At 68.2% G+C, this 111,328-nt stretch carries 105 protein-coding genes and 1 tRNA gene (2 of these 106 only partly in view); 48 read left to right on the top strand and 58 right to left on the bottom strand.

What is annotated here, in order from left to right; translation table 11 throughout:
- The 10 genes from argS to tatC form a co-directional block, all read left to right on the top strand.
- Positions 1-326 carry the 3' portion of an arginine--tRNA ligase gene (gene argS, locus TSH58p_RS22645; protein ID WP_109469427.1) on the top strand. Its footprint begins 1,435 nt before the window's first position, so only the last 326 of its 1,761 coding nucleotides appear in the window; its start codon lies beyond the left edge, outside the window; it ends in the stop codon at positions 324-326.
- Positions 323-1,276: an SPOR domain-containing protein gene (locus TSH58p_RS22640; protein ID WP_109469426.1), complete on the top strand. Its 954-nt coding sequence runs from the start codon at positions 323-325 to the stop codon at positions 1,274-1,276. The genes argS and TSH58p_RS22640 overlap by 4 nt, the downstream gene beginning before the upstream one ends.
- Positions 1,263-2,342: a beta-N-acetylhexosaminidase gene (gene nagZ, locus TSH58p_RS22635; RefSeq protein ID WP_247895557.1), complete on the top strand. Its 1,080-nt coding sequence runs from the start codon at positions 1,263-1,265 to the stop codon at positions 2,340-2,342. The genes TSH58p_RS22640 and nagZ overlap by 14 nt, the downstream gene beginning before the upstream one ends.
- Positions 2,343-2,412: 70 nt before the next feature.
- Positions 2,413-3,099: a site-2 protease family protein gene (locus tag TSH58p_RS22630; protein WP_109072618.1), complete on the top strand. Its 687-nt coding sequence runs from the start codon at positions 2,413-2,415 to the stop codon at positions 3,097-3,099.
- A 4-nt stretch (positions 3,100-3,103) separates the two neighbouring features.
- On the top strand, positions 3,104-3,919 hold the full coding sequence (locus TSH58p_RS22625; protein ID WP_109072619.1) for a ScpA family protein: 816 nt from the start codon (positions 3,104-3,106) through the stop codon (positions 3,917-3,919).
- Positions 3,916-4,569, top strand: a complete 654-nt coding sequence (gene scpB / locus TSH58p_RS22620; protein ID WP_109072620.1) for an SMC-Scp complex subunit ScpB — start codon at positions 3,916-3,918, stop codon at positions 4,567-4,569. The genes TSH58p_RS22625 and scpB overlap by 4 nt, the downstream gene beginning before the upstream one ends.
- A gap of 108 nt (positions 4,570-4,677) precedes the next feature.
- Positions 4,678-5,988 (top strand): ABC transporter ATP-binding protein, encoded by a 1,311-nt coding sequence (locus TSH58p_RS22615; RefSeq protein WP_109072621.1) that lies wholly within the window; start codon positions 4,678-4,680, stop codon positions 5,986-5,988.
- Between the two features lie 99 nt (positions 5,989-6,087).
- The gene (locus TSH58p_RS22610; RefSeq protein ID WP_109072622.1) at positions 6,088-6,366 is read left to right on the top strand and encodes a twin-arginine translocase TatA/TatE family subunit; all 279 of its coding nucleotides are present in this window, start codon (positions 6,088-6,090) and stop codon (positions 6,364-6,366) included.
- A 48-nt stretch (positions 6,367-6,414) separates the two neighbouring features.
- Positions 6,415-6,996 carry a Sec-independent protein translocase protein TatB gene (tatB, locus tag TSH58p_RS22605; protein WP_109072623.1) on the top strand — a complete coding sequence of 194 codons (582 nt, stop codon included), beginning with the start codon at positions 6,415-6,417 and terminating at the stop codon, positions 6,994-6,996.
- A 22-nt stretch (positions 6,997-7,018) separates the two neighbouring features.
- Positions 7,019-7,822 (top strand): twin-arginine translocase subunit TatC, encoded by an 804-nt coding sequence (tatC, locus tag TSH58p_RS22600; RefSeq protein ID WP_109072624.1) that lies wholly within the window; start codon positions 7,019-7,021, stop codon positions 7,820-7,822.
- 25 nt (positions 7,823-7,847) lie between these two features.
- On the opposite strand, the gene TSH58p_RS22595 is transcribed toward tatC, so the two are convergent.
- On the bottom strand, positions 7,848-9,011 hold the full coding sequence (locus tag TSH58p_RS22595) for a GGDEF domain-containing protein (RefSeq protein ID WP_109072625.1): 1,164 nt from the start codon (positions 9,009-9,011) through the stop codon (positions 7,848-7,850).
- Between the two features lie 185 nt (positions 9,012-9,196).
- Here TSH58p_RS22595 and serS point away from each other — a divergent pair, with 185 nt between their 5' ends.
- Genes serS through TSH58p_RS22575 form a run of 4 tightly spaced genes read left to right on the top strand, consistent with a single transcriptional unit; the run spans position 9,197 to position 13,242 of the window.
- The gene (serS, locus tag TSH58p_RS22590; RefSeq protein ID WP_109072626.1) at positions 9,197-10,462 is read left to right on the top strand and encodes a serine--tRNA ligase; all 1,266 of its coding nucleotides are present in this window, start codon (positions 9,197-9,199) and stop codon (positions 10,460-10,462) included.
- Positions 10,462-11,244, top strand: a complete 783-nt coding sequence (gene surE / locus TSH58p_RS22585) for a 5'/3'-nucleotidase SurE (protein WP_109072627.1) — start codon at positions 10,462-10,464, stop codon at positions 11,242-11,244. The genes serS and surE overlap by 1 nt, the downstream gene beginning before the upstream one ends.
- Before the next feature lie 28 nt (positions 11,245-11,272).
- Complete coding sequence (locus TSH58p_RS22580) at positions 11,273-11,926, top strand: protein-L-isoaspartate(D-aspartate) O-methyltransferase (RefSeq protein WP_109072628.1); 654 nt, start codon at positions 11,273-11,275, stop codon at positions 11,924-11,926.
- Positions 11,927-11,940: 14 nt separating this feature from the next.
- Entirely contained in the window at positions 11,941-13,242 is a 1,302-nt protein-coding gene (locus tag TSH58p_RS22575) for a LysM peptidoglycan-binding domain-containing M23 family metallopeptidase (protein WP_247874296.1), read from the top strand.
- Here the strand turns inward: TSH58p_RS22575 and TSH58p_RS22570 are convergent.
- Positions 13,199-14,056, bottom strand: a complete 858-nt coding sequence (locus TSH58p_RS22570; protein WP_109072629.1) for an ATP-binding protein — start codon at positions 14,054-14,056, stop codon at positions 13,199-13,201. The genes TSH58p_RS22575 and TSH58p_RS22570 overlap by 44 nt on opposite strands.
- Positions 14,057-14,194: 138 nt before the next feature.
- On the opposite strand from TSH58p_RS22570, the gene TSH58p_RS22565 reads away from it, so the two are divergent.
- From TSH58p_RS22565 to TSH58p_RS22550, 5 genes are all read left to right on the top strand, one after another.
- Positions 14,195-14,935 carry a hypothetical protein gene (locus tag TSH58p_RS22565; RefSeq protein ID WP_109072630.1) on the top strand — a complete coding sequence of 247 codons (741 nt, stop codon included), beginning with the start codon at positions 14,195-14,197 and terminating at the stop codon, positions 14,933-14,935.
- A gap of 111 nt (positions 14,936-15,046) precedes the next feature.
- Positions 15,047-15,418, top strand: coding sequence for a preprotein translocase subunit YajC (gene yajC / locus TSH58p_RS22560; RefSeq protein ID WP_094302412.1), 372 nt, complete (start codon positions 15,047-15,049; stop codon positions 15,416-15,418).
- 36 nt (positions 15,419-15,454) lie between these two features.
- On the top strand, positions 15,455-17,053 hold the full coding sequence (gene secD / locus TSH58p_RS34225; protein WP_109072631.1) for a protein translocase subunit SecD: 1,599 nt from the start codon (positions 15,455-15,457) through the stop codon (positions 17,051-17,053).
- Positions 17,054-17,065: 12 nt separating this feature from the next.
- Positions 17,066-18,019 (top strand): protein translocase subunit SecF, encoded by a 954-nt coding sequence (gene secF / locus TSH58p_RS34220; protein WP_109072632.1) that lies wholly within the window; start codon positions 17,066-17,068, stop codon positions 18,017-18,019.
- Between the two features lie 27 nt (positions 18,020-18,046).
- The gene (locus TSH58p_RS22550) at positions 18,047-18,424 is read left to right on the top strand and encodes an Mth938-like domain-containing protein (protein WP_109072633.1); all 378 of its coding nucleotides are present in this window, start codon (positions 18,047-18,049) and stop codon (positions 18,422-18,424) included.
- 98 nt (positions 18,425-18,522) lie between these two features.
- Here the strand turns inward: TSH58p_RS22550 and TSH58p_RS22545 are convergent, their stop codons facing one another.
- The 4 genes from TSH58p_RS22545 to TSH58p_RS22530 all read right to left on the bottom strand — a co-directional run bounded on the left by TSH58p_RS22545 (position 18,523) and on the right by TSH58p_RS22530 (position 22,376).
- Entirely contained in the window at positions 18,523-19,128 is a 606-nt protein-coding gene (locus tag TSH58p_RS22545) for a superoxide dismutase (RefSeq protein WP_014197280.1), read from the bottom strand.
- A gap of 68 nt (positions 19,129-19,196) precedes the next feature.
- A complete protein-coding gene (hpnE, locus tag TSH58p_RS22540; protein ID WP_109072634.1) occupies positions 19,197-20,519 on the bottom strand; it encodes a hydroxysqualene dehydroxylase HpnE in 1,323 nt (440 codons plus the stop codon).
- A gap of 9 nt (positions 20,520-20,528) precedes the next feature.
- Positions 20,529-21,464 carry a squalene/phytoene synthase family protein gene (locus TSH58p_RS22535; protein ID WP_109072635.1) on the bottom strand — a complete coding sequence of 312 codons (936 nt, stop codon included), beginning with the start codon at positions 21,462-21,464 and terminating at the stop codon, positions 20,529-20,531.
- A gap of 39 nt (positions 21,465-21,503) precedes the next feature.
- Entirely contained in the window at positions 21,504-22,376 is an 873-nt protein-coding gene (locus TSH58p_RS22530; protein ID WP_109072636.1) for a squalene/phytoene synthase family protein, read from the bottom strand.
- A gap of 120 nt (positions 22,377-22,496) precedes the next feature.
- On the opposite strand from TSH58p_RS22530, the gene TSH58p_RS22525 reads away from it, so the two are divergent.
- Positions 22,497-23,351, top strand: a complete 855-nt coding sequence (locus tag TSH58p_RS22525) for a phytoene/squalene synthase family protein (protein ID WP_109072637.1) — start codon at positions 22,497-22,499, stop codon at positions 23,349-23,351.
- 40 nt (positions 23,352-23,391) lie between these two features.
- Here TSH58p_RS22525 and TSH58p_RS22520 read toward each other — a convergent pair whose 3' ends face one another.
- From TSH58p_RS22520 to uvrA, 5 genes are all read right to left on the bottom strand, one after another.
- Positions 23,392-25,452, bottom strand: a complete 2,061-nt coding sequence (locus tag TSH58p_RS22520) for a methyl-accepting chemotaxis protein (protein ID WP_247874297.1) — start codon at positions 25,450-25,452, stop codon at positions 23,392-23,394.
- A 137-nt stretch (positions 25,453-25,589) separates the two neighbouring features.
- Positions 25,590-26,954: a methylenetetrahydrofolate--tRNA-(uracil(54)-C(5))-methyltransferase (FADH(2)-oxidizing) TrmFO gene (gene trmFO / locus TSH58p_RS22515; RefSeq protein WP_109072638.1), complete on the bottom strand. Its 1,365-nt coding sequence runs from the start codon at positions 26,952-26,954 to the stop codon at positions 25,590-25,592.
- Positions 26,955-27,095: 141 nt separating this feature from the next.
- On the bottom strand, positions 27,096-27,572 hold the full coding sequence (locus tag TSH58p_RS22510; protein ID WP_109072639.1) for an SRPBCC family protein: 477 nt from the start codon (positions 27,570-27,572) through the stop codon (positions 27,096-27,098).
- A gap of 188 nt (positions 27,573-27,760) precedes the next feature.
- A complete protein-coding gene (locus tag TSH58p_RS22505; protein ID WP_109072640.1) occupies positions 27,761-27,961 on the bottom strand; it encodes a hypothetical protein in 201 nt (66 codons plus the stop codon).
- 115 nt (positions 27,962-28,076) lie between these two features.
- Positions 28,077-30,929, bottom strand: a complete 2,853-nt coding sequence (gene uvrA, locus TSH58p_RS22500; protein ID WP_109072641.1) for an excinuclease ABC subunit UvrA — start codon at positions 30,927-30,929, stop codon at positions 28,077-28,079.
- A 569-nt stretch (positions 30,930-31,498) separates the two neighbouring features.
- On the opposite strand from uvrA, the gene TSH58p_RS22495 reads away from it, so the two are divergent.
- The 5 genes from TSH58p_RS22495 (at position 31,499) to TSH58p_RS22475 (ending at position 37,409) form a co-directional block, all read left to right on the top strand.
- Positions 31,499-31,993, top strand: a complete 495-nt coding sequence (locus TSH58p_RS22495; RefSeq protein ID WP_109072642.1) for a single-stranded DNA-binding protein — start codon at positions 31,499-31,501, stop codon at positions 31,991-31,993.
- A 131-nt stretch (positions 31,994-32,124) separates the two neighbouring features.
- Positions 32,125-33,393: a site-specific integrase gene (locus TSH58p_RS22490; RefSeq protein WP_109070272.1), complete on the top strand. Its 1,269-nt coding sequence runs from the start codon at positions 32,125-32,127 to the stop codon at positions 33,391-33,393.
- Entirely contained in the window at positions 33,386-34,918 is a 1,533-nt protein-coding gene (locus TSH58p_RS22485; protein ID WP_199230134.1) for a site-specific integrase, read from the top strand. Before TSH58p_RS22490 ends, TSH58p_RS22485 begins: the two co-directional genes overlap by 8 nt.
- Positions 34,915-36,957, top strand: coding sequence for an integrase (locus TSH58p_RS22480; protein ID WP_109070270.1), 2,043 nt, complete (start codon positions 34,915-34,917; stop codon positions 36,955-36,957). The genes TSH58p_RS22485 and TSH58p_RS22480 overlap by 4 nt, the downstream gene beginning before the upstream one ends.
- Positions 36,957-37,409 carry a hypothetical protein gene (locus TSH58p_RS22475; protein ID WP_109070269.1) on the top strand — a complete coding sequence of 151 codons (453 nt, stop codon included), beginning with the start codon at positions 36,957-36,959 and terminating at the stop codon, positions 37,407-37,409. Before TSH58p_RS22480 ends, TSH58p_RS22475 begins: the two co-directional genes overlap by 1 nt.
- Positions 37,410-37,873: 464 nt before the next feature.
- Here the strand turns inward: TSH58p_RS22475 and TSH58p_RS22470 are convergent, their stop codons facing one another.
- The 3 genes from TSH58p_RS22470 to TSH58p_RS22460 form a co-directional block, all read right to left on the bottom strand.
- On the bottom strand, positions 37,874-38,137 hold the full coding sequence (locus TSH58p_RS22470; RefSeq protein ID WP_109070268.1) for a hypothetical protein: 264 nt from the start codon (positions 38,135-38,137) through the stop codon (positions 37,874-37,876).
- Between the two features lie 33 nt (positions 38,138-38,170).
- On the bottom strand, positions 38,171-39,883 hold the full coding sequence (locus TSH58p_RS22465; protein ID WP_109070267.1) for a DUF4236 domain-containing protein: 1,713 nt from the start codon (positions 39,881-39,883) through the stop codon (positions 38,171-38,173).
- Positions 39,884-40,318: 435 nt separating this feature from the next.
- Positions 40,319-40,990 (bottom strand): hypothetical protein, encoded by a 672-nt coding sequence (locus TSH58p_RS22460; protein ID WP_109070266.1) that lies wholly within the window; start codon positions 40,988-40,990, stop codon positions 40,319-40,321.
- Positions 40,991-41,023: 33 nt separating this feature from the next.
- Between TSH58p_RS22460 and TSH58p_RS34490 the strand changes: the two genes are divergently transcribed.
- Positions 41,024-41,158 (top strand): hypothetical protein, encoded by a 135-nt coding sequence (locus TSH58p_RS34490; protein ID WP_256380083.1) that lies wholly within the window; start codon positions 41,024-41,026, stop codon positions 41,156-41,158.
- Positions 41,159-41,508: 350 nt separating this feature from the next.
- Here TSH58p_RS34490 and TSH58p_RS22455 read toward each other — a convergent pair whose 3' ends face one another.
- The 14 genes from TSH58p_RS22455 to TSH58p_RS22390 all read right to left on the bottom strand — a co-directional run bounded on the left by TSH58p_RS22455 (position 41,509) and on the right by TSH58p_RS22390 (position 58,274).
- Positions 41,509-43,440: a DUF3732 domain-containing protein gene (locus TSH58p_RS22455; protein WP_146205879.1), complete on the bottom strand. Its 1,932-nt coding sequence runs from the start codon at positions 43,438-43,440 to the stop codon at positions 41,509-41,511.
- Positions 43,437-43,940 carry a three component ABC system middle component gene (locus TSH58p_RS22450; RefSeq protein WP_109070264.1) on the bottom strand — a complete coding sequence of 168 codons (504 nt, stop codon included), beginning with the start codon at positions 43,938-43,940 and terminating at the stop codon, positions 43,437-43,439. The genes TSH58p_RS22455 and TSH58p_RS22450 overlap by 4 nt, the downstream gene beginning before the upstream one ends.
- The gene (locus TSH58p_RS22445) at positions 43,918-45,126 is read right to left on the bottom strand and encodes an ABC-three component system protein (protein WP_162600080.1); all 1,209 of its coding nucleotides are present in this window, start codon (positions 45,124-45,126) and stop codon (positions 43,918-43,920) included. Before TSH58p_RS22445 ends, TSH58p_RS22450 begins: the two co-directional genes overlap by 23 nt.
- Before the next feature lie 431 nt (positions 45,127-45,557).
- Positions 45,558-47,960, bottom strand: a complete 2,403-nt coding sequence (locus TSH58p_RS22440) for a heavy metal translocating P-type ATPase (protein ID WP_109070262.1) — start codon at positions 47,958-47,960, stop codon at positions 45,558-45,560.
- Positions 47,961-48,111: 151 nt separating this feature from the next.
- Positions 48,112-48,570: a cytochrome c gene (locus TSH58p_RS22435; protein WP_109070261.1), complete on the bottom strand. Its 459-nt coding sequence runs from the start codon at positions 48,568-48,570 to the stop codon at positions 48,112-48,114.
- Positions 48,571-48,589: 19 nt separating this feature from the next.
- The gene (locus TSH58p_RS22430; protein WP_109070260.1) at positions 48,590-49,456 is read right to left on the bottom strand and encodes a hypothetical protein; all 867 of its coding nucleotides are present in this window, start codon (positions 49,454-49,456) and stop codon (positions 48,590-48,592) included.
- A gap of 62 nt (positions 49,457-49,518) precedes the next feature.
- Positions 49,519-49,911 (bottom strand): hypothetical protein, encoded by a 393-nt coding sequence (locus TSH58p_RS22425; RefSeq protein WP_109070259.1) that lies wholly within the window; start codon positions 49,909-49,911, stop codon positions 49,519-49,521.
- 37 nt (positions 49,912-49,948) lie between these two features.
- Positions 49,949-53,065 (bottom strand): efflux RND transporter permease subunit, encoded by a 3,117-nt coding sequence (locus tag TSH58p_RS22420; protein ID WP_109070258.1) that lies wholly within the window; start codon positions 53,063-53,065, stop codon positions 49,949-49,951.
- Between the two features lie 13 nt (positions 53,066-53,078).
- Complete coding sequence (locus TSH58p_RS22415; protein WP_109070257.1) at positions 53,079-54,803, bottom strand: efflux RND transporter periplasmic adaptor subunit; 1,725 nt, start codon at positions 54,801-54,803, stop codon at positions 53,079-53,081.
- Positions 54,800-55,990: a TolC family protein gene (locus tag TSH58p_RS22410; RefSeq protein ID WP_109070256.1), complete on the bottom strand. Its 1,191-nt coding sequence runs from the start codon at positions 55,988-55,990 to the stop codon at positions 54,800-54,802. The genes TSH58p_RS22415 and TSH58p_RS22410 overlap by 4 nt, the downstream gene beginning before the upstream one ends.
- Positions 55,991-56,006: 16 nt before the next feature.
- Positions 56,007-56,684, bottom strand: a complete 678-nt coding sequence (locus tag TSH58p_RS22405; RefSeq protein WP_109070255.1) for an isoprenylcysteine carboxylmethyltransferase family protein — start codon at positions 56,682-56,684, stop codon at positions 56,007-56,009.
- Positions 56,681-56,953: a DUF2933 domain-containing protein gene (locus tag TSH58p_RS22400; RefSeq protein WP_109070254.1), complete on the bottom strand. Its 273-nt coding sequence runs from the start codon at positions 56,951-56,953 to the stop codon at positions 56,681-56,683. Before TSH58p_RS22400 ends, TSH58p_RS22405 begins: the two co-directional genes overlap by 4 nt.
- Positions 56,954-56,963: 10 nt before the next feature.
- A complete protein-coding gene (locus TSH58p_RS22395) occupies positions 56,964-57,728 on the bottom strand; it encodes a Spy/CpxP family protein refolding chaperone (protein WP_158282610.1) in 765 nt (254 codons plus the stop codon).
- A gap of 156 nt (positions 57,729-57,884) precedes the next feature.
- Complete coding sequence (locus tag TSH58p_RS22390; RefSeq protein WP_146205877.1) at positions 57,885-58,274, bottom strand: hypothetical protein; 390 nt, start codon at positions 58,272-58,274, stop codon at positions 57,885-57,887.
- Positions 58,275-58,691: 417 nt separating this feature from the next.
- Here TSH58p_RS22390 and TSH58p_RS22385 point away from each other — a divergent pair, with 417 nt between their 5' ends.
- The 4 genes from TSH58p_RS22385 (at position 58,692) to TSH58p_RS22370 (ending at position 61,709) form a co-directional block, all read left to right on the top strand.
- Positions 58,692-59,030: a hypothetical protein gene (locus TSH58p_RS22385; protein WP_109070252.1), complete on the top strand. Its 339-nt coding sequence runs from the start codon at positions 58,692-58,694 to the stop codon at positions 59,028-59,030.
- Positions 59,031-59,135: 105 nt separating this feature from the next.
- On the top strand, positions 59,136-59,795 hold the full coding sequence (locus tag TSH58p_RS22380; RefSeq protein WP_109070251.1) for a hypothetical protein: 660 nt from the start codon (positions 59,136-59,138) through the stop codon (positions 59,793-59,795).
- A 17-nt stretch (positions 59,796-59,812) separates the two neighbouring features.
- On the top strand, positions 59,813-61,504 hold the full coding sequence (locus tag TSH58p_RS22375; RefSeq protein ID WP_109070250.1) for a cbb3-type cytochrome c oxidase subunit I: 1,692 nt from the start codon (positions 59,813-59,815) through the stop codon (positions 61,502-61,504).
- 16 nt (positions 61,505-61,520) lie between these two features.
- A complete protein-coding gene (locus TSH58p_RS22370; RefSeq protein ID WP_109070249.1) occupies positions 61,521-61,709 on the top strand; it encodes a hypothetical protein in 189 nt (62 codons plus the stop codon).
- Between the two features lie 59 nt (positions 61,710-61,768).
- On the opposite strand, the gene TSH58p_RS22365 is transcribed toward TSH58p_RS22370, so the two are convergent.
- The 4 genes from TSH58p_RS22365 to TSH58p_RS22355 all read right to left on the bottom strand — a co-directional run bounded on the left by TSH58p_RS22365 (position 61,769) and on the right by TSH58p_RS22355 (position 64,500).
- Positions 61,769-62,020, bottom strand: a complete 252-nt coding sequence (locus TSH58p_RS22365; RefSeq protein ID WP_109070248.1) for a hypothetical protein — start codon at positions 62,018-62,020, stop codon at positions 61,769-61,771.
- 207 nt (positions 62,021-62,227) lie between these two features.
- A complete protein-coding gene (locus tag TSH58p_RS33325) occupies positions 62,228-62,602 on the bottom strand; it encodes a hypothetical protein (protein ID WP_146205876.1) in 375 nt (124 codons plus the stop codon).
- A gap of 18 nt (positions 62,603-62,620) precedes the next feature.
- Entirely contained in the window at positions 62,621-63,127 is a 507-nt protein-coding gene (locus TSH58p_RS22360) for an SRPBCC family protein (protein ID WP_109070247.1), read from the bottom strand.
- Between the two features lie 113 nt (positions 63,128-63,240).
- A complete protein-coding gene (locus TSH58p_RS22355) occupies positions 63,241-64,500 on the bottom strand; it encodes a type II restriction endonuclease (RefSeq protein WP_371732459.1) in 1,260 nt (419 codons plus the stop codon).
- A gap of 322 nt (positions 64,501-64,822) precedes the next feature.
- Between TSH58p_RS22355 and TSH58p_RS33320 the strand changes: the two genes are divergently transcribed.
- The 3 genes from TSH58p_RS33320 (at position 64,823) to TSH58p_RS22340 (ending at position 66,193) form a co-directional block, all read left to right on the top strand.
- Positions 64,823-65,023 (top strand): heavy-metal-associated domain-containing protein, encoded by a 201-nt coding sequence (locus tag TSH58p_RS33320; RefSeq protein ID WP_145623648.1) that lies wholly within the window; start codon positions 64,823-64,825, stop codon positions 65,021-65,023.
- Positions 65,024-65,034: 11 nt separating this feature from the next.
- Positions 65,035-65,853 carry a DUF305 domain-containing protein gene (locus tag TSH58p_RS22345; protein ID WP_109070245.1) on the top strand — a complete coding sequence of 273 codons (819 nt, stop codon included), beginning with the start codon at positions 65,035-65,037 and terminating at the stop codon, positions 65,851-65,853.
- Positions 65,854-65,989: 136 nt separating this feature from the next.
- Positions 65,990-66,193, top strand: a complete 204-nt coding sequence (locus TSH58p_RS22340; RefSeq protein WP_109070273.1) for a type II toxin-antitoxin system VapB family antitoxin — start codon at positions 65,990-65,992, stop codon at positions 66,191-66,193.
- A gap of 44 nt (positions 66,194-66,237) precedes the next feature.
- Here TSH58p_RS22340 and TSH58p_RS22335 read toward each other — a convergent pair whose 3' ends face one another.
- From TSH58p_RS22335 to TSH58p_RS22330, 3 genes are all read right to left on the bottom strand, one after another.
- Entirely contained in the window at positions 66,238-67,263 is a 1,026-nt protein-coding gene (locus tag TSH58p_RS22335) for an AAA family ATPase (RefSeq protein WP_158282609.1), read from the bottom strand.
- Between the two features lie 588 nt (positions 67,264-67,851).
- Positions 67,852-68,130: a hypothetical protein gene (locus TSH58p_RS33315; protein ID WP_146205874.1), complete on the bottom strand. Its 279-nt coding sequence runs from the start codon at positions 68,128-68,130 to the stop codon at positions 67,852-67,854.
- 101 nt (positions 68,131-68,231) lie between these two features.
- The gene (locus tag TSH58p_RS22330; RefSeq protein WP_109070243.1) at positions 68,232-68,816 is read right to left on the bottom strand and encodes a hypothetical protein; all 585 of its coding nucleotides are present in this window, start codon (positions 68,814-68,816) and stop codon (positions 68,232-68,234) included.
- 505 nt (positions 68,817-69,321) lie between these two features.
- On the opposite strand from TSH58p_RS22330, the gene TSH58p_RS22325 reads away from it, so the two are divergent.
- Positions 69,322-69,750 (top strand): helix-turn-helix domain-containing protein, encoded by a 429-nt coding sequence (locus TSH58p_RS22325; protein WP_109070242.1) that lies wholly within the window; start codon positions 69,322-69,324, stop codon positions 69,748-69,750.
- 467 nt (positions 69,751-70,217) lie between these two features.
- The gene (locus TSH58p_RS33310; RefSeq protein WP_158282584.1) at positions 70,218-70,832 is read left to right on the top strand and encodes a hypothetical protein; all 615 of its coding nucleotides are present in this window, start codon (positions 70,218-70,220) and stop codon (positions 70,830-70,832) included.
- On the opposite strand, the gene TSH58p_RS22315 is transcribed toward TSH58p_RS33310, so the two are convergent.
- The 5 genes from TSH58p_RS22315 to TSH58p_RS22295 all read right to left on the bottom strand — a co-directional run bounded on the left by TSH58p_RS22315 (position 70,826) and on the right by TSH58p_RS22295 (position 73,110).
- The gene (locus TSH58p_RS22315) at positions 70,826-71,077 is read right to left on the bottom strand and encodes a hypothetical protein (protein ID WP_109069554.1); all 252 of its coding nucleotides are present in this window, start codon (positions 71,075-71,077) and stop codon (positions 70,826-70,828) included. The two genes, TSH58p_RS33310 and TSH58p_RS22315, sit on opposite strands and share 7 nt — an antisense overlap.
- A 146-nt stretch (positions 71,078-71,223) precedes the next feature.
- Complete coding sequence (locus TSH58p_RS22310; protein ID WP_109069553.1) at positions 71,224-71,676, bottom strand: hypothetical protein; 453 nt, start codon at positions 71,674-71,676, stop codon at positions 71,224-71,226.
- 171 nt (positions 71,677-71,847) lie between these two features.
- Positions 71,848-72,474: a calcium-binding protein gene (locus tag TSH58p_RS34595; protein WP_109069552.1), complete on the bottom strand. Its 627-nt coding sequence runs from the start codon at positions 72,472-72,474 to the stop codon at positions 71,848-71,850.
- Between the two features lie 257 nt (positions 72,475-72,731).
- Positions 72,732-72,920 (bottom strand): hypothetical protein, encoded by a 189-nt coding sequence (locus tag TSH58p_RS22300; protein WP_109069551.1) that lies wholly within the window; start codon positions 72,918-72,920, stop codon positions 72,732-72,734.
- A 37-nt stretch (positions 72,921-72,957) separates the two neighbouring features.
- Positions 72,958-73,110 (bottom strand): entericidin A/B family lipoprotein, encoded by a 153-nt coding sequence (locus TSH58p_RS22295; RefSeq protein ID WP_109069550.1) that lies wholly within the window; start codon positions 73,108-73,110, stop codon positions 72,958-72,960.
- A 137-nt stretch (positions 73,111-73,247) separates the two neighbouring features.
- Here TSH58p_RS22295 and TSH58p_RS22290 point away from each other — a divergent pair, with 137 nt between their 5' ends.
- From TSH58p_RS22290 to TSH58p_RS22265, 6 genes are all read left to right on the top strand, one after another.
- Complete coding sequence (locus TSH58p_RS22290; RefSeq protein WP_109069581.1) at positions 73,248-74,684, top strand: MATE family efflux transporter; 1,437 nt, start codon at positions 73,248-73,250, stop codon at positions 74,682-74,684.
- Between the two features lie 199 nt (positions 74,685-74,883).
- A complete protein-coding gene (gyrA, locus tag TSH58p_RS22285; RefSeq protein WP_109069549.1) occupies positions 74,884-77,694 on the top strand; it encodes a DNA gyrase subunit A in 2,811 nt (936 codons plus the stop codon).
- A gap of 22 nt (positions 77,695-77,716) precedes the next feature.
- Positions 77,717-78,265, top strand: coding sequence for a pantetheine-phosphate adenylyltransferase (coaD, locus tag TSH58p_RS22280; protein WP_109069548.1), 549 nt, complete (start codon positions 77,717-77,719; stop codon positions 78,263-78,265).
- 134 nt (positions 78,266-78,399) lie between these two features.
- Positions 78,400-78,475: transfer RNA gene (locus TSH58p_RS22275), tRNA-Lys, on the top strand.
- Positions 78,476-78,693: 218 nt separating this feature from the next.
- Complete coding sequence (locus tag TSH58p_RS22270; RefSeq protein WP_109069547.1) at positions 78,694-79,542, top strand: hypothetical protein; 849 nt, start codon at positions 78,694-78,696, stop codon at positions 79,540-79,542.
- A gap of 10 nt (positions 79,543-79,552) precedes the next feature.
- Positions 79,553-80,560 (top strand): YihY/virulence factor BrkB family protein, encoded by a 1,008-nt coding sequence (locus TSH58p_RS22265; protein WP_109069546.1) that lies wholly within the window; start codon positions 79,553-79,555, stop codon positions 80,558-80,560.
- 21 nt (positions 80,561-80,581) lie between these two features.
- On the opposite strand, the gene TSH58p_RS22260 is transcribed toward TSH58p_RS22265, so the two are convergent.
- From TSH58p_RS22260 to hflX, 7 genes are all read right to left on the bottom strand, one after another.
- On the bottom strand, positions 80,582-81,550 hold the full coding sequence (locus TSH58p_RS22260) for a DUF1624 domain-containing protein (protein ID WP_109069545.1): 969 nt from the start codon (positions 81,548-81,550) through the stop codon (positions 80,582-80,584).
- A 73-nt stretch (positions 81,551-81,623) separates the two neighbouring features.
- The gene (locus tag TSH58p_RS22255; protein ID WP_109469425.1) at positions 81,624-82,322 is read right to left on the bottom strand and encodes a sensor histidine kinase; all 699 of its coding nucleotides are present in this window, start codon (positions 82,320-82,322) and stop codon (positions 81,624-81,626) included.
- Positions 82,301-82,573 carry a DUF4118 domain-containing protein gene (locus TSH58p_RS22250; protein ID WP_162600079.1) on the bottom strand — a complete coding sequence of 91 codons (273 nt, stop codon included), beginning with the start codon at positions 82,571-82,573 and terminating at the stop codon, positions 82,301-82,303. Before TSH58p_RS22250 ends, TSH58p_RS22255 begins: the two co-directional genes overlap by 22 nt.
- Before the next feature lie 169 nt (positions 82,574-82,742).
- Positions 82,743-84,770 carry an ATP-binding protein gene (locus TSH58p_RS22245; RefSeq protein WP_109069543.1) on the bottom strand — a complete coding sequence of 676 codons (2,028 nt, stop codon included), beginning with the start codon at positions 84,768-84,770 and terminating at the stop codon, positions 82,743-82,745.
- A 293-nt stretch (positions 84,771-85,063) separates the two neighbouring features.
- Positions 85,064-86,929, bottom strand: a complete 1,866-nt coding sequence (gene ilvD / locus TSH58p_RS22240) for a dihydroxy-acid dehydratase (RefSeq protein ID WP_109069542.1) — start codon at positions 86,927-86,929, stop codon at positions 85,064-85,066.
- Between the two features lie 196 nt (positions 86,930-87,125).
- Positions 87,126-87,560: a DUF2934 domain-containing protein gene (locus TSH58p_RS22235; protein ID WP_109069541.1), complete on the bottom strand. Its 435-nt coding sequence runs from the start codon at positions 87,558-87,560 to the stop codon at positions 87,126-87,128.
- Positions 87,561-87,694: 134 nt separating this feature from the next.
- Positions 87,695-89,101, bottom strand: a complete 1,407-nt coding sequence (gene hflX, locus TSH58p_RS22230; RefSeq protein ID WP_247873979.1) for a GTPase HflX — start codon at positions 89,099-89,101, stop codon at positions 87,695-87,697.
- Positions 89,102-89,247: 146 nt separating this feature from the next.
- Here hflX and TSH58p_RS22225 point away from each other — a divergent pair, with 146 nt between their 5' ends.
- From TSH58p_RS22225 to TSH58p_RS22210, 4 genes are all read left to right on the top strand, one after another.
- Positions 89,248-90,894: a phospholipid carrier-dependent glycosyltransferase gene (locus tag TSH58p_RS22225; RefSeq protein WP_247873978.1), complete on the top strand. Its 1,647-nt coding sequence runs from the start codon at positions 89,248-89,250 to the stop codon at positions 90,892-90,894.
- Positions 90,895-90,950: 56 nt separating this feature from the next.
- Positions 90,951-91,721, top strand: coding sequence for a TetR family transcriptional regulator (locus TSH58p_RS22220; protein WP_247873977.1), 771 nt, complete (start codon positions 90,951-90,953; stop codon positions 91,719-91,721).
- Positions 91,722-91,857: 136 nt separating this feature from the next.
- Positions 91,858-92,289, top strand: coding sequence for a phasin family protein (locus TSH58p_RS22215; protein ID WP_040134043.1), 432 nt, complete (start codon positions 91,858-91,860; stop codon positions 92,287-92,289).
- 139 nt (positions 92,290-92,428) lie between these two features.
- Positions 92,429-92,764: a tRNA-binding protein gene (locus tag TSH58p_RS22210; RefSeq protein WP_109069539.1), complete on the top strand. Its 336-nt coding sequence runs from the start codon at positions 92,429-92,431 to the stop codon at positions 92,762-92,764.
- 84 nt (positions 92,765-92,848) lie between these two features.
- On the opposite strand, the gene rimO is transcribed toward TSH58p_RS22210, so the two are convergent.
- Positions 92,849-94,213, bottom strand: a complete 1,365-nt coding sequence (gene rimO / locus TSH58p_RS22205) for a 30S ribosomal protein S12 methylthiotransferase RimO (protein WP_109069579.1) — start codon at positions 94,211-94,213, stop codon at positions 92,849-92,851.
- A gap of 347 nt (positions 94,214-94,560) precedes the next feature.
- On the opposite strand from rimO, the gene TSH58p_RS22200 reads away from it, so the two are divergent.
- The gene (locus TSH58p_RS22200) at positions 94,561-94,998 is read left to right on the top strand and encodes a MarR family winged helix-turn-helix transcriptional regulator (RefSeq protein ID WP_109069538.1); all 438 of its coding nucleotides are present in this window, start codon (positions 94,561-94,563) and stop codon (positions 94,996-94,998) included.
- A gap of 111 nt (positions 94,999-95,109) precedes the next feature.
- Here the strand turns inward: TSH58p_RS22200 and TSH58p_RS22195 are convergent, their stop codons facing one another.
- The 7 genes from TSH58p_RS22195 to TSH58p_RS22165 form a co-directional block, all read right to left on the bottom strand.
- On the bottom strand, positions 95,110-95,340 hold the full coding sequence (locus tag TSH58p_RS22195) for a formate dehydrogenase subunit delta (RefSeq protein ID WP_109069537.1): 231 nt from the start codon (positions 95,338-95,340) through the stop codon (positions 95,110-95,112).
- A gap of 23 nt (positions 95,341-95,363) precedes the next feature.
- Positions 95,364-96,161, bottom strand: coding sequence for a formate dehydrogenase accessory sulfurtransferase FdhD (fdhD, locus tag TSH58p_RS22190; protein ID WP_109069536.1), 798 nt, complete (start codon positions 96,159-96,161; stop codon positions 95,364-95,366).
- Between the two features lie 28 nt (positions 96,162-96,189).
- A complete protein-coding gene (fdhF, locus tag TSH58p_RS22185; protein ID WP_109069535.1) occupies positions 96,190-99,018 on the bottom strand; it encodes a formate dehydrogenase subunit alpha in 2,829 nt (942 codons plus the stop codon).
- A gap of 20 nt (positions 99,019-99,038) precedes the next feature.
- Positions 99,039-100,619, bottom strand: coding sequence for an NADH-quinone oxidoreductase subunit NuoF (locus tag TSH58p_RS22180; protein ID WP_109069534.1), 1,581 nt, complete (start codon positions 100,617-100,619; stop codon positions 99,039-99,041).
- Positions 100,616-101,104 carry a formate dehydrogenase subunit gamma gene (locus TSH58p_RS22175; protein ID WP_109069533.1) on the bottom strand — a complete coding sequence of 163 codons (489 nt, stop codon included), beginning with the start codon at positions 101,102-101,104 and terminating at the stop codon, positions 100,616-100,618. Before TSH58p_RS22175 ends, TSH58p_RS22180 begins: the two co-directional genes overlap by 4 nt.
- 168 nt (positions 101,105-101,272) lie before the next feature.
- Positions 101,273-102,205: a LysR family transcriptional regulator gene (locus TSH58p_RS22170; protein WP_109069532.1), complete on the bottom strand. Its 933-nt coding sequence runs from the start codon at positions 102,203-102,205 to the stop codon at positions 101,273-101,275.
- A gap of 131 nt (positions 102,206-102,336) precedes the next feature.
- Positions 102,337-103,590, bottom strand: coding sequence for a multidrug effflux MFS transporter (locus TSH58p_RS22165; RefSeq protein ID WP_109069531.1), 1,254 nt, complete (start codon positions 103,588-103,590; stop codon positions 102,337-102,339).
- Positions 103,591-103,874: 284 nt separating this feature from the next.
- Here TSH58p_RS22165 and TSH58p_RS22160 point away from each other — a divergent pair, with 284 nt between their 5' ends.
- Positions 103,875-107,459 (top strand): PAS domain-containing protein, encoded by a 3,585-nt coding sequence (locus tag TSH58p_RS22160; protein WP_109069530.1) that lies wholly within the window; start codon positions 103,875-103,877, stop codon positions 107,457-107,459.
- A gap of 19 nt (positions 107,460-107,478) precedes the next feature.
- Here TSH58p_RS22160 and TSH58p_RS22155 read toward each other — a convergent pair whose 3' ends face one another.
- The 3 genes from TSH58p_RS22155 to TSH58p_RS22145 all read right to left on the bottom strand — a co-directional run bounded on the left by TSH58p_RS22155 (position 107,479) and on the right by TSH58p_RS22145 (position 109,798).
- A complete protein-coding gene (locus tag TSH58p_RS22155) occupies positions 107,479-108,441 on the bottom strand; it encodes a DMT family transporter (RefSeq protein ID WP_109069529.1) in 963 nt (320 codons plus the stop codon).
- Positions 108,442-108,568: 127 nt separating this feature from the next.
- A complete protein-coding gene (locus TSH58p_RS22150) occupies positions 108,569-109,111 on the bottom strand; it encodes a DUF2934 domain-containing protein (protein ID WP_109069578.1) in 543 nt (180 codons plus the stop codon).
- 162 nt (positions 109,112-109,273) lie between these two features.
- Positions 109,274-109,798, bottom strand: a complete 525-nt coding sequence (locus tag TSH58p_RS22145) for an acyloxyacyl hydrolase (RefSeq protein WP_247873976.1) — start codon at positions 109,796-109,798, stop codon at positions 109,274-109,276.
- 297 nt (positions 109,799-110,095) lie between these two features.
- Here TSH58p_RS22145 and TSH58p_RS22140 point away from each other — a divergent pair, with 297 nt between their 5' ends.
- Positions 110,096-111,328: the 5' portion of a bifunctional aminoglycoside phosphotransferase/ATP-binding protein gene (locus tag TSH58p_RS22140; protein ID WP_109069528.1), read on the top strand. The gene runs 327 nt beyond the window's last position; only the first 1,233 of its 1,560 coding nucleotides appear in the window; its start codon is at positions 110,096-110,098; its stop codon lies off the right edge, out of view.

Genomic DNA, 111,328 nt, shown 5'->3' with positions numbered 1-111,328 from the left:
CGCTGGCCGCCCGGGCCAACCTCGCCCGCCTCGACAGCGAGGAGGAGATGGCGCTCGCCAAGCGCATGGCGACCTGGCCGCGTCTGGTCGAGTCCGCCGCCGAGGCGCATGAGCCGCACCGCGTGGCCTTCTACCTCTACGACCTCGCCAGCGACTTCCACGCCCTGTGGAACAAGGGGCGCGACGACACCAGCCTGCGCTTCCTGATCGACGGCGACGAGGAGGTGACGGTGGCCCGTCTGGCGCTGATCAGCGCGGTCGCCACGGTGATCGCCTCCGGCCTCGCCGTGATGGGCGTGGAGCCGGTGGAGGAATTGCGGTCATGAGGTATGAGGGCGATGTCAACCACGCCAGCGATCCCTACGGCACGCCGCCGCAGCGGGGAGGTCGGCGCGGTCTGCTCGGCCTCGGTCTGGCGGTGGTCGGCATCGTGGCCTTCGCCGGCGCGATCGTCGTGGTCTATGGCGGCGGCAGCCGCGGCACGCCGGACGGCGCTCCGCCGCTGCTGATGGCCGACAGCGCGCCGACCAAGGCCCGCCCGGAGCAGCCGGGCGGCATGGAAGTGCCGCACCAGGACAAGCTGGTCTACGAGCGGCTGAACGACCGCGGGTCGAAGTCGCAGATCGAGCGTCTGCTGCCGCCGCCGGAGGAGCCTCTGCCGCGCCCGGTCGTGGCGCCCCAGGTCCCGCCGTCGCCGACCCTGCCGGAGGCGCCGGCGGTGGCCCAGCTTCCGCCGCCCCCGCCGGGCTCCACCACCACGGTGCCGCGCCAGGACGGGGAGGGGGCACCGCCGCCCGCCGCCGCTCCGGCCCCGCCGCCCGCCGTCGCCGCCCTTCCGGCCCCGGTGCCGGCGACTCCGGCCCCCAAGGCGGCCCCTCCGCCCGCTGCCAAGCCGGCTCCGGCGCCGCCCGCCGCGGCGCCCAAGCCGCCGCCCGCGCCGCCGGTGGCCGCCGCCCCGGCCCCGCAGCCGGCGCCCGCCCCGGCGCCCGCTCTGGCCCCGGCCCCGGCCCCGGCCAAGGCGTCGAACGGTGGGAACTGGCGCGTCCAGCTCGCTGCGGTGCGCAGTGAGGCCGAGGCCTCGACGGAATGGAAGCGTCTGACCAGCCGCTACGGCGCGGCGCTCGGCGGGCTGTCGATGCAGGTCGCCAAGGCCGATCTGGGTGAGAAGGGCATCTTCTACCGCATCCAGGGCGTCGGCCTCGACGAGGAGCGCGCCAAGTCGGTCTGCGCCCAGCTCAAATCCCAGAATGTGGGGTGTGTGGTTGTCCGTCCCTGATCCGGCCCTGCCGAACCCCCACGCCGCGCCAGCCTCCCACCGCGCGGCCCATCGCGCCGTGGTGTTCGGCGCCGCCGGCACCGCCCTGACCGCGGACGAGCGCGCCTTCTTCCGTGACGCCGATCCGCTGGGATTCATTCTGTTCCGGCGCAACTGCGACACGCCGGAGCAGGTCCGCGCTCTGGTGGCGGAGATGCGCGCGGCGGTCGGCCGCGCCGACGCGCCGGTGCTGATCGACCAGGAGGGCGGGCGGGTGGCCCGCATGCGCCCGCCGCACTGGCCGGCCTTTCCGCCGATGCGCGCCTTCGGCGACCTTGCGGCCCGCGACGCCGCCGCCGGGCGGGAGGCCGCCCGGATCAACGCCCGGCTGCTGGCGCTGATGCTGGCGGATTGCGGCGTGACGGTGGATTGCGCCCCGGTCTGCGACGTGCCGGTGGAGGGCGCCCACGACATCATCGGTGACCGCGCCTTCTGCGGCGACCCGGCCCGCGTGGCCGATCTGGCTCGGGCGACCTGCGAGGGGCTGATGGCCGGCGGCGTGCTTCCGGTCGTCAAGCATCTGCCCGGCCATGGCCGGGCCTTCACCGACAGCCACGCCGAACTGCCGGTGGTGGACGCCCCGCGCGAGGCGCTGGAGGCCACCGACTTCGCACCCTTCCGCGCCCTGGCCGACATGCCGCTGGGCATGGTCGCCCATGTGGTGATGAAAGCCATCGACCCGGACCAGCCCGCCAGCACCTCGGCCATCGTGGTGCGCGACGTGGTGCGCGGCGCCCCCATCGGCTTCGGCGGACTGCTGTTCAGCGACGACCTGTCGATGGGCGCTCTGGCCGGCGGCATGCGCGGCCGGGCGGAGGCGGTTCTGGCGGCGGGGCTGGACATCGTGCTCCATTGCAACGGCGTGATGGAGGAGATGGCGGCGGTGGCCGAGGGCGTTCCGGCGATGAGCGGGGAGGCCGTCCGCCGCTGGGCGCGGGCCGAGGCGCTGCGCGGCCCGGCGCAGCCGGTGGACGCCGACGGCCTGCGGGCGCGTCTGGCGGAACTGCTGGGAACTCCCCAAGTTTAAGGCCGGCCGGGTTCAAGGCCATGCTCAGGCTTCCCGGACGGGTCCGGGGGGCATAACGGGAGAAACGGGCGTGCTGGAAGGTCTGATCGACCGCATACCGATGATCTTCGCGGTCGCCATCCCCGCGATCCTCGCCATCACGATGCACGAGGCGGCGCACGGATTCGTGGCGATGTGGCGCGGCGACGACACGGCGTGGCGGCTGGGCCGGGTGACGCTCAACCCGCTCCGCCACATCGACCCGTTGGGCACGGTGGTGCTGCCGGCGGTGATGTATTTCACCACAGGCTTCGTCTTCGGCTGGGCCAAGCCGGTCCCGGTGAACTTCGGGCGCCTGCATCACCCGCGCCGCGACATGGTGTGGGTGGCGCTGGCCGGGCCGGGGGTGAATTTCGTGCTGGCTCTGGTCTCCGCCATCATCTGGGGCTTCACCAGCCCGCAGGGCGGGGCGACGGAGATGTGGGTCCGCGCCGCGCTGGAGGTGTCGGTCCTGGTCAACGTCGTGCTGATGGTGTTCAACATGATCCCGCTGCCGCCGCTCGACGGCGGGCGCGTGGCGGTCGGCATCCTGCCCGACGCGCTGGCCTTCCCGCTGGCCCGTCTGGAGAAGTACGGCATGCTGATCCTGATCGGCGCCTTCTTCCTGCTGCCCTTCATCGGGCGGGAGCTCGGCATGGACCTCAGCGTCTTCTCCTGGGTGCTCGGCCCGCCGGTCGACTACATGATCGAGCTGATCCGCATCCTCAGCGGCAACTGACGGCATGGTCGGCAGGAAACCCCCGGATCGCGAGGACGAGGCCGCGGCGGTCAGCCCGGCGGAACAGCTCGTCCTCGTTCTGGACGGGTTCGAGGGGCCGCTCGACATGCTGCTGGCGCTGGGGCGCGAGCAGAAGGTGGACCTGACGAAGATCTCCATCCTCCAGCTCGCCGACCAGTATCTCGCCTTCATCGCCGAGGCACGGAAGGTGCGGCTGGAGCTGGCGGCGGACTATCTCGTCATGGCGGCGTGGCTGGCCTACCTGAAGTCCCGCCTGCTGATCCCGGAGGTCGAGGACGAGGAGCCGTCGGGCGAGGACATGGCGGCGGCGCTGGCCTTCCAGCTCCAGCGGCTGGAGGCGATGAAGGCGGCGGCGGCCAAGCTGTTCGCCCGGCCGCAGCTCGGGGTGGACCGCTTCGCCCGCGGCGCGCCGGAGGACCTCGACATCCTGCGCAAGTCGGTCTTCCAGGTCACCCTCTACGATCTGCTGAAGGCCTATGGCGAACACAGGAAGCGGCAGGAGGGCGGCGTCCTGCACATCGAGCCGGTGCGCCTCTATTCGCTGGAGGACGCGGTCCGCCGCCTGTCCGAGTTGCTGGGCCGCATGCCGGACTGGGCCACGCTGTCGAGCTTCCTGCCGGACGGCGTGCGCGGCGGCCTGCTGACCCGCTCGGCGCTGGCCGCCCACTTCGCGGCGACGCTGGAGCTGGCCAAGGCGGGGCGGGTGGAGCTTCGCCAGGACGGCGCCTTTTCCCCCATCTACGTCCGCCGGGCATCGCGCCGGCATGAGCACCAGCATGAACAGGGCGACGAGGAATGAGCGGTCCCGACGGCATGATCCAGGAGATCGACAACCCGGAGGAGGTCGAGCAGCGGCTGCGCGATCTGCGGCTGCTGGAGGCGCTGCTGTTCGCCTCCGCCGACCCGCTGGACGAGGAGACGCTGGGCCGGCGGCTGACCCGCGACGCCGACGTCCGGGCGCTGCTGGAGGAATTGCGCGTCCATTACGCGGCGCGCGGCGTGAACCTGATCCGCACCGGCGCCGGCTGGTCCTTCCGTACGGCGGTGGACCTCGCCCCGCTGCTGCGGCAGGAGGAGGAGGTCTCCAAGAAGCTGTCCCGCGCCGCCATCGAGACGCTGGCGATCATCGCCTACCACCAGCCGGTGACCCGCGCCGAGATCGAGGCGATCCGCGGCGTGGCGACCAGCAAGGGCACGCTGGACATCCTGATGGAGAACGGCTGGATCCGGCCGGGCCGCCGCCGCGAGACGCCGGGCCGCCCGCTGACCTGGATCACCACCGACCATTTCCTGGACCATTTCGGCCTGGAAACCCTGCGCGACCTGCCGGGGGTGGAAGACCTGCGCGCCGCCGGACTGCTCGATTCGCGGCCCGTGCTGCTGGGCATCGGCGGAGCCGGTCTGGAGGACGCGGAACCATCGGAAAACACTGACGATTCCGATACCTGAGCGAAACGCTCGAAAATAAGAACCATTTGCATCAGGGTCGGCGCGCCGGTACTAAGGTCAATCGACCGCCATCAAACGACCCCCGGGCCGCTTCAGACTGGGACCGCCATGGATCGTCCGTCCGTCACCGATGCCCGTTCTCTCTCCGCCGCCGGAGACGCCGTTTCCGAACCGCGCCCGGCCCGCCTGCGCACCGCGCTGCGGGACAAGGCGTCGGCCCTGTTCAGCCGCGGGACCGACCCGCGGGAGGGGGCGCCCTGCGAGGCCGCGCCGGTCACGCTGCCGGCCAACGGGCGGCATCTCGACGCCTCCGGTCCCCAGGGCGGCGGCGCCGCCATCGCGGTGGAGGCCCTGGCGCTGAACGGCGTCACCCACCGTTACGGGCGCGTCGTCGCCGTGAACGACGTCAGCGTGACCATCGGGGCGGGGGAGATCGTCTGCCTGTGCGGGCCGTCGGGCTGCGGCAAGTCCTCGCTGCTGCGCATCGCGGCGGGGCTGGAGGCGGTGCAGACCGGCTCCGTCCGGATCGGCGGCACGGTGGTGGCGGACGAACGCGGCGCGGTCCCGCCGGAACGCCGCGGCGTCGGCCTCGTCTTTCAGGATTACGCGCTGTTCCCGCATCTGTCGGTGCTCGACAACGTGCGTTTCGGCCTGACCGCCCTGTCCGGCGAGGCGCAGCGCAAGCGCGCGCTGGAGACATTGGGGCAGGTCGGCATGGCCGGCTACGCCGACTCCTTTCCGCACCACCTGTCCGGCGGCCAGCAGCAGCGCGTGGCGCTCGCCCGCGCGCTCGCCCCGAACCCGGCGGTGCTGCTTCTCGACGAACCCTTCTCGGGCCTGGACGCCCGGCTGCGCGAGCAGGTGCGCGACGAGACGCTGCATGTGCTGAAGCAGAACGGCGCGGCGACCATGCTGGTCACCCACGACCCGGAGGAGGCCATGTTCCTGGCCGACCGCATCGCGCTGATGCGCGCCGGCAAGGTCGTGCAGGTCGGCAACCCGGTGGACCTCTACACCCGCCCGGTCAACGCCTTCGCCGCCGAATTCTTCGGCGAGGTCAACCGGCTGGCGGGCGTCGTGCGGGACGGGGCGGTGGACACGCCGGTCGGTCCGATCCCCACGGAGATCGCCGACGGCACCGCCGTCGACGTGCTGATCCGCCCGGAGGCGCTGAAGCTGTCCGCCCAGCCCGCCGCCACGGTTCCCGCCGGGGACCTGCCGGTTCTGGCGCGGGTGATGGCGGCGCGCCTGCTGGGCCGCACCAGTCTGGTCCATCTCGACGTGCCGGACGGGAAGGGCGGGTCGGTGCATCTGCACTCCCGCATGCCGGGCCAGTTCCTGCCCGCCGAACAAACTCACGTTTCGGTGTGCATGGACCTGTGTCAGGCCTTCGTTTTTCCAGCCGGTGCACCCACTTAGTCGTTTGAGCGGTTTCGCCCGACCGATCGTTGCGGGAGGGGAACCTTTCTGCCATAGTGCCGCCCCGCCATTGGGCTGCCTGTTCAGGAAACGTGTGTCATGGGATTCTCCAGCGTCTGGCATTGGGTCATCGTCCTTCTGATCGTCCTGCTCCTGTTCGGCGCCGGCAAGCTGCCGAAGGTCATGGGCGACCTCGCCAAGGGCATCAAGAACTTCAAGGCCGGCCTGAAGGACGAGGAAGAGGGCGCTGCTCCCGGCGCCGATTCCAAGGTCCTGCCGAACCAGCCGGTCCCGCCGGCCCAGCCGGTGTCCTCGGTCCATCCGGTTTCGCCCGCTCCCGACTCCGGCGTGAAGAAGGACGAGACGGCCCGCACCTGACCGTCCGGCGCCCGTCATCCCCGCGCCGCTTCGAAAGGCTGAGGAGCCATGTTCGACATTGCATGGTCGGAACTGATGGTCATCGCGGTCATCGCCCTTGTGGTGATCGGCCCGAAGGACCTGCCCAAGGCCATCTACACCCTGGGAAAATGGGTGAAGAAGGCGCGCGTCGTCGCGCGCGATTTCCAGGGCCACATCGACGACATGATGCGCGAGGCGGAGCTTGACGAGCTTCGCAAGGAGGCCCTGAAGGTCCGCGACACGAACCTCCAGAAGATGGTCGAGAACACGATCGATCCGAAGGGGGATCTGAAGGGCGCCTTCGACATGGGGGCCGACCTCGGGGCCAGCGGCTATCACGGCAGCCCGCCAGAGGATGGCCCGGCCCCGACGGTCGCTTCTCCGACGGTCGCTTCTCCGACGGCCGCGTCCCCGGCGGTTGCCTCCCCGACGCCTCCCGTCGGTTCGCCGCAGGTGATGGCGGCCCAGCCGCAGCCGGCGACCGAACCGCCGGTCACGGCCCCGCTTCCCCCGGCTCCGCCCGCGGAATTCGTCCCGGCCCCGGCCCAGCCGCCGGTTCCGGCCTCCGCCGATTCCGCTGCGGCGGCAACCACGAACAAGCAGGCGTGACCCAGTGTCCGGCGAAACGCGCATGACCGGCGACTCCGACGACGAGCTCGAAGAAAGCAAGATGCCGCTGATCGACCATCTGGTCGAGCTGCGCAACCGGCTGATGTACGCGACGCTGGCGATCATCGTCGCCTTCTTCGTCTGCTACGCCTTCTCGGACCGCATCTACAACTTCCTGGTCCAGCCCCTGGCCGACATCCTGGCCGGGCAGGGGCGGCGGATGATCTACACCGGCCTGACCGAAGCCTTCTTCACCTATGTGAAGGTGGCCTTCTGGGCCGGCTGCTTCCTGTCCTTCCCCATCGTCGCCAGCCAGATCTGGATGTTCGTCGCGCCCGGCCTCTACAAGCACGAGCGCAAGGCCTTCCTGCCTTTCCTGGTGGCCACCCCGATCCTGTTCTTCCTGGGCGGGGCGATGGTCTACTACTTCATCTTTCCGCTGGCGTGGCGCTTCTTCCTGGGGTTCGAGTTCCACCCGGGGATGGACGCCGGCGCCCTGCCGATCGAGTTCGAGGCCCGCGTCAGCGAGTATCTCGGCCTCGTGATGCACCTGATCTTCGCCTTCGGTCTGGCCTTCCAGCTTCCGGTCCTGTTGACCCTGCTGATCCGCGCCGGGCTGCTGACCACGGAGACCCTGGCCGCCAAGCGGCGCTACGCCATCGTGTTCGTGTTCATCGTCGCGGCGATCCTGACCCCGCCGGACGTCATCAGCCAAGTCGGCCTCGCCATCCCGCTGCTGGCGCTCTACGAGGTGTCGATCCTGATCGGCCGCCGCATCGAGAAGACGCGCGGCGACGCGGACGAGACGGAGGCGGAGCAGGCCTAAGCCGCTCCGCCCTTACCCCGCAGGTTCATCCGGCCGCCTCGGCGACCATCACCTGATTGCGGCCGTTCCGCTTGGCCCGGTAGAGGGCCAGGTCGGCGGCGGCCAGCGCCGCGTCGAGGTCCTCGCCCCCGCGGCAGGCGGCGATGCCGATGCTGACGCTGGCGGCGATCTCGTGGCCCTGGAAGGGCAGGGGACGTGCCGCCACATCGCGGCGCAGCGCCTCCGCCAGCACCGCCGCCCCGCTGCGGTCGGTGTCGGGAAGCAGCAGGCAGAATTCCTCCCCGCCATAGCGCCCGAACAGGTCGGAGCGGCGCAGCCGTGCCGTGACGGTTTCGGAGAAAAGACGGAGCAGCGCGTCGCCGGCCAGATGGCCGAAGGTGTCGTTGACCCGCTTGAAGCGGTCGAGGTCGAGCAGCAGCAGGGTCAGCGGCGCCCCGCTGCGCTGCGACCGCGCCAACTCCCGCTCGGCGTGCTTCAGGAAGGCCCGGCGGTTGTAGGCGCCGGTCAGCGGGTCGATGGTCCCGATGCGGTCCAGATCGGCCTGAAGCCGCTCGCTGGTCATCGCGAGGAAGCCGAAGCCCCAGCCCGTGGCCGCCAGTATGGCCTCCAGGAATCCGGCGCTCTGCACCAGACTGGGCATCAGGACGCTGTCGACCGGACCGCCCCAGGCGGTCAGCGCCGCGCGTCCGGCGACGAACAGGGCGTGGGCCAGGAACAGCAGGGCGGTGACCCGCTGCGCCCGCCGCGGCCGGTCGGCCGGTCCCGTCCGCCACAGCTCCAGCGCCGCCAGCAGCGACAGGCCGGTGATTCCGGCGGACCCGACGAGGATGCGCGCCGCCACGTCGTTGGTCATCACCACGAACCACGCGTTGCCGGCGGTCAGCGCGCCGAGCAGCGCCAGCCCGCTCCGCCAGGGAATGGGCCGCCTGGCGAAGCTGCGCACGCCGAACCAGTTCAGCAGGTAGGTGGCGGCCACCAGGGCGTTGCTGAGCGGGATGACGAGGGCCGGCGGCCAGACCCCGTAGAGCATGACCAGCGCCATCCCGGCGGCTCCGGCCAGGGCTCCCCCCGCCCAGTAAGTCAGCGCGGTGATGTGGCGGTGCGCCTTCCAGGCGAGGAAGGCGGCGATGGACAGCAGAACGCCGATGCCCACCAGGACGATGACGAGGGTGCGGGTGTCGAGGATCATGTCCGGAATCGGGAGGGCGGCGAACGGTTCCGGGGTTCTGCACGCATTCCCATCCGGGGCGCCACCGACAAGTATAGGACGCCAATCATTTCAGGGTCTGTCCCATCGGCGCGGCTCCGCCACTGGACCTTCACCCGGCGGCGGACTATAACCAGCCTCCCACCCATTCCGTATCGCCGTGAGCCATGCACGACCTTCGCGCCATCCGTGAGAACCCCGAATCCTTCGACCGCGGCCTCGCCCGCCGGGGCCTTGAGCCGATGTCGCCGACGGTGCTGGACCTCGATTCGCGCCGCCGCGCCGCGCAGACCCAGCTTCAGGAGATGCAGGCGCGCCGCAACGAGGCGGCCAAGGAGATCGGCCTCGCCAAGCGGGAGGGCCGCGACGCCCAGCCGCTGATGGACGAGATGGCCCAGCTCAAGGAGCGGCTGCCCCAGGTCGAGGAGGAGGAGAAGGCGCTGGGCGCCGAGCTGGACGGCCTGCTCGCCTCCATCCCCAACCTGCCCGCCGACGACGTGCCGGAAGGCCCGGACGAGAGCGCCAACGTCGAGATCCGCCGCTGGGGCGAGCCGACGGCCATCGCGAACGCCAAGCAGCATTTCGAGCTGGGCGAAGCGCTGGGCCTGATGGATTTCGAGGCGGCGTCGCGCATGTCCGGCGCCCGCTTCACCGTCCTGAAGGGCGGGCTGGCCCGGCTGGAGCGCGCTCTGGCCGACTTCATGCTGGACATCCACACCGGCGAGCACGGCTACACCGAGATCGCGCCGCCGCTGATGGTGCGCGACAACGCCCTGTTCGGCACCGGCCAGCTTCCGAAGTTCGAGGAGGACCTGTTCCGCGCGGGCGATCACTACCTGATCCCGACCTCGGAAGTGCCGCTGACCAACCTCGTCAACGACCAGATCGTGGCGACCGAGGAGCTGCCCCACCGCTACACCGCGCTGACCCCCTGCTTCCGCGCCGAGGCCGGCTCGGCGGGGCGCGACACCCGCGGCATGATCCGCCAGCACCAGTTCTGGAAGGTCGAGATGGTCAGCGTCACCGCCCCGGACCAGTCGGAGGCGGAGCACCAGCGCATGACCCAGTGCGCCGAGACCATCCTGCAGCGGCTGGGGCTGCCCTACCGCGTGGTGACGCTGTGCACCGGCGACATGGGCTTCTCCGCGCGCAAGACCTACGACATCGAGGTCTGGCTGCCCGGCCAGAACATGTACCGCGAGATTTCGAGCTGCTCGAACTGCGGCGACTTCCAGGCGCGTCGCATGAAGGCCCGCTGCCGTCCGAAGGGCGAGAAGCAGACGCAGTTCGTCCACACGCTGAACGGCTCGGGCGTGGCGGTCGGGCGCTGCCTGATCGCGGTGCTGGAGAACTACCAGCGGCCCGACGGCTCCATCCTGGTTCCCGAAGCGCTCCGGCCCTACATGCGCGGGCTGGAAAGGATCACCGCCTGATGTTCGATCTCCCGCTCGACCTGTCGAAGGCGCGCATCCTCGTCACCAACGACGACGGCATCCACGCGCCGGGCCTGAAGGTGCTGGAGGCCATCGCGCGCTCCCTCAGCGACGACGTGTGGGTGGTGGCGCCGGAGATGGAGCAGTCGGCGGCCAGCCACTCGCTGACCATCAACCGGCCGCTGCGGCTGCGCCAGCTGGACGAGCGGCGCTTCACGGTGGACGGCACGCCGACCGACTGCGTCCTGCTGGCCGTCAACCACATCATGAAGGACGCCCGCCCGACGCTGGTCCTGTCCGGCGTCAACCAGGGCTCCAACATCGGCGAGGACGTGACCTATTCGGGCACCATCGCGGCGGCCATGGAGGCCACCCTGCTGGGCGTCCCGGCCATCGCGCTCAGCCAGCACTACGAGAACCGCGCCCAGATCGACTGGTCGGCGGCGGAGCGCTGGGGGGCGGAGGTGATCCGCAAGGCCGTCTCCACGCCCTGGCCGAAATACGTCCTGCTGAACGTGAACTTTCCGGCCTGTCCGGCGGCCCAGGTCACCGGCATCCAGGTCGTCCGCCACGGCAAGCGCAAGATCGGCGACGAGCTGGTCGAGCGTGTCGATCCGCGCGGCAAGCCCTATATCTGGATCGGGACCCTGCGCGGGGAGGCCGACGTGGCGCCCGACACGGACATCCATGTGGTCTTCCACGGCGGCATTTCGGTGACGCCGGTCTATCTGGATCTGACGCACACGCCGACGCTCCAGACCCTGCGGCACGCGTTCGAATGAGGTCGTTTCCGAGGTGAATGGGTAGGATGTGACGGTCGAGGCACGCAAGATCCGGCTTTTGATGGCGTTGCGCCGCAACGGCGTGACCGACACACGGGTTCTGGCCGCGATCGAGCGGATCCCGCGCGAACGCTTCGTCCCGGAGCCCTTCCAGGATCAGGCGTGGGAGGACACGGCCCTTCCCATCGATCTGGGCCAGACCATCAGCCAGCCGCTGATCGTGGCGCTGATGACCCAGGCGCTGGAACTGGGGGAGCGGCAGACGGTGCTGGAGATCGGCACCGGCTCCGGCTATCAGGCGGCGGTTTTGTCGCGGCTGTGCCGACGGGTCTACACCGTCGAACGGCTGCGCCCGCTCCTGACCGAGGCGGAGGCGCGATTCCAGGCTCTGCGCCTGGACAACATCACGACCCGCCACGGCGACGGGACGAAGGGCTGGCCCGAACAGGCGCCGTTCGAGCGCATACTGGTCACGGCCGCCGGAGGTCCCGAGGCGCCAAAGGACTTGACGGATCAGCTCGCCGTTGGTGGTGTCATGGTCATCCCGCTGGGGGGCGACTACCGCGGCCAGCGGGTCGTCCGCATCCGGCGGAGCGAAACCGGTCTTACACGGGAGGACTTGTGGCCCGTCCGCTTCGTACCGTTGCTGTCCGACCCTCCGTCCCCCCCCGGAACGGAATAGCCGGCCCGTTCGGCGTGACAGGACGCGCCCTCCTCGCGGCGCTGGCGGTGATCCCGCTGCTCGCCGCCTGCCAGCAGCGCACCGGCGATCTGGCGCCGGTCACCTCGGTGTCCAACACCCCGGATTCCATCGGCGGCGCGGTCATCGTGCAGCGGGGAGACTCCGCCTATTCGCTGTCGCGGCGCTACAACGTGCCGCTGCGCGACCTGCTGGAGGTCAACCACCTGTCGCCGCCCTACCAGTTGCAGGTCGGGCAGCGCCTCGTCCTGCCGGTGTCGCGTCAGTACATCGTGCAGCGCGGCGACACGCTGTACGGCATCTCCCGCATGTTCAGCGCGGACATGAGCGAGCTGACCCGCCTCAACGGGCTGACCGCGCCCTACGCCGTGCAGGCCGGGCAGCCGCTGCGCCTGCCCGGTGGCGATGCGCCGGGCGGCACCGCGGTGGCCCAGGCGCCGTCCTCCAGCGCGGGGGCCGCGGTGGGGGGCGTGGTGGCCTCGGCGCCGGTCAAGCAGGTGTCGCGCGGCTCCATCCAAGCGGCGGAGCTGCCGCCGCCGGGCGCCTCGACCCCGGCACCAGTGGAAAGAACGCCGGTGGAAAGGGCTCCTGTGGAAAGCCCGGCGCAGACCGCGACCGTCCTCGCCCCGGTGCCCGGCGCCAAGCCGGCCGCCGCGCCGGAGGCGGCGACCGGAGCGTCCGTCTATCAGCCGGGGCAGGCCCCGACCTCGCTGCGCCCGCCCGGCCAGAAGCCCGCGGTTCCGGAACCGGCCCCCGCGCCGCGTGCCGTCGAGGCCGCTCCGGCTCCACCGCCGCCGCCGGCACCGGCCCAGGAGGTCGCCGCCGCTCCGCCCCCGCCGCCGAAGGCGGTTGAGGAGGTGGCGCCGCAGCGCGCCACCGGGCGTCTGCTCTGGCCGGTGAAGGGAAAGGTGATCTCGACCTTCGGGCCGAAGCCGGACGGGCTGCACAACGACGGCCTGAACATCGCCGCCAGCAAGGGAACGACCGTGGTCGCCGCCGACAACGGCGTCGTCGCCTACGCCGGCAACGAGCTGCGCGGCTTCGGCAATCTGCTGCTGGTGAAGCATTCGGACGGCTTCATCACCGCCTACGCCCATCTCGACCGCATCGACGTGGAGCGGGGGGCGGCGGTGAAGCGCGGGCAGGCCATCGGCACGGTCGGCCAGACCGGATCGGTGACGAGCCCGCAGCTTCATTTCGAACTGCGCAAGGGCAGCCAGGCGGTCGATCCGCGCGACCGCATGGAGCCGCGGGTCAGCGAAGGGGCTTCTCCAGACGGCCAGCCAGGTCCTGGATGAACTGCCAGGCCACCCGGCCGGAGCGGCTGCCGCGGGTCACCGACCATTCCACGGCCTCGGCCCGCAGCTGCTCCGCCGGGATGTCCAGCCCGAAGCGGGCGGCGTAGCCCTCGATCATCGCGAAGTAGGTCGGCTGGTCGCAGTTGTGGAAGCCCAGCCACAGGCCGAAGCGGTCGGACAGCGACACCTTCTCCTCGACCGCCTCCGCCGGGTTGATGGCGGTGGAGCGCTCGTTCTCGATCATGTCGCGCGGCATCAGGTGGCGGCGGTTGGAGGTGGCGTAGAACACCACATTCTCCGGACGCCCCTCGATCCCGCCCTCCAGAACGGCCTTCAGCGACTTGTAGTGCGCGTCGTCGTGGTCGAAGGACAGGTCGTCGCAGAACAGGATGAAGCGGCGCGGCTCGTCCTTGAGCCGGGCGAGCAGGCGGGGCAGGGTGGGAATGTCCTCGCGGTGGATCTCCACCAGCGCCAGCGTGCCGGGATGGTCCTGGGCCACCGCGGCATGCACCGACTTGACCAGCGAGCTTTTGCCCATGCCGCGCGAGCCCCAGAGCAGCGCGTTGTTGGCCGGCAGGCCGGTGGCGAAGCGGATGGTGTTGTCCAGCAGGATGTCGCGCTGCCGCTCGACGCCGCGCAGCAGGTCGATCTCCACCCGGTTGACGGTGGGCACCGGCTCCAGCCGGTCGGGATCGGCGTGCCAGACGAAAGCGTCGGCGGCGCCGAGGTCGAGCCGGCCCGGCGGCGGCGGGGCGAGCCGTTCCAGGGCCTCGGCGATGCGGGTGAGGAGGGGCAGCAGTTGGGCGTCCGACATCGTGTTCCTTCGCAGGCGTTTCTTCCGGTTTCGTTGCGCCGACCCTAACCCGCGTCCCCGGTTGCGGACAAGGAGGCGCGCTTGCGGGGGAGACGTGCGCGCCGCTAAGGTGCGTGGAACGCGAACCGAGGGCCGGCCATGCACGCAGAACGCTCCACCGATCTCCCGAACCCGGCGGGGAGCGCCGCCCATGTCCTGCGGCGGCTGGAGGAAACGCCCCTGCGGGAGGACCCTTTCCCGCATCTGGTGGTGCCCGACGCCCTGCCGGCCGACCTCTATGCCCGCGCCGTCGCCCATTGGCCGCGGTTCGAGGCGCTGGCGCTCCTGCAGATGGACACGCTGCCCCAGCGCTATCAGATGGTGCTGACCGACCGCAACCTGAAGGCGATGGAGCCGGAGGCCGCGGCGGTCTGGCGGGAGGTCCGCGATGGCCTGTTCGGGCCGGATACCCTGAGGCGGCTGGCGCCGCGCTTCACCTCGCTCGCCGCCAAGCTGGAGGGGCCCGTCGGCGCCCGCCCGGCGACGGTCTACGCGCGGCTGGTCGAGGACCACGCGGGCCACGCCATGCTGCCCCACACCGACGTGTTCGGCACCTTCCTGTCCATGCTGCTCTACATGCCGGCGGATGGCGGCCGCCCCGATCTCGGGACGGCGCTGTACCGGCCCCGCGACCCGTCCTTCACCGCCAACGCCGGGCGGTCGACGGAGCGGTTCCCGCGCGAGGATTTCGAGCTGGCCGGCACCGCGCCCTTCCTGCCGAACCATCTGCTGGCCTACGCGCCGTCCGACCGATCCTTCCACGGGGTGGAGCCGGTGGAGGCGCCCTGCGTGCGCCGGTTCCTGCTTCTCTTTGCCGTGATGGACAGCCGCGGCCCTTGAAGCCCGGCGGGCGTACCCCTATTCCATTGCATCGACGGCCCGGACCGTTATAGTCGCCGCGTCCGCGAGCGCCCGCTGCGCCTTCGGAACCAAACCACAGGGAGCCTCCAGATGTTCGTTTCGACGGCCTATGCACAGACCGCCGCGCCCGCCGCCGGTGGGGCCGACATGATCGTGCAGTTCCTGCCGCTGATCCTGATTTTCGTCGTCTTCTATTTCCTGCTGATCCGTCCGCAGCAGAAGAAGATGAAGGAACACAAGGGCATGCTGGAGGCCATCCGTCGCGGCGACCGCGTGGTGACCGGCGGCGGCATCATCGGCACCGTCACCAAGGTCGGCCCGGAAGACGAGCTTCAGGTCGAGATCGCCGAGAACGTCCGCGTTCGCGTCATGCGCTCCACCGTGAACCTCGTGCTTTCGAAGTCCGAGCCGGCCAAGAGCGCCGACGAGAAGGCTGAAGAGAAGGTTGCGGACCGCAAGTAACGCGGTTCTCCGGTAGCGAACGGGACTGGTTTACGAATGCTGTATTTTCCGCGCTGGAAGATTTTTCTGATCGTCGCGATCTGCGTGCTCGGGACCATCCTCACGCTGCCGAATTTTTTCAGCCGCGAGACGTTGTCGGCCCTGCCGAGCTGGTACGCGCACAACCGGGTCAACCTCGGTCTCGACCTGCGCGGCGGGTCGCACCTGCTGCTCGAGGTCGACATGGGTGCGGTCATCCGTGACCGCGTCGAAGGTCTGGTCGATTCGGCGCGCACCCAGCTGCGCAACGACAATGTCGGCTACACGGCGATCAACCCGGGCGACCGCGGCATCACCGTGCAGCTCCGCGACCCGGCGCAGGCCGACACGGCGGTGCGGGCGCTCCGGCAGCTCGCCAACACCATCGGCGGCGGGCCGCTCGGTGGCGGCCAGCCGGACCTGGAGGTCACCTCCGGCGGCGGCAGCGTCACCGCCAGGCTCAGCGAGGTCGCCCTGCGCGAGCGCGCCACCCAAGCCATCGAGCAGTCCATCGAGATCGTGCGGCGCCGCATCGACGAGACCGGCGTCAACGAGCCGACCATCGCCCGCCAGGGCGCCGACCGCATCCTGGTCCAGCTTCCCGGCGTCGAGGATCCCGACCGCGTGAAGCGTCTTCTCGGCACCACCGCGAAGATGACCTTCCGTCTGGTCGACATGAACGCCGACCCGACCGCCGGACGCGCCCCTCCGGGCACCGACATCCTGCCCTCGGCGGAAGGCGGACGGGCGCAGACCGCCTACGTCATCCGCAAGAAGGTCGAGGTGGACGGCGCCAACCTGACCAACGCCACCGCGGGCAGCAACCCGCAGACCGGCGAATGGGTGGTCAATTTCGAATTCGACAGCATCGGCGCCCGCCGCTTCGCCGACGTCACCCGCGCCAACGTCGGCCGGCCCTTCGCCATCGTGCTCGACAACAAGGTCATCAGCGCTCCGGTGATCCGCGAGCCGATCACCGGCGGTCGCGGGCAGATCAGCGGCAACTTCACCGCCGCCGACGCCAACGACCTCGCCGTCCTGCTGCGCGCCGGCGCGCTGCCGGCCCCGCTGAAGGTGATCGAGGAGCGCACGGTCGGTCCCGACCTCGGCGCCGATTCGATCCGCGCCGGCCTGATGTCGGTGGGCATCGGCTTCGTGCTGGTCTGCGCCTACATGATCGCGGCCTACGGCCTGTTCGGGGCCTTCGCCTGCTTCGCCCTGCTGGTCAACACGATCCTGACGCTGGCCGCGCTGTCGTTGCTCCAGGCGACGCTGACGCTGCCGGGCATCGCCGGCATCCTGCTGTCGCTCGGTCTGGCGGTCGACGCCAACATTCTGATCAACGAGCGCATCCGCGAGGAAACGAAGAAGGGCCGCGGCGTCTTCGGCTCGGTCGAGGCCGGCTTCAGCCGCGCCTACTCCACCATCGTGGACGCCAACCTGACCACCGCCATCAAGATGGCCATCCTGTTCGTGCTGGGCACCGGCGCGATCAAGGGCTTCGCCGTCACCATCACCTTCGGCATCCTGATTTCGCTGTTCACGGCCACTGTGCTCGTGCGGCTCATCATGGTCAGTTGGCTGCGCAAGACGCGGCCGGCCGCCCTGCCGGTGTAAGAGGTCATTCCCATGTTCCGGCTTCGTCTGGTCCCTGACAACACCAACATCCAGTTCATGCGCGGGCGACACGCCGGCCTGATCGTGTCGGCGTTCCTGTCGATCGCGTCGGTGGTGCTGTTCTTCTACCCCGGCCTGAACTACGGCATCGACTTCCGCGGCGGCATCGTCATCGAGGCGCGCACGCCGCAGGCCGCCGACTTCGCCTCGCTGCGCCACACGCTGAACCAGCTCAACATGGGGCAGGTGCAGCTGCAGGAGTTCGGCTCGCCCCAGGACGTGCTGATCCGTCTGGAGCGCCAGCCGGGCGACGACGCGGCGCAGCAGGTGGCCGCCGACAAGGTGAGGGCCACGCTCGCCCAGGACATTCCCGGAACCACCGTGCGCCGCGTCGAGGCGGTCGGCGCGTCGGTCAGCGGCGAGCTGTTCTTCAACGGCATGCTGGCGCTCGGCCTCGCGCTGCTGGCGATGCTCGTCTACATCTGGTTCCGCTTCGAATGGCAGTTCGGATTCGGCGCCATCGTGACGCTGCTTCTGGACGTGACGAAGGTGGTCGGATTCTACGCGATCACCGGGATGCAGTTCAATTTGACGGCCATCGCGGCGATCCTGACGATCATGGGCTATTCGACCAACGACAAGGTCGTGGTCTACGACCGCATGCGCGAGAATCTGCGCATCTACAAGAAGATGCCGCTGCGCGAGCTGATCGACCGCTCGATCAACGAGACGCTGAACCGCACGCTCGGCACCTCCATGTCCACGCTGCTGTCGATCCTGCCGCTGGCCTTCTTCGGCGGCGAGGCGTTGCAGGATTTCGGCATCGTGCTGATCTTCGGCATTTTCCTGGCAACCTCCTCGTCCATCTTCATCGCCGCTCCCATCTTGCTGTTCCTGGGCGAGAACCGTCTGCGCCGCAACGCACCGGCGGAGAGCGCGGCCCCGGCCGCCAACCCGACGCCCTGATCGACAAGAACAGGAAACGGACCAGCTATGGCGGACATCACGCCGATCATCCCGTCGGACCGGCAGGTCATCGACGGCTACGGGGAAGGGCAGTTCTGCGTGTCCGGGCAATGGCGCACCGGGGCGGTGGTGGTCCTTCCCGACCGCACGGAGCCCTGGCGTCCTCAGGACTTCGCCGCCCTGACGGCGGAGGATTTCGCCGCCGTCATCCAGGCGGAGCCGCGGGTGGAGTTCCTGCTGCTCGGCTCCGGCACCCGGATGCAGCTTCTGCCCAAGGCCCTGCGCCAGAGCCTTCGCGACGCCGGTCTGGTGGTCGAGGTGATGGACACCGGGGCCGCCTGCCGGACCTACAACGTCCTGCTGGCCGAAGGCCGGCGGGTGGGGGCGGCGCTGCTGCCGGTGTGATCCGCCGTGCGGTCCCCCCGAACGCCCAGAGCCGAACGCCGAAACGAAAAAAGGCCCCCGATCGGGGGCCTTTTCCGTTCTGGCGATCCGGTGAAGGATCAGGCCGGAGCCTTCGACAGGCGCTCGGCCACGAACTCCCAGTTCACCAGGCTCTCCAGGAACGCCTTCACGAAGTCCGCGCGGCGGTTCTGGTAGTCGACGTAGTAGGCGTGCTCCCACACGTCGGCGGTCAGCAGCGGGAAGTGGCCCTGGGCCAGCGGGGTGTCGGCGTTGGAGGTCTTGGTGACCTTCAGCTTGCCGCCGTCGATGTACAGCCACGCCCAGCCCGAGCCGAACTGGGTGATGGCGGCGTTCGAGAACTCTTCCTTGAACTTGTCGACGCTGCCGAAGTCGGCGATCAGGCGCTTCTCGAGCTCGCCCGGGATGGCGCCGCCACCGTTCTTCTTCATGCTCTGCCAGTAGAAGGTGTGGTTCCACACCTGACCGGCGTTGTTGAAGAGGCCCTGCTTGGAGGCGTCGCCGTAGCTCTGCTTGATGACGTCTTCCAGGCTGGCGTCGGCCAGCGGGCTGTCCTTCGTCAGGTTGTTGAGGTTGGTGACGTAGGTCTGGTGGTGCTTGTCGTGGTGCAGGTGCAGCGTCTCCGACGACATGAACGGCTGCAGAGCATCATAGCCATACGGGAGCGGCGGCAGTTCGAACGCCATTGAGTTACCCTCTCTTCTTGGATTGTCCCATCTCGGCCCGCGCCTTGCGGCACGGCACCTCCGTCCGCTCAAATAGGCCCGCGGCGCGGCAAAGTGAAGGCTGGAAAAAGGCCGAGGCGCGAAAAGGTGGTAATCCTTGTGTCCAGGACCGCCCGCGCGGCGAACTCGCCGGAGCGGACCGCACCTTCGAGCGTGGCCGGAAGCCCCATGTTCGTCCAATCGCCGGCCAGAACGAGGTTTTTCAAGACGGTCCGGGGGCCGGGGCGATTCGCCGCATGGACAGGGGACTGGTCCGGAGTCGCCCGGCGCTCCTTGATGATTCGGTGCGGCGGCAGGGCCATGCCGGGCGTGCCGAGCGCCCTTGCCACGTCGCGCCACAGGGTGGCGGCGACCGCTTCGGCGCGCTGGGAAGCGAGCGCATCGGCGTCGCTGACCGTCACCGACAGCACGTCGCCGCGCCGGAACAGCCAATCCGCCGTGCCGCCCACCATCCCAAGGAAGGGCAGGCCACCCGGCAGGTCCATCGGGGTGGGCAGGCGGAAATGGGCGTTGACGATGGCCCGCCCGGCCGCGGGGGCGGCGATGGAGGTGCCCAGCGCCTCGGGAAGCAGGCGCCCGGCGATCCAAGCCGGCACCGCCAGGACCACCGCGTCGTCGCTGCCGAGCGCGATGCGCTTCCCGTCGACCGACAGGACGGCGACACGATCACCTCCGCGCTCCAGCCCGTCCACCCGGACCCCGGTGCGCAGGTCGGCGCCGTGCCGCTCCAGCCAGGCCACCGCGGGATCGACCAGGGCGGCGGACAGGCCCTTCTCCGCGAACAGGGGCCGGCAGGCGGCCGCGCCGCGCAGCAGCGTTTCCCGCAGAACGGCCCCGAACAGGCGGGCGGACACCCGCTCCGGCGCCCCGTTCATCACCGACACGGCCAGCGGGCGCCACAGGCGTTCGTAGAGCGGCCCGCCAGGGGGCAGGGCGTCGGCCACCGCCGCCTCGGGGCGGGCGGTCAGCGTCCGCAGGGCGGCGAGGTAATCGGCGGGGCGGCTTCCCGGCACACGGCGCGCCTTGTCGAACAGCCACAGCCCGCCGGGCCGCAGGCACCAGCGCTCGCCGCTGTTGAGGTCGAGAAAAGGAAAGGCGGCGGGGCGCAGTTCGGTCAGGGCGCCGCGGGCGCCGACCCTCTCCAGATAGCCGAGCAGGGAGCGGTTGCCGCTGAGCGCCAGATGGCTGCCGTTGTCCACCACGCGGTCCAGCGTGGCGTCGTAGAAGGAGCGGCAACGTCCGCCGGCCTGCGGCGCGCTCTCATGGAGGATGACCCGCCGCCCGGCCTCGGTCAGGCGGACGGCGGCGGACAGGCCGGCGAGGCCGGCGCCGACGATGTGGACGGTGCCCAACCCGGCCCGTCAGGCGGCGGGCGGATAGCCGAGCGCGCAGCGCACGGCCACCAGGGCGCATTCACGCTTGCCGACCCGCACCCGACGGTCGAGATCGCGCCAGCCGCGCGCGCGCAGCCGCACCAGCAGCCGGTGGTACAGCACCATCATGGCGACCGCCGCCCACAGCGAGCCGCGCCGCCCGGCGGCCTGCCCCTCGGCCAGCGCGCGGCGCGCCTCGGCGAAGCGTTCCTCGGCCAGGACGGCGAGCGCCTCGCAGGTTTGCGGCAGGTTGGGATGGGCGAGCACCGTGGCGGGGTCGGAGCTGCCGATGCCGGCGTCGTCGAGCAACTCACGCGGCAGGTAGAGCCGCCTGATCTCGGCGTCCTCCGTCAGATCGCGCAGGATGTTGGTCAGCTGCAACGCCTCGCCCAGCGCCAGCGCGAAGGCCTCGGTGGAGGCGTCGGCCCGGTCGAACACGCGAATCGCCAGCATGCCAACCGCGCCGGCGACGCGCCGGCAATAGAGCCGGAGAGTCGGCAGCGCCGGGCCGGTCATGCCGCCGCTGGCGTTGCCGTCGGTGCCGCCGTCCGCCGGGATGTCCATCGCCATGCCGTCGATCAGCGCCTCCAGTTCGCCCCGCGGCAGGCCGTAGCGCTCGATGGCGCCCTTCAACGCCGCGCCCAGCGAGCTGGATGGCGCGCCGCCGGCGTAGAGGCCGCGGATCTCGGTCCTCCAGGCGTCGAGGGCCGCGCGCTTCTCCGCGGGCTCACCCGGCTCGTCCGCGATGTCGTCGATTCGCCGGCAGAAGGCGTAGATGGCGAACATCGCCGCCCGTTTGGAGCGGGGGAGAAGCAGCATCGGCCAGTAGAAGGTGCTTCCCGACCGCCCGGTCACCGCCGCCGCCGCGGCAGCCGGGCTGCCGGCGGTGTCGCTCTGCGTCGAATCCAGCGATGGCTGCGGCATACGTCGGTCCTGCGTGGTGTCGGTCGAAGAGGCCGGAGTCTATTTGCTCCCGATGGCGCGCGCCAGCCCGCGTGCGGTGGCGAACAGCTTGTGATGCGTGCCGAGCACCACCCGCTTCTTCAGCGGGTCGCGGCTGCGCAGCCGTTGCGCCAGCGACTCGGCGAGGCTGAGGATCACCGACGCCTCCATCCGCAACCCGCGGTGCTGGATCAGGCCGGGCAGGGGGGCGGCGCGCTCCAGCAGCCGGTCGGTGTGCTCCAGCGTGCGGTCGAAGATGGCGCGCAGCTTGGCGTCGCTCTCCGTTTCCACCAGCCGCTCGACGCTGATCGCCGAATCGTCGAACCAGACCAGCGGGATGTAGCAGCGCCCGAGCTGGCTCCAGTCCTCCCGGCAGTCCTGGAGGTGGTTCAGCACCTGCAGGGCGGTGCACAGCGCGTCCGACGCCGGCCCGGCGGCCACGCCTTCGCCATGCAGGTCCAGCAGGTAGCGCCCGACCGGGTTGGCGGAGAAGCGGCAGTAGAGCAGCAGGTCGCTCCAGCTGTGGCAGCGCGCGCCCACCGCGTCGCGCCGGAAGGCGCGCAGGACCTGCCGGGGGTGGCGGTCGCTGACCCCGGTCGCCTGCAGGCTGGCGCGCAGGTCCAGCGCCGGCTTCAGATAGGCGTGCTTGGCCTGCCCGGTGGTCAGAGAGCGTTCCAGCGCCTCCAGATAGGCGAGCTTGGTCTCCGGTTCGAGATCGGGATCGTCGGCGATGTCGTCGCCCAGCCGGACGAACCGGTAGAAGGCCATGACATGCGGCCGGAGATGCTTCGGCAGCAGGCGCGAGGCGACCGGAAAATTCTCCGAGTCCGCATCTTTGCGGGCGACCGGGCTGGGTTTGCGGGGCTTGGTGGGGGCGATGTTGAAATCGGCCATTGTTCCGCCTGCTGCGCGTCGGGGCTGGTGTGGAGAGCCTGTCTGCCTAATATAAGGCGCGAGCGGGTTTTGCCCCGCTTCCAAACTGTGCCACCCCCATTTTTCCAGAACAGGCATCACATGGCGAAGGCGACCCCCGACCTGTCCTATTGCGGACGGGAGGTGAGGAAATATGACAACGACCGTTTCCTGACGTGCCTTTTCGCCCCGGCGGAACGCCGCGAATCGCTGTTCGCCCTCTACGCCTTCAACCTGGAGATCGCCAAGACCCGCGAGGTGGTGACCGAACCGGTTCTGGGTCAGATGCGGCTGCAATTCTGGCGCGACGGGCTCGACAAGGTCTATGAGGGCGGCGCGGTGCCCAAGCACGCGGTGATGGAGCCGCTGGCCGCCGCCGTCCGGGAGGGCGGGCTGAGCCGCGCCCTGTTCGACCGGCTGATCGACGCGCGGGAGGCCGATCTCGACGACACACCGCCGGCCAACCTGTCCTGCCTCGTCAATTACGCGGAGGTCACCGGCGCGCCGCTCGTCCAGCTCGCGCTGGAGATCCTCGGTGCGAAGGGGCCCGAGGCCGCCGAGGCGGGTCGTCAGGCCGGGATCGGCTACGCGCTGGCCGGTATCGTTCGGGCGGTGCCCTTCCACGCCCGCCAGCACCGCCAGCTGCTCCCCGCCGACCGCATGGCGGCGCACGGCGCCAAGCAGGGCGACCTGTTCGAGCTGCGCTCCACCCCCGAGCTGCGTCCGGTGGTGCGCGAGGTGGCGGAGGCCGCCCGCGACCATCTGGCGAAGGCCCGCGCGCTCCATCGCTCCGTGCCGCGTGCCGCCCTGCCGGCGCTGCTGCCGGCGGTGCTGGCCGGGCTGCATCTGGACGCGCTGGCGCGGGAGGGCAACGACCCCTTCGCCGCGCGCGTGCTGATGCCCCACCCGCTGCGCCACGCCAAGCTGGCCTGGGCGGCGCTGCGCGGGCGGTTCTGACCTTCCTGGATCAGCCGGCCCCGGATCAGCCGGCCCCGGATCAGGCGGCGCGGATCATCGCCACGAACCGTTCCACCTCCTGGCGAAGCTGGTCGGCCTCCCGCGACAGGTCACCGGCGGCGCCGAGCGCCTGATCGGCCATCGCGCCAGTGGACCCCGCCGCCTGGGTCACCCCGCCGATGTTGGCGGACACGGCGGCGGTGCCCATCGACGCCTGCTGGACGTTGCGGCTGATCTCCTGGGTGGCGGCGCCCTGCTGCTCCGCGGCGGCGGCGATGGCGGTGATCGTCTCGTTGATGGCGATGATGCTCCGCCCCACCGTCCCGATGACGCTGACCACCGTGCCGCTGACGGTCTGCATGTCGGCGATCTGCCGGGAAATGTCCTCCGTCGCCTTGGCGGTCTGGTTGGCGAGATTCTTCACCTCGCTCGCCACGACGGCGAAGCCCTTGCCGGCCTCGCCGGCGCGGGCGGCCTCGATGGTCGCGTTGAGCGCCAGAAGGTTGGTCTGCCCGGCGATGCCCTGGATCAGGTTCACCACGTCGCCGATCTTCTGCGCGGCGGCGGACAGCCCTTCCAGCGTGGCGTTGGTGCGCTCCACCTCGGCCACCGCCTCGGCGGCCATCTGGGAGGACCGGCCGATCCGCTCGTTGATCTCGCGGATGGAGCAGCTCAGCTCCTCCGCGGCGGCGGCCACGGTCTGGACGTTCTGGCTCGCCTCCTCGGCGGCGGTGGACACCGCGGCGGCCTGACGGTCGGTCTGGGTGGCGATGGCCGACAGGTTCTGCGCGGTGCTGCGCATCTCGCCGGCCTGCTCCGACACGGTGCGCACGACGCCGCCCACCGACGCCTCGAACCGGCTGGCGACGTCGGCGAGGTCTTGCCTGCGGCGCTCGGCGGCGCGCTGCTCCTCGCGGCGGCGTTCCTCCTCCAGCTCCGCCATGCGGGTGGCGTTGTCCTGGAAGAGCTTCAGGGCCTTGTTGATGGCGCCGATCTCGTCGGCGCGGCCGGTGTCCGTGATGATGACGCCACGGTCCCCCGCGACCACGGCGTCCAGCGTTGCGATGGTGCGGCGCAACGGCAGGCCGACGATGCTGCGGCTGGCGAACAGAAGCGCCGCCACCAGGGCGGCCAGCAGGACCAGCCCGCCGGAAATGGTGGCGTTGCGCAGGTCCCGGACCGGCTCGTTGATCTTGTCGAGCGGCAGGTTGACCAGCAGGGACCAGGGCGTGTCCGTTCCGGTAACCCTCACCGGCAGGAACAGCTGCTTCACGGGCTGCCCGAAGGCGACCGACATCTGCTCGAAGCCCCGGCCCGCGCGGATGGCCGGTTTGGCGGCGTCAAGCGCCGGGTCCGATTTGCCGATCGGTTGCCCCATCTGCTCGGAATCGGGATGGCCGGCCCAGACGCCGTCGTTGGAAATCAGCTGGATGGACCCGCTGTCGAAGGGCTTCACCGTCTTCAGCATGGACCAGATGCCGTCGGTGGACAGATCCACGCCGGCAACCCCGATGACCCGGCCGTTTTCGACGATCGGGACGGACATGGACACCATCAGCACCTTCCGGCCGGCGACCGTGTAGCTGTAGGGCTCCACCACCATGGCCTGCCCGGTGCGCTTCGGGATCTGATAATAGGCGCCGTCGGAACCCGGATCGTCATACCCGACGAGGGATTCCAGCGCGACCGTCCCCGACCCGCGATTCCAGTAGGGAAGGAACCGGCCGGACGCGTCGGTGCCTGGCTTGTTGGCGAACTCCGCGTCGCGGCCGTCCAGGGCGTTCGGCTCCATCCCCACCCACACGCCGAGGAACTCCGGGTTGGCCTCGGCAATGCTCTTGAGCCAGGTGGAGAGCTGCTCCCGGTCGGCACGGCCCGCGGCCTTCAGACCGACCAGGGAGGTCGCGATGAAGCGGCCGGCCTCCATCGCGTTGCCCAGCCGGGCGTGCACCATCTCGCCGTAGCGGTGGCCAAGTTGCTCCCCGCTCTGGAAGGCCAGAGTTTCGATGTCCGACCCGCTCTTGGTCGTCAGGGCCGCAATTCCCACCGCCAGGGAAATGATCGTCACCGTCACGATGACGATCACCTGTTTGGCAACCAATGATTTTGTTCTAATCATAACCATCCCGTTGGAACACTTTCTCGCTCATTCGAAAGAAAGTGTTCCATGGCGTTGGTTAAGTGTCACTTATGACCTTTATTATAGTTCCGTGATAATTTTCCTGAAATTGCTGGACCTCAGGCCGAGACACCGGGTGCGGCCTTTAGCCACCCCTCCAGATCCTCCAGCGCGCGGCGGGTGTAGGCCAGCTTGCGGTCACGCCCGCGGATGCGCTCGTCCACCGGCGGGAAGAGGCCGAAATTGACGTTCATCGGCTGGTAGGTGTCGGCGTTGGCGCCGCCGGTGATGTGGCCGAGAATCGCCCCCAGCGCCGTGGTGACCGGCGGGGCGGACGGCTCGCCGCCCAGCCGCTCGGCGGCGGCGAAGCGCCCGGCCAGCAGGCCGACGGCGGCGCTTTCCACATAGCCCTCGCAGCCCGTCACCTGCCCGGCGAAGCGGATGCGCGGCTGCGCCTTCAGCCGCAGCGCGCCGTCCAGCAGGCGCGGGCTGTTCAGGAAGGTGTTGCGGTGCAGGCCGCCCAGCCGCGCGAATTCCGCCTTCTCCAGGCCAGGGATCATGCGGAAGATCCGCGCCTGCTCGGCGTGGCGCAGCTTGGTCTGGAAGCCCACGAGGTTGTAGAGCGTGCCCAGCGCGTTGTCCTGGCGCAGCTGGACCACGGCGTAGGGGCGGCGCTCCGGCTTGTGCGGGTTGGTCAGGCCGACCGGCTTCATCGGGCCGTAGCGCAGCGTGTCGACCCCGCGCTCCGCCATGACCTCGATGGGCAGGCAGCCTTCGAAATAGGGCGTGCTCTTCTCCCACTCCTTGAAGTCCACCTTCTCGGCGGTCAGCAGGGCGTCGATGAAGGCGCGGTACTCGTCCTTCTCGAAGGCGCAGTTGATGTAGTCCTTGCCGGTGCCGCCGGGGCCGGGCTTGTCGTAGCGCGACTGGAACCACGCCTTGGACAGGTCCACGCTCTCCAGATAGACGATGGGGGCGATGGCGTCGAAGAAGGCCAGCGACTCCTCGCCCGTGAAGGCGCGGATCGCCTCGGCCAGCGGCGGGGAGGTGAGGGGGCCGGTGGCGATGACGACGCTGTCCCAATCCTCCGGTGGCAGGCCGGCGACCTCGCCGCGCTCCACGGTGATGAGGGGATGGCCGGTGATCGCCTCGGTCACGGCGCCCGCGAAGCCGTCGCGGTCCATGGCCAGCGCGCCGCCCGCCGGCACCTTGTGCGCGTCGGCGCAGCGCAGGATCAGCGAGCCGCAGCGCCGCATCTCCTCGTGCAGCAGCCCGACCGCGTTGTACTCCGCGTCGTCCGACCGGAAGGAGTTGGAGCAGACCAGCTCGGCGAGCTGGTCGGTGCTGTGCGCCTCGGTCGGGCGGACGGGCCGCATCTCGTGCAGCACGACGGGAACGCCGCGCTGGGCGAGCTGCCAAGCGGCTTCGGACCCGGCGAGGCCACCACCGATGACGTGAACGGGGGAAAGGGACGTGTCGACCATATCAGCAACTTTCGCAAAGTTGCCGAACAAGTAGACCGTCATTGACGCCACGGCAAGGCCAACCGGACCACGGCGCGGAATCGCGGCCAGGACCGTCCGCTGGTTCCGGCGATCCTGGTCGCGCCGCCGAACAGCGGTGACTTACTTGGCGGCCAGCTTCTGCTTCAGCCCGTCGAAGCCCGAGGTGAAGATGCCGGAGATCACCTTGCGGGATTCCTCGTCGCTGGCGCCGTTGGAGGTGTAGCGTGCCTTCCACACGACGCGCGTGCCCTTGCCCGCCGGTTCGGCCGACAGGGAGGCCGCGTAGTCCTTGACCGGCAGCGGGCTGGTCAGGATCGAGTAGCGGATGCGGTGGCTGCTGGCGGAGGAGGAGAGCAGGCGCTCCTCGATCGCGCCGCCGCCCTTGAGGGCCAGCACACGCTCCTGCGCGCCGTCCTTCCGGCGCAGGGTGCAGCTCTCCACGGCCGGATGCCAGGTGCCGAGGTTGCAGAAGGGGCCGATCTGCTGCCAGACCTTCTCGACCGGGTACGGCAAGGTGGCCGATTCCGTGACCTCGACGGCCAGGGCCGGGCTTGCCAGCGCGATCAGGGCGGCCGTGATCGCGAACAGGGTGCGCATGGGGTTCCCTCCGTTGTTCGGCTGTTCCGGCGCGCTTCATTGGGCGCGCATGGAAATCCTAGCCGAGCCGGGAGGGCTTGAAACTTGTACGTTGGTAGGACAAACAAGGAAAACGGCCGGTCCCGCCTGTGCGGAGCCGGCCGTTTCTCTTGAAATTGACGTTTTCCTGGGACCGGCGCGAAGCGTCCTTACTCGCTCTTGGTCGTCGTCGTGCGCTCGGTGGTGGTCGAGCCGCCGGTCGGCGGGGTGGTCAGGCTGGAGTTGCCGTAGTTGGGCGAGGTGGTCGTGGTGGTGGTCGTGGTGCTGGTGGTCTCGTCGGTCCCGCAGGCGCTGACCAGCAGCGCCGCGCCGAAGGCCAGCGCCACACCGGACATCAGGGTCCTGGACATGCTCCGTCTCCATCCTGTTTGGCGAACGATGAAGAGGAAACGCCCCCGCTGCGGCTTTGTTTCCAGGCCAAAAATCGGTCGAAAGAAAAAGGCCGGGGATGACCCCGGCCCTTCTTCACGCCCTCTTCCGGCTTTTCGGCTTCGCCTTCAGGTAGGGGGCCAGATACTGGCCGGTGTAACTCCGCTTGACCTTCACCACGTCTTCCGGGGTGCCTTCCGCGACGATCTCGCCGCCGCCGGTGCCGCCTTCGGGGCCGAGGTCGATGATCCAGTCGGCGGTCTTGATGACCTCCAGATTGTGCTCGATCACCAGCACCGTGTTGCCCTGGTCGACCAGCGCGTGGAGCACCTCCATCAGCTTCTCGACGTCGGCGAAATGCAGGCCGGTGGTCGGCTCGTCGAGGATGTAGAGGGTGCGGCCGGTGGCGCGGCGGCTCAACTCCTTGGACAGCTTCACCCGCTGCGCCTCGCCGCCGGACAGGGTCGTGGCGGGCTGGCCGATGTGGATGTAGCCGAGGCCGACCCGCTCCAGCGTCTCCAGCTTGTCGCGGATGCCGGGCACGGCCTTGAAGAACTCCTTGCCCTCCTCGACCGTCATGTCGAGCACGTCGGCGATGGTCTTGTCGCGGTAGGTGACTTCCAGCGTCTCGCGGTTGTAGCGCTTGCCGTGGCAGACGTCGCAGGTGACGTAGACGTCCGGCAGGAAATGCATCTCGATCTTGATGACGCCGTCGCCCTGGCACGCCTCGCAGCGCCCGCCCTTCACGTTGAAGGAGAAGCGGCCGGGGCCGTAGCCGCGGGCCTTGGCTTCCGGCAGGCCGGCGAACCAGTCGCGGATCGGGGTGAAGGCGCCGGTGTAGGTGGCCGGGTTGGAACGCGGGGTGCGGCCGATCGGCGACTGGTCGATGTCGATGACCTTGTCGAGATGCTCCAGACCCAGCAGCTCGTCATGCTCCGCCGGATGCTCGCGCGCGCCCATCAGCTTGCGCGCCACCGCCTTGTAGAGCGTCTCGATGATCAGGGTGGACTTGCCGCCGCCCGACACGCCGGTCACGCAGGTGAAGGTGCCCATCGGGATGCGCGCCGAGACGTTCTGGAGGTTGTTGGCGCGCGCGCCCTTCACCTCCAGGAACTGGCCCTTGTGGCCGGGGCGGCGCTGGTCCGGCACCGGCACGAAGCGGGTGCCGTTGAGGAACTGGGCGGTGACGCTGTCGGGGTTGGCCTGGACCTCCACCGGGGTGCCCTGGGCGATCACGGTGCCGCCGTGCTGGCCGGCGCCGGGGCCCATGTCCACCAGATAGTCGGCGGTGCGGATGGCGTCCTCGTCATGCTCGACCACGATCACGGTGTTGCCGAGGTCGCGCAGCCGCTTCAGTGTCGCCAGCAGCCGGTCGTTGTCGCGCTGGTGCAGGCCGATCGAAGGCTCGTCCAGCACGTAAAGCACGCCGGTCAGGCCGGACCCGATCTGCGAGGCGAGGCGGATGCGCTGGCTCTCGCCGCCGGACAGAGATCCGGAGCCGCGGCTGAGCGTCAGGTATTCCAGCCCCACCGCGTTGAGGAAGCCCAGCCGCTCGTTGATCTCCTTGAGGATGCGGTAGGCGATCTCCTTGTCCTTCGGGCGCAGATGGTCGTTCAGCGTGCTGAACCACGTCGCCGCGTCGGCGATGGACATCTCGGCCGCCTGGGAAATGTGCTGGCCGTGCACCTTCACGGCCAGCGCCTCCGGCTTCAGGCGGGCGCCCTTGCAGGTCTCGCAGGGCTGGGAGGACTGGTACTTGGACAACTCCTCCCGCATGTAGGCGCTTTCCGTCTCGCGGTAGCGGCGCTCCAGGTTGTTGACGATGCCCTCGAAGGCCTTGTTCGTCTGGTAGCTGCGCAGCCCGTCGTCGTAGGTCATCGTGATCGGCGCGCCGTCGGAGCCGTAGAGGATGGTCTGGCGGACCTTCTCCGGCAGCTTTTCCCACGGCGTGTCCATGGCGACGCCGAAATGCTGGGCGATGCTCTCCAGCGTCTGAACGTAATACTGGGAGGAGGAGCCGGCCCAGGGGGCGATGGCGCCCTTCTTCAGCGACAGCCGCTCGTCCGGGACGACCAACATGGGGTCGAAGTAGATCTTGCTGCCCAGACCGTCGCAGGCCGGGCAGGCGCCGAACGGGTTGTTGAAGGAGAACAGCCGCGGCTCGATCTCCGGGATCGTGAAGCCGGACACCGGGCAGGCGAACTTCTGCGAGAAGACGGTCTGCTCGTGCGACTCGGCGTTCTCGACGAAGACGATCCCGTCGGCGAGGCCGAGCGCCGTCTCCAGCGAATCGGCGAGCCGGTTGCCCAGCCCCTCGCGCACGACGATGCGGTCCACCACCACGTCGATGTCGTGCTTCAGCTTCTTGTTGAGCGCCGGAACCTCGTCGATCTCGTGCATCGTGCCGTCGACGCGCACGCGCTGGAAGCCGCGCTTGCGGAGGTCCTGGATCTCCTTCTTGTACTCGCCCTTGCGCCCCCGGATGATCGGCGCCAGCAGCAGCAGGCGGGTGCCTTCCGGCATCGCCAGGATGCGGTCGACCATCTGGCTGACCGTCTGGCTTTCGATGGGCAGGCCGGTGGCCGGCGAGTAGGGGATGCCGACCCGCGCCCACAGCAGGCGCATGTAGTCGTAGATCTCCGTCACCGTGCCGACGGTGGAGCGCGGATTCTTGGAGGTCGTCTTCTGCTCGATGGAGATGGCCGGCGACAGCCCCTCGATCGAATCGACGTCCGGTTTCTGCATCAGCTCCAGGAACTGGCGCGCGTAGGCCGACAGGCTCTCGACGTAGCGCCGCTGGCCTTCCGCGTAGATCGTGTCGAACGCCAGCGATGACTTGCCCGATCCCGACAAGCCGGTGATGACGATCAGCTCGTCCCGAGGCAGATCGACATCGACGTTCTTGAGGTTGTGCTCCCGCGCGCCGCGGACACTGATGTGCTTGTTCATGGAGTGTTCTTAGCCGAAACCGGTGGGGAAGGGAAGGCGCCAAAAAAGCTCCGGAAGCCCGGACAGATATGTGCCACGCGCAGGTGACTTGCCACCGGCGCGCGTCCCTTTCCGGCCGCGTGGGACGCAGGGGCGGGATGCGGGAACGCCGGGGGCGCGCCAGGGAGGCGATCCAGGGAGACGATCCAGGGAGACGATCCAGGGAGACGATCCAGGGAGACGATCCAGGGAGACGATCCAGGGAGACGATCCAGGGAGACGATGATGGGGAGCCACCAAGGAATCGGTTGGCGACACGGACTCTCTCTGCTATGTTTGTTCATGGAGTGTTCTCTTCCGTGCGGGCCGGGCGGGTTGATCCGGGCGGAAGGGCTGAAGCGCTCCGGCGGCGGCGGTTGACCCGTGCCTGTTCCCCGTGCTTTGTGAAGCGCAAGGCGGGGCGGGCATGGACCGGACCACGGATCAAACCGGCCCTGCGAACAGACACCCCCGGTATCCGGACGCCCTTCCGCCGGGCGCCCGAACGGGTCGGATGGGATACCGGGAACCCGCGCTAGGAGACACGTGCGATGAATGTATGGACGTTTACGGGGCGCCTCGGCGCGGATGGCGAGCTTCGCTCCACGCAGAGCGGCGAAAAGGTTCTGGGCTTCCGCGTCGCCAACGACGTCGGTTTCGGCGACCGCAAGACCACCCAGTGGGTGGATTGCTCCATCTGGGGCCGCCGCGCGGAGGCCCTGGCGCCGCACCTGACCAAGGGCAAGGCCGTGGTGATTTCCGGCGAGGTGACGCTCCGCGAGTTCGAGAAGCGCGACGGCACCCGCGGCGCCGGCCTGTCGGTGCGTGTCAACGAGATCGACTTCACCGGCGGCCGTGAGGGCGAAGGCGGCGGCGGTGGTGGTGGTTACGGCGGCGGCGGGGGCGGCTACGAGTCCCGCGGCGGCGGCGGTGGTGGTGGCTACGGCGGTGGCGGCAGCGGTGGCGGTGGCTACGGTGGTGGCGGCCGCAGCGGCGGTGGCGCCCCGCCCAAGCACGACGACCTGGACGACGAAATCCCGTTCTAAAACTTACCAAGGATGGTTGTGTAAGGTTTTCGGCCTGAAGCCTTTGTGTTTACTAACTTTCTCGGTTGCATACCTCACCGGCTGTGATATTTTTCTGTCTGTGAGATTGTTACCGGGGAAGCCTGTAAAGAATGGCACGGTTTCAGGTCCGCATGATCGTGATGGAGGGGGGGGAGCGCCTCCCCCTCCTGATCGACCCCGACGGCGTACCTCTCTTCTGGCCGAACGCTTGGTTGCTGACAATGCGGCGCCTAGCCCATCGGGCCAGCAACACCCTCCAGGCAAACTGCTACTCCCTGAAGTTCCTGTATCTATGGGCTGCTGAGTCCGGCATCGACATCGAAAGCCGGATGCTCTCCGGCCAATCCCTCAAGAGCCATGAGATCGCCAGCTTCGCCGGGGCAGCAGCGCGGCATCTGGACGAGGTGGGCGGTGACGCCCGTACCAAGCCCACGAAGGCCCGCAAGGTGGTATCGCTCGAACAGGTCCGTATGGGGGCGCCTGTGATCCCCAAAGCGGTCCATAAGCATACCACGTCGAATCGAGTGCGGACCGTTGCCCAGTACCTCCAATGGCTCGGCCAGGAGGGCAGCAATGACCTCGATCTGGAGGCCGCGTCGAAGCGCAAGGCGCAATTGGACGAAATGGTGGCCAAGCTGAACGCCAAGGTGCCGCTGACGAAGGGGCGGAATGCCGTGGGCCAGCGAGAGGCGCCGCCGGTCGAAGTTATGGACCGCGTGTTGGCGGTGCTGGAACCCGACTCGCCTGACAACCCTTGGAAGGATCTAGGACTCCGGCACCGTAACCGCCTTGTGATCCACCTTCTCTATGGCCTTGGCATCCGGCGCGGCGAGGTGCTCGGCATCAAGATCACCGATCATGTTCAGTGGCGCCAGAACAGGATTCTCATCGCCCGCAACGCTGACGATCCAACGGATCCCCGAAAGCATCAGCCGGTCGCGAAGACGAGGGACCGAATCCTTCCAGTGAAGGACAAGATGATGGACATGATGCAGGAATACGTCACGCACTTCAGGTCAAAAATACCAGGGGCGCGCAGGAATCAATTTTTATTGGTGGCACATGATACTGGGCGCCCGCTGAGTGAAGCTGCCTACAATAAGATTTTTCTAGATTTGCGCGCGAGAGTTGAAGGAATTCCAAGATCACTATCAGGGCACGTCTTGAGACATGCCTGGAATGACGCGTTCAGTCGCTTGATTGACGCGAGGAATGTCAGCCCGGAACGTGAGGCGCAAATGCGATCTCATGCGATGGGATGGGCGCCAACTTCGGGCACGGCTGAGACCTACAATCGGCGGAAAATTATAGAAGACGCCGAGAAGTTCTTCCTAGGCCATCAAAAAAATACCCTACCGAGAGAGGGCGAAAATGAATAACAAAGGAAACGGCTTTGATGGACGGGGGCTTCATGTGCTGCAGTATGGCGCGACTTCGCGTGATGGCATACAGTTTTGCATAAATGATGAATGCTGGAGTTTTCAAGGGACAGCGGGAGAAACCTACATTTCGTTCAGAAGAATAAGTGCTTCGGCTAGTGACGTGATAGTAAATTCTGTAAAACAGGTGATGAAACATTATATTGAAAAACATTCTCTGTCGCACGCTAACAATGTCTTTGATCGTTTTGTGGCTTTTATGAATTTTGCAGCGAAAAATGGCCCTGTGAATGAGATTGGTGCGTCTCATATTCTGTCCTATAGGATGACTCTCGATGAAGGCACTGAATGGTACCTTGGGACTCTGCGCGGATTTTTTCGAATATGGCGTGACCTTAGTCTTCCTGGCATTGGCCATGAAGTTGTGACTCTCTTGGATAAGATGCGCCTCAAAGGCAATCGCAAGGGGGAGGCTGTCAGGACAGCCGATCCGTTGAAAGGAGCTTTTTCAGACATTGAGTACTCTGGAGTTGTTAATGCCTTGCACAATGGTTTTGCCAAGAACAAAATAAGCATGGAAAACTACATACTTGTTTGGTTGTTCCTCGCTCTTGGCGCGCGTCCCATTCAGCTGGCCGCATTAAAACTCTCTGACTTCTCGGTGGTTCGCGCATCAGACAAGGCGGCGATGTATATTCTAAAGGTCACTCGGGCGAAGCAGCGTGGGCAGGCGCTTCGAACTGAATTTAAGAATAGGAAGATACTGCCCGATATGGGCAAGATTGTCGAAAAATTCTGCCACCTTAGCTGTATCCATTGGCGTGAACTCGGTCTTAGAGACGATATGATCCCGTTTTTCGTCAATCCGGCGAATGCAGAGGCCAGCGAAGACTTTCGCTACCACTGTTCGAGCCGCGATCTGGCCGCGCGGGTGAGGGACGTGTTCGATTTGCTCAATGTGACGAGCGAGCGAACGGGTAAGAAACTCAATGTGACCACGAGGCGCTTCCGCTACACGATAGGTACGCGCGCCGCGAAGGAAGGCGCCTCGGAACTGGTCATCGCGGAGATCCTGGACCACTCCGACACCCAGAACGTCGGGGTGTATGTCGAAGCGGTTCCAGAGATCATCGAGCGTATAGACAAAGCGATGGCGATACACTTGGCGCCCATGGCCCAGGCATTTGCCGGTGTGCTGATCGACGGCGAGGAGCAAGCAACCCGTGCCGGTGATCCCACGTCGAGGATCGTTGACCCTGATAATCTCGGACGGCCGGTCGGTAACTGTGGGACGTACGGCTTCTGCGGCGCGATAGCACCGATCGCCTGCTACACATGCCGCAACTTTCAACCGTGGCTCGACGGTCCCCACGAGGAGGTACTGGACAAACTGCTCAACGAGCGCAAGCGGATTGTGGACGAGACCGGCGACGCCACCATCGCCTCCATCAACGACCGCCTGATCCTGGCCTGCGCCGAGGTGATCCGCCTTTGCGAGGCTCGTAAGGGCGGAGCCGCGCAATGAGCAGCGTCGTCCACTTTGTCGCGAAGCCCGAGGCGACGGCCGAAGCCAACCTGAAAGCGTTCATTGAGGCTGCGCGGCCGCTGTTGACGGCGTACCCGGCCGTGAAGTGCTGGGAGGACACGCCCTGGGACCTGAAGGGGGTGGTGGAATGGGGTGGTCGGGGCAAAAGCCGGATCGTGGCAGCGTTCACCAGCTTCGACGCGGTGAAGGACGAGGGCGAGCATGAAATGTCCGAGCCCTTCCTCAGCTTCGCCAAGGCGTATTTCCTGTACCAGCAGGCTCTACGCCCATCGCAGATCATTCATACCCGCTTAACCGCATTGAAGGCGTTGGAAAAGGCCCTGGTCGAAGCCCACGGTAAATCCGACGTGCAGAAGACAACGGCGGTCATCTGCAACCGTGCCGCGTCTCTGGTGAAGGGCGGCTTCAGCGAAGGTGCGGCTTATCGGATCGGGCTTCAGCTGACGGCCCTTGCCGAATTCATCTCCGAGAAACGGCTGGCCACTCCGTTCCAGTGGGTTGCCCCGATTGGGCGCCCCCAGGACAGGAACCGCACTGGCGTAGGGGGTGACAAGGCTCGGGCGGAGAAGATGCCTTCGGAGGCCGCGCTTGATGCGCTTCCGAAATGCTACCGCCTGGCTCAAGCAACTCGCGACGTTCTTCCCACCTCCGTCGCGGCGCTCCTCTGCACCGCGCCAGACCGGATCGGTGAGGTTTTTGGGCTGCGGGTCGATTGCGAGGTCAACGAGGTCCACAAAGGCAAGCCCATCTACGGACTGCGATGGTACCCTGAAAAGGGGGTCGAACCGACAATCAAATGGGTCGCCCCGACAATGGCCAGCGTGGCAAAGGAGGCGGTCTCCAAGCTGCGGAACGTTTGCCAGCCAGCCCGTGAAATCGCCGCGTGGTACGAGCAGAACCCAACGAAGATATATCTGCCACAGGGCACGGAGTATCTTCGATCCAACGAGTACCTCACTCTGAATGAAGTTGCCATGATCCTTGGGTTGAAAAGTGGCGACACTGCAGGGATGTGGATCAAGGGAGCCAGGGTGCCACTATACAATCCACCGAACGGAATGACCCGTCCGAAGCTGGTTCGATTCGACGAGTTTGAGCGGGCAGTGTTGGAACTACTGCCCAAAGGATTTCCGATTGTAGACGTGCGTACAGACCTGAAGTATTCCGAGGCGCTGATCGTCGTGCGGTCCAACGAGCTTCACGCCACACGCGGTACCCTTCTCTGCATGATCGAACCGGTGGACACAAACAAGATCAACGACGCTCTTGGAGCGAAGGAGGACCGGGAGTCCGTTTTTGACCGATTCGGGTTCAGGGAACCCGACGGTAGTAAGATTCGCGTGTCGTCGCACCAGTTCCGGCATTGGTTGAATACCCTCGCTCATCGCGGCGGTATGTCACAGATAGACATAGCAAAGTGGTCGGATCGCGCGGACGCAAGACAAAACAATACATACAACCATATGACGGGCGAAGAACTTCTCGAAATGACCCGAGAGGTAACCGAATCTGATCCGAGATTGTTCGGTGGACTGGCTGAACTGATCATCAAGGCGCCAGTCTCGCGCGACGAGTTCATGGCCTTGGAATTCCCGACCGCCCACATCACCGATCTTGGCTTCTGTGTACACGACTTCACGATGTTGCCGTGTCCCAAACACCGCGATTGTGTGGGTTGCAACGAGCACGTCTGCGTCAAAGGGGATCGGTCAAAGACCGAGCGAATCAGGGAGCAACTGAATCTCGCCGAAGCGCAGGTGAAGCGGGCGGAACAGGCCGTCGCCCAAGGGTACGCGGGATCTGACCGATGGCACGTACATCACATCGCCACCGTCAAGCGCCTGCGCAATCTGATCGAGATCCTGGATGATCCGAAGGTGCCCGAAGGCAGCCTGATCCGCCTCACGAGCCCGGACGAGTTCTCTCCGATCCGCCTCGCGGTGCAGGACCGCTTGCTCGCGGCCCCGCCGGACAGCGCGGCCACCGATGAACTCGAAGCCCTTCTGGGGGACGAGTGATGGCCCGCCACCTGACCGAAGCGAACGTCAGGGCGATCTGCGAGATGATCGACGGGTGGGATCGTAGCACCCCATTGACGTGGAACAACGTCGTGGCGGCGGTTGAAGGCTTGCTTGGCCACAAGTATTCCCGTCAGGCGCTGGAAGCCCGCGAGCGCATCAAAGGGGCCTACAGGACCCGCTTGAACGTGCTCAAGAACCTGCCGGAGAGGGCGCCGAAGGGGTCGGTCGAACTTATGGCTGCGCAAGCCCGTATCGACAAGTTCCGGGCCGAGAACGCGCGCCTGGAGGCCGAGAACGAGCGCCTGCTTCAGCAGTTCGTCCGCTGGCTCTACAACGCCAAGGCTCGGGGGTTGGATGAGGCCACGCTCAATCAGGCGCTGCCCCCTGTTGACAAGGAGCAAACGCGCAAGAGCGTGATCGAAGCTATTCGCAATCAGCCGCGGAAATAAGGAGGCGCCACATGGCCTGCCAGTCCCCGTCGAGCGCCTCCTGCCGGTGGTCGAAATCTCTGTCGATCATCTGAAAAGTCTTCGTCGAGAACGCCCACGCCGGGGGTTCTCCGGTTTGAAGGCTTTCGAGAAGGCGTTAACGGAATACGGAAGCTGGGAGGGCGAGGAGTCCCCGGCGTCGCCCGCATCGGCGCCGAGGACACCATGGGGCTGCGCTACGCCGGAGAGAGTGGCTCATCAGACCATACCACGGTCACGTCGGCCCTCTCCGAAGGCGCCCTGCGGTGACGGTAGTCAGCAAGGGCTGGACCCAGCGCCACCCCGTCCGTGTCATGGCGTTCCTTGGTGACGTGAACGAGCAGGTCGGGTGCCAACCCGATGGCCTCTAGGACATCCAAGAGAAGGACGCCCTCGACGACGAGAGGTCTCCCCCTCCGCTCTTTCAGCGTGAAACCGCGCAGACGTCACTGCACGGCCCTCGTAAGGTCGTCGAGACGCCATTCCGGCGGAACGCGGTCGGGCATAAGGAAGAGGTCCAGATGGATGGCCGGGACTCCAAGTTGCCACGCCAGCCAGGACGCGAGCGACGACTTGCCCGCCCCCGGGCGACCGTCGATGCCGATCAGAACCGGTCGGCGCTCATGCGGGTAGCCCAGTTCCTTCCATGCGCGAGAAAGCAAGCCGCGGTATGAATTCGGCGCCTGCTTCATGTCGGGTTCGGTGTCCATCCTTGGCCTGCCCCGAGCCGTCGGCCGTGCGGTTCACGGGGGGGCGGTTTCGACGACGCTCCCGTGCATCCAGCCCGCCGGTTCCTTGTCGCCGACCTGCATCCACTCCCCGTCCCGGGCGAACACGAAGTGGCGGGTGCCCACCTTGGCCGTGGCGGCCACAGGCGCGTTCCGGTCCGGCTTGGTGCGGATGTTCGCGGTCTGCGCCTTCACCACGACGGCCTCACGCGCCTTCGGCGTCTCCGGGGGCTTCTCCAAGGGTTTCGCCGCCGGAGCTACGGCCGTCGCGGGCGGCGGAGCCGGAGCGGTCAGGGGCGGCGCCGGAGCCGTGGCGGCGGGGACGTTCGGTGCGGAATCGCGTGCGCGGTGTCCGACGGCCGCCCAGGCGCCGACCGCTACGACAGCGGCGAGCACGAGCCCGTCGGCCAACAGGGCGCGGGCCGGGGGGCGTCCGCTCACCACCGCGGAGGGGCCGTCGTTCGGCGGCGCGTCAGGCGGTTCCACGTCCGCGGGCTCATCGGCTTCGGGCCGGGGCAGCACGAAGTCCGAACGCCTGCTGCGCTCGGCGAGCACGTCCAATGCACGCCGGTAGGCGGCGAACACCTCGGCGAAGGCGAGCGCCGCGGTGGCGTCGCTGAACATGTACGCCTCGTTGATGCCCGTCCGGCTCGTGATGGTCAGCCGACCGTACCGGACCACCGGGATCCGGTAGTTGTCCTTGAACCGACGGTCCGGCGAACCGTCCTTGTTGGTCTTGGCCCAGGTGTGCCCGATGATCGCCGCATCGCGGGGGACGCGTTCCTCCTCCTGGAAGTGGCGCTCCGAGTATTCGATCTCGACCTCACGGAGGTCGATGAGCGCGAAGTCGCGGCCGCGCTCGCGCATCATCGCGAACCCCGGGTAGACGAAGATGTCCTCCCCGTTGGCGTTGTCGAACTTCAGCCCCTGCCACTTCGTGTTCAGGAGGTCCGATGCCGTCTCCGACAGCCGCACCGGCGTCCGGTCCACGCGCGTGGTGGCGGTCGTGCGCTCGGCGACCCGGTTCGTCAGGAAGGAGGCCGTGACGTCCCAGATCATGTCGCTCGCACGCAGGCGGGCATGGGCGCGGCGGAGAGCATCGTACGCGTCGATCGTCGGCTGGTCGAAGGCGAAGTCGAGGTCGATGTGGGAGCCGTCGAGCTCCATCATGGCCTCGGCGATCCTGCGGTCAAGATCGACGACCTCCTGCTGCCGGGTCGGGATGGCCGACCACAGGAAGAGCCGCACGATGAAGCGCCGGGCGGAGTTCAGGCGCCGTTCCGCCAGGACGCGGGAGTGCTCGGCGGCTTCGAGCTTCATCTTCGCCGACCGCTTGCGCGCGTCGGCCTCGTTGATGAGCCTCTTCAGGTCGCCGAGCCCCTCGCTGGTGAGCGTGGAGATGTCGGCGCTCCGGATCTCGCCCTCGCCCGGAAGAAGGGGACGATGAGGGGCAGGGAGCGGCTGCGCCGGAAAGGGTCGAGCGGGGACAAGCTCCGCCGGAGGGGCGGAGACGACCGGTTCCGCCCGGGTGGGGTGGGCTCCGTTCCGGTCGATCCGAGTGCGGTAGGAGAGGCCGCTTCCTGGCAGGCCCAGGTTCAGGTTGGCGCCGCCCGGTCCGATGTTGACGCTCGCCCCGCGGACACCGATCGTCGTGCTGATCCCGCCGCCGCTGAAGTTCAGCCTCACGCCTGGGAACAGCGTCACGCGCTTCTGAAAGCGTAATCCCATACGGCCCTCCTGAGGTGCATCCTGTGCGGATGCACCGGTCCTCGGTGGGGCGTGAAGGTAACAGGCCTAGAAGCGACCATCCACTTTTTGGTGATGATAGCTTTTGATAATCTTCTTTCAAGAGACTTTAATGGGTAAAGTATCATCATTGATAGAATTTCTCTGACATGATTGGCGGCAATCGATCGCAGCCTTGGACGTCAGCCTGCCCTTCGCTCCTGTCCTCTGTCGCGCCCGCAAAGCTGATACACTGACCCATTCAAGAGGTGCAGGCAGACGGGCGAGCTTGGCGAGGATGGCATCGGCTGGCTAGGTCCAGACGAAGGGCTTGGATGTCCCGGCGTATTCGCAGGTGTAGCGGGCGATGGCGTTCTGCAGGTCAACCACGGACTTGAACACACAGCCCGAAACCGTGTTGTCTCGCCGGAGGCGAGTTCAGGGCACGGAGACCGGCACCTCGACATAGACCCCGAGGTTACGGTCCTTGAGCGCCTTACCAACGACGGCATCGCTGTAGGTGTGACACTTGTGCTGGTCGACAGCCTTGTAAGCCCGGTGCGCCATCGCGCGGACGGATTCGTCCTTCAGCAGATCTTCGCGGAAGACAATGGTCTCATCGCCCTGGTTGACGCTCGCAGCGCCGCCGAAGCCGCGGGAGACGTAGACCACGAACGACAGTGGCGCGCCCTTGCCGGGCGACTGCACGACGCCGGACGAGCACCGCGCCAGCCGTTTCTGTAGGGCCTCGACGATCTTCGGGTCCTTCAGCCCCTCACCCTCGGGTGGCCCGGCCGTGACGGGGATGATATCCCAGGCGCCGATCCAAACAGTCGCGTTGGCGTCGTGCAGGCGCAACTGGGCCCGGTAATTTGTGGCGTTCCGCGGACGCTCGATCATGGTTGCGGTCAGGCCACCAGGAACGCGCGCACACCCGAGTGACTTGAGCCAAGCGTCGTCGCCCGCCTGGGCGGCCTTGTCGGCCTCCTTGACTTGGTACAGGCTCTCGCACGCCACGGCACCGTCCGTTGTCAGTGTGTCCCAGGCCAGTGCCGGAAATGACCAGCCCGCCACAGTCGCCAGCGCCGTTACCCAACCAATGCGTCCCATCCCAGCCTCTCTTCGCCCGTGAGTTGTGCCGATATGATCTATTTCACCGACGACCCCCGTGAAAGCGTGGCAGCCGAAATGACGCATGGGGCGTCACCGCATGCGCAGAGCGGGTTCAACATCAACCACTGCCTGCCGATCGCGGCTTGGCCGAACGTGGGCCTGTGAAACCTCATGCCCACCCATACGCGCGTGAACGGTCACGAAGGCCGACCGCCTTGTCTCGGCAGACACCCTCGACAGTACCGCAGACCGCATCGCCAACTGGTGGGAGCGCGCCTATCTGCGCCACGACGCACGGGCAAACCGCTTCTGGCATGAGGCGCTGGCGTCGTTGCCGGTGGGTATCGGACCGGACCGTAATATGGACCATGGCAAAGTCCTTGATGCCCTGGTGGCCACGCGGCTGATGCTCGAGGCCACCAAGCAGATTCCAGGGTGGCGCGGGCGACAAGCAGCGTTGCAGTCGGCTCTCAAGAGTCCATGAGGACCGACGAAGGAAAAGACATTTCCGCCGATCATTGGTCGAGCCAATCTGTTGGAACAAGAGCTTGGCCGCCGCGCCAACGCTCCACTACGGCATCGGCGAACCAGTCATCCTTCAAGTCTGCATGATCAATGACAATGATTTGGAACCCAGGGGTAAGCTCCTTCGCGACATCCGCCATCAGTCTGAAGAGCCGGTAAACGGCTTCGCGGTCGGCATCCCCGAGTATGTTTACGTTGCCCTCGACGTCGCGTTCGGGCGGATAGTGAGCCTGCGAAGGCTGGTCGAAGATAAGGAAGGCTGGAACCGGCCGTTCCTTCTGTCGGAACCACTTGTGCAGCGCGAGGTGCGCCAGCACATGGTAGCCAACCCAATTCTCACCGCTGCCCATGCGCTGGAGCGGCACTGGGCCGTCGGGGGTGTCGGCAACCACCGCGAGGTTCCTCAGGTCGAGGCGCAGCCTGCTTCCACTGTGTTCAAGGTCGAGGCGGGCAGAGTAGACGGTCATGTACTCGCCCACAATGTTCACGAACGAGGTGAGGCGCTCTCGCACCTCATCAGGATCGAGAAGCGACAACAGGGCGTTCGTCCGTTCCCTCGCCGCGACAAGGCGGGTTTCAAGGTCGGACGGCCCATTACCGGACCTGACGGTTTCAAGGAAGTAAGTGATCCGCCCGGAGGTCCGCGCGCGGTGAAGGCGGCTGTCGCGCTCCGCCCGCGCCTGCTCGGCTTTGGCCACATGCTCGTTGATGAGTCGTTGGTTCTCGCTCAACGCCGCCTCGATCCCGCCCCGGCGCTGGAAGAGGTCGGCCTGAAGCGCCTGAAGGCGGGGCATCTCGCGTTTCACCGTACGGAGTTGCCCATCCAGGTCCTTCAAAGACGCCGTGAGTTCGGCCACTGTCGGGATTGGAGCGTCCAGGCTGGTACCGCATAGGGCGCAGGCGTTCACATCCTGCGCGCCTTTGGGCAGAAGCCCCAAAGGCGCGAGGCGCGATCGTTGTTCAAGGACCTCGTCCAGGTAGCCCCCAGCCAGTTCCTCCACCTGTCGCACCTGCCGCAACTCCTCACGGACTGCAGACAGCTGACTGCGCAGTCGTGCCCGTTCTGTCTGGAGTTCGGCCTGTACACCGTCAAGATCGGGCTCACGCTCGGCGGCTTCCGCTGCGCCGATCGAACGCAGGCTCGCTATGGCCTCAGAGGGCGGGGGGACGTCACCCTCCGGGAGGAAGCCTGCGACCTGTGCCTCACGATAGATGTCGGCCGTGCGGGAGGAGACAAGGGTCTCCACCTCTTCCTTTTCCGCGGCCAAACGCTCGAGCTTTCGGAGCTCCTTACGGGCTTGGTCCAGTTCGGCCTGCTTCCGGAGGTGCTCCTCGTCGACGGCGCCGAGGAAGTATGGCAGGACATCTTTGATGGTCTGGGGAATGAACGGTTCGCCCTGCCGGTGGAACAGCACCTTGCGGCTGTCGATCTCGTCCTGGTCCTGGAACGAAAAGAGCAGCGCGTGCCTAAAGTTGGCAGTGAGGGGCGCCCGTGTCTGGCCCTCCGGGGGCTGGTGGACGTTCTCCGAGATGCCCGCGGTGGAGGTCAGGTAGGCCTCCAGCGCCTCCACGGTGATGTTCTTGGTGAGCGTGGCGTGGTCCGGTACGTCGACATCCCCTCCCACCTCGAGATAGGCTTCGGGATTGCGCGTCTCGCCGGGGGGCGGGTTGCGTCGGGCCACGAAGATCCTAGTGTCCCCGCGGTCGAACAGAACCCCGTACCAGGACACCGCGCGGCGGATCACGCCATCCGCGACGTTGCAAGTGTCGCGGCCGGTGCAATAGTCGACGATGTCGATGAGGGACGATTTGCCCGTCTTCGATGCGCCGGTGATGATGCTCAGGCCGTGAGGATTGAACTTGACGATACGGGCCTGTCCACGATGCCCGTACACGACAATCTTCCATAGCCGCAGTGTCACGGCGCCACTCCCCAGATTGACATGACCGTTGCGGTTGTTCCTGCCGAGGCAAGCCAGCGCCCTAAGAGGCGGGACGCGGCGAAGCAGGATCCGACCTCAGCGGTGTTGGAAGGCAGGTTCGCAGGGTCCCCGCCCAGGCGCTTGGGACCGGCGATAAGTCCCGGCCCGGTGAATTTGAGCCAGCCGTGACCGGCGCCGAAAAGGATAGCTTCCCGCGTGCTCTCGACGAACCGCTGTGCTCGTTGCCCGAACCCGGCGAGAACCGCAGGGTTCGCGACAGCCCAGGCCGTCATCAATGTCGCAGTCGTCGACGGCAGCGCATCCCGGGTTGGCTTGTGGAGGACCACCGGCAAGATAAGGAACGATAAGGCGAACGGCAGGGACGTCTTGGTCGCGGAGCGATAATCCCGAGCCGCGGAGCGGATCAGGAGCGAACAAAAGGCGGGGTTGAGGAGGTTCGCCTCCTCCTCCGGGCGCTCAGACCAGGGCTGGGTCGTCATCGTCGTCGCCTTGTCCAGCTTTTAGGGCCACCCGGTTCTTGTAGTCAGGATGCCATCCGATGCGCTTCTTGTTCGCCAGCAGGTGAAAGGTCCCCTGCGTCAGGAAGGGTTCTTCGACACGCCGCAAGCAGATGTTGCAATTGCATGCCCAGTCATAGACGCCGGTACCGGCCTCCACCAGATCGTCGTCGCTGGCTCCGTTCCTGAGTTTTCGCTCGGCAATTCCCCAGCGCCGCTCCCATGCCTCTATGAGCCGTTTTCCGAATTGGCCGAGCTCATCGCCGTTCAGCAGCCCTTGGCGCACCCAAATGGACCGCTGATTGAACGCGCGGAAATAATCGACGATGGCTCTGCGAATCCCGGTGTCCCCGACCTGAATCTCCTTCAGCTGATCGACGAACGTCCGCTCCTTGAGAGCCGAAACGATTTCCGCGGATGGGTCGACTCCTGCGTAGTCGATCGGAAGCTGGAGCGGACCGAACTGTTCACGCAGGTCATGCAACTTGGCGTCGATCTCCGAAACCGGTATCTCGCGCCCACCCTTTCGGGATAGGGCGCCGGTCATTACGCCAAACCACCAACCCTCCAGCCTGTCGATGAGATGGTCCAGATGTTCCGGCCTCGCGGAATGCCTCAAGACCCGTCGGATCTCTTCTCGCACATCAACGATGTTGGGGGAGGCGTCGAGAACGGCAACCATATCCAGGACTTGGCGTTGCGCCGCCGCATCGAGTTTCAAGAAGGCGTCGACCGCCCATTCGACGTCCTGATTTTTGGATGCCGCTGCTGCCGCAACGAGCTTTCGGTGGGCTGCGCCGATATCCCGCCCTTGGCCCTCCGGACGCAGCATCGACAGGCCGGTGTCCTCGCCGACCGTTGCGGTCGCGACCAGCATGAGGGCCGTCCTGCCAAGCTCCTCCGGGTGATCTTTCAGGTGCTTGATCCAGATCCCTACTGTGTTCCAGAACTGGGGCGAGAAGTCATTCAGCTGCTTTGTCGTCCTGGAGTGCTTGGTCTGGATGAGTTCGACGGCGGCGCCGTTCTGCGTGAAAGCCACGTCATCGTACGTCTCGACCGAGACCATCAGGCCGGGCTCATCACCTTGACGGCTGAGAGCGGCGTAGAGAGCGTAACGGCATTGGTACAGATAGCCCGTTGCTGAGTCAGCTGCCGTGTGACTTGCCATCGACGATCTATCTTATTGCTGTTATCTCCCAATAAAAACTACCCTAAGATGCGGATTGTTGGCGATCAAGGCAAAAACGTGCGTAAAGGGCCTGTCTCTAGCACATGCGCAATCCAAAGGAAGGTGCTGCGGACCGTCAATGCGCTGGCGATCAGAGCGGATAAGGAAAGCCTCTATCGCGCTTTCTCCGCTCCCTGGGGATGCGGTATATCTGTCGCCCCGGCATTCTTGGACACGGCGATGAGCGCCGATCCGGAGTTCACCCCGAAAGAACGTGACCTGACCGGCGCGAGTTCATGCTCCGGCTCAGCAGCGCCCGCTCGCTTCATGAGAGCGTTCTGGGGAAGCCTTGGGCGACCCGCCCCAACAATGGGCAGCCGAACCGCGGGACCGCTACGGCGATCGGGCGCGGGCGGCACCCGTCAATTCTTTTACAACTTGAGCCTACGCAGCCGCAGCGCGTTCCCGACCACGGACACCGAACTCAGGGCCATCGCGGCCGCGGCGATGATCGGTGACAGCGTCCACCCGAACAGCGGGTAGAAGACACCCGCCGCGACCGGCACGCCGAGGGCGTTGTAGACGAACGCCAGAAACAGGTTCTGCCGGATGTTGCGCATCGTTGCCCGGCTGAGAGTCCGCGCCCGTGCGATACCCGCCAGATCCCCCTTCACCAGCGTCACCCCGGCACTCTGAATCGCGACCTCGGTGCCGGTGCCCATCGCCACGCCGATGTCGGCCTCGGCCAGCGCCGGGGCGTCGTTCACGCCGTCTCCGGCCATCGCCACCACCCGGCCCTGCGCCTTCAGCCGCTTCACTACCTGGTTCTTGTCCTCCGGCAGCACCTCGGCCTCGACCGCGTCGACGCCCAGGCGGCGCGCCACCGCCTCGGCCGTGGTCCGGTTGTCACCGGTTAGCATGACGATCCGCACACCATCGTTCCGGAGCGTCTCCAGCGCGTGCGCCGTGGTCGCCTTGATCGGATCGGCGACCGCGATCACGCCACCCGGCTGGCCGTCGATGGCGGCGAAGAGAGCGGTGGCGCCCTCGCGCCGGAGCTCGTCGGCGCGCGCCTTCAGGTCGCCCAGCGCGACACCCTGGTCCCGCATCATCGCGGCGTTGCCGAGGGACACTGTGCGCCCGCCGACCGTCCCGACGACGCCCTTGCCGGTGACGGAGCCGAAGTCGGCGACGTCCCGCAGCGGCAGGCCCCGTTCCTTGGCGGAGGCGACGATGGCGGCCGCCAGCGGGTGCTCGCTCGACCGCTCCAGGCTCGCCGCCAGCGTCAGAAGGTCCGCCTCGTCGATGCCCGGCGCCGGAACCACGGCGGTCACCTTCGGCTTGCCCTCGGTCAGGGTGCCGGTCTTGTCAACGACGAGCGTGTCGACCTTCTCGAACCGCTCCAGGGACGCCGCGTCCTTGATCAGGACGCCCGCGGTCGCCCCCTTGCCGACACCGACCATGATCGACATCGGCGTCGCCAGCCCCAGCGCGCAAGGGCAGGCGATGATGAGCACCGAGACCGCCGCGATCAGCGCGTATGCGAAGGCGGGCTGCGGCCCCCAGACCATCCAGCCGACGAAGGCCAGGGCGGCCACGAGGATGACCGCCGGGACGAAGTAGCCGGAAACGACGTCGGCCATGCGCTGGATGGGCGCCCGGCTGCGCTGGGCTTCGGCGACCATGGTCACGATGCGCGACAGCATGGTGTCGGACCCAACCTTGTCGGCCCGCATCACCAGGGCGCCCGTCTGGTTCACGGTACCGCCGATGACCTTGGCGCCCGGCTCCTTCCCGACCGGCATGCTCTCGCCGGTGACCATGGACTCGTCGACGGCGCTGCGGCCCTCGAGCACCTCGCCGTCCACAGGCACGCCGTCGCCGGGACGGACGCGCAGCCGGTCGCCGACCTGGACCACCTCGAGCGGCACCTCCTCGTCCTCGCCGTCGCCCCGCATGCGCCGCGCCGTCTTGGGCGCGAGGTTGAGCAGCGCGCGGATGGCGCCGCCGGTCTGCTCGCGGGCGCGGAGCTCGAGCACCTGCCCGAGCAGCACCAGCACCGTGATGACGGCGGCCGCCTCGTAGTAGACGGCCACCACGCCGTCCATGCCTCGGAAGCTCGGCGGAAAGATGCCTGGCAGGAACGTCGCGACCAGGCTGAACACGTAGGCCACCCCGACGCCCAGCGCGATCAGGCTGAACATGTTCAGGCTGCGGTTCACGAACGACTGCCAGCCGCGCTCCAGCAGCGGCCAACCCGCCCACAGCACCACCGGCGTCGCCAACAGGAACTGCATCCAGACGGAGATGCGGGGCGGCACCACGTCATGGAGCCCAAGCCCCGGGATGTGGCCGCCCATCTCCAGCACCAGCAGCGGCACGCTCAGGACCAAGCCGATCCAGAACCGCCGCGTCATGTCGACGAGTTCCGGGTTGGGCCCTTCCTCGAGGGTGGCTCCGACCGGCTCCAGGGCCATGCCGCAGATCGGGCAGTTGCCCGGCCCCTCCTGGCGGATCTCCGGGTGCATCGGGCAGGTGTAGATCACGCCCTTCTGCGGCGACGCCTGGGCGGGCTTCTCGGGACCGGCGGGCTTTGCCTCCGGCTTCAGGTACCGCCCTGGGTCGGCGACGAACTTGTCGTGGCAGCGCGCCGAGCAGAAGTGGAAGGTCTGGCCGCCGTGCCCGGCTTGGTGCCCGGTTCGCTCGGGATCGACCATCATGCCGCACACGGGGTCCTTCACCTTGGGCCGGTCGTCGGGACCGGCGTGATGGTCTTGCCCACCGTGACTGTGGTGGTTGGGATGGTGCGCGTGGCTGCGGTGCTGGTCGTTCATGTTCGCTTCTCCCTTCGCATGCAGGCGTCGGTGCCTCCGCGTTCGTTCGTGCTTCCCGGCACCGACGTGCGATGGCATTCATGAAACCGAGGCTCCGCCTTCCAATGACTGGAAGGTCAAGCGCGTTGTGTGGCCCGCTCGCGTCCGCTCCTCACTTCTTCGCGCGTTCGCTCATGGCGGCGTGGCGAAGACGGATCTCCTCGGGCCAGGAGCTCTTGATGAAGGCCAGGACCGCCCAGATCTCGGCATCGCTCAGCACGCCGCCGAAGGCGGGCATGTCGCTCTCATAGCCGGGCGGGGCGAATTCAACGACGCCTTGCTTGGTGATCTTGAAGAGGTCGGCGTCGGGGTGGTGCCACGTGTGCCCGGAGGCATCGTGCGGCGGCGCGCGCAGACGGCCGTCCGGCTTGCGGCTTTGCCACTCCGGCTGGCCCTCGAGCCGCGTGCCGTGGCACGACGCGCACTGCTCCGCGTAGACCGCCTTGCCCTGGGCAACCTGGGCGTCGTCGGTTGGATCGGCGCCTGCCTTGGGGCCAGCGAGCAGGAAGACGCCAGCCACCGCGATCGCCGCACCCATGGCCAAGCCAACGCCAATCTTCATCGCCTTCATCACCGCATCCCCCGTCACGTCACGGCCGGAACGGTTTCCAGGTCTTGCCGCCGTCCTGGCTGGCCAGGATGGCGCTCTTGTCGGTCACGGCGTAGAGCCGGTCCGGGTCGGTCGGGTCGACCGCCAGATGCAGCAGGACGGCGTCACCGAAGCCGTTGCTGACCGGCTGCCACGCGAGGTTCGGCTCGGTCGTCTTGAGCAGGCCGGTGCCGACCTGGTAGGCGTAGGCGGCGCCGTCCTTCGTGGTCGCGACCATGGTCGCCGGGCGCCGCACGATGTTGGCGGCCTGCCAGGTCCTGCCCGCATCGCGGCTCACCATCAGTCCGGCGCGCGTGGCGCCGTACACGGTGTTCGGCTCCTTCGAGGACGCCGCCAGGTCGAACATGTCGGCGGGCGGCTTGCCGGTCACCTCCCAGGTCTTCCCGGCGTCGCGGCTGATCTGGACGCTGCCGTAGTGCCCGTACAGCACCTTCGGGTCGGCCGGGCTGACGTCCATGGCGTGGAAGTCCACGGGTCCGTTCACACCCGCCGAGACCTGCTTCCAGGTCTTCGCGCCATCGGTCGAGACGAGGACGCCGAGGTTCCCGCCCTTCTCCGGATGGCCGCTGGCGAAGAAGGCGTCGGGCTGCGCCGGATTCGGTGTGAACCCCATGTAGTCCCAACGGTTGTCGGATACCCGCGTGGCCGTGCCGTCGGGGTTGGTCAGCCACACGCCGTGATGCGAGGCGAGATACAGGCGCGACGGGTCCGTGGGGTCCACGGCAATCCCGTGGAGGTGCGAGACCTCGTTCAGCTTGAGGGTTTCGGCCGCCCGGACCGGTCCGGCGACCACGGCACCGACCAGCAGGGCGGCAGCCATCGTGGCGAGTTTCTTCTTGGCGCTCATCGCGCATCTCCTTGCTTGCGGGGCGGCATGGGGCGGGGAATCTCATGCCGCCCATGCCGATCTCAGTGACCCGCGTGGCCCATCTCGAAGCGGGCCTGCACCGGCTTCTGGCCGGGCATCGTCAGGGCAGTCACGACCTTGACGCTGTCGTGCGCGCCGCCGAGGTTCGCCTGCCCCTTGAGGGTGTTGGCGCCCGCGGGCTCGAGCGCGACCTTCTGGGTCTGCTTGTTCGCCAGGACGGTCGCCTCGGCCTTGGCGCCGGTCACATCGACCGGCTTGTCGGCGCCGTCGGTCACGTACAAGACGACGTCGTTGCCCTTGAGCACGACTTCGACGTGGTAGGGGCCCGCGTCGGCGCGCTGGCCGCCGTTCGGGCCGATCTTCGGGCCGTCGGCGAAGGCCGTGCCCGGGGCGGTGAAGAGGGCGGCGGCGAGGAGGAGGGTCGAGAACTTCACGGTGTGGTTTCCTTCTGGATGGACCGGGTGAGGGGGATCAGTAGGCCTCGGCCGGACGCAGCGAACCGGCCTGGGCGGCGACAAGACGATTCAGCGGCTTCTCGCCGAGCTTGAGGAAGAGGACCGGGGTCAGGACGGTGTCGAGCAGGGTCGCGCTGACCAGCCCGCCGAAGATGGTGACGGCGACCGGGTGCAGGATCTCCTTGCCCGGCGCGTCGGCGCCGATCATCAGCGGCACCAGCGCCACCCCCGCCGACAGCGCGGTCATCAGCACGGGTGTCAGGCGTTCCTGGCTGCCGCGGGTCACCATGGCCTTGCCGAAGGTCTCGCCCTCGTGCAGGACCAGGTTGATGTAATGACTAATCTTCAGGATGCCGTTGCGCGTGCTGATGCCGGTCAACGTGATGAAGCCGATCATCGAGGCGACCGACAGCGGCTGCCCGGCGATCCACAGCGCCGCCACGCTGCCGATCAGGGCCAGCGGCACGTTGCCCATGATGATCAGCGCCAGCACCGCTGAGCGGTAGCGGCTGTACAGCACCAGGAAGATCATCGCCAGAGACACCATCGACAGCGCGGCGATGGTCTTGGACGCCTCCTCCTGCGCCTGGAAGGTGCCTTCCAAGCTGGTGAAGTAGCCCGGCGGCAGCTGCGACCGGGCGACCACGTCGCGGATGCCCGCGACGATCCGGGCCATGTCCGTCTGGCCGTCGGAGTTGCCGAGGATGACGATGCGGCGCTTGCCGTTCTCCCGGAGGATCTGGTTGGGGCCGTCCGTCTCCTCGACCGAGGCGAACCGGCTGAGCGGCACCCGGCCCGCCGGGGTCTCGACCAGCAGGTTCGCCAGGCCGCTGGTGGTGCGGTCCTCGTCCGACAGGCGCAGCACGACGTCGAAACGCCGGGTGCCGTCGACGATCTCCGACACCACGCGGCCGTTGGACAGGCTCTCCAGCGCCTCCGTCGCCATGGACGGGGTGACGCCGTAGAGCGCCGCCCGCTCGTAGTCCACGACCACCTGGACCTGCGGGATGCGCACCTGCTTCTCGATCTGGAGGTCGACCAGCCCGGGTACGCCCGCGAGCTTCTGCTGAAGCTGTCCGGCGAGGCTGCGCAAGGTGTCCAGATCCTCGCCGTAGACCTTCAGCGCGATCTGCGCCCGCACCCCGGAGAGCATGTGATCGAGCCGGTGCGAGATCGGTTGGCCGATGTTCACCGACACCGGCAGGGCGGCCAGCCGGGCGCGGACATCGGCCAGCACCTCGGCCCGGCTGCGTTCGGACGGCTTCAAGTCGACATCGATCTCACTGGAATGGACGCCCTCGGCGTGCTCGTCGAGTTCGGCGCGGCCGGTGCGGCGCCCGACGGAGGCCACCTCGGGCACCTGCATGATCAGCCTCTCCGCCGCCAGCCCGACCCGGTTGGACTCGGCCAGCGAGATGCCGGGGTTCAGCACCATGGAGATGGTCAGCGTGCCCTCGTTGAACGGCGGCAGGAAGGCGCGTGGCAGGCTCGGCACCGTCGCCGCGGCGATCAGGACGGCGGCCCCCACCGTGGCGAACAGCGTCCCCGGGTTGGCGAAGGCCCAGCCCAGGAGCCGGACGTTCCCGGCCTTCAGCTTGCGGACCAGCCAGCTGTCGTGCTCCTCCAGCCGCTTCAGCCTGGGGAGAAGGTAGTAGGACAGCACCGGCGTGACGGTGATGGCGGTGACGAGGCTGGCCAGGATGGAGACGATGTAGGCAACGCCCAGGGGCGCGAAGAGGCGTCCCTCGATGCCGGTCAACGCAAACAGCGGCACGAAGACCAGGATGATGATGATGGTGGCGTAGACGATGCCTGAGCGCACCTCCTGCGAGGCCGAGGCGACCACCTCCAGGACGGGCCGCGGGTTGCCCGCCCGCCGGTTCTCGCCGAGGCGCCGGTAGATGTTCTCAACGTCCACCACGGCGTCGTCGACGAGTTCGCCGATGGCGATGGCGAGGCCGCCCAGCGTCATGGTGTTGATCGACATGCCGAACGCCTTGAACACCAGCACGGTGATCAGGATCGAGATCGGGATGGCGGTCAGCGAGATGAACGTCGTCCGCACGTTCAGCAGGAACAGGAAGAGGATCACCGCCACGACGGCCACCGCTTCCAGCAGGACCTTCTCCACGTTGCCGATGGAGGTCTGGATGAAATTGGCCTGTTTGAACAGGATCTCGTCGGCGTGGACGCCCTTCGGCAGGAACTTCGCCAAGTCGCCCAGGGCGGCTTCCACCTCGGCGGTCAATGTCGTGGTGTCGGCGCCGGGTTGCTTCTGGACGGACAGGATCACTGCGGGCTTGCCGTTGACGCCCGCGTCGCCGCGCTTCACGCGGGCGGCGAAATCCACGGCGGCGATCTGGTGGAGCAGGATGGGCTGCCCCGTCTTGTAGGCGACGACGAGGTTGCGCAGGTCCTCCAGCCGGGTCGTCCGGCCGATGTTGCGGATCAGGTACTCTTGGGAATGCTGGTCGATGAAGCCGCCACCGGTGTTCGCCGAGAACTGCTGAAGCGCCGTCACGAGCTCGTCCGTGGTGATCTCCAGGTCGTGCAGGCGCGCCGGGTCGGGGGCGACGCGGTACTGCCGGATCTCCCCGCCGATGGGGATGACCTGGCTGACGCCGGAAATGGCGAGCAGCCGCGGCCGCACCACCCAGTCGGCAAGTTCACGGACCTCCATCGGGCCGACGCCGTCGCCGCTCATGGCGATCAACATGATCTCGCCCATGATGGACGAGATCGGCCCCATCTGCGGCCGGACGTTGGGCGGAAGCTGCCCCTGGACGATGGCCAGCCGCTCCGCAACCTGCTGGCGGTTGCGGTAGATGTCCGTGCCCCAATCGAACTCGACGAAGACGATGCTGAGCCCGACGCCGGACACCGAACGGACGCGGGTGATGCCCGGCATGCCGTTCATCGAGGTCTCCAGCGGGAAGGAGACCAGCTGCTCGACCTCCTCCGGCGCCAGCCCCTCGGCCTCCGTCATCAGGGTAACGGTCGGCTTGTTCAGATCGGGGAAGACGTCGATCGGCAGGTCTTTGAGGACGAACGAGCCGTAGACGACGAGGATCGCCGCGGCGGCCAGGACGAAGAGCCGGTTGCGCAGGCTGGTGTTGACGAGGAAGTTGAACATGGCGGGGCGCTCCTCACCGGACCTGGTTGAGGAGACCGGCGCCGTCGGTGACGATGCGCGCCTCCGGCTCGACACCCGCCAGGACCAGCACCGTGTCGCCGTCGACGGGCTGCGTGCGCACCGGGCGGGCAACGAAGCGTTGCGGAGTGTCGTGCTGCCAGACGATGGGCTGGCCACTGGCGTTGCGCACCACGCTCTGCCGCGGCAGGACGATGCCGGACGCCTTCCCCTGGATTTGGGCGACGATGCGCACCGGTTGGCCGACGCTCAGTCCCTGGGGCGGGGTGTCGATCTGGAAGAGCAGCGGGATGGCCTGCTGGCGCAATGCCAGACTGTGCCCCAAATGCACGAGGCTCAGGGTGACGCCGTCGGCGGTGGTCGCCGTGGCGCCGCGGACGCTGTTCGCCACCCGGGGATCGAAGGCGACCGCCTCGACCATCAGCCGCGACGGGTCGACGATCTCGAACAGCACCTGGTCGCGCCCCTCGACCACCTGTCCGGCCTTGATGTTGTTGGCCGTGACTACCCCGGAGATGGGCGCGCGCAGGGCTTCCTTGGTCGTCAGCGCGGGGGACAGGGCGGCCCGGCGCTTGCGCAGACCGTTGAGGTTGGCCTCCGCCTCTTCGATGTCGCGCTGGGGCACGCTGCCTTCCAGCTTCCGGAGCCGCTGGAGGCGGGATTCGGCGATGACGAGTTCCTGCTCGACCGTCGCGATCTGCTGCTGGATTCCGCTGCGGTCCACGAATGTCACGGCGGGGGCGATGTAGGCCAGGATTTGCCCGGCCTCGACCCGCTGGCCGACGTAGGGCAGCCCCTTGTCCCCCGGTTCGATGCGGCCGCTCTGCGTGGCCTGGATGTGGCCGCCGCCGTTGGGGTCGGCGATGACCTGACCGATCAACTGCACCGTCTGCGCCGCCTCCTGCGGCTTGGCGACGATGGTGCGGACCGACAGCAGGCGCTGCGACGGCTTGGGCACGTACAGGCTGCCGTCCGGCAGGCGCCGCGGGCTTTCCGAGGCGCCGGTCGCCCCCATCGGGACAGCCGCCGCCGGTGCCTTGCCCTTGTCCTCGTCGCCGTGGCTGTGGTCCTCGTCACCGTGGGCGAAGGCGGCGCCGCTCGCCAACAGCAGGCCGATGCCGACCAGCGCGGCGCCCGCGACCGTCCGCGTGCGTCCACGCTGGGTCAGGGCGACGGTGGTCAGGACCCCGAGCAGGAAGACCATGACCGCCCCCAGCATCAGGCCGGAATCGTTCCTGACCTGCCCGAGGACGGCGGAAACACCCTGCGCACCGCCGGTCTGCGCTTCAGCCGCACCTGCCGGGATCTCCAGGGTGCCGATCAGCAGGTCGGCCGCGTCGGCCGCGGTGACGGAGACGGTCACTTCATGGGATCCCGGCTTGGAGAGCCAGGACGGGTCGAGGCGGTAGACGCCCTCCTCGCCGGAGACGGGCGAGGCCGTCGTGGCCTCGCCATCGGCGCTCACCTCGACGGTGGCGCCGTTCACGGGCTCGTTGGTGGCGAAGCGGTCCAGATGGACAAGCAAGGTCTTTCCCTGGGCGACCGCCACGAGTTCGAAGTCGGACGAGGACGCTTCCAGGGTGGGGGCGGCCGTCGTGACGACCGGCTTCGGCTCCTCGCCGCCATGGGCGTGGCCCTCATGGGCGAAGGCGGGAGCGGCGACCGGCGCGGCAAGGCTCGCGGCGACGGCGGTCGCGGCAAGAAGGCGTCGGGTGGTCATGGGAGAACTCCGAGGGACTGGTTCATACGGGCGCGGGCGGCGCCGAGTCGGACTTCGGCGGTGGCGTGGGCGAGGTCGGCCTCGAAGGCCGCCTCCTGGGCGCGCACGTACTCGACGAGGCTGATCTCGCCCGCCCTCCGGGCCCGCTCGATGTTCGACAGACGTGCCCTGAGGGCCGCAGCCCGGTCGCGGGCGATCGACAGGCGCTCGCTCGCCGCCTGGTGGGCGAGGCGGGCTTGCCGGATGTCGGACTCGACCGTGCGGGTCGCGTTGGCCTGCTCGGCCTCGGAGCGGACGACTTCGCTCAGCGCCTCGGCCCGCTTGGGCGCGTTCACAGCCTCGACCGCGAACGGGATGCGGACGGAGACGCCGAACACGGTGTCGTAGCGTTCCTCGCGGCTGTCGCGCTCGCGGCGGGCCATCAGCCCGACCTCCGGGTTGTCGCGCGTCGTCAGGTCCACCAGTTGGCGCTGGGCCTGGGCCGAGCGGACGCCCAGCCGCGCCGCCTGCAGGGAGGGGTGCTGCTCAAGCGGCGGCTCGCCGATGTCCGGTTCCGGTGCCGCCTTCTGGAGCGCCATGCCGGTGAGCGTCCGGAACGCTTGGCGGGCCTCCTCCAGTGCCAGTTCCTCGTCGCGGAGGTCCGTGGCGACGGAGAGGGCTTCGGCGCGGGCCAACTGGTGATCGGCCTCCGAGGTCTCCCCGGCCCGGGCGGTCCGCCGGGTGTCGGCCTCCAATTGGCGGGCGACCTTGAGGCGCTGGCGGGCAAGCTCGGCGCGGCGCTCGGCCAGCGCGACCTGCCACTGGGCCGTCCGGACCTCCCCGGCGACCGCCAGCTGGCGCGCGGCGATCTCGGCGTCGGTGCGCGCCTGCAGCGCGTCGGCGGCCCGGACGGTCGCCGTTCCCTGGCCGGGCAGCCAGAGCGGGACGCCGAGTTCGGCCTCGTACTCGCGCCGTCCGATGTTCCGGTTCAGGTAGTCGCTCGTGTGCCGCAGCGTGACCGCCGGGGCGGCCGGGACCAGCGCCTCCCCGGCGCCGCGCCGGGCGGTGGCCACGGCCCTCTGGGCCTCCAGGCTCCTGACTTCGGGATTGAGCTTCCAGGCGCCCTCGACCGCGTCCCGAAGCGTCTGCGCTCCGGCCGGGAGCGCCAGCAGGCACACGGCGACGGTCGTTGCCGCCGCTTTCTTCATGAGCGTCCACCCAGAATCACGCACCGAACGACCCTCCCACTCTGGGGTGGTTCGGCCCACGGGAGGAGAGACGTGGAAGCCAACCCGGCGTGACCGCGGCGTAACGCTCGTACTCGGCGCCGAACACCCGGAGGGCTTCCCGCTCCTCGGACCGGGCCAGACGGACGTACATCAGGACCAGCAGCGGGAACATCGCCAGCGTCAGGATGGTCGGCCACTGGAGCAGAAAGCCGAACAGGATGCCGATGAAAGCGATGTACTGCGGGTGCCGGACATGGGCGTACACGCCCGTCGTGGCGAGCCGGTCTTGCTTCTGCGCCGCGTGAAGCACTTTCCAGGCCGCCGAGAGCAGGACAAAGCCCGCGAGGATCAAGACGTTGCTGAGGATGTGCAGCACGTTGAAGTGTGGGTTGCCCTCCAGGCCGAGGACGGTCGACCAAAGGTGCCCGGCGTCGTGGGACAGGATGTCGAGGCTCGGGTAGCGGGTCTGGAGCCAGCCCGAGAGGAGGTAGATGGTCAATGGAAAGCCGTACATCTCGGTGAACAGGGCCACGATGAAGGCGCTGAACGCCCCGAAGGACCGCCAGTCCCGCGGTGACTGCGGCTTGCCGAAGCTGAAGGCGAAGACGATGAAGATGGCCGAGTTGAGGGCGACCAGCACCCACAGGCCATAGGCCGAGGCTTCGTGCGTCATGGCGTGCCTCCCTTGGTCGGCCGGTCGGCGTCACCATTCCCGCCGTGGCCGCCATGCCCGTGGCCGCCGTGCATGAACAGGTGCATCAGCGGGCACAGCAGCAGGACGAGAAGCGGAAGTGCGTCGAGCACATGGTCGACGTGGAAGAGCGACAGGTACACGGCCGCCAGGGCGGTCGCGCCGAGTCCGGCCAAGCCGGTCCAGGTCCGGTACCAGGGCGTGCGCGCCTGCGGCTCGGGAGCGTGATGGGTGTGTTCGTGGTGCGTCATGGCCGCCTCCTCACATCATGCCCATGGGGCCGGGGAGCAGCCGGTCCGCGAGCGTCTTCTGCTCGTCGGTCAGCACGGCATAGAGCGGCTTGGCGGCGGACTCCAGCGCCTTCAGGGCGTCGAGCCGGGTGGCGAGCGCCTTCTGCTGGAAAGCGAGCCGGTCGGGCCAGGAGGAGGGCATGCCGCCCATGGCCATCTGCTCGTGCATGGCCCGATGGGCCTTGGCGTTCGCCCGCAGCGTGTCGGCGAAGGCGTTCCACTGCGGCGCCTGGGCGTCGGTGATCTTGAGTTCGGCCTTCAGGAACGCGATGCGGCCCTCAACGTGCTCGAAGGGCGAGCCCATTCCGCCCTGCTGGCCCATCATCATCTGTCGCATCATGGACATCATGCCGGGCCCCATCATCCCAGGCTCCATCATCCCGGCTTGGCCGTCCTGCTGGCCCGACATGCCGCCCATCATCGAGCGCATCTGGTCCATGTTCATCATCATGCCGGGCTGGCCACCCTGCGCCTGGGCGCCGGGCTGGACGATGATGCCGCTGCCCATGCCCTGACCCATCATCGGTGCGTTGCCGGGCGCGCCGGGCTTCGCGCCTGGGATCGGCTGCGTGGGAGTCGGGGTCGGGGTCGGAGCGGGCTGGGCCTGCGTCGTGGCCGCGGCACCGTCCGGATGATGGGCGTTGTGGTCCTGGTCGGTGGTGGTCTGGGCCTGGGCGACCGACATCATGGCGGTCAGCGCGAGTGCCGGGAGCATCTTGCGGGTGAGAGACGACATGGCGTCCTCCATCTGAACATTGGGTTCATGCCATCCCGGACGAACTCCACGCGGGAGCGCCGGGGACGCAAAAGCCAAGCGCACGAATCCGGAGTCGGCGTCCTTCGCCGAGCCGAGGCTCAGGTCGGGCGCGGGCGGACTCGTGGCGTCAGATGGTCAGAGCGGGGGGCGGAGAGCCGGGTCGATGCCGATGCCGTCCGGCGTGGCCAGGGCAGCCAGATGCAGGGAGGCGTTCAGGCGCGGGACGAACGTCTCGACCACCACCGCGGGAAGGCCGCCGTGCATGGTGACGCACTGAGCGACGCTGCAGCAGGCCCCTTCGTCGAGCAGGCCAAGGTCCCCACACGGAGCGTCCTTGTGCTCGTGGTCCGGGACGGTCGCGATGGCCTCGCCATGGTCGTCGACCAGAACGTGCTCGTGAGGAGTCTGGGACGCATGGTGAGGCCCCAGGTTGGCGTGGCTCGGCGCGGCATAGACGAGCAGCGTGGCCAGCATCAGCAGGCTCACCACCACCCTCCTCACCGACGACCGCGTCGCACGCCACATGGCGTTTGCCTCATCTTGTGGGAACTGTGCGGCACCCCAGTGCCCACCGCACCCCTATGGAAACCTACGACCGTTCCCTGGCCCCTGCAACAACAGATGGCTTCGGCAACGATCCCTCCCAAGCGTCGGAATGTCCCCCGCACCTTCGACCGGGCCGGAGATGCCACAGGAAGAACCCTGCGCCTTCCAGCCGCTGGAAGGTCAAGGACAAAGTCGAACACGTCTCCTGTCCGGTCACCGGCGCCGCCCTGCCGCAGGCGCAAGGCACCACCGCCCGGTGACGTTTCACCCACGGCGTTTCAACTACCGGACCGTGACACGGGCGCCGGGTTGATGCCGATCAATTCCCGGACCTATGATAGGGGCTACGCTTGGCATGGCCTGGGAGGTCCCGGGTCATTGGTGACGATGGCAGACATGACGCGTTTGGGCCACATCTTCGCCGTTCTGGCGTTCGCCTTCGCGCTCCTGGTGGGCGCGGCGGGCGGATCCATGGCGCATGTGGAGGCCCATGGCGGGCCGATCGACCACCGTTCCCATCACACGCCATCGCCTTCGGCCCCGTCGCACGGCGACTCCCACAAGGCCGCCCTCGTGGTCGTGGCTCCGTGTTGCCCGGCGGCCGAAGCCCCGGCGCACCATGTCGTCGCCGTCGCGGTGACGATGGTGGAGACGTCCTGGCACCCGCGGCCCGACTACGCCCAGAACGCTCGGGACATCGCGCCGGACACGCCCCCTCCGAAGACCGTCCTCTGACCGGCCGAGCGCCCTGACGCCGTCTGCGTCGGATGCCCGGCCACGCGCCGCCTGACCGGCGGCGTTCGCGAGCGATTCCGACCACGCGACCAGAGGACTCTCACGATGTCTGAGAGGCATTTCACGACCCGTCGCGGCTTTATCGCCGGACTGGGCTTCGGCGCCGTCTCCCTGTACGGCGCCTGGGCGGCCTACGGGGCCGCACCGCTCCCCTTCGGTGGCCACAAGGAAGCGGCCGCCCCCGAACCCGACGCCCACGGCGGCGGTCATGGCGGCCACGGCGCCGCCGAAGCACCCGCCGAGGGCGGTGGCCACGGTGGTCACGGGGCTTTGGCGGGCATGGCGCCCGAGGAGTTCCGCTTCGAGCACGACTACTTCGTCCAACGCTACACGCAGAAGGACGGTAGCGTGAACCCGCACGCCAGCGAGGACACGCACAGCCACGCCGCCGAGGGGCATGACCACGGCCATGACGCCGGAGGCGAGCCGGTGGACGTCTACCTGATGGCCCAGAAGTTCTCCTACAGCCCGGACATGTTGCGGCTGAAGGCCGGGCAGGCGTACCGGTTCCGCATGATGGCGGACGACATCACCCACGGTGCGTCGATCCAGCTGGGAGCCGCCAGCCGGATCATCCGTCTCCGCCCGAACACGGTCACCGCGCAGGTCATCACCTTCACCAAGCCGGGCGAGTACCTCGTGTACTGCACCGTCTACTGCGGCCAGGCGCACGACGCCATGCAGGGCCGCATCGTCGTCGCGTGACCCGGGGAGGACCCACCATGGATACCATCTCAACGAACGTCGCCCCGGTCGGCTCCAAGCCCGCCCTGGCGGCGCGCATCAAAGCCCTGCCGACGCCCGACAAGGCGCTCCTCAAGCTGCTGTTCGGTGCCGCCCTGCTGGCGCTGGTGCTGGGCTTGATCGGAGGCTTTGTGACCGCACTGGCCCGTGCCGGTGCGCTGACCTTCTTCCCCGACGACGCCTACCGCCTGCTCACCCTGCACGGCGTGTCGGTGTTCTTCTACTGGCTGTACCTGATCCAAGCGGCCCTCCTGCTCGTGCTCGCCGCTGCCGAGAACGGATGCGGGCTGGCGTTGCGCCCGTTCGCCTGGTTGGGTGCTGCGCTGATGCTGGCGGGCTTCGGTGTCAGCGAATGGATCTCCTACACCGGCACGCCGCTGCTCTACGACGGCAGCCCGGAGCTCGCCGCGGACGATCCGCGCTCGGTCGGGTTCTTCGCGCTGGGCTACCTGCTGCTCTCCGGCGGCTTGGTCGCCTCGGCGGTCAGCGGCATCGCGACGGTGTTCCAGCCCCGGCTGCGTGGCGAGGCGGACGCATTCACCTCCATCGGCTTCGCGCTGTTCGCCTGGGCGGGGTTCCTGGTGGTCAGCGCCATCGCGGCGACGAACGCCTTCCTGCCGGGCGTGCTGTGGTCGCTGGGCGCCGGGCCGTTCCCGGCCGACCACGGCACCGAGTGGCACATCCTGTTCCACAACCTGCACTACCTGCCGCTGATGGCGACCGTGCTGGTGTGGTACGTGCTGACCGAGCACCTGACCGGCGTGACGTCCATCCACGGCGCCAGGATGTCGAAGGTCGTCTTCGCGGCGTATCTGGTCTTCGTGCCGCCGACCAGCCTCTACCACATGTTCCTGGAGCCGAACCTGTCCGAAGGCGTGCGGGTCGTCGGCTCGCTGCTGTCGCTGTTCGTCTCGGTCCCGACGCTGGCGGCCTTCGCCATCATCGTCTCCTCGCTGGAGGCCAGCGCCCGGGCGCGCGGCGCCACCGGCTTCTTCGGCTGGATGCGCGGGCTGCCGTGGGACAACCCGGCCATGACGAACCTGGGCTGGGCGGTGGCGAACATGATGGTCGGCATCACCTTCGCCTTCGTCCTGATCCAGGGCGAACTGGCGCCGATGCTGTCGGACACCTTCTTCGTGCCCGGCTACTTCCACTTCTTCGCGGTCGGCGTGCTGACCCAGACATTCCTGGCCGCCATGATGGTCATGCTCCCGGCGTTGAGCGGCGGCAGCCTGTGGCGCCCGGCGGTGCTGAGGCGCATGCCCCTGCTGGTGACGATCGGTCTGGTCATCTTCGGCGCCGCGGGCATCACGGCCGGGTTCATGGGCGTGCCGCGCCGGGTGTTCGACGTGAGCTACGGCGGCATGGCCCCCGCGGCGTGGCCGGTGCTGATGGCCCTGGTCGGCGTTGGCGCCACGGTCTTCGCCGTGGCCATCTCGGTCACCGTCTACGGCGTCGTGCGCACGCTGCTGTCGCGGCGCGCGACGGCTGAACAGGTTCGCGTGGTCGATTGGCAGGCCGGGGCGCGCGGCGTCGGCGCCGCGCCCGCGTGGACCGGGCCGGTGTCGGTCGCCGCGCTGGTCGCCGCCATGTATGTCTTCACCATCGTCGCGTTCCAGCTGATCCAATCCCTGCCGATCATCGCCATCGGCGGCGGGCATGGGCACTGAGCGCGGGAGAAAAGCCATGAAGAACGACGAACTCTGGCTGACCCTGGCCATCGTCACGGTGTGGGCGGGGTTGGCCGCCGTCTACGCCTTCGTCCCCAGCCTCGGGATGCCCGGCTACGTCCGGGTCTGGGGCGGCGGCGCCATCGTGTTTCTGGTGCTCGCCGGGATGCTGTTCGCTGTCGGCCGAAAGGCGCGTAGGGGCTGAGTCGCTGCGCACGACGCCGCGGGGGTGAGGGCATTGCTCAGCCCCCGTGGCGCCCGATGTCACTTCTTGATGCCGAGGAGGTTCTCGGCCTGGGCGAGCGTTGCCTCCGACTCGGCATGCTTCCCCTGCTTGTGGAGCGCCTCGCCGTCGGCGCGGAGCTTTTTGACCTCGGCCAACTTCGCGGCGTCCAGCTTCGGATTGGCCGCGAGCGCCTGGTCGATGGCGGCCATGTGCCTGGGGCAACTGTTGGCGAGCGCCGGGCCGGTGAGGGCGACGGCGAAGATGGTGGCCAAGGCGATGTTCCTCAACATGCTTCTCCTCCCGTTTTGCGGCACGCGAGAGCGCGGGCCGTTTGATGGACGTCGGAACAGCACCGGGTATTACAGCACCCGCGACCGCAGTTAACGACTGGGCAACAGTATAAAGGCATCCAGGATGGCATTCCGCCGTTGTCCACTCCCAGGAGGGTGCCTTGAAGCTGAAGGCGATCGCCTCGCTTCGAACTGCCATGACGGGGTTCAACTCTTTCGGTCAGGCTGATCGCGAGCGACGATCCGGCAGAGGACGGGGCCGTCCGGGAGGTCGACCTTCGCAAGCGATTCCAGATGAGCGCCACAGACTTGGCGGCGAAGAGCGGGCTGACGCCGCCAAAGGCCAACGCGGTCCGGCAATGGTGCGGGATCGACGGCGATGCCCAGTGCTGCCACGTTTTCCAGCACGGCAGCATGAAGTTCCCGTCCTACTCGGACCACGCCCTGACAAGGATGAAGAAAGCGGTCGAGGACCACGGGATCGACGCGATTTGGGCCGCGCACAAGGGGAAAGCAGCCAAACCGGTGCCCGAAGTGCGCGCGCGTGGGGTTCGGGTCCGGACCAATCGCGTCGACGTCCAACCGCTGTTCCTCGACCTCTCACAGATTGGTTGGCCGGTTGATCCGACCAAGGTCCGCCGCATCGGCCGCCATGCGCCTCACGCACCAGCGGGCGTAGGTCCTGGCGAACAGGATGCCAAGGATGCGCCCGTCCGGCGATGCGGGGCGAGAGAAGTCGATGAACACGCGCAGCGCCGAACCGTCCCCCTTGGGTTCAATCTCGAAGCCCATGCGGTACGGACCGATGACCAGAAGCCGGGGGCGCCCCATGGTCTCCCACACCTTGCGCCGCGGCGGATCGCGTTCGGTGACAACCTCGTCGACGCCCAGGGAGATGTCGAGGAAACGGCCGCTCATGCGGATGACCGATCCGACAGCACGCCCCTTGTCCTCGTCGAAGGCGTAGGTCATGCGCCCGCCCAGCGTCATCATGGAAGGCTTCTCCATGTGCGCGGCGAGCCGCGTGTGGTCGTCCAGGCGTTCGAAAAGCTGCTCTGGCGCCATGGCCACCTCGACGGTCGCGGATTCGTGGAACGGGTAAGCCATATCCGCCTACTGCGGAAGCCATCGTTCTCGGGGAGGAAATGGTCCGGCAGGGGCACCCCCGGGGCCCCTGCCTCTTCAACAAGCCGCCGTGGCGCGTGTCCCGCCAGCGCCGCTCAGACGAGCGTGCGCGAGATGGCGTGGATGGCCTTCATGCCGCTTCCGAACCGGGCGATGGACTCCCGGTGCGACTCCAGTTCCCCGTACGGCAGGTAGCGGACCTTGAGGTCGGCCACGCGCGAGAAGGCGGGCCGGGCCAGCTGGGTGCGGACCTCCTCCTCGCGGCCGTTCGGCGCCACCAGGAACAGGCCCTCCAGTGCGTGCGCGTCGCCGCCGAGCGCGAGATCGAGCATGCGGACGATGCCCGAGTAGATCGAGGTGGAGTGCTCGACTTCGAAGGCGGCGGCGACGTGCGCCTTCCCGCGGTCGAGCCACAGCACGTCGATGAGCCGGACGGCGTCGGCACCGGGGGCTTTCTCGATCGCCCCCGGCAGGCGCTCAAGGCAGCCCTCGCCGAGCTTTCCGCCGTCGTAAGGCCGCCCACGGTCGTTCGACGCGATCCAGACGTCGTAGTCCAACGCCCTGCCGAGGTCGCGCAGCCAGCCCTGGATCTCGGTGTGCGTGCGGTCGCCCTCGCGCTCGGCGGCGGCCGCCTTCGTCGCCTTGGCGCTTTCCTCGCGGACCTTGGCCAAGTCCGCCTCCCAGGCGGCCCGGGCGGTCGCGTCGTCCTCGCGCGGCGGCGCGGCATACCGGCGCGAACCGACGTCGAACAGCAGGCCGCCGACGGCGCCGAGGTCGTTGGAGAGCAGGTCGCGGTGCTGGGCGTTGAGCGCCAGGATGCCCTGGCGCATGGCCAGGAACTCGTCCCACCTTCCGAGCTTCACCTTGGCGCCGGTCAGAGCGTTGTAGCCGTTCACGATGGCGGTGTTGAAGGGCGGCACGATGGTTGGGTGCAGGAAGTACAGCAGGTTCGCCACGGCCGGACCGAGGCCCTTGATCTGCTTGGAGTCGATCTGCCGGATGGCGGCGAGGACCTGGGCCTCGGCGTTGCAGCAAACGCACGTGTCGAGCAGGCGGCCGAAGGCGCGTTGGTTGTCCGGGTTCTCGTAGATGTCCGGGATGCGCAGCTTGGGCTTCCACAGGAAGGCGTGGTCGGCGCCCTTGAAGATTTGGCGCTGCTCGGCGATGGAGTGGACCACCGTCTCCAGCGACGAGCCGCGGTAGGCGTTGCCGAAGGTCCCGGCCTCGATGTCGGCGACGACCTGCTGGATGCCGCGGCGGATCGAGCGGAAGTTCTTCACCCGCTCCTCCCACAGGAACCAGGAGCGGTACGTGGCGTTCGGGTCCTCCCGCCACCGCTGGATCAGAGTGCGCATCGCGTCGGACAAGACCATTTCCCCACTGAATATCCCCATTCGGACAGGGTAGATCACCGGATGGCCGGGGAGCAATCAAGGACGCGAATCCTGTGCGCCTCCTGCAACCCGTACTGAGTTCATCGTCCCGTCGCGGGCGCCGGGCGCCGGGCGACCAAGGGTGACCCGTCCGCCGTGATGCTGCGATAACATGCCTGGGCTGCGCGTTGCGCAGCCGCAATGCGGCAGGAAGGTGATTGACATTCCAATGACTGGAAGGTGGAGGCTGGCCTCCAGAGACGAACCGGAGCGGTCCGGAGGGACCCCGTCGAGGAGGATACCGATGTTGCAGTTCACCGTTCCCGGCATGACGTGCGGCGGATGCGCCAATGCCGTCCGCAAAGCCCTGGCTGCCGTCCCCGGCGTCACGGCCATCCAGGCCGACCCGCCCGACCGACGCCTTGCCGTCGACGGCGACGTCGGCGCCGACCTGATCGTCCGCACGCTGGCCGACGCGGGCTACGACGCCACGCCGATCGCCTGAGGAGACGCACCATGTTGACGAAGAAAAATGCCCTCCTGGGCAGCGCCCTGGCTCTGGTCCTGGCGCTCTCTGCGGCATCGGCGGTCATGGCCGACGGCGGTGGCGGCGGGGATTGGCACGAGACCGCCGTCTACGAGCTCGCCTTGGTCTCGGGCGGCGCGGTCGCCTCCGCGGTCGTGAAGGCCGACCTCGACTACGTGAATGGCATGCGCGAGCACCACGCGGGTGCGCTGACGATGTCCGAGGAGTATCTGGCCAAGGGCCGGAACCCGGTGCTGCGGCGCATGGCGGGCGCCATCATCGCCAACCAGGAGTACGAGATCGCCGTGCTCGACGAGGTGAAGCGCCAGGTCGAGCAGCCGCCGACGGTGCTGGCCGACTTCGGTTCGACCAAGCTCGTCCGGCGACCGGTCGCCACCGAGGGGCTGGAGCACCGCCTGTCCTACATCAAGGCGCCGCCGCCGACGGCGCTCGACCTCTGGACGACATCCGGCGCGGTCGACGAGTACGACGTCCGCTGGGCCAAGGCGATGATCGCGCACCACCAGGGCGCGCTCGACATGGCGCGGGACTACAACGCCGACCCGAACGGCGAGAACAGCTTCCTGCGCACCATGAACTACGACATCGTCCGGGACCAGACCTACGAGATCGGGCTCCTGGAGAGCGTCGTCGACCGCTACCCCGGCGACGCCAGCGCCATCAAGCTGGACCCGTCCATGGTCCACGGCATGTCCATGCACGGCGCGCACGGCACGATGGACCACGGCGCCATGGGTCATGACCAGATGGATCACGGACCCACGGGGCACCGACAAATGGGCCACTGATCCGGTATAGGATGTCCGGCGACGATCATGCTGGTAGCGTTTCTTGCCACCGCTCTCCTGCTGCGATGGAAGGCACGAGCACGAAGGATCGCATCGAACGTGAGAACAGTTGGATGTCATCATCAGGGAGTGCGACATGCGCACCAATATCGACATCAATGATGCTCTGATTGCCGAGGCGATGGCGGCCACCGGACTGACCACGAAGGAGGCCGTCGTCGAGGAGGCGCTTCGCCGTTTGATCCGCCTCAAGCAGGAGGAGAAGACCCTGGCGCTCCACGGTACGGTCGAGTGGCAAGGCGATCTGGAGGCGAGCCGCCCAGGTCGCGGAGACGCCTGATCGTCGTGGGCGGCCCGCAGGCTGAGCACCAGCGGGGCGGGCGCTCAGCACCGCAGCTTCCGTTCCGCCTTGGCTCCGGCGACCAGCGCGCGCCGGATCAGGGCGGCCAGTTGGCGGGCCTGCAGGCGCCCGCGGACGAACCCCTCGCGCATCGCGTCCAGCGCCGTCGGGTCGATCTCCGGCAGCACCGCGACGGCGCACTCGTAGTCGTCCGCCGCGTCGGCCAAGCATCCCGCGAACAGCGCGTCGAAGTCGCGCGCCCGCGGAGTCCCGACCTCGACCACCGCCAGCCGGGACATCAGGAGCGCCGGGATCGCCCCCGTGTCGTTCGCCGTCAGCAGCCACACGACGCGCGACAGGTCGACGGCGACGGCCAGAGCCTCGTCCGGCCAGCGCCGGGACGAGGACGGCTCGAGCATCGACAGCAGCGTGTGGTGCAACCGGCCGTTCCGGTCGCTGCCGCCCGCCTTGTCCACCTCGTCCACCAGAACCAACGGGTTCGCCATTCTGTCCCGGAGCATGAGCAGGACCGGCAGGGACGGCGTCACCGTTCCCCAGCCTCGGGCGGTGCCCTGGAGGAGCCGGTTGTCCGACGCCCCCGCCGCGTTGACCATGCCCATCGGCAGTCCGGCGAGCCGGGACAGGCGGTGGGCGAACCGCGTCTTCCCGACGCCGGGCGGACCGGCGAGCAACAACGGGCGGGACAGCCCGAAGAAGGTCCGGCCGCAGCGGGCGCCGAGCAGGAGGTCGTCGTGGACGCGCTCGACCACCGCGCCGAACCACGGGAACTCCCGTTCCAGCGCGGCGCACAGGTCGTCGGGGTCGGGCGCCGGGGCCAGCGGAACCTCGCCGTCGAGCGTCGTCCTGATCCTGTCCAGGATGGGCCTGAAGTCACGGTCACCGGTGGGCGGCGGGCTGGCCAGAAGCACGCGCATGGCCGGGCCGTCCTGACGGTCCTCCTCGCTCCGCACGGCGTCCGCCGCTTTGTCGACCGCAGGAGGCGCCAGCAAAATGTCGAGGCCGAGCCCGGAGGCGATGTCGGCCGGGTCGGCGAACCGGGCCAGGCGCACGCGGAGGCGCTCCAACCTGGCGTTCAACGCGGCTTCGGCCCTGTTTCCGTCGGTTCCGGCGTCGTCCGGGGGGTGTTGGACATCCCGGTGAAGGCGCATCGTGAGAACCAAGTCGGCGAGGGGGACGGCGCGCGACGCCAGCACGAGACAGCCGTTCTCGATCTCCGGCCAGCGGTTCTGGTCGCCGGGGAGGCCCCACGTCTCTCTGACCAGCGGGAAGAGGAGCATCCATGCCCACGGGTCGCCGCTCTCGCATCGGGGAAGGAGGGAGGAGAGCGTGCCCCGTGTAGCCGCGGACACCTCGTCCAGCCTGACGCGCGCCTCAGCGACCAATGCCGTCCGCAAGCGGACCTGCGCGTCGACTGAAGGCCGCCGGACGCGCCAGAGGCCGAGTAGGTTTTCACATTCCGGCGCTTCAGATCCCACGCCTGATTCATTCCCAGGACGCTCAGTCATAACGCCCTCTCATAACAGCGAGCACAGGAAGGGTGTGGTATGCGCGCCAAGGGATCGCGATCCGCCCGTTATCCAATTATTCCGAGCGGCCCTATGATCCTCAAGCCGCTGAACGCTCATCAGAAGGGGCCGTCAGTCGGTTGGGGAACAAGGAGGTTCTCCGTTGTCCGGTGTCTTGGGCGTAGAAGGGGACCGGGGCTCCAATCGAGCCGTCATCCAATGCTGTGCTTCGTCAAGGCTGCTGAAAACCTCATAGCCATTCTCCGGGCGGACCCTTTGATCACAGGCGAATCCGAAATACACGCCATCCTCACCAGGCGTGAGAACGGCGCGCACCGCGCCTTCCGAGATGACCAGCCAGCCGCTGCCGCGTCGGTGACGGTCGCCAAGCATGATCGGTTTCATCTGCATGGGACACTCCACTGTCGAGAGATGGGGAGGGGCAGGGCGCCCCTCCCGCCCAAGCCTAGCCTCGCCTTGACTGGCTCTGCCGTGGCTTGCCTAGCTTGTTCTCAGGAGCTTTCAAGCATCTCGACCCGAAAGCGTCCGTAGCGCGGCCTCCAATCACCGATCCCCACCAGGTCACCCGCGATACCGAAGATCCGCACCACCTGCTCCCTGTCGAGCAGCCCCGGGAGGTAGCTGACGGTCACCTCGGCGGCCCACTGCGGAAACCTTGGGCGCGTCCTCATAACGCGCCTGCCGTTGACCGCCACGGCCTTCCGGAGTCGGAAACGCGGGTCGTTCCAAAGGGCCGCCGCGTCCACTGGTCCGTCGTAGAGCAATGGCGAATGCCGGAGGCACACCAAAGCGGATTTGGCCACTTCGCCCAGTCGCAGCTTCCGAGCGGCATCCACGAAGCACGACTCGACCGCGTCCGCCAAAAGGCAGGGTCGCCCTTCGGACGCCCAGAGCGCCCCATGCCATTCGACCTCGGCAATACGCTCATGGTCCGCCAATGTCTTCTTTCTCTTCGAGGTGAGAAGACGCAACTGTTGAACAATCGGTTCGAGTGGGTCCACCAACCTGGACGAGTTCATCACCAGATCAGCTTGGCCAACCAGATGCAGGCGCATCTTGGCAACCTGATCCATCATGGCTCGCCCCACAGGAAGGGGTCCCGAAGCGGCCGCGGGTTGGGCGTCCTCACATCGGGCACCGATGGACGGCTTGACTCAGCGTACCGGCGCCGACGAAGGCATTCGGTAACGAACTCATGGCATTCGGAGCACAGTGTCGTCAGGTCTTCCGCGAGTTCGCGCGTAAAGCGGGCATAACTTCTGTGATGGAGTTCAAGCCTCACCTTCGGATGGCTTCGGTTACACAACCGGCAGCGATGTCCCGCAAGCTGAAGCTCCTGTTCCCTGGCCGGATTCGATCGCCAAGCGCCGCTCTGAATATAGGCGTCGTAGGAAACGTGCATTCAGTGCCTCCTCTGTCTTTGACGGCTATCGAAATCCGGAAGGGTTCGCTTTCTCCTTGATGCGCAAGGATAGATACCGCGTGGCGGAACCCATCGCCCTTCATTGAACGGTGCGAAATGTTGACAATGGCAAGCAGCCAAACCACTCTGTTAGTGGATAAATAATACACCAGCAGTTTATGGTCAAGCTGACCCTTCCGGCTGATACTCCGTCGCCGACGGGGGCGGGGATGCACGACATCATAGCTAAAAGATTGAGGGAGTTTCGGCAGGCGCGGGGAGTGTCCCAAGAGGAACTCGCCTCCCGTGCGGGTCTATCGACCCAAGCTGTTTCCAACATAGAAAACCGGCATTCCCGCCCTTCGGTGGACACATTGATCACGTTTGCTCGTGAACTGGATGTGCCCGTCGCGAGCTTTTTCGAGGTGCCGTTCACGCAGGAAGCCGATCTTCAGAAGAAGAGGTTCCTGGACGCATTGTCACTGCTCGATGAAGCTGATCGCCGCTTGGCGGCGGACATTCTTGACGCGGTGGTTGCAAACAGGAAGCGTATGTCAGGACAAACAAGAGCGACCCGGCGGGGCCCCCGATTACCTTCGAAAAAATGAGGCGGTTGCGCCTAGTCCCGGATGAACCTTAGGAAGGCAGGAGTCCATCCCTCCTGGCGGCTCTCGGGTTTGCTTTGCTTGCAGCAAAACGAGGGTGTCCCCTCGTGCTCCCCTTACGCTCGCGGCGAGTCGGATCAAAGATCCGACTCGCCGCGAGCGTCTATTGTAAAGATTTTCATGCCGGAATGGCATTAAACTTTACAAATCCGATCACGCTGTGGGTAGGAACGCTAAGACATCATTGAAATTCAGATTCTTATAAAAAATTTACAATCATTGGGTATATATAACCTTTTTGAACGAACGGGTGACCGTGGGGAGGGGGATGTCGTGTCTCCCTCCCGTCCGGTCCCGGGCCGGTTCCGATCACAGAAAAGTCTTCGCCGGAACCGCCCAGGCCGGGCTTGACGGGGAACGCCCGTCAACCGAGATTCCACGGCGAGCGTTCTTCCGACCCAGGAGCAGCCATGGCCCCCCGGCGCCGTCACATCCTGCGTGCCCTCGCAGCCGTCGCGGTCGGTGGTGGCGCGGCCACCCTGTCGGGTCCCGCCGCGGCGTTCCGCGTCATTCCGAACGACGACCTGAAGGGCGTGCTGGACGAGGGCTGCGGCGCCACCGCCTATCATCGCCGGATGATCGACGAGGCGGTGCAGGCCGCCGGCGTCTCGCTGACGGAGGAGCAGCGCAACACGCTCCTTTCCCAGAATCCTGCCCGACCTGCCGCTGCCCGCTCAACCAGATCGACAATCCCGCGGCCGGCCTGCGCTTCTAGGGGCCATCCGAGGATTCGCGCGACGCCGAGCGCGCCCGGAAACAAGTTCCTTCAGTCCGCGCGGGATGCGCGTGCGGTCGCCCCAGCGGACGGCGATTCCGGCGGCGCGGCATTCCGCGGCCAATTCGCGGCCATTCTCGTAGCGGTGCTGGTCGAGCAGCGGCCAGCCGTCCAGCCCACGGTAATCGAACGGGCGCCCGTCGAGGAAATCCCGGAACCCGTCGAAGAAGCGTGGGTGCAGGACGACCGGCTTTGCCTCCCGCCAGGACCGTGCGCCGAAGAAGCGGTTGTTGGTCACGCCGCTCATTGAAGCGGTGCCCGCCCGGTGCCCGGAGGGGTGTCCAGAACGGCTTGGCTCAACCGGTCGAGAAGACCCGCCGTGGCTTGCGGGCCGTGCAGGGCGGCGAGGCGGTCCACCGATTCGACCATCATCGCCCAGGCGACCAGCCGTTCCGGCACGCCCTTGTGCCGTCCGTCGGCCCACAGTGACCGCACCAGGTCCAGCGCCGCCTCGAAGCCCGCCGGAACGCCCGGCGCATCCATGCCCTTGATCATCGTCACTCCGTTGCCGCATGCCGCCAAACAACACCGGAGAAAAGTAACGTTATATCATAACATAAAAAAGGCGAAAAGATGAGCGCCGGCCAGACCCTGCGGCCCCGTCACCGGAGCCTTCCCGCACGGTCTGGCCGAAAGGGCGATCAGCGCGGGGCGGTGGCGCGATTCCAGTTGGTGGCGTCCGCCGGGTTGCCGGGCGTGGGGGCAAGGGCCGGAGCCATGGCGGCGGGCGTGGCGAACAGGGCGTCGAACTGATCGGCGCTCATGCCGGTGAGGACGAGCGCCTGCCGCTCTTCCGAGTAGCGCAGTTGCCCGGAGTCCAGCGTCACATGGCGCTTCACCGGATGGACCGGCGCGCCGCTCGCCACCACGAGCTGGACCGGCTCGCGGGCCGGGGTGAGGACGACGTCCTCCACCGCACCCAGGATGCGGTTTTCGGGAATGGACTGCACCGTCAGCCCGACCAGTTCCAAGGGGGACATCTGCGCCATGGGGCGTTGCGCGGCACCGGTTTCCGCGCAGGCGGCGAGCGCGGCCAGGGCGCCGACGGCCAGCAGCCGGGTGGCGGGGCGGGGGGTGAAGCGTCGATGGTTCATGCGTGGCTCCTCCGTCGCGTGGGCAAGGCTATAACGCGGCAGCGGAGCGGAGGGGTCGCGGGGAGGATCGGAAAAGGGCGCGGCCGAACCCGGCCACGCCCCTTGCGCCATCAGTCCCTCATGCCTGCGGTACTTCCTTCAGGTGAGGGGGCCAATCAGGCGAACATCAAGTCAGGTGAAGACATAGTCGCGGCCGGACACCAACCCCACCGAGTCCACGGTCAGCGACGACCCGTCGCGGAACCCGAAGGCCGTGCTGGTGGCGGTGGTGGAGACGGTCAGGTCGGCGGCGGAGAAGCCGCGGAACTCAAGGCGGTCGACCCCCGCTTCAAAATAGGCGATGTCGTCGGTGCCGAAGCCGCCCGGCGCCACGTCGAAGCGGAAGATGTCCGTCGCGCCGTCGCGGTAGCTCACCATGTGGTCGTTGCCGGCTCCGGGCAGGAAGATGTCGGACCCGTCGTCGCGCAGCGTGTCGATCAGCCAGTCGTCCCCGGTTCCGCCCACCAGCGTGTCGTCGCCGCGTCCGCCCTTCACCGTGTCGTTGCCCGATCCGCCGTCCAGCCAGTCGTTGCCGGCCCCGCCGAACAGCTGGTCGTCGCCCTGGCGCCCGTACATGCGGTCGTTGCCCGGATCGCCGGCGTAGGGATCGCCAAGCCAGTCGTTCCCGAGCCCACCATCCAGAAAATCGTTGCCGAGACCTCCGGAGAGCGAATCATTTCCTCCATTGCCATAGACCGTGTCGGCGGAGTCGGTGCCGAGATAGCGTTCGGCGGCGTTGGTTCCCGAAAACCTGGCCATGGTTGCCCCTCCTCAATGATTAACAAATCGTTAACATTAAGGTGGGGTAAAGGGAAAGGTAAAAAAACACTTAACGTCTCGGCGCCAAATTTTGCCACGGTCCCTTGATGCTTGTTGCCCATGTGTTTCGGTGTTGTTTCAAGATTCGAATCTTCGACTTCGATTCATCGAAACCCGAACAAGGAAAAAGGCCGATGCCCTGGGGCACCGGCCTTTCCTGAAACGGCGTATCGCTGACCGTCGACCCGCCCGGCGCCTTACGCCTGGGTCGGTGACGGCATGCCGGGAACCGGCTGATCCGCCGGCGGCGGCATCTCCGGCGGCGTGTCCGGATTCTCGGGAACCGGGTAGGGGTCCGGCGCGGTCGGACGGTCCGGCTGCGGAGGATTCGGGTTGCTCGGGGGCGGCACCTCGGTCGGGCGCTCCGGATGCATGGGGTCGCTCATGCGGGTGTCTCTTTCGTGGTTGAAAAGGGGGCGCGCGTCACTCGGCGGCGCGTTCGACGGCCCGTCCGCCGGCCTGGACATCCTGCCCGGCCCCTTCGATCGTGTTGCAACCGGCAAGGAGCGCGGCGAAGGTCAGGACGAAGCTGGCGAGGGCAATCTGGCGGACGGGGAACGGCATGGCGCGGCTCATGATCCCGAACTCCTCAGTGGATGCTGTTGCTTCGTCAACGCGCCGCCACCGGCGTTGGTTCCGGCCCATTCGGCGGATTTGCAACAGGGCGGAAGGACAATAAGCCGCCACTTGACGTGGTACGCCGCAAGGTCAAGATGGCCGGTTCCGCCACCGGCGGTGACAACCGTACACAAGCGACCGACAGTTCGATCATGCCCGACCACGCGATTCCCACCCCTCTCCTGGCCGACCGTTTGCGCACCCATGCCGGCGAATTGCTGCGGCTGGCCGCCCCGGTCATCGTCTCGCGCGCCGGGCTGGTCGTCATGATGGCGGTCGATACGGCCATCGTCGGCCGCTACAGCGCGCAGGAGCTGGCCTATTACGGGCTGGCCCATCTGCCGGCCAATCTGCTGGTCACCACCGGCGTGGGGCTGATGATGGGGGTGGTTGCGGTGACCGCCCACGCGCTTGGCGCCGGTCAGGACGCCGAGTGCGGGCGCATCTGGCGCCGGGCGATTCCCTATGCGCTGCTGCTCGGCATCCTCTTCGCCCTGGCCTCGCTGGCCGGGGAGCCCTTCTTCCGGCTGACCGGCCAGTCGGCGGAACTGGCGGCGGGCGGTGGGCAGGTGATGGCGGTTCTCGGCTACGGCATGCCGGGCATGATGCTGTACGTCGCCACCGGCTTCTTCCTGGAAGGGCTCAAGAGGCCGGTGCCGGGCATGGTCGCGATGATCCTCGGCAATCTCCTGAACGCTCTGCTCGCCTGGATGCTGGTCTGGGGGCATGGCGGCTTCCCGGCCCTGGGAGCGGTCGGGTCGGCCTGGGCAACCACGGCGGTGCGCTGGGGGATGGGGCTCGGTCTTGCCTTCTACGCCTGGCACATGAGCGACCACGCGCGCTGGGCGGTGCGCGACCCCGTCCGCGACTGGTGGAGCGGCAGCCGCAGGCAGCGCCATCTCGGCTACGCCGCCGGGGTCAGCCTTGGCGTGGAAAGCGGCGCCTTCGCCACGCTGGGCCTGTTCGCCGGCATGATCTCGCCGCTGGCGCTCGGCGCCTACACGGTCGGGCTGAACCTGACGGCGCTGCCCTTCATGGCGGCGGTCGGGCTGGCCTCGGCCACGGCGGTGCGGGTGGGGGTGGCTTATGGCCGGCGCGACCCGCTGGACATGGCGCTGGCCGGCTGGACCGGGCTGGGCGTCACCAGCCTGATCCTGGCCGGAGTCGGGGTGCTCTACCGCTGGATGCCGGAGCCTCTGGCCGCGATCTACAGCGCCGACCCCGAGCTGATCGCCGCGGTGGCGCCGCTGATTGCCTTCACCGCCTGGGTTCTGGTGGCGGACGGCGGGCAGGTGGTCATGGCCAACGCGCTGCGCGGGCGCGGCGACGCCTGGGTCCCCACCGCGCTGCACTTCATCTCCTACGCGGTGGTGATGATTCCGGTGTCGGCCTTGCTCGCCTTCGGGCTGGACCGCGGCGCGCGTGGTCTTTTTGAGGGAATTTTGATCGCCAGTGTGGTATCCGTGACCATCCTTTCGCTGCGCTTCGCGCTGTTGAGCCGCCCCCGGCCTGCAAAGGCTGGAGGCCATTGACCTGCAAAGGCCAGAAATCGTGGGATTGCCGGAGCGTTGTGTGCACATGCGAAAGCTGATAGGAATTCTTATATTACATGCAGCGGCCCGAAGGGCCGTGCGGACGTGCCCCGTTGAACCTTAAGTGTTGACCTTGAGCGTTGAACAGCAAGCGTTGAACACCGAGCATCGCCGCAGCCCGTAGAATGAGTTTGTCTCCTTGAGCACGACGCCCCTTCCTCCCGCCTCCGACATCGCGCCGGTCACCATCGAAGACGAGATGCGCCGGTCCTATCTCGATTACGCGATGAGCGTGATCGTGAGCCGCGCTCTGCCCGACGTCCGCGACGGGCTGAAGCCGGTGCACCGCCGCATCCTCTACGCGATGAAGGAGGGCGGGTACGATTCGACCAAGCCCTACAAGAAGTCGGCGCGCATCGTCGGCGACGTGATGGGTAAATACCACCCGCACGGCGACAGCGCGATCTACGACGCCATGGTCCGCATGGCGCAGGACTTCTCGATGCGCCTGCCGCTGATCGACGGGCAGGGCAACTTCGGCTCGATGGACGGCGACCCGCCCGCGGCCATGCGCTACACCGAGGCGCGGCTGGCCAAGGCGGCGGAGGCGCTGCTCGACGACATCGACAAGGACACCGTCGATTTCCAGGCCAACTACGACGATTCGGGCAAGGAGCCCACGGTCGTCCCGGCGCGCTTCCCGAACCTGCTGGTCAACGGCGCCGGCGGCATCGCCGTCGGCATGGCGACCAACATCCCCACCCACAATCTGGGGGAGGTGGTGGACGCCTGCTGCGCCTACATCGACAACAACGACGTCACCGTCGAGGAGCTGATGGAGGTCGTGCCCGGCCCGGACTTCCCGACGGGCGGCATGATCCTCGGCCGGTCGGGCGTCCGCTCGGCCCTGATGACCGGGCGCGGCTCCGTCATCATCCGCGCCAAGACCGAGATCGAGGAGGTGCGCAAGGACCGCCTCGCCATCGTGGCGACGGAGATCCCGTACCAGGTCAACAAGTCCAAGCTGATGGAGCGCATCGGCGAGGTCGTCAACGACAAGACGATCGAAGGCATCTCCGACCTGCGCGACGAATCGGACCGCGACGGCGTGCGCGTGGTGATCGAGCTGAAGCGCGACGCCATGCCCGACGTGGTGCTGGCCCAGCTCTTCCGCCACACCCAGCTCCAGACCTCCTTCGGCGTCAACATGCTGGCGCTGAACGGCGGCCGGCCGGAGTTGATGAACCTGAAGGACATCATCGCGGCCTTCGTCCGGTTCCGCGAGCAGGTCATCACCCGGCGCACCGAGTTCCTGCTGGGCAAGGCGCGCGAACGCGCCCACACCTTGGTCGGTCTGGCCGTGGCCGTCGCCAACCTGGACGCCATGATCGCGCTGATCCGCAGCGCCCCGGACCCCGTCTGGGCGCGCGAGCAGATGATGGAGCGCGAGTGGCCGGCGATGGACGTCGCCCCGCTGATCGCGCTCATCGACGAGCCGGGCCGCGGCGTGTCGGAGAACGGCACCTACCGCCTGTCGGAGGAGCAGGCCCGCGCCATCCTGGACCTGCGCCTGCACCGCCTGACCGGGCTGGAGCGCGATAGGATCGGCGCCGAGCTGAAGGATGTGACCGACCAGATCGCCGATTACCTGGAGACTCTGGCCAACCGCGCGAAGCTGCTCGGCATCCTCCGGGACGAGCTGGTGGAGATGAAGGAGCGGTTCGGCACCCCGCGCCGCACCGAGATCCAGGAGCTGGAGTTCGAGGCCGACATCGAGGACCTGATCCAGCGCGAGGACATGGTCGTCACGGTCAGCCAATCCGGCTATGTGAAGCGCGTGCCGCTGTCCACCTACCGCGCGCAGAAGCGCGGCGGCAAGGGGCGGTCGGGCATGTCGATGAAGGCGGAGGACGCGGTCAGCGACCTGTTCGTCGCCAACACCCACACGCCGCTTCTGCTCTTCTCGTCGCGCGGCATGGTCTACAAGCTGAAGGTCTACCGTCTGCCGCTGGGCAACCCGCAGGCGCGCGGCAAGGCCTTCGTGAACCTGCTGCCTCTGATCGACGGCGAGACCATCACCACCGTCCTGCCGCTGCCCGAGGACGAGGCCGTGTGGGCCGACCTGCACGTCGTCTTCGCCACCTCGAAGGGCAACGTGCGGCGCAACCGGCTGTCGGATTTCGCCAACATCCGCTCCAACGGCCTGATCGCCATGAAGCTGGAGGAGGAGGGCGAGCGTCTGATCGCCGTCCGCACCTGCTCGGAGGCGGACGACGTCCTGCTGGCGACCGGCGGCGGCAAGTGCATCCGCTTCGAGGTCGCCGACGTGCGCGTCTTCGCCGGCCGCACCTCGACCGGCGTGCGCGGCATCCGTCTGGCCGACGGCGACGAGGTCATCTCGATGACCACGCTCCACCACGTCGACGCCTCGCCCGAGGAGCGCGCCGCCTTCCTGAAGCGCAAGCGCGAGGAAGGCGTGGACATGGAGGGCGATGCGGCGCCGGAGGCCGACGAGGTGCCGACCGAGGCCGTGACGCTCAGCCCGGAGCGCTACGAGGAGCTGAAGGGCCTGGAGCAGTATGTGCTGACCGTGACCGAGCGCGGCTACGGCAAGCGGACCTCCTCCTACGAGTACCGGGTGACCGGCCGCGGCGGCCAGGGCATCTGGAACATGGAGATGGGCGAGCGCAACGGCTCCATCGTCGCGGCCTTCCCGGTGGAGGACTCGCATCAGGTGATGATGGTGACCAACGGCGGTCAGGTCATCCGCATGCCGATCCACGACGTGCGCATCGCGGGCCGCAAGACGCTGGGCGTCACGCTGTTCCGCGTCGGCGCGGACGAGCGGGTGGTGTCCGTCGCATCCATCGCGGAGGACGAGGACACCAACGGGAACGGCAACGGTGGTTTGAACGGTGGCGGGACGGCCTCCGTGGATGACGCGCCCGTGGACGATACGACTGTGGATGATGCCGGTCCTGGCGATACGCCCGGTGACACGATCGAATAAGAAGAGGCGGAAGGTACTCCCCATGGCCAAGCGCCGCATCGGTGTCTATCCCGGCACCTTCGACCCGATCACCAACGGGCACATGGACATCATCCAGCGGGCCTCGCGCCTCGTCGATCATCTGATCGTCGGCGTTGCCCGCAACGCCGGCAAGGGTCCGCTCTTTTCGACGGACGAGCGGGTGGCGATGGTCCGGGAGGACGTGACCGCCCTGAACAACGCCGGGGCCAGCATCGAGGTGCGGGCCTTCGACACGCTGCTGATGCATTTCGCGGTGGAGGTGAACGCCACCGTGATCATCCGCGGCCTGCGGGCGGTTTCCGACTTCGAGTACGAGTTCCAGATGGCGGGCATGAACGCCCGCCTGAACCCGAAGATCGAGACCATGTTCCTGATGGCCTCGGAGAAGAGCCAGTTCATTTCGTCCCGCTTCGTCAAGGAGATCGGGCGTCTGGGCGGCGACATCCGCGGCTTTGTCAGCGGCCGCGTGGCCGAACATCTGGCCGAGCGCTTCGCCCTGGAGGCCGGCAACGGCGACGCCAGCAAGCAGATCCAGACTCTCAAGCAGTGACGGCAAACAGGGACGGCGCCGGGGCTGCGGCGGAGGGCGAAATTTTTGTGCGCTCCGCCCAACCCCGCTGTTGACCGGGGCGCCACCGCCCCCTATGTTGCGCCCCGCATCGGCAACAGGCCGCATGCTTCTGTGATCCGGTAGCTCAGTCGGTAGAGCACGTGACTTTTAATCATGTGGCCGTGGGTTCGAATCCCACCCGGATCACCATTCCCCTCAATAGCTTAGCGGTCTGACGGAACGCTGGTTCGGACTCCTCCTGCAAACCGGCCCATGGCGGATTGCAAGGGATGGGGTACCGCTCCCGGTTGCCGCCTGATTAAAAAGATCGGGCGGGCGACCCCTCGTGTCACCCCGGCGGCGAGCCGGAACCTTCCGCCAACCTCCGGTGTTGCTTGGCGGCAGCGTCAAGAGGGGGAGTCGCCGGCATGAACCGAGCCATCGATCCGTATGCCGACACCATGGGCGGCGTCGCGGCGGGCACAACAGCAAGCACCGCACCCACATCCGAAACCCCGGCCGAAACCCCGGCCGATACCCCGGCATCGCCGTCCGGCCGGCGTGGAAAGGACGAGATCGAGCAGGATATCCACGCCATCCGCGGCCGCATGGACGCGGTTCTCGACGAGATCGAGTTCCGCCTGTCGCCCGGCCAGATGTCGGGCGGCGTCATCGAGGTGGTGCGGGATGTGGTCGAGGGCAACCCGTCGCGCATCGCCCGCGCCATCCGCTCGAACCCCTGGCCGCTGGCTCTGGTGGCCGCGGGTGCCCTATGGTTCGCCTGGACCGTGTCGCGCACGCCGGAAGCCGAACCGACCGTCTCGGGGTCCGCCGGGGGACGGGTCGCCGACGGGACAACCCAGGATGTGCTGAGCGTTCTGGTCGCCGCGTGCCGGCAGGGCGCCACCGGCTTCCGCCAAGCCGAGATGGTTCTGCACGATCCCGATCTGACGGCGCGGCTGTCCCAGGTCGCCAGCCAGTTCGACCGCAGCGCCGCCGCCCTGGAGGCGGAACTGGTGCGCCGCGGCGGCGGCCGCGATCTGCGGGCGCCCGTCCACGCGGTGTGGCGCGAGCTGGACACCGAATTGGGTGGTGCGCGGACGCGCGGCGGGCTGCTCCGCGGGCTCGAAAGCGGCGTGGAGGGCACGCTCGGGCTGTTCCGCAACAGTCTGCACGAAGAGCTTCCCGAGGAACTGACGGTGATCGTCGGCGCCCATTTCCACGAGATCGAGACGGTGCGCCACCGCGTCGGCGCCCTGCGCGAAGCGGTCGCGTGAGGGAGGGGACATGCTGGGGCTGAGCCGTCGCCACCGCTATGAGTATCCGCGCGTCGAGATGGGGGGGCGGGGACGGTCGGCGGACCGGCCGTCCGATATTCCCAAGGCGGGCTGGAAGGACATCCTCTGGCGCACCTGGGAAGAGCAGGGCAAGGACAACATCTCCATCGTGGCGGCGGGGGTGGCCTACTACGCCCTGTTCGCCATCTTCCCGGCCATCGCCGCACTGGTCTCGCTGTACGGCCTCGTCTTCGATCCGGCGGGGGTGGAGCAGCAGGTGAACCAACTGGCCGGCCTGCTGCCGCCGGAGGCGCTGAACGTGCTGCGCGATCAGGCGCGCAACGTGGCGTCGGCGCCGCAGGAAGGTCTGGGCTTCGGTGTTCTGTTCGGCCTCGTTCTGACGCTGTGGAGCGCGTCGCGCGGCACCAACTCCCTGATCACCGCGTTGAACATTGCCTATGGCGAGAAGGAGCGGCGCAGCTTCTTCTGGCTCGCCGCGCTGTCGCTGGTTCTGACTCTGGCCGGGCTGGTGTTCGTCATCATGACGCTGGCGCTGATCGTGGCGGTGCCCGCGGCCATCAACTTCCTTGGCCTGCGCGACACTCCCATCGGCTGGGCCGCCAGCCTCGCGCGCTGGCCCATCCTGGCGGTGGCGATCGTGCTGGCGCTCGCCGTGCTCTACCGCTACGGCCCGGACCGGCGGCAGCCGAAATGGCGCTGGGTCACCTGGGGATCGGCCATCGCCACGGCGCTGTGGATCATCGCCTCGGTGGGCTTCTCGGTCTACGTCTCGAACTTCGGCAGCTACAACCAGACCTATGGCTCGGTCGGGGCGGGCGTGGTTCTGCTGTTGTGGTTCAACCTGACCTCCTACGTGATCCTGATGGGGGCGGAACTGAACGCGGAGATCGAGCATCAGACCGCGCGCGACACCACGGAGGAGGATGGGCGCGGCCCGAAGCCGATGGGGCATCGGGAAGCCTATGTCGCCGACACGGTGGGGAAGCGCCGGGCCTAACGCATTCCCCGCTCGGCGTCCTCACGGTCGGCGGCTGCCGCAGCTCTGTATGACCCCGTCGACCTTGCGGGCGCCGTCGGCCGTCAGCCGATCGTGGACGAAGTCGGACCACAGGCCGGCCCGGTTCAGATCGTCGGCCACGCAGCGGCAGGTGGCGGTGCAATGCGCCGTCTCCCCGCCGCTGGCGGTGCAGGTGGCCGCACAGGAGGTCTGGAAGCTGCGGACATCCGCCGGGTCGGCGCCAATCCCCATCGCCAGCAGGGACAGCAAACCGAACAGAACGGGCTGGTGGAGCAGATAGACCGCCAGACTGTGCCGCCCGGCCCAGGCGAACCCGCGCCCGACCGCTCCGCCCGGAGTCGTCGCCGGGCCGGGACGCCACATGCGTCCCAGAGCCATCCCGAACAGGAAGCCCCCGAACCAGGGAAAGATCGGCACATAGTCGTTCGATTCCGGCGCGAAGGTCATCAGCCCGATCCAGCGCAGCCAGGGCTCGTCGAACAGAGGCAGGGCGACCGTCTGGCCCAGCGCGATCACCGCCACGCCGAGCAGAAGAAGCGCCGGCCAGGACAGGCGCAGGAGCGCGAGACCGAGCAGGCTCGCCACCGCCATATGGTGCAGCACGCCGAAGAAGATCGGGCTGTCCGGAAACATCGCCAGCGACACCGCCGACACGCCGGCCGCGGCCAGGACGAGCAGCGCGAAGCGCCGCAGGAAGCGGCGCCGGTCGGTGCCGCCGGCCGCCGCCAGGGTGAGGCTGAGGCCGGACAGGATCAGGAAGCTGCCGAGGATGCCGGTGCGCGCGGCCAGCCACAGCGGATCGCCGAACAGGTCGAAATCGGCCAGCCCCAGATAGGTCAGGTCCCAGGAGCCGTGATAGAGGGCCATGGCGAGCAAGGCCACGCCGCGCGCCAGGTCGATGACGCCGACGCGCCGCGCCGTCCTGGTCGCCGGGGCCGCCGTCGCGGATGAGGTGGGAAGGATGGGCATGGGCGCGACTTTTGCCGGAACGGCACGCCCCTGTCCACCGGTGCCGTCCACCGGTGCCGTCCACCGGTGCCCGTCAGGGGGCTGTGGTCTGGGAAAGAACCAGCCGGGCCGTGGTGCCCCCTTCGCGGGATCCGGTCATGCTGAAGCTTCCGCCGATCTGGGCGGCCAGCGAGCTGACGATCTTCAGGCCGAGGCTGGAGGGTCGCGTCAGGGAGAAGCCGTCGGGAAGACCCGCCCCGTCGTCGCACACCGTCAGCACAAGCCCTCCGTCGTCGGCGCGCAGGTCGACGGCGATCCGTCCGGCCTCGCCGTTGGGGAAACCGTGCTCCAGGGCGTTGCTGACGAGTTCGGTGAGGATCAGAGCCAGCGGGATCAGGGTGTCCGGCGGCAGGTCGGACTCCGCGGCGCTGACCGTGCAGTCGATCCGCTCCGCTCCGGAGGTGTTCAGGATGTCCTGGCACAGCTCGCGCAGGAACGGCTCCATGTCCATCGGCCCGTCGTGGGGAGCGTGAAGCCGGCGGTGCAGGCGGCCCAGGGTGGACAGCCGTCCGGCGGCCTCCTCGAGCGCGCGGCGGGCTTCGGGGTCCTTGACCTTGGACCTCTGGATCGCGATCAGCGACGAGGCGAGCTGAAGGTTGTTCGAGACGCGGTGCTGAAGCTCGCTGAACATCACCTGGGTCTGCTGTGTCAGGCGGGCGCTGCGGTTGCGCTCCTCCGCCAGCCGCTCCAGCGCCACGTTCATGGCGTGGATCACCGCGATGTCGACCGCCACGACCAGCCCGAAGAAACCCAGCGCAAGGGCGCTGCCGGGGGCAGATCGAGCGATTGGCTGGTGCCGAGGAAGAAGTACCAGGAGGCCAGCCCGCTCAGCAGCGCGGTCAGGATGCCCGGCCACATCCCGGCGAGGAAGGTGGTGACGATGACCGCCGGGAAGAAGGTCAGGAAGGGAAAGCCCGCCGGCAACCGGTCGTCCAGGGCAAGGCGCGCCACCAGGGCGACGGCAAAGGTCGCCAACGCGAACATGAACCCCAAACCCTTGTGCCCGCGCAATCGGGAGAGCTGGGCAAGAGTCATATGCGGCGGTCGTCCGTTTCGAAAGCAGGGAACGGACGATGCCGTCCGCGGGGAAGAGCGTCTACGATATGGAGATTCGTATGCGAACGCACCGCCTTTTATACGGGTGCTTGGCAAATTAAGTTCGATCTTCGTGGGGTTTGTCCAGCGCTTGGCCGCAAGCCTTCAAGCGTCCGTTACGGTCTTGCAGATCGGCGCATTGCGCCAGCAACGGCGCCATCGAGCGCCGCGCGGCGATGCGGGCGGCGGTCTCCGCGGATTGCCGGGCCGCGCCTCTCACCCCCTGCGCGGCCAGTCCACGGGCCAGCGCGAGTCGCGCCCAGGCCTCGTCCCCCGACTGTCCGGCGGTCGCGGCCTTATCGGCGGCGTCGCGGGCGTTGCGGACGGCGTCCTCCGGCTGGCCGGAGAGCAGGGCGGCCTCGGCGATCCAGATCAGGATCTGCGGTTCGTGGCGCCGGATGCCGAGCATCCGCGCGTGCTCCCGGCTGCCAAGCAGCAAGGACGCCCCGTCGTTGAGGGTCCCGGTGCGGACCAGGGCGTAACCCAGCGCGCCGAGGACGAGGGGCTGGCAGGCGTGCAGGCGGATCGTCTCGGTGATGGCGACGGCCCGCTTCAGCGGCTCCACCGCCACGGCGTAGCGTTGCGCGGTCAACGCGGCCCAGCCGAGATGCAGGCAGGCCAGGGCGCGCGACGCGGCGTGGCCGCTGTCCTCCGCCTGGGCGAGCGCCGCACGGGCCAGCCGCAGCGCCTCCTCCGGGTCGCCCAGCTCCGCCCGGCAGCGCGCCCGGTGCGCTGCGATGCACACCGGAGCCAAGGCGGTCGGACCGTGGAGGCGGGGCGTGTTCCCCCAGGGCGCCAGTTCGGCGGCGGCGCGCAGGATGGTGTCGGCGTGGCGGAAGCGGCCCTCTTCGGTCAATCCGCGCCCCAGTTTGATGAGCGTCTGCACCTGTTGATCGGGGCTTCCGGTGCTCCGCCAGATCCGCAGAGCCGTCATGCCCGTCCGCCGGGCCGCCGACAGGTCGCCGCCGGCCCAGTGCAGGCTGGCCAGAAGCGACAGGGCGCGCGCGGCGCGCCATTGGTCGCCGAGGTTTTCGGCGAGCGCGTGGGCCATTTCCGCCGCTCTCGTCGCGCCGCCATCCAGTGGCGGGTGGGTGCGGGCCAGGGCGGTCCACAGGTCGATCCGGCGTTGCGCGTGCCGACGGGTCATGGGCAACCGGTCCAGCGCGGTCAGAGCGTCCCTGTAATGACGGGCGGCGTCGGCGGGGCGGCTGCCCGCCTCCGCCCGTCGCCCGGCGTGCCGCGCGCAGGCGCAGGCCAGCGCCCACTCGCCGGCCAATGGGGCGTGGTGGGCCATCCACTCGATCCGTTCCGGCCGCCGGTCGCGGCGCAGCGCGTCCAGAAGCTGGCCATGTGGCTTCGGATCATCGCCATCGGGGCCGACGGCGTCGGCCGGTCCGTCATCCGGTCCCGGCAGGACGATGCGCCGTGCCGTGCCGGAGGGCACCCAACCACCGGGCCGCTCGCTGGGCGTGGGTGAGCGGAAGGTCAGCAGGCACAGCCGCGCGTCCTCGACGGCGTTGCCGAGCGTGTCGAGCAACGGCACCGTCAAGCCGCGAGCCCATTGGACGTTCTCCACCACGATCAGGACGGGGCGTTCGTAACACAGGTCCAGTATGGCGGATGCCAGCCCCTCCACCTGGAATTCCGCCCTCTGCACGCCGTCCAGCCCGAGCCAGAGCGGCTGGAGCGATGGAAAGCCCAACAGGCCGCGCACCGCCTCTCCGGCCAGTTCACCGCCACCGCGCTCGGCCGCCAGGGCGATGTCCCGACGGGCTTCGTCCGGAGAGCCATCGGGCAGAGTCAGAAGGCTGACGGCCACCGCTTCGAGATCGTCGGGTCCGCCCAGCGGCGGCAGCCGGGACTGCGGCCAGCGCAGGACGCTGAAACCGGCGGCAACGGGGCTGTGGACAAGCGTTGCGATCAGACGGTCGGCGTCGCCGTCCGCTGCGGTCAGTGAAAGGACGGAACCGATGCCCTCCTCGGCCCGATGCAGGGCGTCCGCGATCTCCGCCAGCGCGCGCCGGAACGCGGCGCCATCGGGTGGCGCCCCGGCATCATCCTGAGCGACGGACCGCGGCTGCGCCATCGGTTTCCCCGTGGTGTTGGTGCTGTGGAACGCACATACCGTTCCGGCATGCCGGAGCATGCGGAAAGACAATGCCAGATTTCGAGTTGGATGGCCTGCGCTTCTTTTGGTGATGAGGCGAGAGGATCGGAGACATACTGCCGCATGCCGCTCGACGAGCCGTTGCGTCCGGAAAGCGAAACGGCGCCGCGGATTTCCGGGCGCCGTTCGTTATTGCCTGTGGTCGTTACAACCTTTCCGAAGGTCTTAACCGGAAGGTTCTGGGTCCTTTCGGTTGTGCCTCCGGTGCCGTGTCAGCGCTTCACGGCGATGCCTTCGACCTGCGACACGTCGCGCACCGCGCCACGGTCGGCGCTGGTGGTCAGGGCGGCGTAGGCGCGCAGCGCCGGCGAGACGACGCGGTTGCGGTTGGCCGGCTTCCAGGCGTCGGCGCCCTTGGCGTTCTCGGCATCACGGCGGCGCTGCAACTCCTCGTCGGACAGGGCGAGGTTGATCTTGCGGTTGGGGATGTCGATCTCGATCCGGTCGCCGTCCTGGACCAGACCGATGGCGCCGCCCTGCGCCGCTTCCGGCGAGGCGTGGCCGATCGACAGGCCCGAGGTGCCGCCGGAGAAGCGGCCGTCGGTGACCAGGGCGCAGGCCTTGCCCAGCCCCTTCGACTTCAGGTAGCTGGTCGGGTAGAGCATCTCCTGCATGCCGGGGCCGCCGCGCGGGCCTTCGTAGCGGATGACCACCACATCGCCCGCCTTGACCGTGTCGCCCAGGATGGCTTCGACCGCCGCGTCCTGGCTTTCGAAGACGCGGGCCGGGCCGGCGAAGACGAGGTTGGAGGCGTCCACGCCCGCCGTCTTCACGATGCAGCCCTTCTCGGCGATGTTGCCGAACAGCACGGCGAGGCCGCCGTCCTTGCTGAAGGCGCTGTCGACGGAGCGGATGACGCCCTTGTCGCGGTCGAGGTCCAGTTCGGGCCAGCGCTTCTCCTGGCTGAAGGCGATGGTCGTCGGGATGCCGCCGGGAGCGGCCTTGAACATGGTGTGCACGCCCTCGTCCTGGGTGCGCTTGACGTCCCAGCGGTCCAGCGCGTCGCCCAGCGTCTTGGCGTGGACGGTGGCGACGTCGCGGTTCAGCAGCCCGCCGCGGTCAAGCTCGCCGAGGATGCCGAAGATGCCGCCGGCCTTGTGCACGTCCTCGATGTGGACGTCGGACACCGCCGGGGCGACCTTGCAGACGTTGGGCACGCGGCGCGACAGCCGGTCGATGTCGGCCATGGTGAAGGGCACCTGACCCTCCTGCGCGGCGGCCAGCAGATGCAGCACCGTGTTGGTGGAGCCGCCCATGGCGATGTCCAGCGTCATCGCGTTCTCGAACGCCTCGAAGGTGGCGATGCCGCGGGGCAGGGCGGTCGCGTCCTCCTCCTGGTACCAGCGGCGGCACAGTTCCACCGCCATGCGGCCGGCGGCCAGGAACAGCTCCTTGCGGTCGGCGTGGGTCGCCAGGATCGTGCCGTTGCCGGGCAGCGAGAGGCCCAGCGCCTCGGTCAGGCAGTTCATCGAGTTGGCGGTGAACATGCCGGAGCAGGAGCCGCAGGTCGGGCAGGAGCCGCGCTCCATCACCGCCGCCTCCTCGTCGGTCACCGTCGGGTCGGCGGCGGCGACCATGGCGTCGATCAGGTCCACGGCCTTGGTCTTGCCGCGCCAGTTGACCTTTCCGGCCTCCATCGGGCCGCCCGACACGAAGACCGCCGGGATGTTCAGCCGCATCGCGGCCATCAGCATGCCGGGGGTGATCTTGTCGCAGTTGGAGATGCAGACCAGCGCGTCGGCGCAATGGGCGTTCACCATGTACTCCACGGCGTCGGCGATCAGCTCGCGCGAGGGCAGGCTGTAGAGCATGCCGTCGTGGCCCATGGCGATGCCGTCGTCCACGGCGATGGTGTTGAACTCCTTGGCGACGCCGCCGGCCTTCTCGATCTCGCGGGCGACGAGCTGACCCAGATCCTTCAGGTGGACGTGCCCCGGCACGAACTGGGTGAAGGAGTTGGCGATCGCGATGATCGGCTTGCCGAAATCGCCGTCCTTCATGCCCGTCGCGCGCCACAGGCCGCGGGCGCCCGCCATGTTGCGGCCGTGCGTGGAAGTGCGGGAGCGATAATGCGGCATGTCTCTACCTCAGGGATCGAACATTGCGTGCGGATGCGCAGGGGCAGCAACACTAGCAATCCCGAAGGGCGGAAACCAGACCTCTCGTTCCCTTTTCCGCCCCATTTTCCGGCAGGCGGGGCATAGGAGGTCTGCGGTGAACGGGGAGGGGCGACGCCCCACCCTTGTCGTCCCACCCCTGTCCGCCGCGCGGCTGTCAGCCGCGCGACGCATCCCGGCGCGAGGCCTTTCCCGGCTTTCCGCTGGCGGCACCGCCGCGGGAGATCTGGCCGCCGGTCTTGGTCGTGCCGGTCTGCTCCGCCCGTCCGGCGGCCACGGCCGACAGGTTCTCCGCCGCGGCGCGCGTTCCGCTGCCCCCCGCGGCTTTGGGGGCGGTCTTTTGCGCGGCCTTGGATTTCGCGGACGCCGGCTTCGCGGCGGCCGTCCTGGACCGCCGCTTCGGCGGGGCATCCGGCGCGCTGCTTTCCGTTTCCTCGCTTTGCCGCTCGGCGCGGATCTCGTCATCGACCTCGGCTTCGGCCTGGGCCCAATGCTCGTCGTGCCGGCCGTCGGGACGGCCCTCCCGTTCCCAGATGTCGTGGGCGCGGCGACGCACGCGCTCGGCCCGATCCTGCTCCGGCTTTCGGGTCATGGGGCTGCCTCCTCCTGGTCATGGCGGGTTTGGGACCGGGCGGGTCACGGACCCGTCTTCCCGTCACAACGCAGGAGAGCGGCGGTGGTTTCAAACCATCCGAAACGGCGGGCCGAAAAGCGCGAGACGTACCGTCAGCGGCTTTCCTGCCCGACGAACCGGCTTTCGAAGCGGGCGGCGTCAGAGGGGGCCAACGCCACATGCACATGGGCCTGCCCGTTCTCGTCCCGGCGGTCGAGCACCTGCCCATGTTCGTACAGCCACGCCAGGGCGCGCCCGTCCGCAAGGTTCACAGTCAGTTCCAGCACCTGCCGCCCGGCGGACACGCGACGGTCCAACAGATCCAGCAGGTCGTCGAGACCCTCCCCGGTCAGGGCGGACACGGCGACGGCGCGCTCCTCCCCTTCCATCATCCGCTGGTTGGCGAGGCGCATGTGGAGCGCGCCGCGGGCGGTCGCGGGCATCTGGTCGGTCTTGTTCAGCACCTCCACCACCCGCGGGTCGTTGGCGGCGTCGATCCCGAGGTCGGCCAGCACCGAATCCACGTCCGCCTTCTGCGCCGCCGTGTCGGGGTGCGAGACATCGCGGACGTGCAGGATCAGGTCGGCGGCCTGCACCTCCTCCAGCGTCGCGCGGAAGGCGGCGACGAGCTGCGTCGGCAGTTCGGAGACGAAGCCCACCGTGTCCGACAGGGCCATGGTCTTGCCGGAGGACAGGGCGATCCGGCGCACCGTGGGGTCGAGCGTGGCGAACAGCATGTCCTCGGCGGTGACGCCGGCGCCGGACAGCCGGTTGAACAGGGTGGACTTGCCGGCGTTGGTGTAGCCGACCAGCGCCACCAGCGGCGTGCCGCCGCGCTGCCGGGCGGAGCGGTGCAGCTTGCGCGTCCGCCGCACCTCCTCCAGGTCCGACTTCAGACGGGTGATGCGTTCGGCGATGAGGCGGCGGTCGAGTTCGAGCTGGCTTTCGCCGGGGCCGCCCAGGAAGCCGAAGCCGCCGCGCTGGCGCTCAAGGTGGGTCCAGGACCGCACCAGCCGCGAGCGCTGGTAGGTCAGGGCCGCCAGCTCGACCTGCAACTGGCCCTCCCGGGTCTGGGCGCGGTCCCCGAAGATCTCCAGGATCAGGCCGGTGCGGTCGATCACCTTGGCCATGAAGCGGCGTTCCAGGTTGCGCTGCTGCACCGGGCTGAGCGGATGGTCGATCACCACCAGATCGGCGTGGAAGGCTTCGACCATACCGCCGATCCGCTCGGCGGTCCCGCGCCCGAACAGGGTGGCGGGGTCGGGACGGGCGACGCGGATCACCTCGGCGTGCGGCACCTCCAGCCGGATCGCCTGGGCGAGAGCGATCGCTTCGGAAAGCCGCGCGTCGGGCTGGCGCGCGGCGGTGTTTCCATCGTCGGGGTGAGTGGGCAGAACGGGCAGGATGACCAGGGCGCGGCCCGCGGAGGACGGTGCCGCGCCGTCGGGGTCGTGCCCCTGGACGCTGCGGGAAGCCGAGGCGGTGGAACGGGGTGACGGGCGGTCGTCGGGATCAGGCATCGGGCTGGCACCGTTCCTTCTGGCAATGGGGTTGAGCGATCAGGAGTTGCAGGTCTGCAAAAAACAGCGCGCCGCTGCCGCGGTTCCAAAACCGTCCGGAATCGTGCACAAACCGCTGGCGTGTAACCTCTGGACATACTCCGATCATGTCATCCCCGGACCGCGGCGCCACGTCTCCCCGTTTGGTCATGCCCAACCGCTCCGCCGGGGTGCCCGGCGCCGGCCTGCTGGACCGCTGGCCCTGGTGGGGTCTGTGCACGGCGCTGGCGGTGGTCATGGTGGTGTCGGCCCTGGCGATCGGCTTCCGCACCCCCTACTGGTCGCACGCCGACCAGGATCTGGTGCTGGCCTATCACGGGCTGCTGTTCAGCGAGGGGCTGCCCCAGGAGTATTTCGACCATCCCGGCTACACCTATTTCCTGGTGATCGAGGTCTGGTACCGGCTGCTGCACGCGCTGGGGCTGATGCCGGTCATCACCCTGTCCGGTCTGCCGCCCGCCGCCGACACCGCCGCCTACAACGCAGCCTGGCAAAATCTGGTGGAGGCCGGGCGGGCGCTGTCCATCCTCGTCACCACCGGATTCGCGCTGATCTACGCCAACCTCGTCCGCGCGCTGGTCGGGGACCGGCGGGTGGCCTTCCTGGCCGCGGTGGTGATGGCCTTCGGCATCGGCCTGTCCACCCAGGCGCGGCAGATGCGCACCGACCTGCTGTCGGCCTCCTTCGTGGTCACGGCGCTTCTTCTGGTGCTGGTCGCCGTCCGCACCGCGCCGGGCTGGCGGCCGCTTCTGCTGCTCGGGCTGGCCGGTCTGCTGGCCGGGCTGGCGGTGGTGACGAAGATCCAGGCGATCTTCCTGGCGCTGGGCATTCCGGTGATCGCGCTGGCCTTCGGGCGCCGATTCACCGAACAGGACGGTCCCCGCTGGATCGCCGCCGGCATTCTGGGGCTGGCGGCGGGCGCGGCGGCGCTGCCCGCGGCGGCCCTGATCCAGCACGGCATCGCCAGCGCCGGCCAGTCGCTCTATCCCTACCGCCCGGTCGGCGGCGGGCTGTCGGGGGTTTATCAGGGGATCGTCGTCGGCTGGGTCGTCCTCGGCATGGCCGTCTACGCGGCGGTGTGGCGCGTGCGCCTGTCCTACGCGGCGGCGGCCATGGCGGCGGTCGCGCTCGGGCTGGCGCTCGGCGTGCTCGCCCTGACGATCCGCCCGCACGAGCAGAACGTGATCGCCGTCGCCAACCTGATCGAGCACATGTTCGTCTTCACCACCTGGAAGCATCAGGCCGCGCTCCAGGGGCAGGAGCAGGTGCTGTCCGACGGGCTGGCGATGCTGCTGGCGAAGGGGCTGTGGCGCACGCTGGCGATCCGCACCATCATCCTTCACCCCGACAACATTCCGCAGACCGTCGTGGTGGAGTGGTTCATCATCGGCGGCTGCATCGTCCTGTGGCGCCGGGGGGAGCGGGTGGCGGCGGCCCAGGCGGCGCTTCTGCTGCTGGTCGCCTGGGGGCTGGAGACATTGTTCTCCCTGCGCGGATTCCAGCGGGCCTACGCCGCCTACACCGACCCGTTGATGGGGCTGGCCGCGGCCTGGGTGCTGCTGCGCCTGCCCGGTCTGCTGGAGCGCGCCCGGACGCGCCGCTGGATCGTCGGCATGGTGGCTCTGGTGGTGGTGGTCGCCCAGGTCTGGCCGGCCATCGAGGCCATCCGCCTGCCCAACCCCGCCGGCCAGTGCGGCTGGATTCCCACCTATATGAAGCGGGCCGAACCCTTCCCCTTCTGCCGCCCCGGTTGAGGTGCGGCGCGGGCATCCCACATCATGGGGACAGGCTGACCACGAGGTTCGACCCCATGGACGACACCGCCGACACCCGCTGGAAGACCGATCCCGAGGCCCCCGACACCGCGGGGAACGCCGCGGGAGGGGGAGGGGCCGACGAACTGGACCAGCGGGTGGCCGCCGCGGCGATGCGGCTCGCCGCCGGGCAGGGCTGGCGCGACACCGGCCTGCTGGCGATCGCGCGGGGGGCGGGGGTGCCGCCGGACGTCTTCTACCGCCGCTTCCCCGACCGGTCCGACGTGCTGGCCGCGGTGTCGCGGGTCGCCGATACGGCGGTCCTCGCCGACGACGCCCCGGCCGGTCCGGACGAGAGCGCCCGCGACCGGCTGTTCGACGTGATGATGCGCCGCTACGACGCGCTGCTGCCCTACCGGGACGGGCTGCGCTCGGTCGTCCGCGATCTGCGGCGGGAACCGCTCACCGCGCTGGCCTTCTCCCGTCACTTCGGGCGGTCGATGGCCTGGATGCTGCGCGCCGCGGGGGTGGAGGCCGACCGGACCGGCGGCGCCCTCCTGGTGGCCGGGCTCGGCGCGGTGCAGGCGCGGGTCATGCGCGTCTTCCTGGAGGACGACAGCGCCGACCTGTCGCGGACCATGGCGGCGCTCGATTCAGAGCTTCGGCGGGCGGAGCGCTGGGCTGGGGCATTACGCCGCAGATCCGGACGCGTCCCTCCATCCGAATCCCATACGGCGCCGCAGGGCGCCCAGGAACCGGGCAAGGAATCGGCCAGGGAATCGGCCAGGGAATCGGCCAGGGAACCAGGAAGCGCGTCCGCTGGTTGAGGTTCCATGAGCCGCGGTGTAGCCCCTGGTGCGACGCACAAGGGCGTTGACTATCTTTTTGGCAATCTGCATAGTCGCGCCACAGGTTTGCTGCGTCGCAGCATGCCCGCAAATCCTTTCGTCGGGGGTGAGAACCATGGCCAAGCAGTCGTCCGGTAACCCGTTCCTCGAATTCGATCTGTCCAAGGTGCTGGGCGATTACAAGGTGCCCGGCCTCGACGTCGAGTCGATCCTGGCGAGCCAGCGCAAGAACATCGAGGCGGTGACCGCCGCCAACCAACTCGCGATCGAGGGTCTGCAGGCCGTGCTCCGCCGCCAGGCCGAGATCGTCCGCTCCTCCGTCGAGGAGGCCGGCAGCTATGTGAACCAGGTCGCCGCCGCCGGCACGCCGGAAGAGAAGGCCGCCAAGCAGGCCGAGCTGGTCAAGGTCGCCTTCGAGAAGGCCCTGTCGAACATCAAGGAACTGGCCGAGCTGGTCGCCAAGTCCAACACCGAGGCCGCCGACGTGCTGTCCAAGCGCGTGTCGGAGAGCCTGGACGAGGTCAAGGCCGCCATCGCCAAGAAGTAAGCTCCTCTCCATTGGAGAGTGCCGCAAGGGGCCGCCCACCGGGGCGGCCCTTTCGCGTTTCAGCTTCGGCGCCACCAGTGCTAGCCTTGCCCCTGACGATTGAAACCGCGACAACCGCAACAGGGCAGGGACGAGACCCGTGACCATCAGTTACGACGATTTCCTGAAGGTGGACATCCGCGTCGGCACCATCACCGCGGCGGAGCCCTTTCCGGAGGCGCGCAAGCCGGCCTACAAGCTGACCATCGATTTCGGGCCGGAGATCGGCACCCGGCGCAGCTCCGCCCAGATCACGCGCCACTACACGCTCGACGAGCTGGTGGGGCGGCAGGTGCTGGGCGTGGTGAATTTCCCGCCCAAGCGCATCGGCCCCTTCACCAGCGAGGTCCTGTGCCTGGGCCTGCCTGACGCGGAGGGCGAGGTGGTGCTGGTCGGGCCGGGGCAGGGCGTGCCGAACGGCGGGCGCCTGTACTGAGCTGCCGAAAAACAAAAGGGTGACGACAAACAAAAGGGCCGGGAGGCGATGCCGTCCCGGCCCTTTTGCTTCAGGGGACTCCCCTTACTCGGCGCGTTCGATGGAACCCCAGAGGTCGTATTCGTCGGCGTGCTCGATGGTCACGTCCACGATGTCACCCGGCTTGACGTTCGTCTCGCCGTTCAGGAAGACGTTGCCGTCGATCTCCGGCGCGTCGGCGTAGGAGCGGCCGATGGCGCCCTCCTCGTCGACCTCGTCGATGATGACGCCCAGCGTGAAGCCGACCTTCTGCTGGAGCCGCTCGGCGCTGATCGCCTTCTGAGTCTCCATGAAGCGCTCCCAGCGCTCCTGCTTGACCTCTTCCGGAACGGCGCCGGGCAGATCGTTGGCGGTGGCCCCCTCGACCGGCTCGTACTTGAAGCAGCCGACGCGGTCGAGCTGCGCTTCCTTCAGCCAGTCCAGCATGAACTGGAAGTCCTCCTCCGTCTCGCCGGGGAAGCCGGTGATGAAGGTGGAGCGCAGCACCAGATGCGGGCATTCCTGCCGCCACTTCCGGATGCGGTCGAGCTGCTTCTCCTGGGCCGCCGGGCGGCGCATCGCCTTCAGCACCGTGGGAGAGGCGTGCTGGAACGGGATGTCCAGATAGGGGAGGATGCGGCCCTCCGCCATCAGCGGGATCACCTCGTCCACATGCGGGTAGGGGTAGACGTAGTGCAGGCGCACCCAGACGTCGAAGTTCGCCAGCTCGCGACAGAGGTCGATGAAGCGGGCCTTCACCTTGCGCCCGTACCAGTCCTCTTCCGCGTATTTGCGGTCGATGCCGTAGGCGCTGGTGTCCTGGGAGATGACCAGCAGTTCCTTCACGCCGGCGGTTGCCAGCTTCTCCGCCTCGCGCAGGACCGAGACGACCGGACGGCTGACCAGATCGCCGCGCAGGCTGGGGATGATGCAGAAGCTGCAGCGGTTGTTGCAGCCCTCGGAAATCTTCAGATAGGCGTAGTGGCGCGGGGTCAGCCGCAGCCCTTCCGGCGGCACCAGATCGGTGAAGGGGTCATGGACCGGCGGCACGGCGTCGTGCACGGCGTTGACCACCTGCTCGTACTGGTGGGGGCCGGTGACGGCCAGCACGTCCGGATGGACCTGCCGGATCATGTCCGACTCGACGCCCATGCAGCCGGTCACGATGACGCGGCCGTTTTCCTTGATCGCCTCACCGATGGCCTCCAGCGATTCCTTCTTCGCGGAATCGAGGAAGCCGCAGGTGTTGACCAGCACCACGTCCGCGCCGTCGTAGGACGGCGAGATCTCGTAGCCTTCGGCGCGCAGGCGGGTGAGGATGCGCTCGGAGTCGACGAGCGCCTTGGGGCAGCCCAGGCTGACGATCCCCACCTTGGGGGAGGAGGCCGGGTTGGTCTTGAAACCGGGAATGGACGGGGGCGTGCTGGTCATGGCGCGCATATATAGGCGAGTCGCGGCGCAACGCCAGACAAAACGCGCGGCGCAGCCCCGACACGAGGTGGTAGGTGCCCTGCGTTGTCTCCGCACCGGTCCGGTGAACCGGACGGCGCCACAGGGGGGTGCGACACCTTGTGCTGGATGAGGTTTGAGGTCAATGTTTCGTTTACTGTCCCAATGACGTAGTGTGCGCCCCGTCGTCGGGGGTGGGGGAGTCGTGGACTTGCCTACTGGGGTATGTTAGTTTTGTAAACGTATAGTCTCTGCATCGTACAGACTCGTTGTCGGCTTCTTTGCTGTGCCGCGGGTCAATTTCTGACAACTGTCGAGACCCCGCTGCCATGTCGAAAAGCCCCCAGTCCCTGGCATCGGCGCAGGCGATCGCCGAGGTCATGATGCACATCGGTCACATCGCCGACAGCATGGGCTATACGCAGGGTTTGAAGCCGTCGCAGTGGACGGCGCTGCGCTACTTCGCGCGCGCCAACGACAGCCAGCGGACCGTGTCCGCCTTCGCCGATTTTCACGCGACGACCCGCGGCGCGGCTTCCCAGATGGTCGAGGTTCTGGTGACGAAGGAACTGCTGACGCGGGTCCCGGTGCCGGAGGACCGCCGCGTCGTGCAGCTTCATCCCACGGAGAAGGCGCTGGCGCTTCTCGAATACGATCCGCTGAAGGACTTCGCCGCGGTCATCGCCGCCCTGCCGGGGCCGGAGCAGTTCCAGCTCGCCGATCTGCTGTCGCGCGTGCTGAAGGGGTTGCTGAGCAAGCGGGCCTGAACAGGAGAGGTGCACTTGCCCCCTCCCTGACCCTCCCCCGCTTCGCGAGGGAGGGGATAATTCTCCCTCCCCTGCGGAGCGGGGGAGGGCCGGGGTGGGGGAAATGAACTTTTACGCGCTGCCCACCGCCGGCCCCTTCAGCCGCTCGACCGCCTGGGTGACGATCTCATGCAGCCCTTCGCCCCCCGCGCTGCTGTGCTCCAGCAGGCGCTGGCGCATGCGCGGTTCCCAGAAGGCGCGGATGTGGCCGGCGGTTTCGGTCACCGCCTCCTCCTGCGGGTAGGACTGGAAGTAGCTGGCGATCTGGTTCGCCATGCGGACGAGTTCGCGTGTGGTGTCCATGGGGCGGCTCCTGGAATAGCGTTTCAACGGAACAGCATGACGCCGTTGCCGCGCGCGCGCGCGGCCAGCGTCATGCCGGCGGCGCGGGCGAGCTTCAGCGCCAGCGCCGTGGGGGCGGAAATGGTGGCGAGCATGGGGATGCCGATGGTCGCGGCCTTCTGAACCAGTTCGAAGCTGCAGCGGCTGCTCATCACCGCGAAGCCGCCGGACGGGTCGATCCCGGCGCGGGCCAGCGCGCCGGCCAGCTTGTCGAGCGCGTTGTGCCGCCCGACGTCCTCTCGCGCCATCACGATGCGCCCGTCCGGACCGGCCCAGGCCGCCGCGTGCAGGGACTTGTTGGCGCGGTTCATGGGCTGGTGGTCGGGCAGGGCGGCGAAGGCGGCGGCCACCGCCCCCACCGACGGGGTGAAGCCCGCCGTCACCCTCGGCGGCTCGCGAACAGCGTTGGCGAGGCTGTCCACCCCGCACAGGCCGCAGCCGCTCCGCCCCTCCATCGAACGGCGGCGGAGCGAGCCGCGCAGAAGACGCAACGGGTCGGCCACGATGGACAGGATGATGCCGTCCTCCACCGTGCGCACCGCGACGCGGTCGATGTCGGCGGCGCTGCCGACGATTTCCTCGCACAGGCTGAAGCCCAGCGCGAAGTCCTCCAGATCGGCGGGCGTCGCCATCATCACGGCGTGGGAGCGTCCGTTGTATTCGAACGCCACCGGAGTCTCCTCGGCGACCAGCCACGTCACGTTTGCCTGATTCGGAGCCTGATCGGCCGCTTCCGGAAAGCCGGTGCCGCTGGCCGGCAGGGAATGGGCGTGGGTGAGCATGGCTGGTCCTCCGCTGCGCGTTGCCGCTTTACTCCGCCGCCACTTCCACCAGATCGCCGCGGCGGATCTGCCAATCGGACGGGTGGTTGCTCAGCGTCACCTGCACCGCGGTCACCTTGTATTCGGGGCAGTTGGTGGCCCAATCCGAATTCTCGGTGGTGACCACGTTGGCGCCCGTCACCGGGTGGTGGAAGGTGGTGTAGACCACACCCTGCGGCATCCGGTCGGAGATGCGCGCCCGCAGCGTGGTGGCGCCGATGCGGCTGGCGATGGAGACCAGATCGCCGTCGCGGATGCCCCGCTCCTCGGCGTCGTGGGCGTGGACCTCCAGGATGTCCTCCGGGTGCCACGCCACGTTGGCGGTGCGGCGGGTCTGGGCGCCGACGTTGTAGTGGCTGAGGATGCGCCCCGTCGTCAGGATCAGCGGGTAGAAGCGGGAGGCCCGCTCCTCCGTCGGCACATACTCGGTGATCATGAAGCGGCCCTGGGACGCCTTGCCTTCGCGGACGAAGCCGTCGGCGTGCATGATCGGGGTGCCGACAGAGTCTTCGTCGGTGCAGGGCCACTGCACGCTGCCCACCCGGTCCAGCTTCTCGAAGCTGACGCCGGAGAAGGTCGGGGTCAGGCGGGCGATCTCGTCCATGATCTGCGCGCCGCTGCGGTAGAACATGGGATAGCCCATGGCGGTGGCCAGATCGCAGACGACCTCCCATTCCTGCTTGCCGGTCTTGGACGGCATCACCGGGCGGACGCGGTTGATGCGGCGCTCGGCGTTGGTGAAGGTGCCGTCCTTCTCCAGGAAGGAGGTGCCGGGCAGGAAGACATGGGCGAAGGCCGCGGTCTCGTTCAGGAACAGGTCCTGCACCACGACGATCTCCATGGCCCGCAGGGCGGCGAACACATGCTGGGTGTTCGGGTCGGACTGGGCAATGTCCTCGCCCTGCACGAAGATGCCCTTGAAGGTGCCGTCCACCGCGGAGTCGAACATGTTGGGAATGCGCAGGCCCGGCTCGGGGTCGAGCGCCGCGTTCCACACCTCCTCGAACTGCTGGCGGACCACGTCGTCGGAGACGTGGCGGTAGCCGGTCAGCTCGTGCGGGAAGGAGCCCATGTCGCAGGAGCCCTGGACGTTGTTCTGGCCGCGCAGCGGGTTCACGCCGACGCCGTCACGCCCGATGTTGCCGGTCGCCATGGCGAGGTTCGCCATGCCCATCACCGCGGTCGAGCCCTGGCTGTGCTCGGTCACGCCCAGCCCGTAATAGATGGCAGCATTGCCGCCCGTGGCGTAAAGCCGGGCCGCCGCGCGCATCTCCGCCGCCGGGATGCCGGTGTACTGCTCGGTGTTCTCCGGGGAGTGGCGCGGGTCGCGGACGAAGGCTTCCCACCGGGCGAACTCCATCGGGTCGCACCGGTCGGCCACAAAGTTGCGGTCGACCAGATCCTCGGTGACGATCACATGGGCCAGCGCGTTCATCGCGGCCACGTTGGTGCCGGGCCGGAGCTGGAGGTGGTGCGTGGCCGAGACGTGCGGGCTGCGCACGAGGTCGATGCGGCGCGGGTCGATGACAATCAGCTTGGCGCCCTGGCGCAGCCGCTTCTTCATGCGGGAGCCGAAGACCGGGTGGCCATCCGTCGGGTTGGCGCCGATCACCAGGATCACGTCGGACTTGTCGACGCTCCTGAAATCCTGCGTGCCGGCGGAGGTGCCGAAGGTCTGCTTCAGGCCGTAGCCGGTCGGGGAGTGGCAGACGCGGGCGCAGGTGTCGACGTTGTTGTTGCCGAAGGCGGCGCGGATCATCTTCTGGACGACATACACCTCCTCGTTCGTGCAACGGGACGAGGTGATGCCGCCGATGGAGCCGCGGCCATACTTCTGCTGGACCGCGCGCAGGCGGGTGGCGGCGTAGGCGATCGCCTCTTCCCAGGACACGACGCGCCAAGGGTCGTCGATGCTCTCGCGGATCATCGGCTTCGTCTGGCGGTCGGCGTGTGTGGCGTAGCCCCAGGCGAAGCGGCCCTTGACGCAGGAATGGCCCTCGTTGGCGCCGCCGTCCTTGTGGGGGACCATGCGGACCACGGTGGTGCCCTTCATCTCCGCCTTGAAGGAGCAGCCGACGCCGCAATAGGCGCAGGTGGTGATGACGCTGTGCTCCGGCTGGCCCAGCTCGATCAGCGACTTCTCGGTCAGGGTGGCGGTCGGGCAGGCCTGGACGCAGGCGCCGCAGGACACGCACTCGCTGTCCATGAACTGTTCGAGAGCGCCCGGCGACACCTTGCTGTCGAAGCCGCGCCCGTCGATGGTCAAGGCGAAGGTGCCCTGGACCTCGCCGCAGGCCCGCACGCAGCGGGAGCAGACGATGCACTTGGACGGGTCGAAGGTGAAGTAGGGGTTGCTCTCGTCCTTCACCGCGGAGCGGTGGTTCTCACCCTCGTAGCCGTAGCGGACGTTGCGCAGGCCGACCGCGCCGGCCATGTCCTGAAGCTCGCAATTGCCGTTGGTCGGGCAGGTCAGGCAGTCCAGCGGGTGGTCGGAGATGTACAGCTCCATCACGCCGCGGCGCAGCCGGCCCAGACGCTCGTTCTGGGTGTGCACCTTCATGCCCGGCGCGACCGGCGTGGTGCAGGAGGCCGGCGTGCCGCGCCGCCCCTCTATCTCCACCATGCACAGGCGGCAGGAGCCATAGGCGTCCAGCATGTCGGTGGCGCACAGCTTGGGCACGGTGATGCCGGCTTCCATCGCCGCGCGCATCACCGAGGTGCCTTCCGGCACGGTCACCGTGCGGCCGTCGATGTCCAGCGTCACCATGGTGGCGGACTCGCGGGCCGGAGTGCCGTAATCGATGTCTTGGATCGACATGGGATCTTAGTCCTTTCCGCTCACTCGGCCGCGACAGCCGCGGGGCTGCGGGTGAAATCCTCGGGGAAGTGCTTCAGGGCGCTGCGCACCGGGATCGGCGTCATGCCGCCCATGGCGCAGAGCGAGCCGTCGGTCATGACCTCGCACAGGTCGTTGAGCAGCGTGATGTTCGTCGCCACCTTCTCTCCGGCGATGATGCGGTCCATCACCTCGACGCCGCGCACCGCGCCGATGCGGCAGGGGGTACACTTGCCGCAGGATTCGGCGGCGCAGAACTCCATGGCGAAACGGGCCTGCCTGGCCATGTCCACGCTGTCGTCGAAGACGACGATGCCGCCGTGGCCGACCATCGCCTCGACCGCGGCGAAGGCCTCGTAATCCTTCGGCAGGTCGAACAGCGAGGGCGGCAGATAGGCGCCGAGCGGGCCGCCGGCCTGCACCGCGCGGATCGGACGGCCGGTGATGGTGCCGCCGCCGAACTCGTAGAGAAGCTCGTGCAGGGTGACGCCGAAGGCCTTCTCGACGATGCCGCCGTGCTTGATGTTGCCGGCGAGCTGGAAGGCCAGCGTGCCGCGCGAGCGGCCGACGCCGAAGTCGCGGTAGTAGTCGGCGCCCCTGTCCAGGATGATCGGGACGGAGGTCAGCGACAGCACGTTGTTGACGACGGTCGGCTTGCCGAACAGACCCTCCAGCGCCGGCAGCGGCGGCTTGGCCCGGACGGTGCCGCGCTTGCCCTCCAGGCTTTCCAGCATGGAGGTCTCCTCGCCGCAGATGTAGGCGCCGGCGCCGACGCGGACGTCGAGGTGGAAGCGGTGGCCGGTGCCGTGGATCTCGTCGCCCAGCCACTTCTCGTCATAGGCCAGCCGGATCGCCTCGCGCATCGTCGCCACGGCGTGCGGGTATTCGGAGCGGATGTAGATGTAGCCCTCGGTGGCGCCCACCGCGATGGCGGCGATGGTCATCCCCTCGATCAGGCAGAAGGGGTCGCCTTCCATGATCATGCGGTCGGCGAAGGTGCCGCTGTCGCCCTCGTCGGCGTTGCAGCAGATGTACTTCTGGTCCGCCTGGGCGTTCAGCACCGTGTTCCACTTGATGCCGGTCGGGAAGCCGGCGCCGCCGCGGCCGCGCAGGCCGGAGTCGGTGACCTCGGTCACGATCTCCGCCGGGGTCATGGCGAGCGCGCGCTCCAGCCCGCGGAAGCCGCCGTGAAGCCGGTAGTCCTCGACCGACAGCGGATCGATGATGCCGCAGCGGGCGAAGGTCAGCCGCTCCTGCCTGGCGAAGTAGGGGATCTTCTCGGTCAGGCCGTGGGCCAGCGCGTGGTCGGCGCCCTCCAGGAAGCCGGCGTCGAACAGCCCGGCCACGTCCTCGGCCATCACCGGACCGTAGGCGACGCGGCCCTCGGGCGTCTCCACCTCGACCAGCGTCTCCAGCCAGAGCATGCCGCGGGAGCCGTTGCGGACGATGCGCAGCGGGATGCCGCGCCGGGTCGCCTCGGCGCGGATGGCGGCGGCGGTCTCGTCGGCGCCCACCGACAGGGCTGCGGCGTCGCGCGGCACGTACACGGTGTGAAGGGCGACGGTGTGCAGGGGCTCGCTCATCGCGCGGCCTCCGTGGCCAGGGTGGAGGCGGTGATGGCGTCGAAGCGGGCCGGGCTGACCCGGCCGTGCAGCGTCTCGTCCACCATCACGGCAGGGGCCAGGGCGCAGTTGCCCAGGCAGAAGACCGGCTCCAGCGAGAAGGCGTCGTCGGCGGTCGTCTCGTGGAAGTCCACCTTCAGGCGGCGGCGGATGTGGTCGATCAGCCCGTCGGCGTTCATCGACTGGCAGGCCTCGGCCCGGCAGACCTTGATCGTGTGGCGGCCCGGGCGGCTGCGGCGGAACTCGTGGTAGAAGGACACCACCCCGTGCACGTCGGCGCGCGACAGGTTCAGCTCACGCGCCAGCAGCGGGATTGCCTCCTCGTCGATGCAGCCGAACTCTTCCTGAAGAGCGTGCAGCATCGGCAGCAGCGCCCCGCGCAGGTGACGGTTGGCGGCGATCACCGCCGTGGCGCGGTCCTCGCTCCATGGAGATCGGGCGTTCATGGTCTCCTCCCCCGCGCCCGCCTGGATCGGCGGCGCTTCGTTGGTGTCTCGTCCGTCAGCGTTACGGACATTGGGGGAGACGCGCAAATTTGATTTTCTGATGCGGTGATAGGGTTTCCCTATCACCACACGGACCGCGCGGTTATGCTGTTGAGATCATAGCCCTTTTTAGAGACCCCAGGGGGCCAGCGCCTCGTCGGTCAAAGAACGCACGCGTTCGGCGAGGCCCGGTTCCGCCGCCACGGCGGCGAGCGCCTTGGCGAGCGGGGCCGGCGGTTCGCGGTCGGCGTAGACGAGTCCGACGGCGTAGGTCAGGTCCGGCTCGGTCAGGGGCAGGGCCACCAGATCGGGGTGGCGGGCAACCAGGGTCAGGAGCTGGCTCGGCACCACGCTGGCGGCCAGACCGCTGCGCACGATGGTGTAGATGGTGACGATGGAGTTCGTCTCCATCAGCGGGACCACCGTCCGGTCGGCCATGCGGAAGGCGGTGTCGGCGATGCGCCGGTTCTGCATGTCCGGGGTGAGCAGGCACAGCGGCAGCTCCGCCGCGTCCGCCCAGCGGATGCTGGTGGCGCCCTCGCGCACCTGACGGCGCTGGGCCAGCAGGAAGTAGCGCTCCGAGAACATCGGCACGGTGCGGACGTTGCTCAGCGGCTCGTTGTCGAGATAGGTGACGGCGGCGTCAAGCTCGAACCCGTCGAGGTCGCGCTGGATGTCGCGCGAGCTGAGCGAGCGCACGCTGGAGCGGATCTGCGGGTAGCGCTCGGCGAAGCGTGCCAGCACATGGGGGACGGCGGGCAGGGCGGTCGGGATGGCGCCGATCCGCAGATGGCCGGACAGGCCCTGGCCCAGCGCCGTCAGCTCCTGATAGAGCCCGTCCCGCTCCGCGACGATGCGGCGGGCGTATTCCAGCACCTTCAGCCCCTCCGGCGTGAAGCCGGAGAATTTCTGCCCGCGCTCGACGATGGGCACCCGCAGCTCGTCCTCGAGCTGGCGGATGGCGTTGGACAGCGTCGGCTGGGAGACGTGGCAGGCCTCCGCCGCCCGGCCGAAATGCTGCTCGCGCGCCAGGGCCAGCAGATAGACGAATTTGCGGAACACAGTCCCCTCCCGCGCGTGATGGGCCGGTGCCCGCTCGGCGCCCGCTCCCGGGCGTCGCGCACGTTATGCCGAATCGGGCACACCGGGGGCAAGGGCGGAGGCGCCGTGCCGGCCGATGACCGCCTCGGGAGTCAGTCGCCCGGCTGCGGCGCCGCAGCGGCGTGGGTGGAGCGCATCAGGGTCCCGCGCTCCGTCACCAGGACGGTCAGCAGCGCCAGCACGCCCAGCACGGTGAAGCCGACGGTCAGCGGGCGCACGGTGCCGTCGAAGGACTGGCCGACGATCCAGCCGACCACCGCCGCCAGGCCGGTGCTGAAGAAGCCGACGAAGGACGACCCCATGCCCGCCACATGGCCCAGCGGCTCCATCGCCATGGCGTTGAAGTTGGGCGCGATCAGGCCGAAGCAGAAGAAGATCGCCGCCATGAACAGGCCGAGGCCGAGCAGCGGCGGATGCTCCGGAAAGCCGAGCAGCGCCATGGCGACGCCGGTCAGCGTGTAGCCGATCAGGGCGACGTGCGACACCCGGTGCATGCCGACCCGCCCGACCAGCCGCGCGTTGACCAGCGAGGCCAGGGCCATCACGCCGGCGATGGCGCCGAAGGCCACCGGGAACAGCGCGCCCAGCCCGTAGACGTCCACGAAAATCTGCTGGGCGCTGCCGACGTAGCTCAGCAGTCCGCCGAACAGCAGGCCCATCGCCGCGGTGTAGCCGACCGTCGCGCGGGTCGTCACCACCTTGCGGAAGGCGTGGCCGAGCGCCGCGGGGGACAGCGGCATCCGGTCCTCCGCCGAGCGGGTTTCCGCCAGCCGCAGCATCGACCAGGCGAAGGCGGCGACGGCGGCCAGGAACAGCGCGCCGAACACCCACGGCCAGGTGCCGAGGCGGAGAATCCCCTCGCCCAGGGCCGGGGCGATGATCGGCACGATGATGAAGATCATCATCACGAAGGACATCACCCGCGCCATGTCGCGCCCGACGAAGCGGTCGCGCACGATGGCGATGGCGACGACGCGCGGGGCGGCGGCGCCGAAGCCCTGCAGCGCGCGGGCGGCCAATAGCGTGGCGAAGCTGGGGGCGAAGACCGCGCCCAGCGAGCCGATGGCGAAGATCACCAGACCGGCGGCCAGCACCGGCTTGCGCCCGAACCGGTCCGACAACGGCCCATGGAAGGGCTGCCCGACCGCGAAGCCCAGCATGTAGGCGGTGATGACGAGCTGCCGGTCGTTCTCCCGCACCACCCCGAAGGAACCGGCGATGTCCGGCAAGGCGACGAGCATGATGTCGATGGACAGCGCCGTCAGAGCCATCAAAAGGGCCATGAGCGCGACGAACTCGCCGAAGCGGATGTCGCCGCTCCGGCCGGCGGAAGCGGAATGGGGCATGGAATCAGGCATTGCGCCACTGTGCCGCGCGCCTGTCTCCGCGGCAAATCGAATTCCCGCAGGCCCGCCATCGATATTTGGACATCGACAATTCAAGGCTGTGCGCGATCGCGGCGCCTTGCCTCGCACATTACCACCTTTTGTGGAGTGCCCAAATTTCATTTGAGAACTTCAAGAACTTCACGCCGGTGCTGCTGAAAATAGTGATAGACGGGCGGATTTTGTGGGAGTCGCCTGAGTGGCTGTCTATAGTGGGTGGCATCAACAGTCTGTGAAAACCGGGTATGCGCCTTCGTCTCCCTTTCGTGGCCTTGCTGGCGCTTCTTCCGCTCGTCGCCTTCGCGGTGGCCTCGATCATGCTGGTGGACCGTCAGCAGGAGCGGTCGATCGAGGAACTGGTCCGCCACGCCACCGATGCGGCGGTGCGGACCGTGGACGGGCGCGTCCTTATGACGCGCAGCGCGCTCGAGATCATGTCCACGGCCCGCTCGCTGGACATCGGCGACCGCGCCGTCTGGAGGGATCGGGGAGAACGTGCGCTGCGGCAGCGGTCGGATTGGGTCGCCCTGGAGGTGCGCGACCGCCAGGGTGTCGTCAACCTGCTCCACCGGCCGGAGGAGCCGGGAGCCGGCGGACTCGATCCTGCCGCCCGGTCCGCCCAGGCGGACCATGTGTTCCGTTCGGGAGAGGTCTGGATCAGCGGCGTGATCACCGACCCGGCCGGCAAGGTGGAACCGGTCTTCGCCGTCAGCGTGCCGGTCTGGGGCGTGGGCGAGGTGCGGCTGGTCCTCACCGCCTATGTGCGGGCCTGGTCCCTGCGTCAGGTCCTGGTCGATCAGGCGGTGGCGCCGACCTGGATCGTCGCGCTGCTCGACCGCGATGGGCGGATCGTCGCCCGGACGCGGTCTGAAACGGCCTTCGACCCGGCGGTCGGAAAGCCGGCGCCCGAATCCCTGATCCAGGCGCTGAAGACCGGCGACGAATTCTTCCTGTCGCACACCCGGCAGGGAGAGGAGGTGCTGTCGGCGAAGGCCGGCTCCATCGCCGCGTCGGGCTGGCTCCTGGTCCTCGGCACCCCGGCCGAGCCGATCCAGGCGATGGCGCGCCGCACGATCTACACGGTCGCCGGCGGCGGGTTGGGGGCGCTGGCGGTGGCGGCGCTGGTCGCCTGGACCCTTGTGCGCTCCCACAATCGGCGGGAGGCGGCGGAGCGGCGGGCGCGGGTGGCGGAGGCCGCGGCGGAGGCCGACCGGCGGTCGCAAGCCATTCTGGAAAGCACGACGGACGGCGTCTACGAGGTCGACCGGTCCTGGCGCATCGTCTACATGAACGGACGCGCGCGCGGCCTGATGGGCGGCAGCAGCGACCTGACCGGGCAGCGGCTGTGGGAGGCCTTTCCCGACGCCATGGGGACCGTGCTGTGGGACCGCCTGCACATCGCCATGAGGGACCGCCATCCGGATGAGTTCGAGGCCTATTTCGCGCCGCTCGGCGTCTGGCTGTTCCTGAGGGTCTTCCCGTCCTCCGCCGGTCTGGCCATCTATTTCCAGGACATCAGCAAGCGTCTTCTCGCCGAGCGGGCGCTGGAGCGCGCGGTCGAGCAGGCGAACCAGATCCTGGAGAGCATCGGCGACGCCTTCTACGCCATCGACCGCGACTGGCGGATCACCTACGTGAACAAGCGCGCCCAGGAGATGTTCGAGCGCCCGCGCGACGACCTCATCGGCCGCTGCCTGCTGGACCTGTTTCCGGAGGTGGCGGGCAACACGATCATCCGCAGCTTCGAGGCGGCCATGGCCGACCAGCAGCCGCGCCAGTTCGAGGCGCTGTCCGGCATCTTCCAGCGCTGGACCATGTTCAACGTGTACCCGCAGGCGGGCGGCGGCCTGTCCATCTACTTCCGCGACGTGTCCGCCCACCGCGCGGCGGAGGCCGCCCTGCGCGCCAGCGAACACCGCTACCGCACCCTTCTGGAAGCGCTGCCGCAGATGGTCTGGACCTGCCGGGCGGACGGCGGCTGCGATTTCCTCAGCCAGCAATGGCTGTCCTACACCGGCCAGGGGGCGGAGGAGGCGCGGGATTTCGGCTGGACCGAGACCATTCATCCCGACGATCGAAAGCGCCTTCTCACGGTTTGGATGCAGGCGGTCGAATCGCGGACGATCTTCGACACCGAGGCGCGTATCCGCAGCGCCGCCGGCACCTACCGCTGGTTCAAGCAGCGTGCCCTGCCGATCACCGACCCGGAGACCGGAGAGGAGCGCTGGTTCGGCACCTCCACCGACATCACCGACATCTTCGAGGCGCGCAACGCCATGCAGGCCGCCAAAGAGGAGGCGGAAGAGGTCGGCCTGCGCTTCCGCACGCTGGCGGACTCCATCCCGCAGCTCGCCTGGATGGCCCGTCCGGACGGGCGGATCTTCTGGTACAACAAGCGCTGGTGCGACTACACCGGCGTCGAGGGCGCGGACGCCGCTTCCGGTCCTCTGTGGGACGGAATCCTTCCCGCCGACCACGCCGAACGTGTCACCGCAAGCCTCCAGCGGTCCTTCCAGACCGGGGAACCGTGGGAGGATACCTTTCCCATGGCCGGACGGGACGGCGCTTTCCGCTGGTTCCTGTCACGGGCGCTGCCCGTGCGCGACTCCGATGGTGCCGTCGTGCTGTGGTTCGGCACCAACACCGACGTGACCGACCGTCTGGAGGCCGAGGACGCCCTGCGCCGCGCCAAGGAGGAGGCGGAGCGGGCGGCCCTGTCGAAATCGAAGTTCCTCGCCTCCGCCAGCCACGATCTGCGCCAGCCGATGCAGTCGCTGTTCCTGTTCTCCGGGGCGCTGCACGGCTATGTCCAGGGGGAGAAGGGGATGAAGGCGCTGCGCCTGCTGGAGAGCGGGCTGGATGCGCTGAAAGGGCTGCTGGACAGCCTGCTCGACGTGTCGCGGCTGGACGCCGGGGTGGTGAAGCCGACGCTGGAGGACTTCCCGGTGGCGCTTCTGCTCGACCACATCGCGGCGGGCTACGCCCCGGTGGCCCGCGGCAAAGGGCTCGACTGGACGATGGAGGGATGCCCGCTGAACATCCGTTCCGACCGCGTGCTGCTGGGCCGGATGATCCGCAACCTCGTGGAGAACGCCATCCGCTACACGGAACGGGGCAACATCGCCATCACCTGCACGGTCGTCGACGGACGGATGCGGATCACCGTGGCCGACACCGGCATCGGCATCTCGGCCGAGCATCTGCCCCGCATCTTCGAGGAGTTCCATCAGGTCGGCAACCCGGAGCGCGACCGCAGCCAGGGGCTCGGGCTGGGCCTCGCCATCGTGCAGCGCATCGGCCAGCTTCTCGGGCATCCGGTGACCGTCCGCTCCACGCCCGGCGTCGGGTCGGTCTTCACCATCGAGGTGCCGTTGGGCGAAACGCCGAAGCCCGTCGAAGTCGTGTCCGCGGCGCCTGCGCCGGCGCCGGCGCCGGTGGTGGCCGTAGGCGGGGAGGAACGGCTGGCGATGGTCGTCGACGACGACGCCATCGTTCTGCTGGGCCTCCAGGCGATCCTGCGCGAATGGGGGTACGAAGTTCTGATCGCCGGTTCGGGGGAGCAGGCGGTGGAGAAGCTGCGGTCGGCCAGCCGCAAGCCCGACATCATCATCGCCGACTACCGGTTGCGCGAGGGCAAGGTCGGCACCGACGCCATTCTCGACATCCGCCGGCTGTTCGACGCCGAAATTCCGGCCATCGTCGTGACCGGGGAAACCGGGCCCGAGTGCCAGCGCGACGCCGTGCGCCACGGCTTCGGCCTGATGCACAAGCCGGTGACCCCGCGCCAGCTCGCCGGGGCCATGGAGCGCTCCCTGCAACCGGCGGAGTGAGGCCGGCGGCCTTTGGGGGTCAGTCGCCGCCGCCGCCCATCGCGGGCGGGCTGGGGGGAAGGCGGCGACGGGTCTCGCGGTGCAGGATGTAGAGGCCGCTCACCGCCACCACGGCGGCTCCCGACACCATGTGCAGGGTCGGCATCTCGTTCCACAGCATCCAGCCGAACAGCACGGCCCACAGCAGCGCGGCGTAGTTGAAGGGCGCCACCACCGCCGCCGGGGCCAGAGAATAGGCCCGCGTCAGGAACAGCTGGGCGCCGCCGCCCAGCACGCCGGTGGCCGACAGCAGGGCGAAATCGGTCAGGCTGTGCGGGGTGACCCACACGAAGGGCATGACCAGCGCCAGGATCAGGGTGGTGATCGCCGTGAAGTAGAAGACGATGGTGTTGGCCCGCTCGGTCTTGCTGAGCTGGCGGATCGCCACCATCGCGAAGGACTGGCAGAAGGCGGCGCCCAGCGCGACCAGCGCCCCCAGATGGGTCAGCATCTCGCCCGACGGCCGGACCATGATGAGAACGCCGACGAAGCCGACCAGCACCGCGCTCCACCGGTGGATGCCGACCTTCTCGCCGAGCAGCGGCACCGACAGGGCGGTGAGGAACAGCGGGGCCGAGAAGTTCAGGGCCACGGCGTCGCCGAGCGGCAGCAGGTTGAACGACCAGAAGGTCAGCGACATCGCGGTCAGCCCGACGACCGAGCGCCAGACATGGCCCATCGGCCGTTCGGTGCGCAGGTTGCTGATCCAGCCGCCCTGGAGCGAAATGACCACCGCCACGGGGATCAGCGCCATGGCGTTGCGGAAGAAGGTCACCTCGATGACGGGGTACGTCTCCGAGAGCAGCTTCACCAGCACGTTCATCACGGAGAACAGCAGCACCGATCCCAGCATCATGACGATGCCAAGCGGTATGTTCTCCACACGGATGTGGCGGGGCGTCGCGGGACGGGCGGGGGCGGGGGAGAGGGGAGGCGCGGTCACGCCCGGATGCTATCAAGCGCAACCACCCGCGTCACGTTGCCGCGACGCGGGTGGTCATGTCCTGACGGAATGGCCGGATTGCGGCGCCGTGCCGAACCGGCCGCCGAATCGGACGCCGGAACGGTCGTCAGCGGTTGTTGAGCAGCTCGGCGATCTCGGCCTCGGCCAGCAGCCAATGGTCCATCTCGCGCCCATTCGGACGGCCCTCGCGCTCCCAGATCTCGTAGGCGCGCTCCTGCACCATGCGGTTCTTCTGGCCGTGCAGCAGGCCCTCCGCGATGTGCATGTTGATGCGCGAGAGCGACACCAGCTTGCGCGCCTCGATGGAGCCCTTGGTCGCTTCCATGGTGGTGAGGGTGACATACTGCGCGAGGTTGCGCAGGTTCGCCTTCACCTCGGAATCCAGGGTGTTCTCCTCGTTCTGGAGCACCGTCTTGATGGCGACCCAAAGGCGCAGATTGTGGTCCAGCGCGTGGCTCGCCTTCTCCGGCGTGTCGGCCTCGACCAGCAGGCTGGCGGCGTGCAGCAGGGCGACCGCGTCCTGCTCGATGGCCGCGAAATTGGTGTTCAGGACGATTTCCGCCCCGGTGTCGGTGGCGAGCGCCTCGGCCGCTTCAAGCGACGGAGCGGCTTCGACGGTCTTTGCAGTGGCGGTCTTGCGCTTGGCCATGATCGAATCCCCGGCGTTGGTCCCCAGGGTCAATAGAACCAGCCGTCATTAACAAGTGGTTAAGGCGAGTATTGCCAACCCCTTTGCGCAGCCTGCGCGGCAGAGCAACCGCCAAGTGATTCGCGGATGGGCATGCTGCACCGCAAAATAAACAGCGAAACCTCAGCGTCCGGTGAACGCTCCGAACGGCATGCGGTAGTAGAATCCGAAGACGTTGTTGGCCGGCGTGGCGGCGTCCGCGGTGGGGCCGCTGGTGTCGATGCGGCTGTAGCCCAGGCTGAAGCGGGCCTTGTTCTCGAACTGGTAGCCGAGTTCGAGTTGGGAGCGGAACTCGACCACGCTGCCTGTCGCCGCCGGATCGCGCGGGGTGACCGGCAGGGTTCCGGCGCCGACGCTGGGCGTGAAGACGAAGGAGGACCCTCCCAGCGGAACGTCGATCAGGATGCCGCCCATGCCGTAAAGGCTGCCGTCCGGTGCGCTGGGGCCGAGCGACACCCAGGGGCGCACCTCCGCGTATCCGTCGAGCTTGGGCAGGAGGGAGGAGCCGATGCGGATCTTGTTGTGCAGGTCGGACACCTTGGTGTCCGGCGTATCCCCGACGCTGTAGGCGAGGCCGCCGATCTTCCAGTTGCCGATCCGGTCTTCGGGCATCGACAGGGTCTGCGCGCCCGCGGGACCGGAGAGCATGAGGCCCGCCGCGGCAACCACCAGACAGAGGCACGAGGTCCCTTGACGCACGGCGGCCTGCTCCCGATCGATCGTTGACCGTCCTACTCCGGCTGCTCCAGCCTACCGCGTCCGATCCCGGCGCGGTTGTGGCATTACGCGGTGCACCGCACACCCGCGCAAGCGCGTAACGGTGCTACTCCCAGATGTCGTGCGCGCCGCCCTCCGCGTCAATGGTGGGAGGGTTGCCCTGTTTGTGAAGGCCTAGGCGGTTGGCGGGGCTCATCGGGGATCGCGGCGGCGTGCTAGACTGCCGTCATGCAGAACCCCGCTTCCGATCCGGCACAGGACCCGACGCAGACGGTGGCCGCCTTCCTCGCCGATCCGGCGAGCCACGGCGGGGCGGCGGTGGAGCGTGTCGAAACCCACGCCGCCATCGTCTTCCTGGCCGGCGACCGGGCCTGCAAGCTGAAGCGCGCGGTCCGCTATCCCTATCTGGATTATTCGACGGTCGAGCGCCGCCGTGCGGCCTGCGTGGAGGAGTTGCGCCTGAACCGGCGCACCGCGCCGTCGCTCTATCTCGGCCTGGACTCGGTGGTGCGGCGGCCGGACGGCGCGCTCGCCTTCGGTGGCGAGGACGCGGCGGGTGGAACGGCGCTGGACTGGCTGGTCGTGATGCGCCGTTTTCCGCAGGACGCCCTGCTGGACCGCGTGGCGGAACGGGGGGCTCTCGGCGACGACCTGAGTCGCGCCTTGGCCGACGCCGTGACGGCCTTCCACGAGGCCGCCGAGCCACGCCCGGACGGTGGCGGGGCGGCGGCGATGCGGGAGGTCGTGGAGGGCAACATCGCCGAGTTGCGCGCCTGCCCGTCCCTGTTCGCGCCGGAGCGCGTGGAGCGGCTGGCCGAGAGGTCGACGGACGCGCTGCGGCGTCTGGCCCCGCTGCTGGAGGACCGGCGGCGCGGCGGCTTCGTCCGGCATTGCCACGGCGACCTGCATCTGCGGAACATCGTGCTTCTCGACGGAAAGCCGGTCCTGTTCGACGGCATCGAGTTCGACGAGCGACTGGCGGTCATCGACGTCGCCTATGACCTCGCCTTTCTGCTGATGGATCTGGAGCGGCGGGGGCTGCGCCCGCAAGGCAACGCTTTCCTCAACCGCGGCCTGGACGCGACGGAGGACTACGGCGCCCTGGCGCTGCTGCCCCTGTTCCTGTCGATAAGGGCGGCCATCCGCGCCAAGATCGCCGCCAGCACGGCGGCGCTCCGCCCCGGTGCCGATACGGCGCGGAGGTCGGAGCGGGAGGCGGTGGCCTATCTGGACCAGGCCGTGGCGGCGCTGGAGCCGCCGCCGCCGCGGCTGGTCGCCGTCGGCGGCCTGTCCGGCAGCGGCAAGACCCGGCTGGCCCGCGCCCTGGCGCCGTCGCTGGGGGCATCGCCGGGCGCCGTCGTCCTGCGCTCCGACGCGCTGCGCAAGCGCTTTTTCCGGGTTGGGGAGACGGAGCGGCTCCCCGCGGACGCCTACACGCCCGCGGTGACGGAGCGGGTCTAC

Origin of the sequence: Azospirillum sp. TSH58 (assembly GCF_003119115.1) — a bacterium.
Classification (GTDB): Bacteria; Pseudomonadota; Alphaproteobacteria; order Azospirillales; family Azospirillaceae; genus Azospirillum.
This window is presented reverse-complemented; position numbering and strand designations above follow the sequence as displayed.

What these genes read in the sequence shown, in the direction of transcription:
- TSH58p_RS22365 (WP_109070248.1), bottom strand. Translation starts at nt 62,020, where the DNA reads ATGTTGAGGAACATCGCCTTGGCCACCATCTTCGCCGTCGCCCTCACC.
- TSH58p_RS22175 (WP_109069533.1), bottom strand. Translation starts at nt 101,104, where the DNA reads ATGAACGCCCGATCTCCATGGAGCGAGGACCGCGCCACGGCGGTGATC.
- TSH58p_RS22150 (WP_109069578.1), bottom strand. Translation starts at nt 109,111, where the DNA reads ATGGCCAAGCGCAAGACCGCCACTGCAAAGACCGTCGAAGCCGCTCCG.
- uvrA (WP_109072641.1), bottom strand. Translation starts at nt 30,929, where the DNA reads ATGAACAAGCACATCAGTGTCCGCGGCGCGCGGGAGCACAACCTCAAG.
- hflX (WP_247873979.1), bottom strand. Translation starts at nt 89,101, where the DNA reads ATGCCTGATCCCGACGACCGCCCGTCACCCCGTTCCACCGCCTCGGCT.
- TSH58p_RS22525 (WP_109072637.1), top strand. Translation starts at nt 22,497, where the DNA reads ATGGCGAAGGCGACCCCCGACCTGTCCTATTGCGGACGGGAGGTGAGG.
- TSH58p_RS22570 (WP_109072629.1), bottom strand. Translation starts at nt 14,056, where the DNA reads ATGTCGGACGCCCAACTGCTGCCCCTCCTCACCCGCATCGCCGAGGCC.
- secD (WP_109072631.1), top strand. Translation starts at nt 15,455, where the DNA reads ATGCTGTATTTTCCGCGCTGGAAGATTTTTCTGATCGTCGCGATCTGC.
- TSH58p_RS22550 (WP_109072633.1), top strand. Translation starts at nt 18,047, where the DNA reads ATGGCGGACATCACGCCGATCATCCCGTCGGACCGGCAGGTCATCGAC.
- TSH58p_RS22370 (WP_109070249.1), top strand. Translation starts at nt 61,521, where the DNA reads ATGAAGAACGACGAACTCTGGCTGACCCTGGCCATCGTCACGGTGTGG.
- TSH58p_RS22420 (WP_109070258.1), bottom strand. Translation starts at nt 53,065, where the DNA reads ATGTTCAACTTCCTCGTCAACACCAGCCTGCGCAACCGGCTCTTCGTC.
- TSH58p_RS22405 (WP_109070255.1), bottom strand. Translation starts at nt 56,684, where the DNA reads ATGACGCACGAAGCCTCGGCCTATGGCCTGTGGGTGCTGGTCGCCCTC.
- TSH58p_RS22400 (WP_109070254.1), bottom strand. Translation starts at nt 56,953, where the DNA reads ATGACGCACCACGAACACACCCATCACGCTCCCGAGCCGCAGGCGCGC.
- TSH58p_RS22325 (WP_109070242.1), top strand. Translation starts at nt 69,322, where the DNA reads ATGGTCAAGCTGACCCTTCCGGCTGATACTCCGTCGCCGACGGGGGCG.
- TSH58p_RS22410 (WP_109070256.1), bottom strand. Translation starts at nt 55,990, where the DNA reads ATGAAGAAAGCGGCGGCAACGACCGTCGCCGTGTGCCTGCTGGCGCTC.
- TSH58p_RS22470 (WP_109070268.1), bottom strand. Translation starts at nt 38,137, where the DNA reads ATGGACACCGAACCCGACATGAAGCAGGCGCCGAATTCATACCGCGGC.
- TSH58p_RS22640 (WP_109469426.1), top strand. Translation starts at nt 323, where the DNA reads ATGAGGTATGAGGGCGATGTCAACCACGCCAGCGATCCCTACGGCACG.
- TSH58p_RS22510 (WP_109072639.1), bottom strand. Translation starts at nt 27,572, where the DNA reads ATGCGCACCCTGTTCGCGATCACGGCCGCCCTGATCGCGCTGGCAAGC.
- surE (WP_109072627.1), top strand. Translation starts at nt 10,462, where the DNA reads ATGTTCGATCTCCCGCTCGACCTGTCGAAGGCGCGCATCCTCGTCACC.
- TSH58p_RS22450 (WP_109070264.1), bottom strand. Translation starts at nt 43,940, where the DNA reads ATGACGACCCAGCCCTGGTCTGAGCGCCCGGAGGAGGAGGCGAACCTC.
- TSH58p_RS22625 (WP_109072619.1), top strand. Translation starts at nt 3,104, where the DNA reads ATGGTCGGCAGGAAACCCCCGGATCGCGAGGACGAGGCCGCGGCGGTC.
- TSH58p_RS22220 (WP_247873977.1), top strand. Translation starts at nt 90,951, where the DNA reads ATGGACGACACCGCCGACACCCGCTGGAAGACCGATCCCGAGGCCCCC.
- TSH58p_RS22160 (WP_109069530.1), top strand. Translation starts at nt 103,875, where the DNA reads ATGCGCCTTCGTCTCCCTTTCGTGGCCTTGCTGGCGCTTCTTCCGCTC.
- TSH58p_RS34490 (WP_256380083.1), top strand. Translation starts at nt 41,024, where the DNA reads ATGATCTATTTCACCGACGACCCCCGTGAAAGCGTGGCAGCCGAAATG.
- TSH58p_RS22595 (WP_109072625.1), bottom strand. Translation starts at nt 9,011, where the DNA reads ATGATCCTCGACACCCGCACCCTCGTCATCGTCCTGGTGGGCATCGGC.
- TSH58p_RS22495 (WP_109072642.1), top strand. Translation starts at nt 31,499, where the DNA reads ATGAATGTATGGACGTTTACGGGGCGCCTCGGCGCGGATGGCGAGCTT.
- yajC (WP_094302412.1), top strand. Translation starts at nt 15,047, where the DNA reads ATGTTCGTTTCGACGGCCTATGCACAGACCGCCGCGCCCGCCGCCGGT.
- TSH58p_RS22265 (WP_109069546.1), top strand. Translation starts at nt 79,553, where the DNA reads ATGCTGGGGCTGAGCCGTCGCCACCGCTATGAGTATCCGCGCGTCGAG.
- TSH58p_RS22615 (WP_109072621.1), top strand. Translation starts at nt 4,678, where the DNA reads ATGGATCGTCCGTCCGTCACCGATGCCCGTTCTCTCTCCGCCGCCGGA.
- TSH58p_RS22345 (WP_109070245.1), top strand. Translation starts at nt 65,035, where the DNA reads ATGTTGACGAAGAAAAATGCCCTCCTGGGCAGCGCCCTGGCTCTGGTC.
- TSH58p_RS22180 (WP_109069534.1), bottom strand. Translation starts at nt 100,619, where the DNA reads ATGAGCGAGCCCCTGCACACCGTCGCCCTTCACACCGTGTACGTGCCG.
- TSH58p_RS34595 (WP_109069552.1), bottom strand. Translation starts at nt 72,474, where the DNA reads ATGGCCAGGTTTTCGGGAACCAACGCCGCCGAACGCTATCTCGGCACC.
- TSH58p_RS22165 (WP_109069531.1), bottom strand. Translation starts at nt 103,590, where the DNA reads ATGCCCCATTCCGCTTCCGCCGGCCGGAGCGGCGACATCCGCTTCGGC.
- scpB (WP_109072620.1), top strand. Translation starts at nt 3,916, where the DNA reads ATGAGCGGTCCCGACGGCATGATCCAGGAGATCGACAACCCGGAGGAG.
- TSH58p_RS22260 (WP_109069545.1), bottom strand. Translation starts at nt 81,550, where the DNA reads ATGCCCATCCTTCCCACCTCATCCGCGACGGCGGCCCCGGCGACCAGG.
- TSH58p_RS33310 (WP_158282584.1), top strand. Translation starts at nt 70,218, where the DNA reads ATGGCCCCCCGGCGCCGTCACATCCTGCGTGCCCTCGCAGCCGTCGCG.
- fdhF (WP_109069535.1), bottom strand. Translation starts at nt 99,018, where the DNA reads ATGTCGATCCAAGACATCGATTACGGCACTCCGGCCCGCGAGTCCGCC.
- TSH58p_RS22300 (WP_109069551.1), bottom strand. Translation starts at nt 72,920, where the DNA reads ATGAGCGACCCCATGCATCCGGAGCGCCCGACCGAGGTGCCGCCCCCG.
- TSH58p_RS22545 (WP_014197280.1), bottom strand. Translation starts at nt 19,128, where the DNA reads ATGGCGTTCGAACTGCCGCCGCTCCCGTATGGCTATGATGCTCTGCAG.
- fdhD (WP_109069536.1), bottom strand. Translation starts at nt 96,161, where the DNA reads ATGCTCACCCACGCCCATTCCCTGCCGGCCAGCGGCACCGGCTTTCCG.
- TSH58p_RS22530 (WP_109072636.1), bottom strand. Translation starts at nt 22,376, where the DNA reads ATGGCCGATTTCAACATCGCCCCCACCAAGCCCCGCAAACCCAGCCCG.
- TSH58p_RS22430 (WP_109070260.1), bottom strand. Translation starts at nt 49,456, where the DNA reads ATGAGCGCCAAGAAGAAACTCGCCACGATGGCTGCCGCCCTGCTGGTC.
- TSH58p_RS22505 (WP_109072640.1), bottom strand. Translation starts at nt 27,961, where the DNA reads ATGTCCAGGACCCTGATGTCCGGTGTGGCGCTGGCCTTCGGCGCGGCG.
- TSH58p_RS22225 (WP_247873978.1), top strand. Translation starts at nt 89,248, where the DNA reads ATGTCATCCCCGGACCGCGGCGCCACGTCTCCCCGTTTGGTCATGCCC.
- TSH58p_RS22610 (WP_109072622.1), top strand. Translation starts at nt 6,088, where the DNA reads ATGGGATTCTCCAGCGTCTGGCATTGGGTCATCGTCCTTCTGATCGTC.
- TSH58p_RS22480 (WP_109070270.1), top strand. Translation starts at nt 34,915, where the DNA reads ATGAGCAGCGTCGTCCACTTTGTCGCGAAGCCCGAGGCGACGGCCGAA.
- TSH58p_RS22535 (WP_109072635.1), bottom strand. Translation starts at nt 21,464, where the DNA reads ATGCCGCAGCCATCGCTGGATTCGACGCAGAGCGACACCGCCGGCAGC.
- TSH58p_RS22330 (WP_109070243.1), bottom strand. Translation starts at nt 68,816, where the DNA reads ATGATGGATCAGGTTGCCAAGATGCGCCTGCATCTGGTTGGCCAAGCT.
- ilvD (WP_109069542.1), bottom strand. Translation starts at nt 86,929, where the DNA reads ATGCCGCATTATCGCTCCCGCACTTCCACGCACGGCCGCAACATGGCG.
- secF (WP_109072632.1), top strand. Translation starts at nt 17,066, where the DNA reads ATGTTCCGGCTTCGTCTGGTCCCTGACAACACCAACATCCAGTTCATG.
- TSH58p_RS22465 (WP_109070267.1), bottom strand. Translation starts at nt 39,883, where the DNA reads ATGGGATTACGCTTTCAGAAGCGCGTGACGCTGTTCCCAGGCGTGAGG.
- TSH58p_RS22200 (WP_109069538.1), top strand. Translation starts at nt 94,561, where the DNA reads ATGTCGAAAAGCCCCCAGTCCCTGGCATCGGCGCAGGCGATCGCCGAG.
- TSH58p_RS22435 (WP_109070261.1), bottom strand. Translation starts at nt 48,570, where the DNA reads ATGAAGGCGATGAAGATTGGCGTTGGCTTGGCCATGGGTGCGGCGATC.
- coaD (WP_109069548.1), top strand. Translation starts at nt 77,717, where the DNA reads ATGGCCAAGCGCCGCATCGGTGTCTATCCCGGCACCTTCGACCCGATC.
- TSH58p_RS22250 (WP_162600079.1), bottom strand. Translation starts at nt 82,573, where the DNA reads ATGTTCGCGTTGGCGACCTTTGCCGTCGCCCTGGTGGCGCGCCTTGCC.
- TSH58p_RS22315 (WP_109069554.1), bottom strand. Translation starts at nt 71,077, where the DNA reads ATGATCAAGGGCATGGATGCGCCGGGCGTTCCGGCGGGCTTCGAGGCG.
- TSH58p_RS22490 (WP_109070272.1), top strand. Translation starts at nt 32,125, where the DNA reads ATGGCACGGTTTCAGGTCCGCATGATCGTGATGGAGGGGGGGGAGCGC.
- TSH58p_RS22475 (WP_109070269.1), top strand. Translation starts at nt 36,957, where the DNA reads ATGGCCCGCCACCTGACCGAAGCGAACGTCAGGGCGATCTGCGAGATG.
- TSH58p_RS22395 (WP_158282610.1), bottom strand. Translation starts at nt 57,728, where the DNA reads ATGTCGTCTCTCACCCGCAAGATGCTCCCGGCACTCGCGCTGACCGCC.
- serS (WP_109072626.1), top strand. Translation starts at nt 9,197, where the DNA reads ATGCACGACCTTCGCGCCATCCGTGAGAACCCCGAATCCTTCGACCGC.
- TSH58p_RS33320 (WP_145623648.1), top strand. Translation starts at nt 64,823, where the DNA reads ATGTTGCAGTTCACCGTTCCCGGCATGACGTGCGGCGGATGCGCCAAT.
- rimO (WP_109069579.1), bottom strand. Translation starts at nt 94,213, where the DNA reads ATGACCAGCACGCCCCCGTCCATTCCCGGTTTCAAGACCAACCCGGCC.
- TSH58p_RS22375 (WP_109070250.1), top strand. Translation starts at nt 59,813, where the DNA reads ATGGATACCATCTCAACGAACGTCGCCCCGGTCGGCTCCAAGCCCGCC.
- TSH58p_RS22385 (WP_109070252.1), top strand. Translation starts at nt 58,692, where the DNA reads ATGACGCGTTTGGGCCACATCTTCGCCGTTCTGGCGTTCGCCTTCGCG.
- TSH58p_RS22340 (WP_109070273.1), top strand. Translation starts at nt 65,990, where the DNA reads ATGCGCACCAATATCGACATCAATGATGCTCTGATTGCCGAGGCGATG.
- TSH58p_RS22460 (WP_109070266.1), bottom strand. Translation starts at nt 40,990, where the DNA reads ATGGGACGCATTGGTTGGGTAACGGCGCTGGCGACTGTGGCGGGCTGG.
- TSH58p_RS22295 (WP_109069550.1), bottom strand. Translation starts at nt 73,110, where the DNA reads ATGAGCCGCGCCATGCCGTTCCCCGTCCGCCAGATTGCCCTCGCCAGC.
- TSH58p_RS22360 (WP_109070247.1), bottom strand. Translation starts at nt 63,127, where the DNA reads ATGGCTTACCCGTTCCACGAATCCGCGACCGTCGAGGTGGCCATGGCG.
- TSH58p_RS22270 (WP_109069547.1), top strand. Translation starts at nt 78,694, where the DNA reads ATGAACCGAGCCATCGATCCGTATGCCGACACCATGGGCGGCGTCGCG.
- TSH58p_RS22245 (WP_109069543.1), bottom strand. Translation starts at nt 84,770, where the DNA reads ATGGCGCAGCCGCGGTCCGTCGCTCAGGATGATGCCGGGGCGCCACCC.
- TSH58p_RS22485 (WP_199230134.1), top strand. Translation starts at nt 33,386, where the DNA reads ATGAATAACAAAGGAAACGGCTTTGATGGACGGGGGCTTCATGTGCTG.
- TSH58p_RS22565 (WP_109072630.1), top strand. Translation starts at nt 14,195, where the DNA reads ATGCACGCAGAACGCTCCACCGATCTCCCGAACCCGGCGGGGAGCGCC.
- TSH58p_RS22415 (WP_109070257.1), bottom strand. Translation starts at nt 54,803, where the DNA reads ATGACCACCCGACGCCTTCTTGCCGCGACCGCCGTCGCCGCGAGCCTT.
- TSH58p_RS22145 (WP_247873976.1), bottom strand. Translation starts at nt 109,798, where the DNA reads ATGCTCTCCGGTCCCGCGGGCGCGCAGACCCTGTCGATGCCCGAAGAC.
- trmFO (WP_109072638.1), bottom strand. Translation starts at nt 26,954, where the DNA reads ATGGTCGACACGTCCCTTTCCCCCGTTCACGTCATCGGTGGTGGCCTC.
- TSH58p_RS22215 (WP_040134043.1), top strand. Translation starts at nt 91,858, where the DNA reads ATGGCCAAGCAGTCGTCCGGTAACCCGTTCCTCGAATTCGATCTGTCC.
- tatC (WP_109072624.1), top strand. Translation starts at nt 7,019, where the DNA reads ATGACCGGCGACTCCGACGACGAGCTCGAAGAAAGCAAGATGCCGCTG.
- TSH58p_RS22390 (WP_146205877.1), bottom strand. Translation starts at nt 58,274, where the DNA reads ATGTGGCGTGCGACGCGGTCGTCGGTGAGGAGGGTGGTGGTGAGCCTG.
- TSH58p_RS22195 (WP_109069537.1), bottom strand. Translation starts at nt 95,340, where the DNA reads ATGGACACCACACGCGAACTCGTCCGCATGGCGAACCAGATCGCCAGC.
- TSH58p_RS22235 (WP_109069541.1), bottom strand. Translation starts at nt 87,560, where the DNA reads ATGACCCGAAAGCCGGAGCAGGATCGGGCCGAGCGCGTGCGTCGCCGC.
- TSH58p_RS22290 (WP_109069581.1), top strand. Translation starts at nt 73,248, where the DNA reads ATGGCCGGTTCCGCCACCGGCGGTGACAACCGTACACAAGCGACCGAC.
- TSH58p_RS22355 (WP_371732459.1), bottom strand. Translation starts at nt 64,500, where the DNA reads ATGCGCACTCTGATCCAGCGGTGGCGGGAGGACCCGAACGCCACGTAC.
- TSH58p_RS22310 (WP_109069553.1), bottom strand. Translation starts at nt 71,676, where the DNA reads ATGAACCATCGACGCTTCACCCCCCGCCCCGCCACCCGGCTGCTGGCC.
- TSH58p_RS22380 (WP_109070251.1), top strand. Translation starts at nt 59,136, where the DNA reads ATGTCTGAGAGGCATTTCACGACCCGTCGCGGCTTTATCGCCGGACTG.
- tatB (WP_109072623.1), top strand. Translation starts at nt 6,415, where the DNA reads ATGTTCGACATTGCATGGTCGGAACTGATGGTCATCGCGGTCATCGCC.
- TSH58p_RS22440 (WP_109070262.1), bottom strand. Translation starts at nt 47,960, where the DNA reads ATGAACGACCAGCACCGCAGCCACGCGCACCATCCCAACCACCACAGT.
- TSH58p_RS33315 (WP_146205874.1), bottom strand. Translation starts at nt 68,130, where the DNA reads ATGCAGATGAAACCGATCATGCTTGGCGACCGTCACCGACGCGGCAGC.
- TSH58p_RS22445 (WP_162600080.1), bottom strand. Translation starts at nt 45,126, where the DNA reads ATGGCAAGTCACACGGCAGCTGACTCAGCAACGGGCTATCTGTACCAA.